Raw genomic sequence first — 113819 nt, 5'->3', positions numbered from 1 at the left:
AGATCGACGAGGAATGGGAAGAGGCGCCGGTCAGCTTCATGGCCTCCGCCGCGCACGACATGGGCGGGCCGACCGGCGTCGTCGCCAAGATCCGCGCCTCCAATCGGGCCCAGAAGAGGGACACGGGAGCATGAACGCGTTCATCAACCAACTCGCATTCGGCTGGTACCCGTATCTCGCCGTCACCGTGCTGATCGTCGGCAGCATCCTGCGCTTCGACGCCAGCCAGTTCAGCTGGCGATCGCAGTCGAGCCAGTTCCTGCGCCGCCGCCAGATGGTGCTGGGATCGAACCTGTTCCACATGGGGCTGCTGATCCTGCTGTTCGGCCATTTCGTCGGGCTGCTGACCCCGGTGACGGTGATCGACCGGCTGGGGATCGGGCATGAGTTCAAGCAGCTCGCCGCGCTGATCGTCGGCGGAATCGCCGGGGTCATGGCCTACATCGGCTGCACCCTGCTGCTGCACCGCCGGCTGGTCGATCCGCGCATCTGGCGCAGTTCGTCGTGGGGCGACATCGCGGTGCTGGTGCTGATCTGGTGCCAGCTGACGCTGGGCATCCTCACCACCTTTTGGACGATCCGCCACCTCGACGGCAGCGAGATGCTTCGGTTCATGAACTGGGCAAACGGCATCCTGACGCTGAACCCCGGCGCGCCGGAGGAAATCGCCGACGTGGCGCTGGTTTACAAGCTGCACATCATCCTGGGGCTGACGCTGTTCCTGATCACCCCGTTCACCCGGCTGGTGCATATCTGGAGCGCGCCGGTCTGGTTCCTGTTCCGCCCCGGCTATCAGATCGTCCGGTCGCGGATGCCGATCGGCAAGCGCTACCTGTCGCCGACGCGCGGGATGGCCGGGGGCGCAGCGAGCTACGGCGGAGATACGATGCTTCGCCAGCAGGCCGAGGAGAGCCAGGCGATATGACCCGACAGGCAGACACGCTCGATCTGACGCCGCGCACCGGCATGCCCTCCGCCTGCGCCAGCGGCGGCTGCGGCGGGGCGGAACCCCTGCTCCCCCGGCCGCCGAGCTTCGGCGACGTGCGCGTCAACGGCGTCGAGATCGACCCCGAGAGCATCGCCCAGGAAATCCAGCATCACCCCGCGCCCGACATGGAGACGGCCTGGACGGAGGCGGCGCGCGCGCTCGCCGTGCGCGAACTGCTGTTGCAGGAGGCACGCCGGCTGGATCTGACCGCCGATCCCGAGGAGGACGAAGCCGGCCGGATCGAGCCCGAAGACGACGCGCTGATCCGCTGCGTGCTGGAAACGGAGGTCAGCCCCGAGCTTCCCGACGATGCGGAATGCCAGCGTTATTATGCGGCGAACCAGCAGCGGCTGCGCACGCCCGACTTGTTCGACGCGGCGCATATCCTGATCGAGCCTGACAGCGACGAACCCGATGCCTGGGCCGCGGCGGAGCAGCGCGCTCGCGAGATCGCGCAGACCGTCGGCGATGATCCCGCCGCCTTCGCCGTCGCCGCACGTGCGCATTCCAGCTGCCCCTCGGCGCAACAGGACGGATCGCTCGGCCAGGTCCGTCGCGGCGAATTGGTCGGCGAGATCCATGCGGCTCTGGAGCAACTTGCCGACGGCGCCACCATGCCGCGCCCGGTCCGCTCGCGCTTCGGCTGGCACGTGCTTCGGCTGCAACGCCGAATTCCTGGCCGAACGCTTCCCTATGAAGTGGTGCGGCCGAAGATCGCCGAGATGCTGGAGGCGCGCAGCTGGACGATGGCGTCGGCCCGCTACATTGCCGCGCTGGCCGAACGCGGCCATGTCGAGGGCATCCGGATCGGGGGCGAGTGATGGCAACGCTGGGCGACATCCTTGCTTCCGCCCGCCGCTCGTCCGACGGGCTCGAACAATGGCTCGGCCACACCGATCCCTCGCTTGCCGGGGAAGCCGCCGCCGCGGCCGACCGGTTCGGCCTCAGCGTCTCGGGCTATGCGCGCATGGCGATCGCCGACTTCACGCGCCTTGCCGGCGAAGAGGATTGGGTGACCTTGATGTCGGGGCTGCGCGACAGCAGCGATCCAGGCACCAGCTGCCTTGCGGCGATGGTCCACTGGCGGCTGACCGCGCCCGACTGCCGCTCGCGTTCAGACACCATCGAAGCGGGAGCGACCCATGCCTGACGGACAGAAGACGCAGCTCAACCGCGCGCTCAAAAGCAGCACCGAGACGCAATACGACACCGGCGCCAGTTCACCGGCACCGATCGACACCACGTCGGCGACGGAGGGCGAGGGCGAAAGCTGGCCCGTGATCTGGATCATCGTTCTTGCCATCTGCCTGGTCATCACCGGCTATCTGGTGATCTGACGCGACGGGCGCCGCTCGCCGCCAGTCCTGCACCGCTCAAGACACAAAACGTCGCGCCAATCATTATCCAGAAGCGATAGGGTGCGGCGAAGGGGACAGGTTTGACCAGCGAGGTGGCGGTGGTGACCAGCGGTGGCGCGGGAACGGGCGCGGTTAGGGTGGCGGCCAGCTATTGCGGCATGCCCCCGCTCCCGGGCGAGCTCTGGCTGCGGTGGAATCTCGATCCGGTGTTGCTTCTGGCGATCGCCGCTGCGGCCGTGCTTTTGTGGCGGATGACCGCGGGCGATCTGGTCGCAAGGCGTTCAGCGATGGTCGGCATCGGCGCCCTCCTGGCCGCCTTCGTCTCTCCCTTGTGTGCGCTGACGAATGCTCTGTTCGCCGCCCGCACCGTCCACCACCTGCTGATCGTGCTGGTCGCGGCGCCGCTGATCGCCCCGGCATTCATCACGCATCGAAAGGGCGCCGGCTCCCCCATCCCTGCCCTCCTCGCCGCGACGGTCACATTGTGGTTCTGGCATTGGCCGATCGCCTATGATGCAGCCCTGTCGCGCACTACCGTCTATTGGGCGACGCAGGCGGGCCTGCTCGCCAGCGCAACCTGGTTCTGGCGGCGCGTGCTTCATCCGGCCGGCGAACCGGTGACAGCGCTGCTCACCATCCTCGCGGCCATGGCGCAGATGGGGCTGCTCGGCGCGATCCTCACCTTCGCGCCCGATCCGCTCTACGCCGCCCATCTGGTGACGACGGCGCCGTTCGGCCTGTCCCCGCAGGAGGACCAGCAGCTTGCCGGGCTCATCATGTGGGTGCCGGCGATGATCCCCTATTTCCTCATCGGTGCGCTTATCGCGCGGCGGGCATGGCGGCGGGATCTGTCGCCGGCATGATCATCACGCTTCTGAAGGCAATCCACATCATGGCGCTGCTGCTGTGGACGGCTGGGCTATTGTCGCTGCCGCTGATGCTGGCGCGGCACGAGGAGGGCGAGCACCAGTTCCGCTACGCCCGCATCCGCAAGTTCACGCATTACAGCTATACCCGGCTGGTGACCCCAGCCGCCGTGATCGCGATCGCCGCAGGTACGCCGCTCATCTTCCTGCGCGGAATGTTCGTGCCCTGGCTGTTCGCGAAGCTGGCGCTGGTGGCGATGCTCGTCGCGCTTCACGCCTTCGTCGGTCACATCGTACTGAAGATGGGCGAGGAAGCCGGCGAGCAGCAGCCCCCGCCCGCCTGGCCGATGATGACGGGGCTCTGCGTGCTGATCCTCGGCATCCTGATCCTGGTGCTGCTGAAGCCGCCGCTCGACGTGCAGCAACTGCCCGATCTGCTGCGCGCGCCGGTCGGCCGTCAGTTGCCGCTGGAAGAGGTTCCCAATTGATAGTCGAAGACGAGCTTCCCCCCATGCCAGCCGGTGAAGCCGGTGAAGGCCACGCACAGGAACGACAGCAGGATGCCGAGCGGCAGCACCGCCTGTTCGTAGCCGCCGAGGCGATAGCCCCAGTTCGTGCCGAGCAGCGCCAGCAGCATCACCGCGATGATGAAGTGCGTCCAGCTGGCGGCGCGCGCACGGATGCCGGGTACCAGCAGCAGCTCGACGGTGCCGGACAGGCCGGCGAGCAGCCCCATCAGGAACGCCATGCCGATCGCCCACAGTCCGGCGCGCGCCCAGAAGGCGTCGCTCGTCCACCAGTAGAACAGGTCCGCCCCCAGCGTGCAGACGCTCATCGCGATCGGAAAGGCGACGAGCATGGCGTGGATCGGATGGCCGGCGATCGCGATCTTCGATTCGGACCGATGGAAATGGGGCGAGGCGCTGATCGGATCGATCAGTTGGGCTTCGGGCGTCGGTTCGTTCGTGGCCATGTGCCTTATCCTACGCACGCCTTCCGCGTCCTGACACCCCCTGCCGTGCTGCTCGCCGGGATGGCGGCGGCGGGGTGCAGTGGCCCGCTGTCGACGCTCGACCCCGCCGGGCCGTCAGCGGCGGCCATCGCGCGGCTGTGGTGGATCATGCTCGCCGGGGCCGCCGCGATCCTCGCATTGGTGCTCGGGCTGCTCGCCCTCTCCTTCCGCCGCCCGCCGCAGCGCAGCCCGGAGCGCTTGTGGCTGATCGGCGGCGGCATCGTCTTTCCGATGACGGTGCTGACCGCATTGCTCGTCACCGGCGTTGTGCTTGGCGAACGATCGATCCCGGCGCGCGCGGACGCGCTTGACGTAAGTGCGGAGGCGAGCCAGTACCGCTGGCGCTTCGCCTATCCCGGCACCGCCGCCGCACCTACCGAAGGTGTGCTCCACATCCCGGCCGGGCAGCCAGTGACGGTTGCGATCAGCACCGCGGACGTCATCCACAGCTTCTGGGTGCCACGGCTCGGCGGCAAGCTCGACGCGATCCCCGGCCATGTGAACCGGCTGTCGATCCAGGCGGATGCGCCCGGCATCTATTATGGCCAGTGCGCGGAGTATTGCGGCACCGGCCACGCCCGGCACAACTTCCGCGTTATCGCCCATGCCCCGGCGGAGTGGCGCCGGTTCGCCGCGGGAGGCGCGCGATGAAGGCGCTTCGCCTCCACCGTGAGCTAGGCGCGATCTGGGGCGCACCGCCCGGCTGGCGGGGCACGATCAGCACCGTCAACCACAGCGACATCGGCCGCCGGCTGATCATCGCCGCCTTCACCTTCTTCGCGATCGGCGGCGTGCTCGCGATGCTGATCCGCGCGCAGCTTGCCACACCGCGCAGCGCCTTTGCCGGGCCGGAAATCCACAACCAGCTCTTCACGATGCACGGCAGCATCATGATGTTCCTGTTCGCCATCCCGATGTTCGAGGGGCTGGCGATCTACATGCTGCCCAAGCTGCTCGGCACGCGCGACCTCGCCTTCCCGCGCCTCTCCGCCTACGGCTGGTGGTGCTATCTCTTCGGCGGCTCGCTGCTGATCCTCTCGCTGCTGCTCGGCGTCGCGCCCGACAGCGGGTGGTTCATGTACACCCCGCTTTCGTCACGGCCCTATTCGCCGGGGATCAACTCGGATTTCTGGCTGCTCGGCATCACCTTCGTCGAGATTTCCGCTATCGCCGCCGCGGTGGAGATCACCGTCTCGATCCTGCGCGTGCGGGCGCCGGGCATGTCGCTGGACCGGCTGCCCCTCTTCGTCTGGTACCTGCTGGCGACCGCGCTGATGATGCTGATCGGCTTCCCGCCGCTGATCCTGGGATCGATCCTGCTCGAGATCGAGCGCGCCTTCGACTGGCCGTTCTTCGACGTGGGGCGCGGCGGGGATTCGCTCCTGTGGCAGCACCTGTTCTGGCTTTTCGGCCACCCGGAAGTGTACATCATCTTCCTGCCCGCGGCGGGCGTGGTCTCGACCGTGCTGCCGGTGATGGCGCGCACCCCGATCCTTGGATACCGCATCATCGTCGCCTCGGTGCTGACGCTCGCCTTCCTCAGCTTCGGCCTGTGGGTCCACCACATGTTCACCGTCGGCATCCCGCACATGGCGCTGGCCTTCTTCTCTGCCGCCTCGACGTTGGTCGCGGTGCCGACGGGGGTGCAGATCTTCGCCTGGCTGGGCACGCTATGGGCCGGCCGGCCGCAGATGAAGCTGCCGATGCTGTACCTGATCGGCTTCTTCGTCACCTTCGTCATGGGCGGGCTCACGGGCGTGATGGTCGCCGTCGTCCCGTTCGACTGGCAGGCGCATGACACCGCCTTCGTCACCGCCCACCTCCACTATGTGCTGGTCGGAGGATTCGTCTTCCCGATGCTGGCCGGCGCTTATTACTGGCTGCCGCATTTCACCGGGCGCCAGCGCACCTTCCGGCTGGGGGAGCTTGCCTTCTGGCTGATCTTCGTCGGCTTCCACGCGACCTTCCTCCTGCTCCACCTCGCCGGGCTGCTCGGCCAGCCGCGCCGCGTGGAAACCTACCCCGGAGACGTCGGCTGGACGTGGATGAACCTCATCTCGTCGGTCGGGGGCTTCGTGATGGCTATCGGCTTCGCGCTGTTCGCGATCGACGTGGCGCTTCAGCTATTCCTGTCGCGCCGCTCGCCGCGCAATCCTTGGCACGCCGGCACGCTGGAATGGGCGATGATGATCCCCCCGCCCGCCTACAACATCGCCAGCCTGCCCATCGTCGCCTCGCGCGAGCCGGGCTATGACACGCCCGATCTCGCCAACCAGTTGGCGCGCGGCGAAGGCTACCTCGGCGAGGTGCGGCATCGCTGGCGCGAGGTGCTGGCAGTCGACCTCAAGGGCCGTGTCCGGCACGTCATCGTTCTGCCCGGCAACACGCGGCTGCCGATCGTCACCGCGCTGGTCACCGGCACGTTCTTCGTCGCGCTGCTCCTCAAGCTTTACTGGTTTGCCCCGATCGCGCTCGTCGGCGTCGCTGCGCTCGGCTGGCGCTGGGCCTGGGCACTTGGCCGGCGCGAGGATCTGGGCGAGCTCCCGATCGGCCATGGCGAAACCGCGCCCACCCATGCCGAGGTGGATGATCCGCCGGGCTGGCTCGGCAGCGTCGCCCTGTTGCTGGCCGATGCGACGCTGTTCGGCTCGCTCCTGTTCGGCCAGGTCTTCCTGCTGACCGTCGCGCCCGGCTGGCCGCCGCCGCTGCCCTTCTCCGGATCGTGGCTCGTGATCCTTGGCGCCGCCGCCGGAGCTGCCCTCGCCGCCTTTGCGCCGCGCCGCGCCGGTGCGCAGCCGGAGCAGGCGATCATCGGCCAGCTGCTGTTGATCGCGACGCTGGTAGCGAGCCAGGTCATCGCCCCGCCTCCTACCGTGCACGCCGCCGCTGCGCTGATCGGCATGATGAACGGCTATGCATTGCTCCACGCCGCGCTCGCCGTGCTGATGCTCACCTTCATCCGCGCGCGGCGCCGGGCCGGCTATCAGTCCGCCGCGCGGCGTGGCGAGGTGCGCATCGCAACGCTGTGGAGCAACTATGCCGCCGCCGCCGGCCTGATCGCCGCGCTCGCCACGCAGCTTCCAGCGCTGCTGCGATGACGGCGCTGCTGCGGGCCATTTCGGGGCTGATCGGCTGGGCGCTCGCCTTCCCGCTGATCTACGGGCTGCAGGGCCTCGTCTGTTCGCCGCAGCTCGCTGGCGTGATGACGGCGCTTCCGCTCGGTGGGCGCGAGCTGCTGATCGCGGCGTGGCTGCTATGCCTCACGCTGCTGGCGTCGCTCGCCTGGGTGCTGTGGCACCGCGCCACGCGCGAGACTCTGCTCGACTGGCTCGCACCGACACTGGCGCTGACCGGCCTTGCCGCGACGACCTTCACCGGCTTTCCGGTGGTCTTCGCTACCACGTGCAGCTGAGGCCGCGGCCTTGTGCTGCCGCCGCATGCAGGCCATCTTCCTATTGGAAGGTAGATGATCGTGAAGGCACCCGGAACTACGGCAGGTCGGCTGGTCGACAGCGCAACGGTAATGATGATGCGCGGCGGCTATGCCGGGTTCAGCTATGCCGACCTTGCCGAGCATATCGGCATTCGCAAGGCGAGCATCCACCACCACTTTCCCTCCAAGGCCGATCTGGTGGTCGCCGCGGTAGAGCAGGCGCGTGCCGCGATCCGTGCGCAGATCGCGGCGCTGGATGAAACCACCTCCGTCGCGATGGATCAGCTGGGCCTCTACACCGGCTATTGGGAACGCTGCATCCGCGACCAGACCGCGCCCTTCTGCCTCGCCGCGGTGCTCGCCGCCGAGCTGCCGAACCTCCCCCCGCAGGTCGGCACGGCCGTGCGCGGACATTTCGATGATCTGTCGACGTGGCTGGAGCGCGTCTTGGCGCTCGGCGTCGCGCAAGGATCGATGACGCTACAGGGGTCGCCGCGCGCGGAAGCGGAAATCTTCATGGCCACCACGTACGGCGCCATGCTGGCCGCGCGCGCCTATGACGATCCGGCGCGATTCGCGATGATCGTCGAGGCGTCGATCGACCGCATCCGCGTCTGACGCGCCGCTAGCCTCAGCCCGCGCTGTCGGCGGGCTCCAGGCTCAGCAGCACCGTCGGGATCAGTTCCGACACGGTCGGGTGGATCGGCACCGCCCACCGCAAGGCCTCGATCGTCTGGCCGGCATTCATCATGTCGAGAATGCCGTGGATCGCCTCGTCGCCGCCCGTGCCGAGGATCGCCGCGCCCAGGATGTGGCGGCTCTTCGCATCGGCGACGATCTTGATGAAGCCCTGCGTCTCGCCCTTCTCCACTGCCCGCCCGACGCGGGTCATCGGCCGCTTGGCGTGGAGCAGGGGGCGGCCGCATTTCGCCGCTTCCGCCTCGGTCATGCCGACGCGGCCCAACGGCGGGTCGATGTACAGCGCATAGCCCGGCAGCCGATCGCTCACCTTTCGCTGCTCGCCATCGAGCAGGTTGGCAGCGACGATCTCGAAGTCGTTGTACGCAGTATGGGTGAAGGCGCCGCGGCCGTTGCAATCACCCAGCGCGTAAATGCCAGGGACATTGGTCTCCAGCCCGTCATCGACCTTGATGTAGCCGCGCTCGTCGGTCGCGACGCCGGCGACGTCGAGCCCGAGATCGTCGGTATTCGGCCGCCGCCCGACCGCCACCAGCACATGGCTGCCGATCGCCGGCGCATCGTCCTGACGGCAGCTGACCGTGACCGACACGTCCTCGCCATGCGGCGCGAAGCCGATGCATTCCGCACCGGTGCGCACGCGAATCCCTTCGCGCTCGAGGATCGCGCGCACCTCGTCCGACACGTCCGAATCCTCCCGCGCGATCAGCCGGTCCGATCGCTCGACCACCGTCACTTCGGCGCCAAAGCGGCGGTACATCTGCGCGAACTCGAGCCCGATATAGCTGCCGCCGACGACGACGAGGTGGCGCGGCAACTCGTCCAGCGCGACCATGTCGCTGTTCGTGAGGACGCGCACCTGGTCGATGCCGGGCATATCGGGCAGCACCGCCCGCCCGCCGACGTTGATGAAGATCTGCGGCGCCGTCAGGCGCTCGCCGTTCACCTCGATCGTCCGCTCCGCCACGAAGTGCGCATGGCCACGGATCAGCGTGACATTGGGCATGCCTTCCAGCCACGTCTCGTTGCTGCTGCGGGAATCGAGGATCACCTTGCGTGCCCGCGCCGCCGTCGCGGTCATGTCGACCGCCGGCTCGCCGCCCAGCGTGAAGCCATAGTCCCCGCCGCGCCGCGCGGTGTGGAGCGCATAGGCGCTCGCCACCAGCGTCTTGGTCGGCTTGCACCCGGTGTTGACGCAGGTGCCGCCGACGAGATGCCGCTCGATGATCGCGACGCGCTTGCCCGCGTCGTTCAGGCGGCCGGCGAGCGGCGGGCCCGCCTGGCCTGCGCCGATGATGATCGCGTCATACTGCCGTTCGCTCGTCATGTCGGAAGACCTCCCCCGGCCAAACCGCCGGTCAGCTCAGGCAACATCCAGAGCCACGTCGATGTTGCCGCGCGTCGCCGTCGAATAGGGACATATTTCGTACGCCGCCGCAACGAGTTGTTCCGCCATCGTGCGGTCGATCGTCGGCATGGTGGCAAGGATCGTTGCCTTCAGCGGGAACCCGCCGAGGTAGGGCTGCGTGATGCCGATCGTCGCCGTCACCAGCGTGCCCGCGACAAGGGTGACCCTGCGCTGCGTCGCCACGCGTTGAAGCGAGGTGAGAAAGCAGGCGGCGTAGCCGGTCGCGAACAGTTGCTCGGCATTGGTGCCCGGCGTCCCCGGCCCCGTCAGCAGCACCTCCAGCGCGCCGTCCTCGGTGGCCGCGGTGCCGGTATGGGCGTCCAGCACCGTGGCAGTGGCGCGATAGATGATGTCGTTCGACAAGAGGGGCTCCTTTCCTGTCTGAAGCTTCGTGCGCTGCCGCCCCTCGAGGAAATAAGGGGCGGCAGCGCACGGCGGGGGCGTAGCGCGCTCAGGGGGCTAAACGCGGGGCGCCTCCCGACCCGGATCAGCGGGACGGCACCTGGTGCGGCGCCGAGGCGCGCGCGCCAGTCACCGTCAGCCAGACAGCGGAAACGAGGAAGTAGAAGGCGCCGAAGGCGGCATAAGGCGCGACGGTCGTGATCCCGATCGGCATCGTGCCCGCGGCCATCTTGACGAAGAAGACACCGGCCAGTGCCGATTGTGCCCCGCTCAGGATCATTGCCCATTGCGCACCATAGGAGCGCCACCGGCGTGCAGCCGTCGCCAGTTGGAGGACGCCGGCAAAACCTGCCCAGACGCCGAATACCACCAGCACGCTGTTCATCGACTGACGCAGCGTGACCGCGACCGCCACGGCGGTGAGCGTGCTGACGACGACGTTGAGCAACTGTGTCGGATTGCGCCCCAGTCCGCCGCTGTGCCGCGCATCTATATAGTTCGCGGCCGCGTCCCACGTCGGATAAGCGATCAGCATCACCGCTGCGAGCGTCGGCATGTGCGCAGCCAGCGTGAAGGCAACGGCCACCCACGCGGCCGCCACCGCAAAGCGCAGGAAGTAGTAGGTTTTGAGCCATGCTGCGTTCGCATCGGCAGCCGGAAGTCGAACGTTGGTTGCGGCCATGACGGCCTCCTCTTTGTTGCCTACCAACTGATAGGTAGATCAGGTTTACGAGGTTGGTAACTTATACCTTGGTTGCGGGTGGTAGCCGGGGCGCGGCCGCGCTCAGTGACGGCGATCCAGCCCCGCCATCAGGACGTATTTGACGTCCACATATTCCTCGATGCCGTAATGGCTGCCCTCGCGGCCGTAGCCCGATTCCTTCACCCCGCCGAACGGAACCGAAGCGGTGCCGACCGAACCGGAATTGAGGATCACCATCCCCGCCTCGAGTTCACGGGAAAGGCGGAAGGCGCGTCCGAGATCGCGGGTATAAGCGTAGGCGACCAGGCCATAATCGGTGTTATTCGCGCGGCTGATCACCTCTTCCTCGGTGGTGAAGCGATAGACCGGCAGCACCGGGCCGAAGATCTCGGTCTGCGCAGCCTTGGCGCGTTCATCCATGTCCGCAAGGACAGTGGGCTCGTAGAACAGGCCGCCCAGCGCATCGAGCTTGCCGCCGGTCAGCACCCGCGCGCCGTGATCGCAGGCATCCGCCACCAGCGCCGCGACCTTGTCGACGCCGGCCTGATTGATCATCGGCCCGACGACGAAGTCCTCCCGCATTCCGTCGCCCACTTCGATCCCCCAGACCTTCTCGGCGATCGCCGCGACGAAGCGGTCATAGATCGCGTCCTGGACGTAGAAGCGGTTGGGCGAGATGCACACCTGGCCGGAATTGCGCAGCTTGGCCGCCACCGCGCCCGCCACTGCTTCATCGAAGTCCGCGTCATCGAAGACGATGAACGGCGCGTTTCCGCCCAGTTCCAGCGTCATCCGCGTCAGCGTCGCGCCGCTTGCGCTGGCAAGCAGCTTGCCCACCGCGGTCGATCCGGTGAACGAGATCTTGCGGATGCGCCGATCGGAGATGAAGATCTCGCCGATCTCCTTCGGGTCCCCCGTCACCATCTCGAACACGCCCTCCGGAATGCCGGCCTGCCGGGCGTAGTCCAGCAGCTTGTAGGCGGTGAGCGGCGTCTCTTCAGACGGCTTGATGATCATCGTGCAGCCCGCCGCAGGAGCGGTCGCGATCTTGCGGCAGATCATCATGAACGGGAAATTCCACGGCGTGATCGCCGCGGTCGGCCCAACCGGCTCCTTCGTCACAAGGACGGACGCCCCCGCCGCATGGCTGGGGATCGTGTCGCCGTAGACCCGCTTGGCTTCCTCGGCATACCATTCGATGAACCCAAGGCCGTAGTCGATCTCGCCCAGCGCCTCGGACAGGCACTTGCCATTTTCCTTCACCATGATCTCGGCAAAGGCGCGCCGGTCGGCACTCACCAGATCGAACCAGCGGCGCAGCAGCGCGCTGCGATCGCGGGCGAGCTGGCGCGACCAGACCGGGAAGGCAGCGCAGGTGCGGTCGACCGCCGCGCGAACCGCGGCCGCATCCATCTGCGGCGCTTCACCGACCACCGATCCGTCAGCGGGATTGTAAACGGTAATCATAAGAGCCTCTGTTTCTGAATTTTGGAGCCCGGCGCCATCAACACGGCGCTCCCGGGCGGTGCCGGCAAGTTGGGAAGAGGCCGCCAAACCGTCCAATATATCGAATATTATTGTTGATACGTCCGGCGTATCATTTCGCGGATGGAGCTTCGCCACCTTCGCTACTTCCTGGCGGTCGCTGACGACCTCAACTTCCGCCGCGCCGCCGAGCGGCTGGGCATCGCGCAGCCGCCGCTCAGCTCGCAGATCCGCGATCTCGAGCGCGAGCTTGGCACGCCGCTGTTCCGCCGCACGCCCAAGGGCGCGGAGCTTACCGAGGCCGGCCACGCCTTCCTCGCCGCCGTCCCCGCCGTGTTCGAGCGCCTCGACCGCGCGGTCCGCATGGCAAAGCGCGGCGCGCGCGGCGAAGTCGGCCTGCTGCGCGTCGGCTATACCGGCTCGACGACGTTCAATCCGCTGATCCCCACCACGCTGCGCACCTTCCGCCGCGCCTATCCCGAGGTGGAAATGGTGCTGGAGGAACTGAACAGCGCCGAACTGCTGGTCCGTCTCGGGCAAGGCCGCTTGGACGCCACCTTCTTCCGCCCCGGCAAGGAGCCGCCCCCCGCCTTTTCCGTGCTGCCGCTTGCCGAAGCGAAGATGGCGATCGTCGTGCCCGCCGAACACCGGCTCGCCGGCCGCGCATCAGCGACGCTGCGCGAACTGGAGGGCGAGCCGCTGATCCTCTTCTCCCGCGTCCTCGGCCCCGGCCTCTACGACGAACTGATCGAGGTCTGTCGTGATGCGGGTCTCGATCCACTCGTCGAGCAGGTCGCGCCCCAGATCACCTCGATCGCGAACCTCGTCGCGGTCGAGCTTGGCGTGTCGATTATCCCGTCCGAACTGGCGAGCGCGCGGCTCCCCGGCGTGCATTACCTGTCGATCAGCGGCCCGGGCCCCGTCGCCCGCATCTCGCTTGCCACGCGTCCCGATGATCGCAGCGTCATCACGATGAACTTCCGCACCATCGCGCAGCAGGTCGCCCGGCAATGTGGAACCGCCGGCTAGCCCGCCGCCAACGTAAACCAGCGTATGATTCCACCAGCGTCCGCCCCCGCGCGATGATGGCGACACCATAACGCCTGGGGGCTGACGATCATGGACACCATCGCTGCCGATCCATCAGCCGAGTGCATCGTCCTCCCGGCGCTGCGCGAACCGGACATGGTGGACGAAAGCAATCACCGGATCGCCAATAACCTCCAGCTCCTGATCCAGATGATCGCGCTCGCCGCGCGCAACCTGACCGACGAGGTCGCGCGCGACGTTCTGCACATGACGACGCACCGCATCGCCGCCATGGCGAGCCTCCATCGCCACCTGCACCAGACGCGCCGGGCCGACCGCGTGGCGCTCCACGATTATCTCCGCGCGATCGTGACCGGACTGGAGCAAAGCTTCGCGGACCCCGCGCAGGGCCGCCGGGTGCATCTGACGGCGGACCCGGTTGAAGTGGCAACCGCCAGCGCCACCGCAATCGGCGTGATCACGTCCGAGCTGGTCGCCAATGCCTGGAAGCACGCCTATCGCGCCGATGAGCCGGGCGAGGTGCACGTCACCCTGCGCCGCGAGCGCGGCGAATACGTGCTCCAGGTGGCAGATCGCGGATGCGGCTTCTCTGCGGAGGCAGGCGCCCAGTCCCCCAGCCTCGGCATGCAGCTCATCACCATGATGTCGGCGCGGATCGGCGGCCGGTTGACCTGGGCGGACGAACAGCCCGGCACCCGCTTCATCCTGCGCGTGCCGCTATGACCGACGCCGAACTGCGCGACCGGGCGGAAAGCGGTTCCGTCAGCATCGATCCGCCATCCGCGGCACCGGCAGAGTTCATCCCGGCACCGCCTGCGTCCGCTACGGGTGATTGCCGGTTGCGCATCGACGAACCTCGCGTCAGCCTCCCTCCGCTCGGCCGTGTAGCCGGGCTGATGGAGGCGATGATGCGGGAGGACCCCTCAGGCCAACGCTTGCTTCAGCGGGTGTACGGCGGCGCGGCCATGCTGCTCGCGCTGGTCATCTTCCTGCTCGACGTTCTGAGCCCGCTGCAGGGCGCGGTCGCCGTCCTCTACACCACCGTCGTGCTGCTGATCGCGCGCACGCAACGCCCCCTGCTCATCATCGGCACTTCCCTGTTCGTCATCTGGCTGGCGCTTGCGGGTTATCTCATCAGCCATTTGTACGAGCCGTTCGGCTCACCCGCGGTGCGCCTAGCGGTCAGCCTGGTGGCGATCGGCATCACCACCCTGCTGTGCCTGCGCAACCAGAAGATCGCCAAGTCGCGGCGCGAGTCCGAGCTTCGCTACCGCACGATCTTCAACGCCGCCGCGCTGCCAATCTGGGAAGAGGACTGGTCCGACGCGTATCGCACCTTGCGATCGGGCGAACTGCACGATCACCGGGTCCTGCAGGAGGCGGCGCGCAGCGGCATCATTCGCGATGCGAACGATGCAACCGCGACGATGTTCGGCCTTGACGATCGCGCCGCGCTGATCGGCAACACCATCGCCGATCACCTAACACCGGCGGCGGAGTTTGCGTTCGGCCGCATCATCGCGGCGCTGATCCGCGGCGAGACGACGATCGTGGAAGAGGCGCGCTTCCGCACCGCGCAGGGTGATCTGGTCGACGTGGTGGTCCACGTCACCCTGCCCCCCAGTGACGGCCAGTGGCAGCGCGTGCTGCTGATGGCGATGGACGTCACCGAAAGGCGCCGCGCCGAGGCTCGCTTCAAACAGGCACAGGCGGAGCTCACTCATGTTTCGCGCGTGACGACATTGGGGCAGCTTGCCGCCTCGATCGCGCATGAGGTGAACCAGCCGCTCTCCGCCATCATGGCCTATGCCATGTCGGGCAAGCGCTGGCTGAACCGCGACGTGCCCGAGACGGCTGAGGCAATCACGTGCCTGGAGCAGATCGCCGCCAACGGCGGCCGCGCCTCGGACGTGATCGCCCGCGTCCGGGCGCTCGCCCGCAACAGCCAGCCGCAGCAGCGACTGATGTCGCTCGGCCGACTGGTCGAGGAAACGGCCGCGCTGCTCAGCCTCGATCTCAACGCGAACGGCGTCGGGCTGCAGCTCGACATCGCGCCCGAGCTCCCGCCCGTCAAAGGCGATCCGATCCAGATCCAGCAAGTGGTGATGAACCTGATGCTGAACGCCGAGCAGGCGATGATGGAGCTGCCCGATGACGCGCGCACCTTGTGCGTGAAGGCCGTCGCCGAGGATGGCGAGGTGATCGTCAACGTCAGCGACTGCGGCACCGGCATCCAGGGCGATCCAGAGGCGCTGTTCGCGCCCTTCTTCACCACCAAGCCGGCCGGGCTCGGCATGGGCCTGTCGATCTGCCGCTCGATCATCGAGCGGCATGGCGGACGGCTGCTCGCCGCCAACAACCCCGAAAGCGGCGCAACCTTCACCTTCCGGTTGCCCGCCGCTCGAAACAGCGAGCTGACGACATGACGACAACGCCTTGCATCTGCGTGATCGACGACGATCCGGACGTGCGCGCCTCGCTCGGCAGCCTGCTGCGCTCGGCCGGGTTCGACGTGATCCTGTACGATTCGCCGGAGGCGTTCCTCGAAGGCGGGCATTTGGCCGGCGCTTCGTGCCTGCTCCTCGACATCCGGCTTCACGGGCAAAGCGGGCTCGATTTCCAGGACCGGCTGGCAGCGCTCGGCCACTCGCTTCCGGTCGTGCTCATCACGGGTCACGGCGATATCCCGATGACGGTGCGCGGCATGCGCGCCGGCGCGGTTGACGTGCTGCCCAAGCCGTTCAGCGAGGAGCAGATCCTGAATGCCGTCTCGGCCGCCGTGGAGGCGGATCGCGCGCGGCGCGCTGCTGCTGCCGACACGGCTGCGCTGCACCGGCTCTACAGCCGGCTCACGCCGCGTGAGCGCGAGGTGATGGCGCTGGTCGTCGCCGGGCTGATGAACAAGCAGGTCGCCGGCCGGCTGCAGCTTTCCGAAATCACGGTGAAAATCCACCGCGGTAACGTGATGCGCAAGATGGAGGCGCAGTCGCTCGCCGATCTCGTGCGCATGGCGGAGGCGCTCGCCGTCCGCGACGAAAGCGCCCATCGCTATCAGACCTCCGTCTGATGGAGCGGCAATGCGCGACCGCGCATCTCTATCGTATCGGCGCCCGGCGCCGCAGTTCCGGAGTACCCATCTGTGCAGCCTGTGCAGCGATCCGCGCTCATTGCCATCGTCGATGACGATCCTGACGTACGGGCAAGCCTCGACGCACTGATGCGCTCCGCCGGCCACGGCGCGCGCTGCTTCGCCCGCGCGCGGGATCTCCTCGGTGATCTGACGGCGGACGCCCTGTCTTGCATCGTCACCGATGTGCACATGCCCGAGATGTCAGGGCTGGAGCTCCAGCGCGAAATGGCGCGTCGTCACTGGCTCCAGCCGTTGATCATGATGACCGCCTATCCCACCGACGAGGCGCGCGACGAGGCACTTGGCCATGGTGCGCGTGCCTTCCTGTCAAAGCCGATCGACCCCGATGCGCTACTCGCCGCCATCGAGGGGGCGATCCACCCCCGCCCCTGATGCAAGCCGGTGCGCGACAGCGCTCAGGCCCCGACCGGTTCGCCCGGCCGCCCATCGTTCCTCTTGCGCAGCGGGATACGGCGCCCGATCGTCAGGCAGCGCCACACCCATTCCAGCGGCCCCATCTCGAACCGGGCCAGCCACCAGGGGGACCAGGCGAGCTGCAGCGCCCAGACGGCGATGGTGATCGCCCATAGCCCTGGCCGGTCAACCTCTCCCATCACCCCGCCGCGCCCGCCGTAGAAGATCGACGTCATGATCAGCGACTGGCTGATGTAGTTGGTGAAGGCCATCCGCCCGGCCGCGGCAAGCGGCGCCAGAACGCGCGCCGCGCCGCCGTTCAGCAGCAGGATGAGCGCACTGACATAAGCGAGCGACACAAAGGGTGACAGAAGCAGCACCGCACCATGCGCGCCGGGGATCGGGCGCTCCAGCACCGCGACCTGCCAGGCGATCCAGCCCGTCGGGATCAACGCAACCGCGCCTGCCGCCAGCGCAATCAGGTATCGCCGGCGGCTCGATCGACCCGCTAGGAACCCGGTCTTGAACAACCCGAGCCCGGTCATCATCAGCCCGAGCGTCGACGGGATCAGCCACGGGTCTCCCGACAGCAGGTTGCGATACTCCTGCGCATTGAGGCTGTAGGCCCCGGCCCAGGACGCCTTCGCCTGCTCGATCCGCGTCGCGACAACGGCCTTGCGCTCGGCGATCGCCTCCGGCTTGGGCGTCATCGCCACAATCGCGTCCTGCCGGGCCTGCGGGGAGGCGAAGGGCAGTGCGGCACCCGGAATGGTCGCGATCGCCATCCCGCCATAAAGCGCGATGCCGCCCAGCAGCAGCAGTTTTGGCCGCCACCCGCGGGCCAGCGCCATGAGGAAGCCGGTCACGGCGTAGAGCGACAGGATGTCGCCCCACCAGATGGCGAAGCCGTGGATGAGGCCGAACAGCAGCAGGACGGCAAGGCGCCGGACGAGCATCCTGTTGCGTTGTCGATCACTGCCGTCGCCTCCGACGAGGAACAGCGACACGCCGAACAGCATCGAAAAGATGATCAGGAACTTCTCGTGGAAGAAGGTCTCCATGATCCAATAGGAAAAGGCGGTCCAACCCTCATTCGGGTACATCCACAGCAGCGGCTTGAGCGACGCCGATTGCGGTGCGGCAAAGCCGTCCGCGTTGACGGCAAGGATACCGAGGATCGCCATACCGCGGATCACGTCGAGCGATTGGATGCGCGGCCGGCGGGCGGTCGTATCGCGCGCGGGGGGTGAGTTCATGCCTTGAGGGGTCACGCCTGCTCCAACGCTTGCACATGGTCCGGGATCGGGCCGTGAGACCCTGGCGGGGGATCTAGGCCCCGCCAGTCTGCTTACGTATAGCTACCTAGGTATAGGCTTGATCTGCTCTTCCCTCACCAGGCGGACGTCTTCAGCCGCACCCGCGCCACCTTGTCGCTCGACGCGAGGAACAACGTGCGCCCATCCTCGCCGAAAGCGCAATTGGCGATCGCCTTGCCGGTCGCGATCAGCCCCAGCTTCCGCCCCTCCGGCGTGATGACATAGATACCGCCCGGCCCGCTCGCGAACAGATGGCCGGATGCGGCAACCTTCAGCCCATCGGGCAGCCCCGGCAGCCCTCGGGCATGCTCTGGGGCGAAGTCGACGAACTGCCGTCCGGGTCCCGTCGCCAGCCCGTCCTTCCCCAGATCATAGACGCGGATTTCCGGTGCCGCTTCATCCGAGCAGGCGACGTACAGCCGATCTCCGGCCGGCGACAGCGCGACGCCGTTGGGCCGGCGAAGGCTGCGGTCGATCAACTGCGGCGCGTCGCCGGGCACCACCCGATAGACGCCGTTGAACGCCAGCTCCTTCAGCGGCGACGCGTCACCATCGGCAAGGCCATAGGGCGGATCGGTGAAATAGATCGCGCCGTCGCGCGCGATCGCGACGTCATTGCAGCTGTTGAACCTTTTGCCCTCGAACCGGTCCGCCAGGATCGTCTTGCGCTTCGTCGTCAGATCGACGCGTGCGATCGCGCGCGTGCCCGAGTCCGCCATGATCAGTGCGCCGTCCGCGTCGATCGCCAGGCCGTTCGCCCCCGCCTCCCGGATCCCCGCCGGGACCGGCCCGGCGAGTCCCGACGGCGCCAGGAACGGCCGCGCCCCCTCGCCCTTCCGCCACCGGTGGACGACATTCGCCGGCACGTCGGAGAACAGCAGGTAACCGCCCTCCCGCACCCACACCGGCCCCTCTGCCCACCGCAGCCCGTCCGCGATCACCTCGATCGGACTGGCGGTATTGAGCAGTTGATCGAGCGCAGCGTCGAAACGGGTGATCTTTCCCGTACCACCCGTGCCCGCTCGCGCGCCACTGGCGACCAAAGTCGAACCAATGCCGATCAAAACCGACCGTCGAAAAACCGTCATACCAACGCCACTGCACGCCGTTCCCGGGCCGAACGATAGATCGCCTCGATCAACTTCATGTCGCGCAGCCCCTCTTCGCCGGACGCGCGCAGCGGCACCCCGGTCAGGATGCTCTCCGGCAAATGATCGAGTTGCGCCACGAACTGGTTCTTCTTCGGCGTCGGCAGCGTCACCTGCTCGGTCTTGCCGTTTTGTCTGGTCCACATCTGGTGGCCTTCATAGGGCGTCGCCGGTTCCATTCCCACCCAGCCCCTGGTTCCCGTCACGCGATAGGCGTTGTGCCCGGAGGAATAGCTCGACACGCAATTGGCGATCACGCCCGACGGAAATTTCATCTGGAAATCAATGCGATCCTCTACGTTTCGGAAACGCGGATCATTACGATCGGTCGCCTCGGTGGCGACCACTTCCACCGGCTCCTCACCGGCAAGATAGCGCGCCGCGTTGAGGCTGTAGATGCCGATGTCCATCAGCGAACCGCCGCCCGACAACGGCCGGTCGAGCCGCCACTGGTTCGGCTGCGCATTGAACCCGTGTTCCGCGGTGATCAGCGTCGGCCGCCCGACAAACCCGGATTTCACCAGCGCGATCGCCCGCTGATTGTACGGCTCGAAATGGCTGCGATACCCGATCATCAGCTTGCGGTCCGCCTTGCGCGCCGCCGCGATCATCGCCTCTGCTTCTGTCGCGGAAACCGCCATCGGCTTCTCGCACATCACATGCTTGCCGGCTTGGCTTGCCCGGATCGAATACTCGGCGTGCATCGAGTTGGGCAGCACGACATAGACGATGTCGATATCCGGATTGTCGCGGATCCGATGGTAATCGGCATAGCTGTAGCGATGCGTCTTAGGCACGCCATATTCGCTGCCAAAGCGCTCCAGCTTCTCGGGCGTGCCGCTGACCAGCGCGGTGAGCCGGGCGAACTCGCAGTCCTTCAGCCGCGGCATGATCTGCCGCGTGGCGTAGCTGCCAAGGCCGACGATCGCATAGCCTAGCTTGCGCGGCGGCGCGCCCGCCTGAGCCTTAGCACCCGCCGGCAGCGCGACGCTCGCCACGCCCGCACCGATGCCCTGCAGCACGGTTCGCCTGTTCCACTCGATCATCGCCCTCTCCCTCTCCAGGCGTCAAAGTTACGGGCGGACGCGATAGAGCCCGCCATGCGCCAGCATGAACAAGGTGCGCCCATCGGCCCCACCAAAGACCAGCTGGATCGGCCGTTCCGGCATATCGATCCGCCCGATCTCACGCCCGTCCTTGTCGTGAACGAAGATCTGCCCGTTGGCGATGAACACGCGTCCGTCAGGATGGGTTGCGACGCTCTCGCCGCCGCGATCCGCGAAGACCTTCAGATCCGTAAGCGCACCGGTCGGAGTCACCAGCGCGCTATATGTCCGCGCCTCTGACGCATTGCTGACGTGCACGCGGCCGCCTGGCTGTCCGGCGACGAAGCCATAGGTATCGAGCATCGGGGAGAAACGACGTGCGCGGAAATCAGCTGGCCCCTGCTGGAACACACGATAGGCAGGCAGGACAATGCTGCCATCCGTCGAGACATATTGCTGGGCGGGGGGCACCGCAACATCGCGGGCGAACATCTCCGCCAGCGTCGGGAACTGCAGCGTCTTCGTGTCGAGTTGGTCCTTGAACTCGCCATTGTTCCACCAGTTGCCCGGCAGTGCGATGCGCGCCTCGCCAAGCGGCCGGGCCGGCGTCGCTGGCAACACCGTGAGCTCGGTCTCGGGCGAGCCAGGGCGGAAGCTGTAGACCGTGCCGTTGCGCCCCGAGGCGGAGAGAACCAGCAGGTTGCCGGACTGGTCCGCGGCAAGGTTGATCGCGTCGAGCGTGTTATCGCGCTCAATGCCGAGGCCGCGCGCTTCGTCCCAGCGAAAGATGCGCTGCTGCGTGCGATCCACGAAATAAAGCGTGCCATCCGGCGTCGTGACTGCGCCGCCCAGCGCATCGAAGCCACCGGCGAGCTTCTCGACCACGCCTTCGCCAATCCGGGCTGGCGTAGGGGCTGCCGGCAGCTCCGATCCGATGTCCAGCATGGCGAACTCGCGCTCGCGCACCTGGAGCCCGCTTGGCACGTCGACGATGGCATTTTCGTACGGGAACTTGTTCGCGCGCAAATAGGTCGCACAGCCATTCTCGTCGCAGGTGCCGAGCCCGCTTTCGGCGTTCACGTGGACATTGCGGAAGCGGATGTTGCGACTGTTGTAGAGCGTCACGGCCGCCGGCTTCGCCTTGCTCGTGCGGGTCACGCGATAGGCGTGGAGATTGGCGACCAAGACGTCGCGGGAGTCGCGGATCTCCAGCGCCACCGCATCGCGACTTTCCCCGCCCTCCTCTTCGGTTTGTGGCGCGAGCAACTCCCAGTTCGCGACGCGGTTGAGCGCGATCTCGACCCGGCCATGATGTTCGGCTGACATCTGATAGAGGTGGCCGGGCGTTTCGGTATCGGAGACGTAGAAGCCCGCCTGCGAATAGGTGTTCGGGGTCCAGATATTGTTGAACGTGCCGCCCCCGCCCCGTGTAACCCACAGACTCGGATATTGCGCGTCCCAGCGCTTGGCCGGATCGGGATCGCCGGTTGCAGTTGCGTTATAGGGGTTGAAGCGCTTACCGCCGGCTAGGTCGGTGCCGTGGCCACCCTGGAACTTGACGTCGTCGACCAGCGAATTCTCGCCGGCCATCCACAGCAAGGCCGTCGCGCGCTGGTTGATGCCGCCGGTGAAGAGCCCGAGGCCGGAAACGATCGCGTCTCCGCCCCGCGCCGTTTCCACCAATGCTTTCGGCGTGCCGACACCCTGAAATGCGGGCGTACCATCCGGCAGGATGATTTGCGTCAGGTTCGGATGCAGGGCGATGAGGACGCTGTCCGGCCGCAGCTTCAGCGTATCGGTGACGACGTAGCGGCCGGCCGGAAAATAGACGACGCGATTGCCGCTGATCGCTTGCTGGATGGCCGCGGTATCGTCGGTGCGATCGTCGCCCTTGGCACCATCCAGCCTAACATTGCGCCACTCGCTGGTGGGCGGAAGTGCGCGGATCGCAGGGGCGCGGCGCTCTGGCAGCGCCGGTAGCGGCGATGCGTCCATCACCGTCTTGTACGTTCCCATCCGGCCCAGCGCCGGCACGGCGAGGCCGTAGTTGAATGCGCTTACCTTGTAGGAGGCACTGGGCCCGGCAACCGTCCGGCCGCTCTCGCGAAAGCGGGCGAAGACCGGGGTGCCACTGGCAAGCGCGTTCTCGAACCCGATCTGCGTATAGACGTTGTTCTCGTTCGAGATGACGACTGCCGCCTTGCCGATATTCTCGAAGCGGACATCCTTGCCCCAAAGCCAGTCGCCATAGCCCTTGTCGATGTCGACCCCGACTGGCGTGTCGCGGATCGAGACGTTGACCAATGTGAGGCCCGCTTCGTGCTCCCGGATCGCCGCGTCACGCTGCCCGTCAAAAGTCGCGTCGATCAGTGCGAAAGGCCATGCGGGCGACGGCTTCTCGGTCAGTATACCGTAGCGGCCACCGCGGAAATGCAAGTCTTGGCCAATGTTGCCGACTTGATAGAGCCCGGCGAGGCCGGAGCCGAGATCGAACCGCATGTGGCTGACGAAGGCGTGCTGCGCGACGTGGAAGCGAATGGCGACGGCAGCCGGATTGCCCTTTCCAATCACGATATCGACATTGCTCATCGCGGAGTAGAACGTGGTCGGGTTGGCGTCTGCAATGTTTGGATCGAACGGCACGCTGCCGGGCGGCGGGAACGGGACGCGCACCTGCCCCGGCTCGACCCGCCGTGCGCCCGCGAAAATGATCATGTTCGCAAGCCCGCGCTGATAGCCGGGGGTGCGGTCCCCAAGTACGATCTTGGGCCGCGCATTCCCGACGCCGAACAGTCGCACGCCCGGCCAGATGTAGACGGTGCGCGTGATCCGATAGGTGCCTTCAGGCAGGAACACGATGCCACCGCCACCCTGGTCCGCAGCTTCGTCGATCGCGCGCTGGATCTCTGCGGTGTCGTCCGCCCGCCCATCCCCAATGCCGCGAACTGTGGTAGCACGCGCGTCGTTCGGCGCGGCGAGAAAAGCGGAAGCCTGCGCCAGAGCAGAAGTGCTCGCGACGAGCGCTGCGGCGAACGCCGCCATGGTGCAAACAATGCGACGCTTCACGCCGGCCTCCTTGATAAAAAAGTGTCCCGGCCGGGGCGCCGGGACAGTTGGGGGATCAGCGGCAGCCGAACCCGGCTGCCCAGCGGTTAGAACTTGAAGCGGACGCCTGCGCGATAAACACGGCAAGTGATGTCATAGAGTTGCTGGTTGATGCCATACCGGTGTTGCTCTGCGGTGAAGGTCGCGGATCGCGGTCGAACAGATTGTCGACGTTGAAACCCGCGTTCAACAAGTCGAGAGATCGTAGACGCGATTTACGTCGAGAGAGCCGGCGTCAGCAGCGTCGTCGCCAGTAGAGCCGTGGTCCGCATTCTCCCTCCTATGTACGAGTGATACGTGCCGCCGCCCCATGGACGAGTTGATAAGCCGCGCCGGGTGGCAGAGCATCCGCGACCATGGTCGTAGTTCCGGCACGCGAGAGCCGCAGCTAGTCAGGCGGCGAACCCACTCGTCGTCCGGTGATGGGCGGGCAAGCCAGCGGGGTGCCGACGTGGACCAACAAGTCGCGAACAGGAACGCGCCGATGGCGATCGTGGTCATGGGCGTCAGCGGCAGCGGCAAGTCGACGCTCGGCAGGCTATTAGCCGATGCGCTCGGTTGCCCGTTTCTCGAGGGCGATGAGTTCCACGACGCAGCCGCGATCGCAAAGATGAGCGCGGGACAGCCGCTGGACGATACCGATCGCTGGCCATGGCTTGATCGCGTTGGGCATGCTCTGGGCGAAGCGGCGGCGACAAACGGTTGCGCCGTGGCGGCCTGCTCGGCGTTACGTCGATCCTATCGCGAGCGACTGGCAGCCGCGGCCGGAGGGCATATGCGCTTCATATTGCTCGATAATGATCGCGATGAACTGGTGCGCCGATTGTCCGACCGAACGGACCACTACATGCCCGCGAGCCTCCTCAACAGTCAGTTGGCGACACTGGAGCGACCAACGGCTGACGAGGCAGTGCTGACGTTACGATCGAGCGCAGCTCCGCCGGACTTGTGCCGCATGGCGCTGGAATGGCTGGACGCAGGCGGCGCCTGAGCGTCGCAGCTTGCATCAACCACTCCCATACCAGTCGTCTTGGTGCGCTGGGTAAGTGACCGTCAGGCTAGCTGTTTTTCCAGCAGAAGGGTCGTCAGGCCGCTGTTCCATTCCTGATCGGGATATTCATCGATCTCGCGATAACCGCGGCGAGCATAAAAGGCGCGACTTCGGCTGTTGAACGTATCCGTTTCGAGGCGGGCGGAAGGGAAGCCGGCGGCGGCAATCTCGGCCTCCGCCTTTTCCATGAGAATGGTGCCGACGCCGGCACGCGCGACCGACGGGCGGACATGCAGCGCGTGGACGAAGTTCGCATGGAAATCGAGAAGGCCAACGACCGCAGCCTCGCGAACTGCGACCCAAAACAAGTGGCCGCGCTCCTCAACATATTCGACCGACCTGTCCAGGTAGCGGGCAGCCGCTTCGCTCGTCACCTCTGGCTCCCACGTGCTCGTGAAGGTTTCACGCAGCACCAGCTTTAGAGTCGGAAAGTCGGCCGCCTGAGCGCGCCGGATCGTGATTGCTGGCTTCATCATCATCAAATCATATCATGGCTTCAGCCGCATTGTCGCAATCGCGGATCAGGCAACATGATTTGGTCAGCGCTTCGCGGGCTGATCCGCCGATGCCAGCCGCGGCAGTTTCATTCCCAGCAGTACTAGTTTGCCCTCGATCCCGAACCAGTGCGGCACGCCGGCGGGGATCAAGATAATGTCTCCCGGAGACAGTGTTCGGGATGTGCCACCCTCGATCCGGCGTCCCTCGACCAGCCCTGGCTTGGTCGTGCGGGGCGCCACTAATGTACCGCCCGAGACCAGCGTCCCCGCGCCTTCGATGACAATGGCATATTCGGCCGCATCAGGGTGAACTGCCGGCTTTCCCGGTGCCTTCCAATACTCCAGCGCGGCGACCGTCTCGCCATCCATCAACAATGGATCATAGGCAAAGCTGCTGGCGCCCATCCTCTCGGCAAGCACAGCGACGCGGGCGCGGATTTCGGACGCGCTTGCCGCGTCGGCAGGAATCGTCTGCGCGATCACGGCCGGGCTGATCGAGACCGCGCTGCCTAGGCAAAGCAGATGGGGAAGAAGGCGCATCGTGACGATCTCCGCAGCAAGAAGCTCGGGCGTAGGGAGCGCATTGCAGTCACCGCAAGTACGCCAAAAGTCGCGGCTGCGGTGCGTCCGGCTGCGGCCTAATTACCTTGCACGAGCGAGGCAGGTCGACGGGACAAGCCGGGGCAAAAGGTGGCGCCAGAGGTCTGGCCTTCCAATCCGGCGTCTGACCGGACGCCGACGATCGAGAGAAAACGGTCGACCCAGATTCAGACCGCAGGTTATCTGAATGACGCGGATCGGTCCAGCCCGCGCCGCCGGCCAATGGCGCCGTTTGCCGACGCCCGGCTCGAGACGCAGCGCCCCGCCGACAACTCGAACCAGCCTCATCTCCGATCGACCATCCTGCAACCTTGCGAAGCCATTCGCTCTGCCACGATCTGGCGACTCGAATCGGCGCGGGATGCTCTGCGCTACTGAATTCGTTCCGGAACCTCTGCTGCGTCCTCCGCAATTGCCTCTTTCGATGCGAGCGCCTCCCATGGGAAGACGAACCAATCCTTGACCACACGGCGATCAATGGTTCTGGCGCAATATTCGACCCGCTCGGCCGACACCTCATTGTCCAGCAACGTCGCGAAGCGGACGCTGCCCGGCGCTGCGTCGAAATCGGAGAGGCGGCGGCGCAACAGGCCGATGGTGCGGCCGCTGTCGTTGATATCGTCCACGAAGAGAAGCCGGGTGCCGTCGCGCGTGCGCTCCGCGAGCCGCGCTAGCGTCGCATCCGCGAACGCCGTCGCGTGGCTCGACAAGTCACAGGAGATCATCGGCAGATCGGCTGCATGACTTAGATACACGGCGGGAACCAAGCCGCCGCGCCCCATGCCGATGAGCAGGCTGGGTTGCCAGTCAGGCGTGGCCGTCAGCGCCGCTGCAAGCGCACGCACATCCGCCGCGAAAGCATCATGGCTGATGAAAGTAAGGGTGGGCGCCACGATACCTCGCTTGTGGTCGAAAGATCTTAAGCCACGGCGGCAACTGTCGGCGACCCGATAGGTGCCGCGAACGTCGACGCTGATGTGCGACGACCGATTCCTACACGAAGCCTGCCCCGACCGTCGAGCCAGTTCAGATACTCACGCTCGAGAGAGTGAGTGTTGACACATGTAACCATTTCGGGCACCCAGAAACCCAACAAGCTCAGGCTTGGGTTTAGGGAGGGGATCGATGAGGGCCATGTTGCTGGCGTCCGCTGCGGCGATGACGCTTATCTCAATTGCACCGGCAGCTGCGCAGGACGCGCCGGTTTCAGATCAGGTTGGGACCGATCAGGCCAGCACTAATCAGCCTGCGGGCGATCTGACGGCTAGCGCGAGCGATGATGCGATCGATTCCGGCGACATTTACGTCACGGCGACGCGCCGGGCCGAGCGTATTCAGGACGTGCCGATCAGCGTCAGCGCGTTTCAGCAGCAGGAGCTGACCGAAAAAGGCATTGTCGGCTTCGAAGGGATCGCACGCGAGACCCCGGGCGTCGTGCTCAACCGCCCAACGCAGAATTTCAACAACTTCACCGCCCGCGGCATCGCGACAAACGGCTATAACGCCAATCTGCAAAGCTCGGTCGCCGTTTACATTGACGAGCTGCCGGTCTCGACGATCGGCAACACTACCGTTGTCGATCCGAACCTTTTCGACGTCGAACGCGTCGAATTCCTGCGCGGTCCGCAGGGCACACTGTTCGGTTCGGGGTCCCTGTCGGGCGCGATGCGCATCCTGACCAAGAGCCCGGATCTCAATCATTTCGACACGTCGGCGCTCGTCGACATCGGCCTGACCGGCTCCGACAGCCTGCGCCAGCGCTACAACCTGATGGTCAACGTGCCGATCGTCAGCGACAAGCTCGCGATCCGCGGCGTCGGCTTTTACCGCCATGAAGAAGGCTATCTCGACAACGTCGGGACCGGCGTGCGCAATTCTAACACGCTCGTGGACTGGGGGGGCCGGCTGACGATGCTGTGGAAGCCGACCGATCGTTTGTCGATCAAGCTGCTCGGCTCCTACGAAGACAGCGACCCGAAGGACTCATCGCTCACCAGCCCGTCGCTCGGCCGCGAGAAGCGTATCTCCGACCAGCCGGACCGGTTCACCGGCAAGCAGCTGATCGCCAACGCGACGATCGATTACGAGTTCGATTTCGCACGTCTGACCAGTTCCTCGACCTTCTCTGACTTCGACCAGCGCTTCTGGCTGGATCTCGCCGGCACCTTCCCGGCAGGCTCCTTCCCGGGCGCGCCGATCGCCTTCGGGCTCGATGCGAATGCCTATGACAAGGTGTTCGTGCAGGAGACGCGCTTTGTTTCGACGCTGGATGGGCCGCTGCAGTTCACGCTGGGCGGTTTCTACCTGAAGCGTCGCCGCGATACTGATTTCCTCTATCGTTCGAACCCGGAGTTCCTGGCCGCGCGCGGCATGGCTGGGTTGCCGGACCAATATTACCAGAAGCAGTACACGCACCAGATCAACGAGGAACTCGCCGGATTCGGCGAGCTGACGTATCGCTTCTCCGATCGCTTCTGGCTGACGGGCGGCATGCGTTATGGCCGCATCTCGGCGCAGGCGTTCACCGAAGCCGGCGGCTATCTCGCGATGGCGACGTATCCAGAGTTCGGGGTCGACCTGAACTATCTGCAGCTTGCGCTGGGGAACGTGCGCAACCTGCCATTCAATCGCTTCCCCGCGTACGAAGCGGCCGAGGGTGTGAAGGCGAAAGGCCAGAAGCCGCAGTGGAAGGCGAGCGCCTCCTTCAAGCCGACGGACACGGTGACGACCTATGCCACCTTCTCCACCGGCTTTCGTGCGCCGATCGTCAACGCCTTCGCAGGCCGCGCGAGCGTCGTCGACCAGAATGACATCATCATTCCCAATGGCGCATCGTCGGACCGGCTCGAAAGCTATGAGATCGGCGCAAAGGGCCGCTGGCTCGACGGACGCGTGACGATGAACGTCGCCGCGTACCTGATCGATTGGAGCAATATCCAGGCGCAGGCCAACCGCGTGTCGGACTCGGTGCAGTTCGCCACCAACATTGGCGCGGCGCGCAGCAAGGGCTTCGAGGTGGAGATGGGGATCATCCCCGCCACTGACGTCTTCATCGGCTTCAATGCGGCATACAATGATTCCAAGATCACAAAGCTGACGCCGGAAGAGGCAGCGATTTCCGGCGCGGTGCTGGGACATCGCCTGTCAGCGCCGCGGCTGCAGGGCGCAGCCTATACCTCGATCGGCTTTGATCTTGGCGAAAGCACCAAGGGCACGTTCGCGGTGAACGCGCAATATGTGGGATCGTACAACAGTTCCTTCCCGAACACGCCCGGCAATCCGAACCTCCGCCTGTCAACGTTCGGCAAGACCGACGAATATGTGAACGTGAACGTCAACCTTGGCGTGAAACGTGGTGCATGGACGGGGCAATTGTATGTCGAGAACGTCTTCGATGATCATTCGATCACTTACATCCATCCGGAGGCGTTCCTCGTCAGCCGCTTCGGCACATTGCGGCCGAGGACCGTGGGGATCCGCCTCGGCTACGGGATCTGATCGATGACCGCGGCCACCAGCGCGGCGGTTGAAGCGCACGGGGCGAGCCCCCGTGCGCAGCGGCCGGCCTTCGTGCTGGCGACGTTGACGTTCGTCTATGTGCTGAACTTCCTCGATCGCCAGTTGATCGGCATTGTCGCCAAGCCGATCCAAGACTCGCTCGGCGTTACAGACGGCCAGCTGGGCCTCATCGGCGGCTTGTATTTCGCGATGTTCTATTGCTTCATCGCGATCCCGGTGGGCTGGCTGGCGGATCGATCCAGCCGTGTCACGGTGCTGTCGCTGGCCTGCGCGATCTGGAGCGGCGCTACCGTCGCCTGCGGGCTGGCACAGAACTACACCCAGCTGGTGATCGCGCGCATGACCGTCGGCTTCGGCGAAGCGGGCGGCGTGCCGCCATCCTATGCGATCATTACTGACACCTATCCGCCGGGCAAGCGCGCCGCCGCGTTCGGTATCTTCAATCTCGGCCCGGCAATCGGCGCTGCGATTGGCGTCGCATTCGGTGCGCTGATCGCCGAGCATTTCGGCTGGCGGATGCCGTTCATCATCATCGGCGCCGTAGGCGTCGTCACTGCAGTACTGCTGCGCATCTTCATGAAGGAACCTCCGCGCGGCGCGACCGACCCGGCGGGGGCCAACGCCATTGCAGCGGTGCCGCCTGCCGGCTTCTGGTCCACCGTCCGCATGTTCCTGACAAATCCGGTACTGATGTTGGCGGCGCTGGGCAGCGGAGCGACCCAGTTCGTCACTTATGGCCTGGGCAATTTCGCGGTCCTGTTCCTGATGCGCGAAAAGGGCATGGAGCTGAGCGACGTCGCCGTCTGGTATGCGCTGGTGCTGGCCATCGGCATGGGCGGCGGCATGGTCGTCTCCGGCCGCGTGATCGACCGAATGGCACGCCGCACACGCGTTGGCTATGCGACCGCTCCGGCGATGTCGCTGGCGATCGCAATGCCATTCTACCTCGGCTTCATCTGGGCCCCCACCTGGCCGATGGCGCTGATGCTGCTGTCGGTGGTCATGGTGTTCAACTATTTGTACCTCTCTGCGTCCGTGGCGCTGGTGCAGGAAGAGGTACGGCCAGACCAACGCGTGCTGTCGGGCGCGCTGCTGCTGCTGATCATGAACTTCATCGGGCTGGGTCTGGGGCCGACGTGGGTCGGTCAGGCGAGCGACTGGTTCAAGGCGCAGGGTGACGGCCATGCGCTGCAGACCGCGCTTTATACTCTGACGCCCTTCTATCTCATCGCGATCGCGCTGTTCCTGTGGCTGGCGCGACTGCTTCGCCGCGAGGAAACGCGCGCATGACATCATCAACTGGCACCGCACTCGCGGCGTCCCTGCTGGCAGCTGCCATTCCTGCAGCGGCCGGCCCTGCATCCGCCAATGCTCCCATCGTCCGCGCGCCAGATGGCGCGGTGGCGGGTACCACACAGGGTAAGGTGCGGGTGTTCAAGGGCATTCCTTATGCGGAAGCGCCGATCGGGACGCTTCGCTGGAAGCCGCCCGTGCCCGCCAAGCTCTGGACGGACGTGCGCCCAGCGAACGGCTTCGCTGCAGCCTGCGTACAGCCGACCTTCCCGGGGACGAACATCTACGCCAATCCGCCACAGCGGATGAGCGAGGACTGCCTGGCGCTCAACATCTGGGCGCCGCAGGACGCCAAGGACCTGCCGGTGGTCGTGTGGATCCATGGCGGCGCGCTGGTCAGTGGCTATGGTCATGAGGCGATGTACGACGGTGCGAGGATGGCCGCTCTCGGCGCCATCATCGTCTCGATCAATTATCGCCTCGGCATCCTTGGTTATTTGGCACATCCGGAGCTGAGCAAGGAATCTCCCGACGGCATCTCCGGCAACTACGGCCTGATGGATCAAATGGCAGCGCTTCGCTGGGTGAAGCGCAACATCGCGGCGTTCGGCGGCGATCCCGCCAATGTCACCATCGCCGGCGAGTCCGCCGGGGCACTCAGCGTCATGTATCTGATGACGAGCCCGGAGGCGCGCGGCCTGTTCCACAAGGCGATCGCGCAAAGCGCCTACATGATTACGGCGCCGGAACTGAAGCAGGCCCGCCACGGCCTTCCGGCCGCTGAAGACGCTGGCAAGCAGATCATGACGACGCTGGGCGCGAAGGATCTTGCGGGCTTACGCGAGATGGACGCCGGAACGCTGACCCAGAATGCGGCGATGAAGGGCTACGGCCCGTGGGGCACCATCGACGGCAAGCTACTCACCCGCCAGCTGGTCGACACTTGGGACCGCGGCGAGCAAGCGCGGGTTCCGGTGCTGACCGGCTATAATGCTGGTGAAGTGCGCTCGCTCCGCATGTTGCTACCCCCCGCCCCCGCCAATGCTGCCGCTTATGAAGCGACGATCAAGGATCGCTATGGCGATCTCGCCGAGCCGTTCCTGCGGCTTTACCCATCGAGCAGCATCGGCGAATCGATGCTCGCGACGACGCGCGACGCGCTCTACGGCTGGACGTCGCATCGGCTGGCAATCGGCCAAACCGCGATCGGGCGGCCAGGGTACCTTTATTATTTCGACCATGCCTATCCGGCGGCGAGCGAGAACGGCCTTCACGCCTTTCACGCTGCCGAAATCCCCTACGTCTTCGGTACCAACGGCAACACGCCGCCGTTGTGGCCGAAGGGCCCGGATGGCGTGGTCGACCGGCGGCTGTCTGCCGCGATGATGGAATATTGGCTGTCGTTCGCGCGCACCGGTCAGCCCGTCGCAACTAGTGAGCCGCAATGGCAGCCGTTCGGTGATGCCGGCCATTACATGGCGTTTACCCAGGCACCCAAGCCCAGCACGAGGCTGTCCCCCGGCATGTTCACGCTGCACGAGGCGGCGATGTGCCGGCGCCGCGCTGCGGGCGACCAGCCATGGAACTGGAACGCGGGCCTCGCCTCACCGGTCTTGACGAAGGCGGCGGGCTGCCGATGATCGACGGATCAATGCAGGACTTTCCGCTGACGCTGGACAAGTTCCTGACGCATGCCGCCAAATGGAACCCCGAGGCGGAAGTGGTCACGGCGCAGGAGAACGGAAGCGTGCGACGGATCGGATACGCCGCGCTGCATGACCGCGCTCGGCGAGTGTCCGGCGTGCTCTCCGACCTCGGCATCGAGCCTGGCGATCGCGTCGCCACGCTGGCATGGAACAGCCAAGCGCATGTCGAGGCATGGTATGGCGTCATGGGCATGGGCGCGATCTGCCACACGCTGAACCCGCGGCTGACGGCGACGCAACTCGCCGAAATGGCCCGACAGTCGCAGGCGAAGCTGCTCATTGCGAGCACTGACCTTCTTCCTCTTGCGCACGACATTGCGCGTTTGGCGAGCAACATCGGGCAGGTTCTGGTCATCGATGGCGAAGTGACGCCGACTGCTCGGGCGCAAGCGCTTGAGCCGCTGATCGAAACGGTGACGACGAGTGTCGCCTGGGGTGCCTTCCCCGAGACGGCGCCCTCCGGACTGTGCTTCACGTCCGGCACGACCGGCGCGCCCAAGGGCGTCACCTACACGCATCGCTCGAGTTTCCTCCACACGCTGCGCACGCTGCAGACGGATGTGATGGCCATCGCGCGAACTGATGCGGTGCTCACCGTGGTACCGATGTTCCACGCCAACGCCTGGGGCCTGCCATTTGCCGTTCCCGCCGCTGGTGGCCGCTTGGTGCTGCCCGGGCGACGCAACGACGGCGCGAGCCTTGCACGATTGATCAGGGAGGCTGGGGTAACGGTGGGCGTCGGCGTGCCGACGGTTTGGCTGGGGCTGGTGGAGCATCTTGACGCAACCGGCGAGGAGGTGCCGACCCTGAATCGCATCATCGTTGGCGGCGCTCCCATGCCGCCGGCGTTGATGGAGCGGCTCGAGCAGCGGCTTGGCGTCTCCGTCCAGACCAGCTGGGGGATGACGGAGCTGTCTCCCTCCGGCACCGTTTCGCCGCCGCATGATCCAGCACGCTCCGCTGCCGCATCGGGCAAGCCCGCCATTGGCGTTGACCTGCTGCTTACCGACGCGGACGGCACCCCCCTGCCCCAGCAGCGCGACATCGAAGGGCATCTACGCGTGCGCGGCGCCGCAGTGATCGAGCGCTATTTCGGCCAGGACACCCCGGCCACCGATGGGCACGGCTGGTTCGCCACCGGCGATCTGGCGCGGATCGATCGTGACGGCAACCTCATCATTACGGGCCGGGCGAAGGACCTGATCAAGTCGGGCGGCGAATGGATCAACCCGGCCGAGATCGAGGCGATCATCGGCGCGCTGCCGCAAGTGGCGCAGGCCGCGGTAATCGGACGTACCGATCCGAAGTGGGGCGAGCGACCGATCCTGCTGGTTGAAATGCGCGACGAAGCTCTAGGCGACGATGGCCTGCTGGCGGCGCTGGCTGGCCGCGTCGCGCCCTGGTGGGTGCCTGACGCTGTCGTCAGGCTACCGGCCCTGCCGCTTGCCCCCACGGGGAAGATCGACAAGATACGGTTGCGGGCCGAGCATGGAGGCGCTTGAGGAAAGCGGCGGGCAAGGCGCGCCAAGCAAAGGGACAGTCGACCGCGTGACCGCTATCGAAACGCCGCAGAAGAAGCCCCGTCGCCGTACCACCAAGGCCGAACAGCGCGCTGACACGATGGAACAGATCCTCGACGAAGCCGAGTTCCTGTTCTCCAAACATGGCCTTCATGGCGTGACACTGAAGGACGTGGCGAAGCGCGTCGGTGTGCATCACACGCTGATGAACTATTATTTCGAGGACAAGAAAAAGCTGTTCGATGCGGTCTTTGCACGTCGCGCCGTGGTGACCAGCGAACAGCGGATGCGCGCGCTCGATGAATATGAGGCTGCCAGCGGCGACAAGCCGACCGTCGAAGGGGCGCTTCACGCGTTTCTCGACACCGACCTCGATCTCTACATCAAGGGCGGGGAAGGCTGGAAGAATTACGGGGCGCTCGGCGCGTTGGTTGCCAATACGCCAGAATGGGGCGCAGAACTCATGGACGAGCATTTCGACCCCGTGGTGCTGCGGCTGATCGCGTTGCTGAAGAAGGCGCTGCCGGGTTGCGCCGAGGAAGACATCTACTGGGGCTATCACTTTGTGACGGGCGCGCTGATGGTCACGCTCGCGCGCACGGGCCGCATCGACAAGCTTTCGAACGGGCTGTGCCGGTCCGACGATTTCGAGGCGGTGAAGGCGCGCATGGCCGCATTCATGGCCGCTGGGCTGCGCGACATCTGTCACGAGCGAACCAAGAACTGAGGAGGCGGGCTAACGCCGCGCCACACTTCCAATACTCACTGGCTAGTTAGTGAAATGCGAGAAGGATGAACAGGATGCTGGACGGGAAGGTCGCAATCGTCACCGGATCAGGCGGTGGGCTGGGCCGCGCCCATGCACTCTATCTGGCCGGCAAGGGCGCCAGTGTGGTCGTCAACGACCTTTCGCTTGAGTCTGCCGAGACGATTGCAGCCGAGATCACCGCGCGGGGCGGCCGCGCCATGGCAGTTGCCGCTTCGGTGACGGACGAGGCGGCCATCAGCGCGATGGTGGCAAAGGTCACCGACGACTGGGGGCGGATCGACATCCTGATCAACAATGCCGGCATCCTGCGCGACAAGAGTTTCGCCAAGATGACCATGGATGATTTCCGCCTCGTGGTGGACGTACACCTGATGGGCGCAGCGATCTGCAGCAAGGCCGTGTGGGATACGATGCGCGCGCAGAGCTATGGCCGGATCGTGATGACGACGTCCTCCTCTGGCCTGTACGGCAATTTCGGCCAGTCCAATTACGGCGCGGCGAAGATGGCTCTCGTCGGCCTGATGCAGACGCTGGCGATCGAGGGCGAGAAATACGGCATCCGCGTGAACAGCCTGGCGCCGACCGCGGCGACCCAGATGACCGAAGGCGTGCTATCGGACGAAAGCCTCGCCGCGCTCGACCCGGCGCTGGTCAGCCCCGGGCTGCTCGCGCTGGTTGGCCCCGACGCGCCGACCCGCACGATCCTGAACGCCGGCGCGGGCCATTTCGCCTGCGCCAACGTGACACTCACCCAAGGCGCCCACATCGGGGGCGGCCCGGAGGCCGGCGAGACGCTACTCGCCAAGTGGCAGCAGGTATCCGATCGTGCTGGCGAGATCATCCCGGATTACGGCTTCGTCCAGGCCGAACGAGAAGTGGAAAGCGCCCGCGCCGCTTGCGCGTGAGGTAGCCACATCTTCCTGCCGTTCTTGTCGGCAGCCGATATTGGCGGCGGCGCTGGACTGTGCCTAAAAGCTGTAACGAAGCGACGCGCGCACTTGTCGCGGCTCAACCGGATGGAGGTGATAATCCTCCACCCCCTCCTCCGGTTCGCCCGGCAGGCGCGACGCGTAGAAGTAAGTGATGTCCGCCTTCCGGCTATTGAAGACGTTGAGCACATCGAGCCCGACGCGCAGTTTGCCGATCCGGTAATAAGCACCGGCGTTGACCAAGGTGGTAGGATCAGACCGCGCGCTGTTGTCCTCCACGAGCGGCGCGGCGCCGAAGTGCCGCAGTCGCGCGGTCAAGGTCAATGCCGGCACGGGTGTCCATGTTGCGCCACCCGAGATTACCTCGCTCACTGCGTTGGGGATGCGGTTCTCGCTTTTCGGTACGCCCCTGAAACGGGCATTGGTGAGCGCGCCCTGCGCGTCGAGCACCAATGTGTCGTTGATGCGCCAAAACAATGTCGCCTCCGCGCCGTAGCGTCGCGAGGCGGCGTTCGGCTCAGTTGTTCCTGCATCGCCGACAAAGACGAGCTCGGACGCGAGCGTCAGATGATAGGCCGCGAAAGTAGCGCTCATTGCCCCCGTCTCGACGCGCGCGCCCAGTTCCTGGCCGCGGGCACGTACGAGCAGCGGAACGGGATCCGCCGGCGTGCCGGTCGCGGGGTCGATCCTCGTGGTTGCACCACGCGCATCGTTGGAATGGTAGCTGTCGCCGTAATTGGCATAGAGTTCTACAGCCGGCGCAATTCTCCACGCGAGACCGGCCTTGGGTGACAAAAGCGCATCGCTCCCGGAGCCCGAATTGGCGGCCAGTTCTGACCGCACGTCATAGCCGTAGAGCGCGAAATTGCCGCCGAGGATCAGCCGTAGCGATGGCGCAACCCGTGCTTCGATCTGCGCCCAGGCATTACCGCTCACCTCATCGACGCGGTCTTGGCGGATGGTGCCGGTGCGCATGCCCGCCGTGCTCGTGTAGAGACCCACTTTGTCGATCAAATCATATCGAAGATTGGCACCCGCGAGGATGGTTGCTGGCGCGCCGAACACCATCGCCTCTCCAAAGGTGTGTTCCACGGACCCGCCAAAGATCCCGCGCCGATCCGCCTGCTGGAATTCGTCTCCGTTCACCGGATCATTGAGGAAATAGGTAAAATTGGAGGTCAACTTGAAATCATAGTAGGTCGCGTAGGCCAAAGCGCGCGTGCTGCCGCTATGCCACTCGCCTGCGAGATCCAGCCTCGTTGTTCGACCGCCCAGGTCAGGGTCGATGTACCCGTACCGAGAGATCGCGCCGCTTTCGATCGCCCGCAACGGCACCTGATCCGTCGACGTCCAAGTGGCATGATAGCCACTGAACTTCACGCTCCAGCCGCTGGCGTCCGTGCCAGATGAGAATTTCGCAAGACCGTTTACCTTGCGCAGATCCTCGGCGAGTGTCCAAGGCCCATCGTAGAGCGTTCCATCAAGCGCGAGCAGCAACGTACCCTCGCCCACTGGCGTGCTGCCTGCCGCCAGCGCGCGTGCATAGCCATTGCTGCCGACCATAACCTCGGCGATCGTAGTGGGCAGCGCATCGGAGGTGCGGAAGTGAACCGTACCTGCCGCCGAAAAGTCGCCCGCGTCCGCGCTGTATGGCCCCTTCGAGTAGTCGATCCGCTCGACTAGTTCGGGGATCAGGAAGTTGAGATCGAGATATCCTTGGCCGTGGCCATGGCTGCGCATATTGATCGGAACGCCATCGACGTAGCCTGCAAGATCCGTCCCGTGATCAAGGTTGAACCCACGGAGGAAATACTGATTGGCCTTGCCCGTGCCAGAGTGCTGCGTTGCTATCAGACCTGGCACATTTTCTGCCAGTTCGCCTACTCGCGAAACGGGTCGGTTAGAGAAGTCTTCGTAACCGACCGTACCTTGAGATGCACTTGTGGCGATGCCGATCTGCGGTAGCGCCCGCCCATAAACAACGATGTCGGCTTCGTTCATGGCATCGCGGTGCTCGTCCACGGATGCCTCGCTCTGCTGGGCATCCACCTCATTGGCGAGCAGCATTGCGGTGGCGCATACCGCGCAGATTACAAAGGAAAGGCGCAGTGGCGCGCGTGGCGAAGTTTCCTTGCGTCCGCAGGCCCATTGTTCACTGGGATGCAGAAAAGAGCGGAGGGTGCTTGGGTTCGGATCGACCAGAAGTCCCTCCCAATGGTGTTCGACGCGGATCAGGCCGCTTCATCCACGCGCCGACCCGTCGCGTTCTTGCTGGAGAGCAGGTAAGCAACACGCCTGTCGCCATCAGTGCAGTATTCTGCGGCACGTTAGGCGCGAATAAGGGTAAACACGTAACGATCTTAACACCGCGATTGTAATATTACCGCGACCGGCGATGCGCGCCCGAATAACTGGCATTTGCTAATGTTTGTCAGGCAATATTACCTGCCGCGGTCCATTAGAGCGCCAAATCCCGCTCGGCGAAAAGCTACCTGAGGTGACGCGCCTAAATCGACTAAAATTCTTGGTTCTCGGCGCGGATCCAGCGCTTTTCGCGCTTCGGCTTTCGAGCGGCATGATCGTTGCAATGGCGCTCGTTTGCGGCATCCTGTCGCTCATCGGGAGGTGGTACCCGATGCCGCGGCCAGCTTTCGTCCTGGCACTCATCGCGACCATGCAAGGCGCTCTGCAGGTCAACGATAGCTCGGCTTCAGCGCGCGCAATCACCCGCATCTGTGCCGCTTTATCGGCTTTCGCCGCCATCGTCACCATCACCGCGGTTCACGGTTCCCTGGAACAAATCAACATGGTCCTCGTGATGATCGCGTTCGCTGCCAGCTATGCGGCTCGGTTCGGCGTGCGATGGCGGGGCGTTGGAACCTTCACATTCATGTGCGCCGTTATCGCTTCCTATCTACGGGAGGACGAGCGCGATTTGTGGACGGTTGCGAGCGCGCTGCTGATCTCCGGCGTTGTCGTCCACCTGGTCCGCAATGTCGTCGTGCCCGATAGGCCGGCGCTGGAATTCAGGCGCCTTGTCAGCGCGGCCCTCTCAGTATCGCAGAAGCTCAGAAAGTTAGTTCACGCTGTCGGGAGGGCTGAGCCGCGAGCCTCGGACCTGCGGCTCGTGATGACCGCCCTCAGCGCAGAGATCAGGGCCTGCGAATCCGCCCTTCCTCTCGAGAATCCCGGACTTGACGACAGCGAGACGACCATCGCGCTCAGGCTGCTCGACCTCCAGGTCGCGGCCGAAACGCTGATCCACGAGGCGTCGCGACAGCAAGCTGAGAACCGGCAAGCGCGACCCCGAACCGACGCAGCAATCAGCGAGGTGCTGAAGGCAGAGACTGCTTTGCAAGCCGGGCTTGCCGCCCTTCCCGCAAGTTTCCCGTCATCCGTGGGCAATGACACGCCCGTCACAAAAGCAGACTGGTTCCCGAAGCGCGGGGAATGGCTGCGGGACCAAACCCTGCGCCGCGCTCTTCAGGTGACCCTCGCCTGCGCGATAGCCGCTCTATTAGGCGAAGCAATCTCGTCTGAGCGCTGGTTCTGGGCTGTGATCAGCGCGTTCATGATCTTCAACAATGCGCAATCCGGCGCGGCGGTGGCCGTACGTGGCTTCGATCGAGCCTGGGGAACTGCAATCGGCATCGTCATCGGCATCATACTCGCCACGCTGACGCACAATCATCTCCTGTGGCTCAGTGCAGCGCTCGCGATCTCCGTTTTCATTACCTTCTTCGTGGCGCGAGTTTCCTACGTCGCGATGAGCCTGTTTCTCACCATCTCGCTGTCCCTGATTTACGGCTTGATCGGCATCTTCACGCCAGAGCTGCTTGTCCTTCGTCTCCAGGAAACCGCGATCGGCGTCGGATCAGGCGCCCTCGTCGCGCTGCTCCTGTTCCCGATCAGCCTGCACCAGCAAATTGCGAAGGCCATTAACGCGCTGCTTATCGCACTTGCAGACCTCCTCGAGGCGATTTCGGACGTCGGAAAGCAGGATCGCGGAAGATCACTCGCGCGCAATGCCGCAGCGGTGGACCGCAATGTGGGCGCAGTTCTGACCACTATTGGCCCGCTCCGGAGCACATGGTCCGTCGGGAACATGATGACCGCCGGGCGCGATGTTCTGCGCGAGGCCTATGTCATGGCCTATGCTGCCCATCAGCTGGAGCGCACTTTCCGCACCAAGGAGCCGAACGAGCAGCAGAGGGGCGCACTGCTTGCTCTGAGCCGCCGTCTGCGAGCCACGGCAGCGAACGGCTCAACCAGCGGCCACCCCGTTCCGAACCCCGCCGAAACGGCCTCCGCTCAAACACTGGAAAAGGATGGACAGGCAGGATCATCGGCAGTGATCCTGTCGCGGATGCTGGACGCCATCGAAAGGGAACGGCGTTCCGGTTGATGCCGGCGGCGCAGTGAATGCGGTGCGTCCCATTCAGATCATCAGCCAGATAATCGCGATGATCATCGTAGCCCCCGTGACCAAAGCTCCTGCCTTGGAGAATTCGGTAGCGGAAATCCTCACCCCGCGGTCCTTCGCCTGTTCGACCATGATGATCCCTGCCAGACTGCCGAACACGACCAGATTGCTGGAAAAGTGCGTGCCGAGCGACAGTGCCGCACCCAGGTAATTCGCGTCCCCTTCGGAATGAAGATAAGGCACGAGCATCATCACAGCTGGATTGTTCCCGACCAGATCGCTGATGACGCTGCTGATCAGGAAGAGGATCGGCGGATTGTTTAGGTCAATCCCCTCCGCCGCAAGGCCGGTCACCAGATGCTGTGGCAGCCCCGTCGCAGCGAGCCCGGCGTTGACGATGAAGAGCCCCATGATGAGGAGGATGAGTTCGCCATCCACCTCATGTAGCAGTGATTTTGAAGAGATCCGCCTGCTGAGCAGAAGAAAGCCCGCCGCGGTCAAAGCAACGGTCTCGCGCGGCCAATCGCTGAAGATGAAGGCGAACACGACGATGATCGCGGTGAACGCGGCCTTCAGTGTCTCACCAAGCGAGAACGGTGGCGGCGCCGGCGCCTGGCCGGCATCCTCGCCGCTGCCGGCTGGAGCAGCCAGTTTCCACCGATTGCGGTACAGAAAGGTGATCACAAGCCAGATTACCGGCAGCGACATCAGCGCCGGGATGGCGGTGATTGCGGACATGCCGGCGAATGACAAGTTCAGTTTCTGCGCCGCGATGATATTCTGCGGGCTGCCGATGATCGTGCCGGCCGCTCCGGTATTGGCGGCGAAACAGAACCCGAGGAGAAACGGAACCGGGTTCAATCCCCTTGCCAAGGTTATCGACAGCAACAACGGGCACATCGATACCGCGACGACGTCATTGGTCAGAAAGGCGGCCATGACGCCGCCGACGACGATCAGGATGGCCAGCAAAGCGCGCTCCGACACGTTGGAGCTTGCTGCCTTGCTCGCCAGCCAGCCGTAGAAGCCGGAGACCACAAACGCGGCTGAGACTACCATGAGGCCGAACAACATCCCCATGGTGGAATAGTCGATCGCATTCCAGGCCTGTCGCGGCGTGATGCTCCCGATCGTCAACATTGCCATGCCGCCGATAACTGCAGCGCCGGTCCGCCCCACCCGGAAGAAGGGAAGCGAGCCCAGCCCCATGGCGAGGTAGACGAGGAAGAAGATGACGAGCGTCAGTTCCATCGCAGAGGCGATCCAACCCAGGCGGGAGAAGGAAAATGCAGGCGGCCGGTGCTGCGTCACGGCCCCCGGAGCGGCGGCTCAGTCCGGCTTCCCCGCCTTCATGCCCCACAGGCTGTAGGCGCTTTCTCCGTAGAACGACTCGTCCAGGCCCTCGCGCTGGACCTCCACCGGCACGCGCAGCTTGCTCAGCTTGTCAAGCAGGAACAGGATGATGGTGGTGACGATCACGGCGTAGATGACGACGACCGCCACCGCGATTGCTTGAACCGACAGCTGCCGGCCTCCTGCCGCGACGGCATTGATCGCGGGGCTCGCCAATACGCCAATCAACAGCGAGCCGGTGATTCCGCCAATTCCATGCGCGCGGAACACCTCCAGCGTGTCCTCCGCCTTCAACCACGATTGGATGTACTTGGCGAAATAACAGCAGGTAGCGCCGATCGCGCCGATCAGCAGCGCCGACATTGGCTCAACATATCCCGATGCGGGGGTGATCGTGGCAAGACCCGTCACTGACCCGACCAGCACACCGGAGAATGTCGGGTGCCCGGCTTCCCGCCACTCCCAGAACATCCACACCAGCATCGCCATCGCTCCGGCAAGCATGGTGTTGGTGAAGGCATAAGCCGCAAGGCCGTCGGCGGCATAGGCGCCGCCCGCATTGAAGCCGAACCATCCGAACCACAACAGACCTGCGCCTAGCGCGACCAACGGCAGGCTGGCCGGAACCGGCCCGCTGTCACCGGTTGGCCGGCGCCCAAGATAGATGGCGGTCACCAGCGCGGACGCGCCGGCCGAGGCATGGATCACGATCCCGCCAGCAAAATCGACGACGCCCAGCTGCGACAGGAAACCGCCGCCCCAGATCCAGTGCGCTACTGGCAGATAGACGAAGATTGTCCACAGCGCGACAAACCACAGGAAGGGGCCGAACCGCATCCGGCCGACGAACGCGCCTGTCATAAGCGCCGGCGTGATGATCGCGAACATCATCTGGTAACCGAACACCAGGATAAACGGGACGTTCGCCGCATAGGTGGGATCGGCCGCCACACCCACCTCATGCATGCCGAAATAGGTACGGATATCGCCGATGAAGCCGCCGATCGACGGGCCAAAGGCAAGGCTGAAGCCGCCAAATACCCAGATGATCCCGACCACGCCGATGCAGACGAAGTTCTGGATCATGACGGACAGAACGTTGCGTTCCCTCACAAGCCCCCCATAGAACAGCGCCAATGCGGGCGTCATCATGAGGACAAGCGCAGTGCAGGCTAGCAGAAAGGCGGTATCGCCCGGTTCGATTCCTCTCATCAGCGCTTCCTCTCAGGGTAATTGGCTCAGGCAGGAGCTTTCATCTTCGGTCGGCTAACCGCCTACCGACTGGGTTTCTTGGCCGCGGAAATTGAAGTGAGATTGGCCGGTCCATGATCGGCTGGCTTGAGCGCATGCTCGGCCACGGGCTTGTGCGGATGAGGCGGCGCGAATTTGCGCGGCGCGATGAACAGGTACATCGTCAGCACATAGGCCGCGGTGTAGGATGGCAGCCCGATCGGCGCGAGGATCAGGTCGAACGCCGCCTGCAGGATCACCGTCACGATGACGCCCAGCGCAGCGTAAGCGATCACCATCGCTGATGGCTGAACGAAAACCACGCTCAACGCCATTGCAGTCAGTACCGGGCTGAAACCGTACAGCCCCTGCGACACCAAGCTGGGATCTGCCCGCATCACGAACGCCGTCCCCATCGCAAGAAGCGATCCGCCCACCGCCGCGATACCGGCAGGACGGGAGGCGATGAAGATGCCGAGCAATATGATCGCGCCCGAGATCCAGCTGCCCAGCAGAAAGACCTGGCCGATGTTGCGGAAAAAGATCTCCCCCGCCTCCACCGGCCCGGGCAGCGATACCGCGCCAAGCTGGTAATCGGTCGCGAGCTTCTGTGTTTCGCTCAATATGTGGAGGGACCCGAAGGAATAAGCGCCGGCAAGCATCAACCAGGCAATCAACACGAACGGACCAGTCGATCCGGGGACGCCCCAACTCTTGGTGAGGGTCGCAGCGAAGGCGGCGGTCACGACAGTGGTGAAGGCTGCGCCAACGATGATGTACAGCCACAACTCGGGCGACGGTGCGACGAATGTCGGCAGAGCGATGCCGATGAGGATGCCGTTGAAGCCGAACAGGCCCGAGGCGCGCGAGCTTGCGTCGAAATTGAGCATGTAGGCGACAGCGCTGGCAACGACGACGCCGACGAGCGCGCCAATGAATGTCGCGAGCGACTGGCTCATCACGGCGGCATAGAAGATCGCAACGAGGAACAGCGCGCCCGTGATCACATTCTCCATGAAGAAGACCTGCGAGGCGCCCTTCAGGCAGACTGTGATGAAATTGCCGTTCTCACCTCGCATGATCATTCCCTCAGGATGTCACTGCCACAGGAAGTCTTCGGGCAGGGTTCGCCCCCGCGCCTCTTCGCGCACCACGGTCCAGAAGCGCTTCACCTCCGCCCGCACGTCATAGCTTTCCACCCCGACCGCCCGGAACATGAGACCCGCGCCATTGGGCAGCCGCGACACACCCGACATGGCGCGGGGATGGCCCGGCGCAGCGTTGATCGTGATCCGTTGGTCGATCCGCGCCGCCGTCTCGGGCGGCGTCAGGCACAGGACATTGGCAAAGGCGTCATAGCCCCGCGCCACGGCGGGAAGGTCGAGCGTGTCGTTGCCCTGTTCGATCAGCAGCTTCTCGGCGAACAGCAGCCGCCCGTCCGGGCGCCGCGCGCGCACCCGCATCGACAAAAGGTCGAAGCCGAACCGCTCCATTGCATTGTGATGCTTGCGCCCGGTCATCGCCATCTCGGCGTAGAGCACGGTCGCGCTCTCATCGGCGATGATCTCGGTCTCGCTGACGAAGCGTGAGGTGCGATAGGGGATGGTGAAGTTCGGCAGATATTCGAGATAGGATCCCGCCGCCGCGCGTATCTCCTGATGCTGCGAGGCGTAATTCGCGTCCATCTGGTGGATGCGGTTCGCGCCTTGCGAGGTGACGTGCGCGCACGCTCCTTCCCCGACGTCAATCGCGACATGATAGCGGTCGCCCTGAAGGATGCCGCCGCCGACTGAGATCACCGAGACGATCGGCAGTTCCGGCATCGCCTCGTCCCAATAGAGCGCCTGCTGCACCAGCAGCGGCGCTGCCCGGTACAGGTCGTGCAGCACGGAGCGGCCGTTGCGCAGTGAAAAGCCGAGCCGCAATTCGCCGATCTTGCCCGGGCCCGCAGCGCGCATTTGCGCCGGCTCGGTCTGGAACCCTGCGAGTTCCCGGTAGCGGTCGATCCGCGCCAGTTGCTCGTGAAGCGCCATCGGCTAGCCCTGCGCCCCCACCATCGCTGGCTCCGTTGAGGGCGGCCGCACGTCGAACAGCGCCATGTCCATGATCATGTCCATCAGCGTCTCGACGCCCTCGCCGGTCTTGCAATTGGTGAAGACGAACGGCTTGGTCCCGCGCATCAGGCGTGAATCGCGGTCCATCACTTCAAGGCTGGCGTCGACATAGGGCGCCAGGTCGATCTTGTTGATCACCAGGATGTCCGACTGGCAGACGCCGGCGCCGTTCTTGCGCGGGATCTTGTCGCCCGCCGCGACATCGATGACGTAGATGTAGAAATCGGCGAGCGCCGGGCTGAACGTCAGGGTCAGATTGTCGCCCCCGGATTCGATCAGCACGACGTCGCTGTCTGGATAGCGCCCCTCCAGTTCCTCGACCGCGGCGATGTTCATCGACGGATCCTCGCGCACCGCAGTGTGCGGGCAGGCGCCGGTTTCGACGCCGACGATCTTTTCCTCGATCAGGATGCCGTTCAGCGTGCGCCGGACCTGCTTGGCATCCTCGGTGGTCACCACGTCATTGGTGATAATGAGCGGCCGGACACCGCGCTCGATCAGGCGCGGCGTGATCGTCTCGATCACCGCGGTCTTGCCGGAACCGACCGGCCCCCCGATGCCAATGCGCGTGATCTTCTTCATCGGTTGCTCCTGGTTGGACAGGTCAGTTCATGAACAGGCGCAGGTGCGTCCTGGTGTGGTGGGCGACGACGACTTCGAACACGGGGGCGAAGCTCGACATCTCCTCGAGCTCCAGCGCCTGCACGGCGCGGTAATGGTCGTGGGTGGCGGCTTGTGCGTCGAACAGCAGCCGCTGCGTCGCGACATGGTCGATCCGCATCAACCGAAGCGCGGCGTTCAGGATCATCGACGCCAGCCCATATTGGTGGACCGCGAACGCCTCCGCCTTATGCGCGCCGAGGCCGGTGAGCACAATCCCCTGCGCCACCGGCAGGCATCCGGGCGTCCCATTGCCGCGTATATCGTCCAGCCAGCGGGCCAGCAGCGGCGATGGCGCGATGGCGGACGCCAGCTCGGCGAACTTCTTGCCCATCCGCGCCAGCATCATCTGCTGCTCCTCGCCGACCCGGCGGATCCACAGCGCGCTGTCGGCGGCCAGCAGCGCCGCATAATCGCCGCACGCCGCCGCGCGGCAGGCATGGAGCAACGCGATGCCATCCATATAGGCGGCCTGGCGCAGAATGAGCGTCAGGTAATCCCTGAGGCTGTCGCCGTCGGTGACGATGTGCAGCTGGACCGCGGATTCCAGCCCTTGCGAAAAGGAGAAGGCACCGACCGGCAGGGTGGAATCGGCAAATTGCAACAAGCGCGCAAGGCGACCCACATCGGGCCCGATCGCCTGCGCCGCGACGTTCATAGGGCCATGCCCTGCCCCTGCGTCTGACCCTTTGCCTGACCCTGGGCCTGGCCGTTACCATGATGATGGTGCGGGGTGGCGTCGGCGCCGCCGAACAGCAGCCGGATCTCGCTCGGCTCCAGGCGCTGCGCGACCGCCTCGCCCGGTTCGAAGCGGATTGACGCATGCTGGAACGCATGGGTCTTCATCACCGACAGCATGACCTTCCGGTCGACTGACAGCGGCACGTAAATTGTCTGCCCCTTGATGACGGCGGGCCAATGCTGGTTGCCGAGCGCATGGCCCAGTTCGAACACCAGCCGCAGCATCTCCGACTGCGGCATCAGCGTCGGCAGGTCGAGGTCAATGACCATCACTTCCTTCAGCGGGATTCGGGCGACGACGATCCGCCGATTGTCGGGATCATGGTAGAGGACGTCGCCGTCGTGCAGATGCTCTGAGCGCGGAAGCGAGATGGCCAGTTCGATCCCGCTCGGCGTGTTCTTGCGCAGCCGGCTCTTCGGCGCTTCCCATTGTTCGAGAACGAGATCCTCGACACTCGCACCCTCCCACCCCTGATCCCTGACATTGCCGAGCGTCTTTTCCACCAGGATCATCATTCTCTCCGATTGGCGTCGATCTCTGTTCTCGCGGTCAGCTGAAGAAGTGCAGTTGCGTCAAAGGCAGCGATTGCGCCGGCTCGATCGTCGCGTGGGTGCCATCCACCGTCACGGCGAACGTCTCCGGGTTCACCTCGATGACGGGCAGCGCATTGTTGCGCACCATGCTCGACTTGCCGATCGTGCGGGTTGCGTACACCGGCATCACCTGTGACTGCAGGTCATACCGCTCGATGATCCCGTCCTCGATCGCGGCACGCGAGGTGAAGGTGACCCGAGTTTGCGCCAGCGCCGATCCCATCTGGCCGAACATCGGACGATAGGTCACTGGCTGCGGCGTCGGCAGCGATGCGTTCGGGTCGCCCATCAGCGCCCAGGAAATGAACCCGCCCTTGATCACCATTTTGGGCTTGGCGCCGAAGAAGGCGGGCGACCACAATACTAGGTCCGCCATCTTGCCGACCTCGACCGATCCGATGATCTGGCTCACCCCCTGCGCGATCGCGGGGTTGATCGTCACCTTGGCGACGAAGCGGAGCACGCGCTGATTGTCGTTGTTCGACGTGTCGCCCGCATAGGCCCCGCGCCGCGCTTTCATCAGATGCGCCATCTGGACGGCTCGCAGCCAGGATTCTCCGACCCGCCCCATCGCCTGGCTGTCGCTGGAGATAATCGAGATCGCACCCAGATCATGCAGCACGTTTTCCGCCGCGATCGTCTCCGGCCGCACGCGGCTTTCGGCGAACGACACGTCGGTCGGGATCTTGGGGCTGAGATTGTGGCAGATCATCGTCATGTCGAAGAGTTCGGCCTGCGAATTGATGCCATAGGGCAGCGTCGGGTTGGTCGAACTCGGCAGCACATTGGGCTGTCCCGCCACGCGGATGATGTCGGGCGCGTGGCCACCGCCCGCCCCCTCGGTGTGATAGGTGTGGATCGTGCGCCCTTCGAAGGCAGCGATGGTGTTCTCGACGAAACCTGCCTCGTTCAGCGTGTCGGTGTGGATGCAAACCTGCACGTCGAACCGGTCGGCGACACCCAGCGCGGTTCGGATCGCCATCGGCGTCGATCCCCAATCCTCGTGGATCTTCAGCCCCATCGCGCCGGCGACGAGTTGCTCCTCGATCGGCCCGGGGCTCGAACAATTGCCCTTGCCCAGCACGCCGGCATTGACCGGCCAGCCATCAAAGGACCGCAGCATCGCCTCGATGTTCCAGGTGCCGGGCGTGATCGTCGTGCCGTTGGTGCCGTCAGTCGGCCCGATGCCGCCGCCGAACAGCGTGGTGATGCCGTTGCTGAGCGCCGCCTGCGCCTGTTGCGGGGAGATGAAATGGACGTGCGCGTCGATGCCGCCCGCAGTCAGGATCAGATGCTCGCCCGAAATCGCGTCGGTCCCCGGTCCCAGTGCCAGCGACGGCGTCACATTGGGCATGATCGACGGATTGCCCGCCTTGCCGATGCCGCAGATCAGGCCGTTCTTGATGCCCACGTCCGCCTTGATGATCCCCTGCACCGCATCGACGATGGTGACGTTGGTGATGACGAGGTCGGGAGCACCACCGACGCTGGTCAGTTCATTGTCGAACCCCATGCCATCGCGCAGCGTCTTGCCGCCGCCATAAACGGCCTCTTCGCCATAGACGCGCAGGTCCTGCTCGATCTCGATATACAGGTCCGTGTCACCCAGCCGGATCTTGTCGCCGGTGGTCGGGCCGTACAGGTCGGCATATTGACGCCGGGAGATGTTCGCCATGGTTCAGCTGCCTGTTCTGGAGGGGGCGAAGGGATCGGCATGCTTACGGCTTGTCCTTGAAACCGTAGCGCGCGATCCGCTCCTTTGCGTCGGCGAGCCGCGGTCGGAAGGCGTCGTAGCTCTCGTTTCCGACCCAGCCGTTGACCAAGCCGTTGAAGCCGATCGCACGCTGCCGGCCCTGGAACGGGATCAGCACCACCTCGCGCTCGTCGCCAGGTTCGAACCGGACGGCGGTAGTCGCCGGAATGTTCAGCCGCTGCCCGAACGCCTGCTCGCGCGGGAATTCCAGCGCGGCGTTCACCTCGAAGAAGTGGAAATGCGATCCCACCTGGATCGGCCGGTCACCGGTGTTGCGCACCTTGATCGTGGTGGTCGGGCAACCGGCGTTGATCTCGATCTCGCCCGCTGCGAGGATGAGCCCGCCGACGGGCGCAGTCTGCGTCTTGGGATCTGTCTTAGCCGCCATCACGCGCGTCCTTCCTGCTGGATGGGCCTTTTGGACGGGCCTATTGAATCGGATTGTGGACGGTCACGAGCCGGCTGCCGTCGGTGAAGACCGCCTCGACCTGGACATAGGGGATCATGTCGACCACGCCGTCCATCACGTCGCTCGTGGTGATGGTCTTGCGGGCCAGCTCCATCACCTCCTCCACCGTCTTGCCCGCGCGCGCACTGTCGAGCGCGGCAGCCGCGATCAGCGAGACGGCCTCGGGATGGTTGAGCTTCAGCCCCGCGTCCTTGCGGCGCTGCGCTACCATGGACATCATGTAGATGAGCAGCTTGTCGGTTTCTCGCGGCGTCAGATGCATGACCAACCTCTGAATTCTTATTATCTCACGGTTCCGCGCGTCCTCCCGCGCAAGATGCGGCGTCAGGATCAAGTGTTGTCATCTGCAACAGTACTGCATGGGATAAACCGTGCCATCTGTGATAACTACGTAGGTCCGGTGCTTATCTCGACAGGCAGCGGAGAACGCGCGGGGATGCAGGCCCAGGAACCGATTTGCTCACCCAGACGAGCAAAGGAACTTAAAGGCACGGCACGAGAAAGCGGCGATGATGGGAGGCTTCCGGCCGCCTGCTCAGGCCGAGCGCCCCCTGCGCCCGATCGACCGGCCGAATTTGAGGCCGGCAAGCGCCAACGCAAAGCCCACGATTAGATTTGCGCCGATGTAGAGAAGGCCTGCCCCGACCGCCGACCCCGCGAGCAAAACGAAGGTGGCATAAACCAGGCTCGAGAAGGTCGACATACCACCGGTCAGCCCCGTTCCAAGCATCAGATTGGCATCGGTCCCGAGCGCCTTGCGGGAATGCAGCGCCGTCACCATGCCGAGAATGAATGCTGCCACGATGTTAGCGACGAAGATCGACCACACGAACCCGTCCTTCGCGGTTGGCACGCTGAGCATCAGCAATTCCCTGATCACCGCGCCGACAGCACCGCCGATGAACACCAGAGCTACTGCACGCATTATACCGGCCTCCTTCGTCCGAGACGTGGGACCCTGCTACGGCCGGATCGCCTTTGCTCAGCGGCCTTACTAAGCACCGCCACGGGCCAATTCTGCGCCGAGGCCCGCCATCGCCACGCCAAGTGCGAGTTGCCCGATGATGTAGAAGGCAGCCTTTACCGCATTGCCGGCGCGAAACATCTTTACGGTATCGAGCTCCATGGTGCTGAACGTCGTGTAGCCACCAAGAACGCCGGTCAGGATCGCGGACTTCAGGAAGCTGCCGTATCGGTCATGCCATTCGACGGAAAACAGCACGGAGAGGTAGCCGATCGCAAAAGCGCCCGTGATATTGATGATGATGGTGGACCAAGGAATGCCGCCTGACCCGGGGACCAGCTTTCCGACGCCCCATCGCAGAAGCGAGCCCACGCCTCCACCCAGGGCGACCAATGCGACGTCCGATAACAGCATAGTCACCCGCTTTCGCGTTACGCACCCGTATTTTCCCGGGGATCGTCGGCTTACCAACGGTCATCGGCGCGTCAGATCAAAGCCTCAGCGTCCGCCCAGAACCAGTTTGCTTAGGCAATCGTGCTCATCACCAAAGTAGCGCTCAGTCTGTACGCTGGCACCATAGTATTATTCCTGATCTACTTTCCCACGACTCTTCGTCATTTGAGCCATCGGGGAGCCATGGGAATGATGGAGCGAGAAGGATGACTCGAGACACATCCAAGACCCTGAAAAGCCTGATGCGCATGCTGGGGCTCGCCCTGCTCGTGCTCCCTGGAACTGCTCTTGCCCATCCCGGTCATGAAGTGGCCGGCGTCGTCCACGGCATCCTGCATCCCTTCACGGGGCTCGACCATCTTCTGGCGATGATGCTGGTGGGGATGTTCGCCTACCAACTCGGCGGCCGGGCGCTATGGTTGCTGCCGCTCTCGTTTCTTGGCGCCATGGCGCTGGGCGGCTTTCTCGGTTTTGCTGCGCCAGGCACCACAGCCATCGAAACAGGCATCGCTGTCTCAGTGATCGCGCTCGGAGCTGCTGTGGCGCTCAACGTCAAGACGCCGGTCGCCGTGGCTGCAGCAGCGGTCGGGCTCTTCGCCGTCTTCCACGGATTTGCCCATGGCGCAGAAACGCCCGCAGGCGGTGGGGCGCTATCCTATGGAGCCGGGTTCATGCTTGGGACCGCGCTGCTGATCACGATCGGCATTGCCTCAGCTTATGCTCTTGGCATCGTTGCGCGCAGAGCTGGCAGCAGCCTGCTTCGACCCGTCGGCACGCTGGCGGCGGTCGTTGGCGTCGGATTCCTCACGGGTATGGCCTGACCGCGTTCGCTGTCCGAAGGCGGGTGGCAGCAGCCTTGTACCAACGTGATCATCCCCCCAAGCACCGCGCCTGGGGGGACAATCGCGTCATGTTCATCAGGCGCCGAACGCGCCATCGATCGTGTGCATCGCACCCGTAACGAAACCTGCCTCCGGGCCGGCCAGCCACGCGACCATGCCGGCCACTTCCTCGGACCGGCCGTGGCGCTTGATGGCCATGAAGCTGTGCAGGAGATCGCTCATCGGTCCGTCTGCCGGGTTCGCATCGGTGTCGATCGGTCCGGGTTGCACCACGTTGATGGTAATGCCGCGTGGCCCGAAATCACGGGCCAAGCCGCGCGCCAAGCCCTGAAGCGCGGATTTGCTGAGCGCGTACGCAGCCATGCCCGGCACCGGCATACGGTCACCGTTCACCGACCCGATGATGATGATGCGCCCGCCTTCCGGCATCTGACGCGCCGCTTCGACGGATGCGTGATAAGGCGCGTGCACATTGATGCGCAGCAGACGGTCGATCGCGTCCGGATCCTGCTCTAGGGCGTCACCGAAGATTGCGATGCCAGAATTCACCACCAGCACGTCGATCGGACCAGCGTCACGCACCGTCGCGATCACCGTATCGCGATCTGCGCTATCCGCCTGTACCGCCGTCGCTCCCGTTTCCGCCGCAAGATCCTGCGCGGCCTGTGGCGAGCCGGAGTAAGTGAAAGTCACCGTCGCGCCATCAGCGACGAAGCGCCGTACGATCGCCGCGCCGATCCCGCGGCTTCCGCCGAGCACGAGCACAGATTTCCCATGATATCCTGGCATCACTGTTCACCTTGAGGTTTTATATAGTGGTAGCTACATAACCTCTCGAGACGCTGCGTCAAGGATTATGTAGTGATTGATACAGAAAAGAAGCAGCGCCGGGGCCGGCCGCGCCGCTTCGACCCCGAGGAAGCGGTAGCGACGGCGCAGCAGCTATTCCATACTCGCGGGTACGACGCGGTCGGCGTGGCGGAAGTGACTGACGCGCTCGGAATCAAGCCGCCGAGCTTCTACGCAGCCTTCGGCAGCAAGGCGGGGCTATACAACCGCGTTCTCGATCGCTGGACCGAGACCGGCGCCATCCCGTTTGCCGAAATCCTCACCGCGGATAGGCCGGTGGCCGATGCTCTGTCGTCGCTGCTGGAAGAGGCGGCACGCCGCTACGCCGGCGATGCGGAAGCGGCCGGCTGCCTTGTCATAGAGGGAACGCGCTGCAACGATCCGGATGCGCGCGCCGCCGCCTGCAGCCGCAATGTCGCGGCCGAAGCAGGTCTCCGGGAGTATATCGCGCGGCGCCATCCCCAGCAGGCTGACAGCGTCGCCGATTTTGTCAGCACCACCATGTCCGGAATGTCGGCAAAGGCGCGCAATGGCCACGGGTTGGAACAGCTACTGTCCACTGCGAAGCTTGCGAGTGCAGCAATCCGTCAGGCGCTCGCCGACTGATCCGACGCGCGCTCAAGGTCAGTGCGTCCGATCAACATCCCTTGCCCGCGGCGTCCAACGCGGCGGCGCGCAGCATTAGGCGCCTGGCCCAAATGCTTTGCGGGCGGCGACGGAGCCGCCCTTCTGCGAGGCGGCGCGCCGCTTCGCGACGGCCTGCCCGGAGCGCGGCGTGAAGCGCCGTCAGCTCCAGAACGTCGCGTTGCGCGTGCGATCCACCAAACCCTTGAGCGATTGGAAGATCGGCACCGATTGCATCAAGCGCTGCGTCGAACCGCTCCTCGGCAAATGCTAGGAAGCCGGTGGCCAGAGGCAAAGCGATCGTTCGGGCCATGACGCCATTATCAATCGGTTCCGTCGCAGTTGCCTCCAGCGCTCGTATGCTCCGCCGCGCCTGCTCCATCCGATTTGCGCCGAGAAAAGCCATGGTGGCATGCAAATCGTTGAAGGCGTAAATGCGGTCATCGACAGCGCGCTCCCATCGATCAGCAAGCAGAGCGAAACGGTTGCCAGTGTCGACGCAGTCAAGGTGCAGCCGCCACAGCAGTGCCGACGCGTCAATCCACTCCAGGACCACGTCACTCGCCGGATCTGGCCGTACCTTCGTGTCATAAACATCCAGCGCGGCGCGATGATCGTCACGATCAAGGTGCAGCAGCGCAAGATGCCACCAATTGTGATACATGAGCCCGTTGTCAGGAGAGAGCACGCTAGCGCTGGCATTCAGCCAGTTCAGCCCGGCGTCGGTGTCACCGCGCATCTCATACACTTGGGCAATCGCGTGAACTGCCCAGGCGTCGCGCGGATCCCGCGCCACGGCTTCATGCCCGAGCACTTCCGCCGCGCTATAGTCGCCGGTTTCTTCCAGTCCGAACGCCGCCATGCCAAGGACTGCCGCGCGTCCCTCCGAATGCTCCGGTGCGTTTCCAGGACATGACGAGGAAGATCGCGCAGCGCCTCGGCGTCGCCAACAAAGAAATACCCGAGGTGCGCTGTCTGTAACGCAGCCATATCATTCGGATTGTCGCGAACGATGCCGACAAACCCGTTCAGTGCAGAAATTATCCGACCATCCGCCCAGCATCAAGGTGCGCGGCCTCGGTCGCGTCGCCCGCACAGGCCCTGCCCCGCGCGATCGATCGTCGCGCTTCCGCGACCAGCGTGCGATCGGTCTGCTGCAGCAACAGTTCCGCCCGAACTGCCCACGCCATTGAGAGTAGGGGTCTTCAGCAAGTGCCGCGTCGAGCGCTGCCAGCGGATCCCCTTCGTAGCGCCGCATCAGGACAAGCGCCCGGTCATAATGATCGACGGCCGTCCGCGACGCAGTGATGACATGGTTGCCGTATAGATCCAGCACGTCCGCAACCCTTCCGCTTTCTCCGCCAATCGCGTGCAGCATGCAGAAGATGGCGCGAAATAAAAGCAGGAGCTTGTGCCTTGCGACGAAAGTGTTTCTCCGCAATTGCGATGCGCAGGTGAAACTTACGAGGTCTTGGCATCTAGAAACACCCCCCATCGCTTGATCGATAAAGAGCAACGCTTTCCGGCGGGAGCGATTCCGCACTGCTTGCACACTCGCTTGACCGGCCAGCATCCCCTCCGTAGCGGGCGCGCCGGGCTCCTCATGCTGCGCCCGCACGAACGGGAGGCAAATGTGAAGCGAGCGATGGTGATTCTAGCGGGCGTCACCAGCGCTCCGGTCGTTGCACAGGAGACACCGCTACCTGAGCGCCAAGGTGTCGGCGACATCGTCGTCACCGCTCAACGCCGCGAACAAAGCGTGCAGGACGTGCCGCTTGCCGTAACCGCGATCTCCGATGCGCGGATCGAGGAAGAGGCAATGTCAAACCTCGACCGGATCGGCGCATCTGTCCCCAATCTGTATCTGGCGCGCAACTTCGGCACGAGTTCGGGCGCGCTCATCTTCCTTCGCGGCATTGGCGAGGGCGACTCGATCTTCACCAACGATCCGCCCGTCGGCATCTATGTCGATGACGTGATCTTCCCACGTTCGACGGGCTCGCTGTTCGACCTCATCGACATCGAACGGATCGAGGTGCTGCGCGGACCGCAAGGCACGCTGTACGGCCGCAACACCAGCGGCGGCGCGATCAAGCTGGTGACGAAGCGCCCGTCCTTTGACGGGGTTGGTGGCAACGCTGATGTGACGGTCGGCACTTACGGCCGGCTCGACGCCCGAGCAGCGATCAACCTGCCGCTGACGTCAAAAGTCGCGGTGCGGGTATCCGGCCTTTCGCGCAACCAGAGCGGCTGGGGTCGCAATCTCACCAATGATGCGCGCGTCAACACCCAGGATCTGCTGGGTGGGCGAATGTCCCTGCTGTGGGAGCCGATCGCGGACCTCTCGCTCTACGCCGCGGTCGACCTGACCCGCGACCGCTCAAGCCCCCGCTTCCCCCAACGCTTCCTCGCCGATCCCGCGATCCCTGGACGCTACACCAACCAATTCGACACCACCGGCGGCAACATCGACCAGTTCGAATCGGCCGACACCGATCCGCTGAACCGCACCGACTATGGTGGCGCGTCGCTGCACGCTGACTACCGCCTGGGCACTGTGAAGGTGTCGTCGATCACCGCCTATCGTAGCCTGCGATCGGAAATCGGCTTCGACCAGACGGCCAATCCGCCTGGCATTGGAAGCAATGTCATCCTGTTGCAGGATCAGCGGCAACACAGCTTCAGCCAGGAACTGCAGTTCGCCGGCACCGCCCTCGACGGGCGCCTCGAATGGCTCGCCGGCGCCTTCTATTTCAACGAGCATAATGATCAGCTGACCGCGGTCAGCCTCGCGACACCTGTCGGCACCGCCGCGCGCTTCCGCAATCGGGATTTCTTCAACGCGCCCTCGCGTTCGCCCGGTGTTAGCGGCAACTGGTCACCCTACGAACCTCGGCTGGACACGCACAGCTATTCGGTTTTCGGCTCGGCGACGATGGCGCTCGGCGCGCGCGCCAACCTCACCGCCGGCCTGCGTTATACAAATGAGCGCAAGCGGTATGCAGTCCGCTTTCTGTCGGCGCCCGATGAAGTGTTGGCGCTTCCGGACGGCAGGGCCGCAAGCCGTCGGATTGCCGACCGCTGGACAGATGTCTCGCCGCGCCTCGCGATCGACTACAAGCTTGTCGACGGCAAGAATGCGGCCCTGCTCTATGGCTCAGTCACCAAGGGCTTCCGCAGCGGCAGTTTCGATGGCCGCGCCCGCAACATCGACTTCGTGCTCAATCGGCAGGGCCCGATCGCTCCGGAAACCGTCTGGACCTATGAGGCAGGCGTCAAATCCGACTGGTTCGATCGACGCCTGCGCATCAACGCGGGCTTTTTCGTCAGCGACTATACCAATATCGCCTTCTCCGCTTCGCGGGTTACGGCAGGTCCCCCCGACATCTTCCGCCAGAACGTAGGGGATGCGGAGATCCAGGGTCTGGAGGTGGAATGGACCGCACACCCGCTGCCCGGCGTCGAGTTCGGCGGCTGGATCGCGACGCTGGCCGATCGCTTCACGCGCTTGGCGTCCAGCCCGGGCTGCACCGCATTCATCGCGAATGAGCGCGATCTCGATCTGCGTTTCACGCCTTCGTTCCGCTATCAGGTGCGCGCGAGCGTTACGCGCCCGGTGGGGGAAGCGCAGGTCCGGGTTGGCGCCGACTACAGCGGCGCCTCCCCCTACAACATTGCGTTGTGCAATGAGCCGCAGCATCGCGTCACCAACGCGTCTGCGCTCAACATGCAGGCTGGCGTTCAATATCGCGGCTGGAATGTCACGCTGGCGGCGACCAATCTTACCGACCGCCGCTACAACACCGGCAGTGTCGGAACGATCGGCTATCCCGCCGAACCGCGAGAGGTGATCGTACGGGTAGCAAAGGAGTTCTAGCGTAGAGGCAGATCAGCGGGTGAAACGGCGCTGATCGGCCAACTCAAGGCAAGTGGCACACAGTCCGCTCCCGCTAAAGCGAGCATGCACTCGTTGCTCTGTCACAAGAGGGAAGATGGCACCGCATGATGCGGCCCGTCCTCAGGACGCTCCGCGGTATCTGCGGAAACTTGGAATGGTGGAGCCGAGGGGGATCGAACCCCTGACCTTCGCAATGCCATTGCGACGCTCTCCCAGCTGAGCTACGGCCCCATTCCCGTCCGGGAAGCGCCCACTAGCGGGGCGCTGCGAGTGTGGCAAGCGGCTATTTCATGCCGCCTGCCCACCTGGATCAATTATTTTCGTCGTCGTCCGTCGGAGCTTCCACGCCGAGGTCGTCGTCGCCACCCAGATCGACTTCGTCGTCTGCGCTGGGCTCCTCGTCCTCGTCAGCCACCAGATCGGCATCGTCATCGCCAGCGAGATCGCTGTCGGGTTCCTTCTCCGACTTCGCCGCCTCAAACGGCATCGGCTGCTTGGACTTCAGGATCGGCTCGGGAATCCAGGTGTAGCCGCATTCGATGCAGGCAACCGGGTCTTCCTTTTGCAGGTCATAGAAACGCGTGGCGCATTTCGGGCACGTCCGCTTCGTGCCCCATTCCGGCTTAATCATGCCGCGTCGTGCCTTTCGGATGGGATGGGTCAACAGGCCGAGGATGGCCCCGGTCTGCGAAGTGGGGCGGCCATTGCCATAGCACAACCCCGCTGGCAAGGCGCGGCGCGCAATGTCGCATTCCCTCCCCCGCCCCGTCACCATCCACGCCGCCTCCCAGCTGCGCGGCCATGTCCGTATTCCCGGCGACAAGTCGATCAGCCACCGCGCGCTGATGCTCTCTGCGCTCGCGGTCGGCGAAAGCCGGATCGAGGGTCTGCTGGAGGGCGAGGATGTGCTCGCCACCGCCGCTGCCATGCGGGCCATGGGCGCCACGATCAACCGCGGCGACGATGGCATTTGGCGGGTGAGCGGGGTCGGGATCGGCGGCTTGCTTCAGCCGCAGTCCGCGCTGGAGATGGGAAACTCGGGCACGTCGACCCGGCTGCTGATGGGGCTGGTGGCGAGCCACCCGATCACCGCCACGTTCACGGGCGACGCGTCGCTCTCGTCCCGGCCGATGAAGCGGGTGATCGATCCACTTGCGTCCATGGGCGCAGACTTCACCGCGACGTCCGGCGATCGCCTGCCGCTGATGGTCCGCGGCATCTGTCCGGCCGTTCCGATCACCTACGAGCTGCCGGTCGCCTCGGCGCAGGTGAAATCGGCGATCCTGCTCGCCGCACTCAATACGCCGGGCACCACCAAGGTGATCGAGCCGGTTGCGACGCGCGATCATAGCGAGCGCATGTTGGCGGGTTTCGGCGCCGATATCCGCGTGGAGCAGAACGACAGCGGCAAGATCATCTCGCTGACCGGCGAAGCGGAGTTGAAGCCGCAATCGATCGTGGTGCCCGGTGATCCCTCGTCGGCAGCCTTCTGGATGGTGGCAGCGTCCATCGTCCCGGGCAGTGACCTCGTGATCGAGAATGTCGGCTTGAACCCCACACGCGCAGGCCTCCTCGTCGCGTTGCGCATGATGGGCGCCGATATCGTCGAGCTAGACCGGCGCATCGTCGGCGGGGAGCCGGTGGCGGACCTGCGCGTGCGACATGCGGCGTTGAGCGGGATCGAGGTGCCGCCCGATCTCGCGCCGTCGATGATCGACGAATATCCCGTCCTGTTCGTTGCCGCTGCCTTCGCAAAGGGCCCCACCGTAGCGCGCGGCGCGGAGGAGTTGCGGGTCAAGGAATCCGATCGCATCGCCGTGATGAAGGCCGCGCTCGACGCGAACGGCGTGGTGACACAGGAGCATCCCGACGGGCTGACGATCGAGGGCAGCGGTGGGGAGGCGATTGCGGGCGGCGCGACGATCGCGTCGAAGCTGGATCATCGCATCGCGATGAGCATGGCCATCGCCGGACTGCACGCGCGCCGGCCGATCTCGATCGATGATGCGGCTCCGGTGAGCACGAGTTTTCCGACCTTTTTCGAGCAGCTCGGCACACTCGGCGGCGGCGTCGAATGGTCGTGATCGGCAGGCGCGCCCTCCTCGGCGCGATTACCTGCCTGGCTGCCGCGCCGGCGCGCGCCGCGTTCCTCCCGGCCTATCCGGCGCCGACGCGCGAAGCGATGGTGCCGGTGGAGGGCGGGCGCGTCTATGTGCGCGTGAATGGTGATCTGATCGCCGCGAAACCGCCCGTCGTGTTCATTCATGGCGGCCCGGGGGGCACCCATTCGGCCTTTCTGGAGATGCTGCCGCTGGCATCGGACCGCGCGGTGATCCTGTACGACCAGCTCGATTCGGGCCGCTCCGACCAGCCAAATGCCGTGCAAAACTGGCATGTCTCTCGGTTCGTAAAGGAGCTGGATGGCGTAAGAGAGTACCTCGACGTGCCGCGATGGCATGTGATCGGGCACAGCTGGGGCGGAACGGTCGCGTTGGAGTATGGCGCGCAGCGGCCCGAGGCGCTCGCCGGCCTTGCACTCGCCAGCCCGTTGGTGGCGACGCGCAGCTGGCTGGCGGATGCCGATGCGCTGATCGACGACTTGCCGGCAGCAACCGCGCAGGAACTCCGCCGCTGCAAGCCCCTGCCCGCACCCCAGCCCGCCACGTGCAACGCGGCGGCGGGCGACTTCTACGCCAGCTACAACGGCAGGACGCCGCCTGGCCCGGCGCTGCAGGCGTATCGCCGCGACCAATCCGGCCGCGGCTTCAACCCGGCCCTGTACCGCGCGATGTGGGGCGACAGCGAGTTCGTCTCGACCGGTACGCTGAAGGATTATGACGGTGAACCGCTGCTCGCGCGACTGGACGGCAGGCGCACGCTGTTCGTATGCGGCCAGTACGACGAGGCGCGACCGGCCACGATGGAGCGCTATGCGCGCCGCGTTCCGGCCGCCGAATATGCCGTGGTGCCCGGTGGCTCCCACGGCTTCTTCACCGAGCGGCCGGAGGAAACCAGGGCGATCCTGGGCCAATGGCTGGCACGACAGGATAGGCTTGTATGATTATCGCCGTGGATGGGCCCGCTGCATCGGGCAAGGGAACGATCGCCCGCGCGCTCGCGAAACACTATGGCCTGCCGCATCTCGACACCGGCCTGCTCTATCGCGCGGTCGGCGCGACAGTGAAGCGGATGGGCCTTGATCCGAGCAAGGAAGCCGATGCGGTTGCCGCCTGCAGCTTCGACGATGCGACGCTGGCCGATCCGGAACTGCGCGAGGACGAGATCGGCCAGCTCGCCTCGATCGTCTCGGCACACCCGCTGGTACGTGCGGCGCTGCTCCAGCGCCAGAAGCGCTTTGCCCATCAGGACGGCGGCGCGGTGCTCGACGGGCGTGACATCGGCACGGTGATCGCGCCGGATGCCGATGCCAAGCTGTTCGTGCGCGCGACGCCGACCATCCGCGCGCGGCGACGCCATGCCGAGCTTCAGGCCAATGGATCCAGCGTGACGTTCGACCAGGTGCTGGCGGACATCCGCGCGCGGGACCAGCGCGACAGCTCACGCGCCGCCGCACCGCTGGTGCCGGCGACCGACGCGGCGCTGCTCGATACCAGCTTCCTGTCGATCGCCGCGGCGGTAGAGAAAGCGATCGCGCTGGTGGAGGCGCGCCGCCAGTCCTGACCTGCCGCTACGGCATCCTTGTTCCGCAAGCATATTTCGGCCGTCACCGCTTTCATCGGCGCAGACCGGCATTCTCCTTGTTCGGCAAGGCACTTTGCAGTATGGCGCGCCGTCCGGCGAGCTGGAGCTCGTGGAGGCGCGGCGCAGAGGAGATCCTCTCGCGCCCCTTTTCGCATTCAAGCGTCTTGGCCTCCATCTCCTCTGGTTCGCCCGGATGCCGCGACGGCACGGGGCCGGCGCGGCAGTGAAGGCCAAGACCAGCGGAACCAACCGCTTGGCCGGAAACGAACTGACTAGGAAACACTTTTTTATGGCCTCAACGGCAGCTCCCTCGCGGGACGATTTCGCGGCGATGCTCGATGACATGTTCGGCGGCGCCGACAGCTTCGAGGGCCGCGTGGTGCTCGGCACCGTCACTGGCATCGAGAACGACCTGGCCGTCATCGACGTCGGCCTGAAGAGCGAAGGCCGCGTGCCACTGCGCGAGTTCGCGCCGGCGCCGGGTCAGAAGGCCGAGCTGAAGGTCGGTGACGAAGTCGAAGTCTATGTCGACCGCGTCGAGAACATGCATGGCGAAGCGATGCTGTCGCGTGACCGCGCACGCCGCGAAGCCGCATGGGACAAGCTGGAAACCGAGTTCGCCAAGACCGCCCGCGTCGAAGGCGTGATCTTCGGCCGCGTGAAGGGCGGCTTCACCGTCGACCTGAACGGCGCCGTGGCCTTCCTGCCGGGTTCGCAGGTCGACATCCGTCCGGTACGTGACGTCACGCCGCTGATGGACATCCCGCAGCCGTTCCAGATCCTGAAGATGGACCGCAAGCGCGGCAACATCGTCGTGTCGCGTCGCGCCGTTCTGGAAGAGACCCGCGCCGAGCAGCGTTCGGGCCTGATCCAGAGCCTGCACGAGGGCCAGATCATCGAAGGCGTGGTGAAGAACATCACCGATTACGGCGCGTTCGTGGATCTGGGCGGCATCGACGGCCTGCTGCACGTCACCGACCTCTCCTACAAGCGCGTCCAGCACCCGTCGGAGATGATCAACATTGGCGACACCGTGAAGGTGCAGATCATCCGCATCAACAAGGACACGCAGCGCATCTCGCTGGGCATGAAGCAGCTCGAGAGCGATCCGTGGGATGGCGCATCGGTCAAGTATCCGGTCGGCGCGAAGCTTTCGGGCCGCGTCACGAACATCACCGAATATGGTGCGTTCGTCGAGCTGGAGCCGGGCATCGAGGGCCTGGTGCACGTCAGCGAAATGTCGTGGACCAAGAAGAACGTCCACCCGGGCAAGATCGTGTCGACCTCGCAGGAAGTCGACGTGGTGGTGCTCGAGGTCGATGCCGACAAGCGTCGTATCTCGCTGGGCTTGAAGCAGGCGCAGCAGAACCCGTGGGAGCGCTTCGCTGCCGAGCATCCGGTCGGTTCGACTGTCGAGGGCGAAGTCAAGAACGCAACCGAGTTCGGCCTGTTCATCGGCCTCGACAACGACGTCGACGGCATGGTCCACATGTCCGACATCGCCTGGGGTGTTTCGGGTGAGGACGCGCTCAACCTGCACCGCAAGGGTGAGACCGTTCAGGCGATCGTGCTTGACGTCGATCCGGAGAAGGAGCGCATCAGCCTCGGCATGAAGCAGCTGGAGCGCGGCGCACCGGCAGCTGGCGGCGCAGCCGCTGGCGGCGAGCGTGTCGGCAAGAACCAGATCGTCACCGTCACTGTCCTCGAAGTTCGCGACGCGGGCCTCGAAGTGCAGGCTGGCGACGATGGCGCGACCGGCTTCATCAAGCGCACCGATCTTGGCCGTGACCGTGACGAGCAGCGTCCGGAGCGCTTCCAGGTCGGCCAGAAGTTCGACGCGATGGTCACCGGCTTCGATCGTTCGAAGAAGCCGACCTTCTCGATCAAGGCGATGCAGATCTCCGAAGAGAAGCAGGCTGTGGCGCAGTACGGTTCGTCCGATTCGGGCGCATCGCTGGGCGACATCCTGGGCGAGGCCCTCAAGGCCCGCGACAGCAAGAAGTAAGTAGCGGGCACCGGGCGGTTTTCATGCCGCCCGGTGCAGCTTCGTCGAGGAATCGACGCTGTTCGTCGCTTCCCTGCTATTCCGGCGCGGCTTGACGTGTGTTAAGTCGATTTCGATTTTTCGGGGTGGGTGATGATCAGATCGGAACTGGTGCAGCAGCTGGCGGAACAGAACCCCGAGCTTTCGCTGCGCGATATCGAAGCGATCGTATCCACCTTCTTCGACGAGATCGTGCGCCGGCTGGCCGAGGATGGCCGCGTCGAGCTGCGTGGTTTCGGTGCTTTCTCCACGCGGGCGCGCGATGCCCGCACCGGCCGCAATCCGCGCACCGGCGAACTGGTGGACGTGACGGCCAAGCGCGTGCCGTACTTCAAACCCGGCAAGGAAATGCGCCAGCGCCTCAACGTCTAAGCGCTTGACGCGACGCGGCTGGTGCCGCTTTCGGTCCCAATGATGCGCGGACGTGGCGGAATCGGTAGACGCCGGAGACTTAAAATCTTCTGCCCGTATGGGCGTGCGGGTTCGAGTCCCGCCGTCCGCACCATCACGCTGTCGCTGGCGCTCGCAATCGCGCCAGCGCTTGGCGGGTGTGAGCGCCGGGCCGATGTCGGCCCCGTGATCGTCAGCGCGATCGGCGCAACACCCAGCCTTTCCACCTCCATCACCGAACGCAGCGACGCGGCCGAGCGGTTGCTGGTCGACAGCGTGGCGCAGGGCCTGGTGCGCTTCGATGCTGCTGGCCAGATCGAACCCGGTGTGGCGGAACGCTGGATCGTGACGGACGAGGGGCGGACCTTCATCTTCCGCCTGCGTGACCTGACATGGTCGGACGGGCGGCCGCTGCGCGCGGCCGAAGTCGTCGCCATCCTGCGCCGCCGCTTGTCGCCGCGCGCGGACAATCCGCTGTCGCCTTATCTCACCGCGGTCGACTCGGTCGTCGAGATGACGCCGCAGGTGATCCAGATCGAGTTGTCGCGGCCGCGGCCTGACCTGCTGAAACTGTTCGCGCAGCCCGAGCTCGCGATCATCCGCCTTGGCCGGCCGGCCGGAACCGGGCCGATGCGGATCGTCGGCACCGCGGGGCGCGTGACGCGGCTGACGCCGATCGTCGATCGTGACCGTGCGAGCGACGAGCAGGTCGAGCTGGCGCCGGAGGATGACGTCCTGCTGATTGCGGAACGGGCGGCAGCGGCGGTGGCGCGGTTCGCCGTGCGCAAGTCCGATCTGGTGGCCGGCGGGACGATCGGTGATTGGCCACTAGTGGGCGCGGCGGACGTGGCGCCGGCCAACGTCCGGCTCGATTCGGCGGCCGGGCTGTTCGGCCTGGCCGTCACCAGCCGCGAGGGCTTCCTCGCGCTGCCGGAGAACCGCGCCGTCATCGCCCTTGCGATCGATCGTACCGCGTTGGTGCGCAGCATCGCGGCGGACTGGCTGCCGACCGAGACGCTGCTTCCCGCAGCGCTCGATTCGGGCGCGCCGCCGGCAGAGTCGCCCTGGACGATCATCAGCGCGCGTGACCGGCGCGGTGCGGCGCGTGCGCAGGTCAACGCGTGGCGTGCGGACGGAGGCGAGCTGCCGACGCTGCGCATTGCCCTGCCGGGCGGGCCGGGCGGCACGCTGCTGTGGGCGCGGATCGCGGCGGATCTCTATGCGGTTGGCATCACACCGGTGCGCGTGGCGCTTAACGACGAGGCGGAGCTTCGCCTGATCGATGCCGTCGCGCCTTACGACAGTGCGCGCTGGTACCTCGCCACCGCCTGCCAGCCTTGCGGCGAGGCGGCGACGCTGGCGATCCAGGCAGCGCGAACTGCGCCGACGCTGGAGGCGCGCGCACGGGCGCTGGCGGAGGCAGATGCCGCGCTGGCGGCGGACGTCTCCTTCATCCCGATCGCGCGGCCGCTGCGCTGGTCCCTCGTCTCGCAGCGGCTGCGGGCCTGGCAGCCGAACGACCGCGTGCTGCACCCGTTGAACCGGCTTCGCCGCGATACCAATTAAGTGGCATGAACGACCGCGCCACTCGCCATCCCGCCAGCCAGTTCGCCGGCTCGCTGCCCCTGGGCCGCGATCCCGCGTCGGTTCGCCGGCGCATCGAGGCGATGGAGCAGCTGCTCGAAGGCATGTTCGTCGTGCCGGGGATGAACCGGCGCGTCGGGCTGGACTTCATCATCGGCCTCGTCCCGGTGATCGGTGACGCTGTCGCCGCGGCGCTTGGCGCGTGGATCGTGTGGGAAGCGCGCAACCTTGGCATGACGAAGCTGCAGCTGGCGCGGATGGGCGCGCGGGTCGGCTTCGACACCGCGATTGGGCTCATCCCCTTCGTCGGCGACGCGGCGGACTTCTTCTACCGATCGAACACGCGCAACCTGAAGACGATCAAGCGCCACCTCGATCGCCACCATCCCTCGACGGTGACGATCGATCGCTGATCAGCCGCGGCGCTGATCCGGCGTTACCGCGCCGTCGCGGCGAGCCTTTCTTCCAGCCGGAGCAGGCTGTCACGGATCTCCGTCAGCAGCTGGCGATCGGGATCGACCGCGGCGGGCGCCTTTTGACCGAGTGACGACAACACGTCGCGCTGCGCAAGGATGCGGTCGCGGACGGCACGCGCGTTTACCAGGCCGATGAGGTCGGCATCCGACCGCCCGGTGGCGGCATTGCTCTGCCCCGCCGTCTCAAGCCGCAGGCGCAAGAGGCCGAAGGCGGTGAGCAGCGGCCCCTCGTGGATCGAGATGTCCTGGATCTTGTCCAGGGGGATGGTGACTTCGCGGCGGAAGATCAGCCCCTTGCCCACGACAACATCGCGCTCGGTCAACTCGCAGCGAAGCGTCGCGTGGTATTTGCGCATCAGGAGCGGGCCGAGCACCAGCCAGATCGGCAGGATGACGATCCCGACGATGGTGCAGGCGATCAGCGCCGTCCAATAAGCCATGAAATAGATACGCAGCTTCGGGCTGAAATCGCCCTTCAGCAGGATCGTCGACGGCGATCGTTTCCCGTCCAGCGTCTGCGCCATTCTTCCCCCCGTTGCCGAAACTTCCCCTGTCCGATGCGGCCGCTACTCCGCCGTTCGATCGCGCGGGCGGTGGATGACGCCGCCGGTGAGCGGCGACGGCGCGCCCGTGGTGCCCGGGAAGGAGATCGGCAGGCCCTTCAACGTGCGCACCGCCATATAGGCAAAGCCCTCCGCCTCCATCGCGTCCCCGTTCCAGCCGAGCGTATCGACCGGCTGCGGCGGGAGGCCGGTACGCTCGGCGATCATCGCGAGCATCGTCGGATTGTGCCGCCCCCCGCCGGCAACGAGCAGGCGCGCGGGCCGCTGCGGCAGCAGCGTCAGTGCTTCGGCGATCGTGGCGGCAGTGAAGGCGGTCAGCGTCGCGGCGCCGTCTGCGCTCGCGAGGCCGCGCGCCGGCTGGATAGTGAAATCGTTGCGGTCGAGGGACTTGGGCGCAGGTTGCGCGAAAAAGGGATGGTCGAGCATCGCGGTCAGCACCGCCTCGTTCACGCGGCCCGACGCCGCAAGCGCGCCGCCCTCGTCGAAGCGCGCGCCCGTCTCGGCCTCCACCCAGCTGTCGATAAGGCCGTTCGCCGGGCCGGTGTCGAACGCCACCAGCGCACCGTCTGGGCCGATCCACGTGATGTTCGCGACGCCGCCGAGGTTCAGCACCGCCACCGGCCGCGGCTGCGAGGCGGTGAGCGCGGCGTGATAGACGGGGATCAGCGGCGCGCCCTGCCCGCCTGACGCGACATCCGCGCTGCGAAAATCCGCCACGGTGGTGATGCCGGTCGCATCGGCCAGCGCCTGGCCGTCCCCGATCTGCCACGTCCAGCCGCGATCCGAGCGATGCGCCACCGTCTGGCCGTGGAAGCCGATCACGTCGACCTTGTCCGCCGAAAGACCGGCATCGCGCAGGAGCTTCTGCACCGCGAAGACGTGGGTGCGGGTGATCAGCTCCGCCGCGGCGACGATCTCCGGGTTCTGCCGCGGCTTTTCGAAGGTAAGCGCCAGCGCCGTCGCGGCGGCGAGCTGCGCGCGCGCGGCATCCGAATAGGGCTCCCCGCGGAACGCGACCGCGCGAACCTCGCCCTCCCCGTCCGTCTCGATCAGCGCCGCATCGATCCCGTCGAGCGACGTCCCGGACATGAGACCAATCGCCAGCATCATTCCATTCCCGCTTCCAACCGCCCCCGCGGCACAAAGGCGAACTCATAAGTCGCGCATTTCGGCGGGGATATGGCAAATCGGCCAAAGGCGCATTATGTGCGCCGCCACTCATGGCAACGCGTCTTCCCTCACCGCCCCGCGTGGGCATGGTGTCGCTCGGCTGTCCGAAGAACCTCGTGGACAGCGAACGTATCCTGACCCAGCTGCGCGCAGACGGCTATCACATGTCCCCCGACTATGCCGGGGCGGACGTGGTGCTGGTCAACACCTGCGGCTTCCTCGATTCGGCCAAGGAGGAAAGCCTCGAGGCGATCGGCGAGGCCATCGCGGAAAACGGCCGCGTCATCGTCACGGGCTGCATGGGCAACGAGGCGGAGGTGATCCGCGCGCGCTTTCCCAACGTCTTGGCCGTCACCGGTGCGCACCAGTACGAACAGGTGGTGGAGGCGGTGCACGAGGCGGCGCCGGCGAACCTGTCACCGTACATCGATCTCGTGCCCGACGCCGGGCTGAAGCTGACGCCGCGGCACTACAGCTATCTGAAGATCTCCGAAGGCTGCAATCATCGCTGCGCCTTCTGCATCATCCCCTCGCTGCGCGGCGACCTCGTCAGCCGCCGGCCGGACGCGATCCTGCGCGAGGCGGAGAAGCTGGTCGCGGCGGGCACCAAGGAACTGCTGGTCATCAGCCAGGACACCTCGGCCTATGGCGTCGACCTGCGCCACGCGAGCTATCCGCTGAAGCCCAGCGCGCCCGGCGAGCCGCCGCGCGAGGTGCGCGCGCACATGACGGACCTGGCGCGCGAGCTGGGCCGGATCGCGCCCTGGGTGCGGCTGCACTATGTGTATCCCTATCCGCACGTCGACCATGTCATCCCGCTGATGGCCGAGGGGCTGATCCTGCCCTATCTCGACATCCCCTTCCAGCATGCCGCACCGAACGTGTTGCGCGCGATGAAGCGCCCGGCGAACGATGCCAAGGTGCTGAGCCGGATCCGAGCCTGGCGCGAGATCTGCCCGGACATCGCGATCCGCTCCACCTTCGTCGTCGGCTTCCCCGGCGAGACAGAGGCGGATTTCAACTACCTGCTCGACTGGCTGGACGAGGCACAGCTCGACCGCGTCGGCGCCTTCCGCTTCGAGCCCGTCGAGGGCGCGAGCGCGAACCTGCTGCCCAATCCGGTGCCGGAAGAGGTGAAGGAGGAGCGCTACGCGCGAATCATGGCCAAGACCGCGGCGATCAGCGCCGCCAAGCTGCAGGCGAAGATCGGTCGTACGTTCGAGGTGATCATCGACGCCGTGGGCGACGAAGGCGCCACCGGGCGCTCCTATGCCGATGCGCCGGAGATCGACGGCGAGGTGCATCTGCGCGATGCAGGCCACCTTTCCGAAGGCGATATCGTCCGGGTGACGATCGAGGATGCCGACGAACACGATCTGTTTGGCGTTCCCGCTTGACGCGTAGGCGCGCCCTGCTATCAGGCGCGCCTCGCCCGGCCGAACGGCCGCCGGCGGATGCCCTTGGGGCGGAGTAGCTCAGCTGGTTAGAGCAGCGGAATCATAATCCGCGTGTCGGGGGTTCAAGTCCCTCCTCCGCTACCATTCCCTGAATTGCTTACGGTTTGGCTCGCGCGCGCTCAATGGGCGCCCTGCCGACACGCCCAGCGCCAGCGCGTGGCCTGTCGTCAGTTTGCACCATCATTGCCGCGTTGCGCGGCGCCTAGGTGCTGACGATGGCAGTTGTGGATACTGCTTCTCCGTGCGGCACTCGGCCTAACTCGGATGCATCAGCCCTGGGCGGCCACTCAAATCGCCGAAGAGGTGATCGACGCGATGTTCGAGGCGGATCGCGGGTGTGACTCTGATCTGATCGCCATCGTCTTTTTTCGATGTCTTAAGCTCTTCAGCCGGGCACGACCACAATAGCCTTGTTTCTTCCAACGCACCCCAGTCATCATGATCAAGCGCAAGGGAACGAGCGGAAGCCCGGCAATTCCCCACGACGAATGAGATGGTGACTGTTGATATATATCTACAGCATCAGCGCTCATGCCGCGGCGCACCACGTGATTATGATCCCTGCCCGCAGCGTCACACCCAGCGGCCACATTGCGAAGCGGGCCTGTCTTCCTGTTATCGACCGCAGACGCGGGAAGCGTTGTGATAACACAACACTGCAGCAGTTAATCGGCAAAGTGCAGTGCCGGGAAAAGTAGCACTTTAGGTCATTTGCCAAATGCTGAAGCACCGCGCTGTCGCCAAAATGCAACATATCCGTCAAAGTGCGAGATGCGGCAGCTAGGCTGCATTGTTTAGCGGCGCTGCTGCAGTGCAAGGCAAAAGTGGGCCGGATCGGTCCCGAAGGTGTCACGGGGGTGGCATCTGTCGTATTGGGGGAAACAACAAATGGCATCTAAGATGCGCCATTATCTTTTGGCGTCGACCATCGCTGCAGGCGCGGTTTTCGCAGCTTTGCCTGCCGCCGCACAGGTCAGTGTTCCGGTGGAGGCATCGCCGGAAGCACAGAGCAATCAGGCCGAGGCCGCTGAAGGCCGCGAGGAAATCGTCGTCACCGGTTCGCGCATTGCGCGCCCCGATCTCGAAACGTCGAGCCCGGTCGCCGTCATCGGTCAGCAGGAACTGAACTTCCGCCAGCCGGGCACCGCGGAAGAGCTGCTGCGTGACTTGCCGGCGGTTCGTCCGTCGATCGGCCCGGGCGTGAACAACGGCTCGGGCGGCGCGGCGACGATCGATCTGCGCGGCATCGGCGTGGAGCGTACGCTCGTGCTGCTCGACGGCCGTCGTATCGTGCCGTTCGGGCTCGACGGCGTGGTCGATCTCAACACCATCCCGGTCGCGCTGCTCGATCGCGTCGACGTCGTCACTGGCGGTGCGTCGACCGTGTACGGTGCGGACGCGGTTGCCGGCGTCGTGAACTTCATCACGAAGCGCAACTTCAAGGGCGTCGACCTCAACGCCAATTATCGCATTTCCGAGCGTGGCGACGCAGCGCGCCTGCGTGCGGACCTGACGATGGGCGTCAACTTCGACGATGATCGCGGCAATGCCGTGCTCTCGATCGGCTACACCAAGTCGGATCCGCTGCTGCACACGCAGCGCGACATCAGCGCGGTGCCGATCAGCTCGGTGACCGGCCTCTATTCGGGCGCGACCGCGGCACAGGTGACGATCTTCGCCTCGCCGACCAATGCGGCGCTTGGCCTGCCGGCTGGCTCGAACCTTGGTGCGGTCGTCAACCCGACCACCGGCCTGCTGCAGACCGCGACCCCGGCCGACACCTACAACACCAACATCGGCACGTACTTCCAGACGCCGCTTAACCGCATCAACGTGTTCAGCAGCGCCCGGTATGAAATCACGCCGGCGATCGAAGCCTATGCCTCGGGTCAGTTCACCCGCAACGAGGTTCGCCTGCAGCTCGCCTCCTCGGGCACGTTCAGCAACACCTATCAGCTGCCGCTGAACAACCCGTACCTGCCGGCCGGCATCCGCAACCAGCTGTGCGCCGCATTTGACACCAACACGTCGCTTGCCGGCATCCAGCCGATCGCGCCGGCTGCTTGCGCTGCGGCGGCTGCCGTTCAGGGCGGGCCTGGCACGCCGGGCTACGTCGAAATCCCGGTCGTCGCGCAGCGCCGCTTCACGGAATACGGGCCGCGCGGCAACGTGGTCGAATCGCGCCAGTTCCAGGTCCAGGCCGGGCTGCGCGGCACGATCGTCGACGGTATCAAGTTCGACATCTCGGGCCAGTACGGCGAAACGACGCAGAACCAGACCCGCGAGAACTGGGGCTCCTTCTCGAAGGTGCAGCAGGCGCTTCGGGCCTACACCAACGCCGCCGGCACACCGGTCTGCACGAACACGGCGAACGGCTGCGTACCGCTCAACCTGTTCGGGCCGAACGGCAGCATCACGCAGGACCAGCTGGCGTTCATCGATCTCGACGCGCTGATCAACCGCAAGGTGACGCTGGGTGTCGTGACGGGCAGCATCTCGGGTGACCTGTTCGGTGCCACCTCGCCGCTCGCCAACGCACCGATCGGCTTCGCCATCGGCGGCGAATACCGTCGCATCACCGCCGAGAGCCTTCCGGACAACCCCAGCCAGATCCAGGGCGAAGTCCTCGGCACCGGCGCACGCACCCCGCCGGATCGCGGCGCGTACAGCGTGAAGGAAGTGTTCGGCGAGCTCATTGTCCCGCTGATCGAGAACAAGCCCTTCTTCTATCGCCTGACGGCTGAAGGCGGCATCCGCTATTCCGACTATACCACGACGGGCAGCAGCACGACGTGGAAGGCGGGCGGTAACTACGAGCCGTTCGAAGGCTTCAAGTTCCGCGGCATGTATCAGAAGGCAGTTCGCTCGCCGAACATCTCGGAGCTGTTCCAGTCTCCGGTGCAGGCGCTCGGCAACCTGACGAGCGATCCGTGCCAGGGCGCAGGGCCGGTGAGCAACGCGGCGCTCGCCGCGCTGTGCGTCGCGACCGGGGCTCCTCCGGGCACGATCGGATCGATCCCGGCGCCGACGTCGGGCCAGATCAACAACACCACCTCGGGCAACCGCAACCTCGATGTCGAGCGCGCGCGCACCTACACGCTGGGTGGTGTGATCTCGCCGCGCGAGTTCCTGCCGGGCTTCGCGTTCACGCTGGATTATTTCAACATCCGCGTGACCAATGCGATCACGCAGCCGGCGCAGGGCGACATCCTGAACGGCTGCTATTCGGCAGCGCTGAACCCGACCTTCACCTTCAACTCGTTCTGCGCGCTGATCGGACGTAATCCGCTCACCGGCACGCTGAACGGCGCGGGTGAGACGCCGGGCGTCATCCTGTCGTCGTCGAATCTCGGCGTGATCGAGACGGCGGGCTTCGACATCGGCGTCAGCCAGCGCGTGCGGCTGAGCGACCTGGGCATCAATAGCGAGGACGGCGCCTTCACCTTCGGGATGAACGCGACCCGCCTGAACTATTACCACTTCCAGGCGACGCCGAACGCGATCAACCGCGACTGCACCGGTTATTACAGCCCGAGCGGCTGCACCAACCCGCGTGCCAAGTGGAAGTGGAACGGGCGTGCGACGTACAGCACCAACCTGTTCGACGTGTCGCTGCTGTGGACCCACATCAGCCCCGTCTCGCTGGAGCCGTACCTCCCGACGCGTCTGCCGGGTAACACCCCGCAGCCGGGCGGCCCGAACCCGGCGCTGACCGGCAGCTCGAGCTTCGTGCTGAACGGCATCCAGTACACCAACGTGCCGACGGCTGGCGTTCAGCCGGCATTCCGCCGCATCAAGGCCTATGATTACTTCGATCTGGCCCTGCGGATCATGCCGACCGAGCAGTTCGAGCTGAGCCTCACGATCGACAATCTGTTCGATCGCGACCCGCCGCTCGTCGGTTCGGGCGTGGGTGGTACGTCGTTCAACAGCGGCAACACCTTCCCGACGCTGTACGATCCGATCGGTCGGGCGTTCACCGTGGGTGCGCGCGTGAAGTTCTGATCCCTTTCGCAAGGATCTGAAAAGCCGGGGGGCGGCGGTCTTCGGACCGCCGCCCTTTGTCGTTCCGGGCGGGCGTGATGGCGCGTTGGCGGCACCAAGGCCAGCGTCGCTCGTTCCTTCAGCGAAGGAGTGGACGATGCCCGATCACAAGCCAGACCAGCCCGAGCCGAGCGGTTTCCGGGAAAGCGCGAACCGTAGTGAGGACGCCGGCATCGCGGAGGAGACCGCTGCCGGTCAGGATACAGCACCAGCGGTCGATGGGGATTTAAGGCGCAGCGAGGATGAGAGCGAAGCCCACCCCAGCTGAGCGCTGCCTCAGCGGAACAGGTGGCGCGACAGCGGCTCCCACGGGCCGCCGCGATACCACCAGGCGGCTAGACCGATGATCGAGACCGGGCGTGCGACGAATCCGCGTGAGAGCTCGGCCAGCAGCGCTTTCGCTTCGCCTGGCGCGACCTTGTTCTGCACCGTCACATGCGGGCGCCAGCCGGCCTGATCCTGCGGCGTCAGCAGGCCGGTGAAGGCGTCGGCGATTCGCGCGCGCGCTGCCTCCAGATCGGGGCTGTGGATGCGATAGGCGACGCCTCGCCCCAGCGAGTAAGGCGCCGCGAGCGTCGCACGCGGCGCACCGACACCGCGCGCTTCTTCCTTCAGCCGCCATGAGACTTCATCGGCTGCGCTCGGCGGCAAATGGTGGAACATGGTGAGGTGCGCGGCGAGTTGGTTGCGCTCCGGCGGGAAGTGCGCCCGGCGTAGCGCATCGAACCACGCCTGATCCGCCTTGCCGAACAGCGCCGTCACGATGATCGGCGCGGCCTCAGCAGGCGAGAGCACGGCGCCCGTCAAATCTCGATCTGGCTGCCGAGTTCGACCACACGGTTGGTGGGCAAGCGGAAGAACTCCATCGCGCTTTCCGCATTGCGCAGCATCCACGCGAACAGCTTCTCGCGCCAGATCGCCATGCCCGGCCGGTCGGAAGCAAGCAGCGTCTGGCGCGACAGGAAGAAGCTCGTCTCCATCATGCGGAAGTCGTCGCCGCATTCGTGGAACGACTTGAGCGCCGCGGGGATATCAGGCGACTCCATGAAGCCGTAGCGCAGGATCACGCGGTGGAACCCCTCGCCCAGATCCTCGTGCAGGAACCGGTCGACTTCCGGGAAGTACGGCATGTCCGTCACCTTCACCGTCAGCAGGATGACGCGATCGTGCAGCACGCGGTTGTGCTTCAGATTGTGGAGCAACGCGTGCGGCACGCCATCGGGCGTCGACGTCATGAACACCGCGGTGCCGCCAACGCGAGTCGCGCTGTTCGCGGCGGAGTTAATGAACACCTTGATCGGCATCGCCCCCTCCCGCATCCGCTGCAGCATCAGCTTGCGCCCGGTCGCCCAGGTGGTGAGCAGGACGAAGACGATGATCGCAACGAGCAGCGGGAACCAGCCGCCGTCGGGCACCTTCGTCAGGTTCGACGAGAAATACAGCCCGTCGATCAGCAGGAAAGTGGCGATGAACGGCACCACCGTCCACGTCGGCCAGTGCCACACGCGCCGGATCAGCACCGCGACCATGCAGGTCGAGATGAACATCGTGCCGGTGACCGCGATGCCATAGGCGGCGGCGAGGTTCGAAGATTCGCGAAAGCCCAGGATCAGCAGCAGCACCATCGTCAGCAGCGCCCAGTTCACCGACGGAATGTAAATCTGCCCGGCAGCAGAGGCGCTGGTGTGCGAGATGCGCAGCCGCGGCATCAGGCCCAGCTGGATCGCCTGCTGCACCACCGAATAGGCGCCGGTAATCACCGCCTGGCTGGCGATGACGGTGGCAAGCGTCGCGAGGATGACGAGCGGCAGGCGCCAGCTTTCCGGCGCCATCAGGAAGAACGGGTTCTGCGCCGCGGTGGGATCCGACAGCAGCAGCGCGCCCTGCCCGAGGTAATTGATCATCAGCGCCGGGAACACCATCCACAGCCAGGCGAGCGCGATCGGGCGGCGGCCGAAATGGCCCATGTCGGCATAGAGCGCTTCTGCGCCCGTCACCGCCAGCACGACCGAGCCCAGCGCCAGGAACGCCAGCATGCCGTCCGTCGCCGCGAAGCGCACGGCCCAGCGCGGATCGAGCGCGAGCAGGATCTGCGGCTCGGCAATGATATGGCTGAGGCCAAGTCCCGCGAGGGTGACGAAATAGACCCCCATGATAGGCCCGAACAGCCGCCCCACCCGTGCCGTGCCGACCGACTGGAGATAGAACAGGCCGACCAGGATGGTGACCGAGATGGGGATGACGAAGCTGTCGAACCGTTGCTCTACCGTCGCCAAACCCTCCACCGCCGATAGGACGGAGATGGCCGGCGTGATCATGCAATCGCCGAAGAACAAGGCGGTGGCGAGCACGCCGAGCACGATCAACCCCGGTTCCCAGCGCTTGCCGGCCCCGCTGCGCCGCTGGATCAGCGCGAGCAGCGCCAGGCTGCCGCCCTCGCCATTATTGTCGGCGCGCAGGATCACCATGACGTATTTGAACGTCACGATCAGCACCAGCGACCAGAAGATAAGGCTGACGACGCCGAAGATATGAAGCTGATCGACCGCCAGAGGATGGTGGCCGACGAAGACTTCCTTCATCGCGTACAAAGGGCTCGTACCGATGTCGCCATAGACGACGCCGATCGCCCCCAGCGCCAGTTTTGCCAAACCGTCGTTGTGGTGGTGGTGATCGTGCCCGGCGGGCACGGTTGCGCTGTCGGTGGTGGTCACCGGCTAGTCGCTGGACTCAGGGTCACGGGAAAAGAAACCGCCATCATCCTGTCGAAGCCTCGGCGCGCCTAGCACCGGGCAGAGCCCGCCGCAAAGGGAACGTTGCGAGAACATAGGTGTTGGATGTGCCGAAAGGAAGATGTCCATGGCCGATGCCGATCCAAAGACCCAACCCTTCTCCAATGCAGAGAAGGATCCTGACGACTGGACCACTGGCGACGAGCCGATGACGGGCGCGCAGGCAAGTTATTTGAAGACGTTGAGCGAAGAAGCAGGCGAGACGTTCGACGACTCGCTCACCAAGGCGGACGCGTCAAAGCGGATCGACGCGCTGCAGGAGAAAACCGGCCGGGGCAAATAGGCCCGGCCGCTTCGTCGATCAGGGCTGCGGCGCGGGGGAACCGGCGGCGCGGGCGCGCTCGATCTGCTCGCTCGCCGCGATATAGCGATCGAGCATAGCGAGTTGCCCCGCGATCGTGTCGCGATAGTCGGCGCCCGGCGCCGACAACGCGACGGCGCGGGCGATGAGCCGCCGTGCCGTCGCGAGGTCACCCGAGCGCAGATAGGAAAGGCCGGCGTAATAAGGCGGCGCGGGATGGTTCGGCGCCAGCTTAAGCGCGCGGCCGAACGCGAGCTTCGCTGCCGGCGACAGCTGGTCATTGTCGAGCAGCGCTAGGTTCGTGCCAAGCTGCGTCCATAGGATGTAGCTGCCCGGAATCGCCCTGACGCCGCCAAGCACCACGTTGGCGGCGGCGCGGCGGTTGCCGGTGCGCAGCATCGCATCGGACGCGACGAGATAGGCGGTGTCGGCGGTGAAGCGACCCATCAGGCGATCGCGCAACGCGATCGATTCGGGATCGATCTCCATAGTGTCGGCTTGCGGGCGCGCGGGCGACGCGGCCAAGGCCGGCCTGCCCTGCCAGGCGTAGCCCGCCGCGCCGAGGAACAGCGCCGCCCCAGCGAACGACCAGACGAACCGCGGCAGGCGCAGAAGAAGCAATGCACCGAAGGCCAAGGCGCCGACGATCGCGAGTGCGACGAAGCCGCTCACGGTTCCAGGCTCGTCGTCTCGTGCATCTTCCCGGCAAGCTGCGGCGGCATGTACTTCTCGTCATGCTTGGCGAGCAGGTTCGTGGCGACGAACAGGCCGTCGGGGCGGAAGCTGCCTTCGGCCACCACGCCCGAATTTTCGCGGAACAGGTCAGGCACGATGCCCGCGAAGGTCACCGGCGTCATCGCCTTGCCGTCCGTCACCCGGAACTGCACCGTCACGCCGTCCGCCGCGCGCGACACCGATCCCGCCGCGACCATGCCGCCGAGGCGAACGGCCCGGTCGGAAGACAGGACCTCGCGCGTCACGTCCGAGGGCGCATAGAAGAATGCTGCCTGGTCGCGCAGGCCGGAAAGTGCGAGCAGCGCCGCAATGGCGATCGCCACCACGGCTGCCCCCGCGAGCGCCAGTCGCTGATGCTTTGCCTTCATCGGTCCGATTTTTCCGCGCGGCGCATCGCGCGCCAGCTCAACAGGGCAACGATCGCCGTTCCCCCCAGGGATACCGCGTAGGCGGCAAGGACATAGGGCCAGGCGTTCATGCGGTTGCCCGCCGGCGCATCCGCGCTTCTGCCTTGGCAGTCGCGAGCATCGCGCGCATCCGCATCAGCACGATGGCGCCGAACAGCAGGCTGAAGCCCAGCGCCATGATCGGCAGTGGCCACAGAATCGAGGTGTCGATGCTGGACTTGGTGAGGCCGATGCTGGGCCCCTGGTGCAGCGTGTTCCACCACACCACCGAATAACGGATGATCGGCAGCAGCACCGTGCCCGCGATGCCGAACAGCGCCGGGATGCGGCCGTCTCCGCCGCGCTCGCGGTCCGCCATCGTCAGCGCGATATGGCCGAGATAGACGAAGAACAGCAGCAGCATCGACGTCAGCCGGCCGTCCCACTGCCAATACGTGCCCCAGGTGGGCCGGCCCCAGATCGCGCCGGAAACCAGGCAGATGGCAGCAAAGGTTGCGCCCGGCACGGCAATCGCGCGCGCGGCAACCTCTGCCAGTGGATGGCGCCAGACGAGATAGGCGATGCTGGCGATGGCGATGCCGCTCCACCCGCCCATGCCAAGCCAGGCGGCGGGCACATGGACGTACATGATGCGCACCGATTCGCCCTGCAGGTAATCCGGCGGCGTCTGCGTGAGCCCGGCCCAGCAGCCGATGGCGACCAGCACCGCGCCGGCCCAGAAGAGCAGCGGCGTGAGCGGGCGCGCAATCTTCAGGAAACGCGCAGGGTTGGCGAAGGCATGAAGGGCGGGCACGACGGATCACCCCTTATGGCGAAATTTGCCGGACGTCATCCGCTAGGTACCGGGGAAGCGACCGTCTGGTCGCTTCCGTCACGGCAAACACGGGTCCGGCGATGGTTCAGCCGCGGCCGATCAGCCGCTGCGCGATCCGATCGGCGACTTCGGAGATCGGGTCCCCGCTCGCCTGGCTCTCGTCCCACACCTCGATGAGGCGTTCCGGGATGCGGGCGATGCGCGCCATCACCTCGGCCTCGTCGCCGTGGCCGAGATATTCCAGCCCGACGTTGATGATGCCGCCGGCGTTGATGACGTAATCGGGCGCATAGAGGATGCCGCGTTCGTGCAGGCGGCGCCCGTCCTCACGCGTCGCAAGCTGGTTGTTCGCCCCGCCGGCGACAACCTTCACCTTCAGCGCATCGATCGACTTCTCGGTCAGCACCGCGCCAAGCGCGTTCGGGCTGACCAGATCGACGTCCGCAGCAAGGATCGTCTCGGTTGGCGCGGTCGTCGCGCCAAGTTCCGCGGCGAGCGCGTCGGCGCGCGCCTGGTTCACGTCAGCCAGCGTCAGGATCGCGCCGTCCGCGGCGAGCAGCTTCGCAAGTCCGCCGCCGACCGAGCCGACACCCTGGATCGCGACCCGCACGCCCTTCATGTCGGTCGCGCCAAGGCCGCGCTTCGCCGCCGCCTTCACGCCGAGATAGACACCGTGCGCGGTGTAAGGGCCGGGATCACCGCCCGCCGCGCCGCTGGCCACAGGCAGGCCGGAGACGTAGCGTGTTTCCTCCGCAATCACCTTCATCCGCGCTTCGGACATGCCGACATCTTCCGCCGTCACATAGCGGCCGACGAGCGACTCGACGGCACGGCCAAAGGCACGCAGCTGCGCTTCGGTGATCGTCGCACCCGGCGCGTCGGCCAGCACCACGCCCTTGCCGCCGCCAAGCTCCAGACCCGCCATGGCGTTCTTGAAGCTCATGCCGCGCGACAGGCGAAGTGCATCGGTGATGGCGCTCGTGTGATCGGCGTAATGCCAGAAACGCACGCCGCCCGCCGCCGGGCCAAGCGCGGTCGAATGAACCGCGATTACTGCCTGAAGACCGGATGCCGGATCGGTAAAAAGATGGACGCCTTCATGGTCGTCGAAATCGGGGAGGCCCCACGCGGTCATGTCATTCCCGGGGAAAAGAATGGGGCGATCGACGGGACTTGAACCCGCGACCCTCGGTACCACAAACCGATGCTCTAACCAACTGAGCTACGATCGCCGCAAGAGAGCGCGCCCCTACGGCTAGGGCGCGGAAGCGTCAAGCTTGCGGCGCGAGAATTCTGTGGTTGCCGCGCCGATCAACGGTGCGGCAATCAGAAACGCCCCTCGATCGCCAGTTCCATGCCGTTCGTCGTCTGGACGAAGCCCGCGCCCTGCAGCCGCGCAGTCGCGGCCGGGTCGCCGGGTTGCAGCGTGAGTTCAACGCGGTAGCGGCCGTCCGGCCACAGGCGGATCGTGCTCCCCTCGCCGCCCGCCGCGCTGGTCAGCGGCAGCAGCAAGGCGCCGCCGTCGCAGCGCGCCGTGCCGGTCAGCGCCGCCGGCACCGGCAGCCCGCCGATCTCACCCCCCAGCGTCGCTCGCACCCGGCCCTCCGCCCGCTCGCAGAAGTCGCCGCGGAACCGCACCGTCACTTCATCGAGGTTCAGCGTGGTGACCGGCAACGGGCGAAAGGCCGTGCCAACCGGCAGCGTCGCGCTGATCCCGTCCAGTTCGAACGTATGACGCGTGATGCCAATCGCGCCCGCGAGTTGCGGGGCGGGCGGCGGCGCGCTGCCGCGCAGATGCACGCGGGCACGGCCGAGCAGCAGCTGGAGCGGCGATACGCCGGCCGAAAGATCCCCAAGCACGATATCGCCGAACCGCGCCTCACGCAGGCTGCCGGCCCAGATGCTGCCCCGCACCTCGCGCGCGGTCATCCCCTGTTCCGCCAGCCCCAGCCAGCCGAGCGCGAGCCTGAGCGGCAGGAAGGCGATCATCGCCGCGACGAAGAAGGCGAGGAACAGTGCGCCGGGGCCGGTCGCCAGCCGGATCCGCCTCATGCCGCGCGTCCCTTCAGCGTCAGCGTCGCTGCCACCGTGCCGTCACCATTGCCGGTGATGCTCGACGAATCGACCAATATGCCATCGGCCTCCAGCCCGGCGATCCAGGCGAGCAGCGCTCCGGGCTTGGCCGTCGCGATCGTGATGCGCACCCGTGCGCCATCGGGATCGAGGCTGGCGAGCGCAAAGCCGGCCTCGTCGGCGCGCATCCGCACCGCATCGGCGATCGGCCCTTCCAGCGGGCGAACGCGCCCGCGCTGCAGCGCCTTCACCGCCGCCACCTGCCGCTGCACCTCGCCCAGCCGGATGGTGGCCGCGATCTGGCGCTCGCGCGTCGATTCGAGGCCATCGCGCACCGGGCGGATGATCCCGGCCCAGACGATCGTCACCGCCAGCAGCGCCAGCATCACCAGGATCAGCCGCTTCTCGCGTAGCGACCGACCATTGTACCACGTGATCAGCCCGGTCATGGCACACTCACCGTCACATCGCCGCGCAGCCGCTCGCCATTCGCCTCGAAGGTGCTGGCCGTCACGCGAAAGCCCATGTTGCGAAGTCGGGCCACCAGCTGGTTCGCCTGCGCCTCGCCCTGTGCGGCGATGGTGACGCGGCACTCGCCGGTCGGCTCGAAGGCCAACGCAACGATCTCCGTCCCGGCGATACCACGCACCGCATCCGCCACCGCAGCCGTGGTCGCCGTAAACCCGGCACCTGGGCCACGCAGGTCGGAGAGCCGCTCGGCGAGCAGCCGGTCCGCATCCCCCTGGTCGGCACCCCGCGGCAGGCCGCTGCGCGCCAGCACCTCAGCCTTCGCCTCGGCGGCATCGGCAGCGATCGAATACTTGGCGATCCGCGCAAGGTCGATAACCAGCGTCACCAGCAGGATCAGCGCGCCAAGCGCGGCCAGCCGGCGCACCAATCGCCAGTCGATCGCCCGCCGCTTGCGCCGCGCGAACGGCCCCTGGCGCAGATCGAGCACGGGCCGGGCGGCCGCAGCTGCCACCGCCGCGTCGAGCGCATCGCGCGTCAGCGTCTCGGGTGGATCACCGGTGATGAGCTCGGTCAGCCGCGCCTCGTCGGCAAAGCCGCTCGCGGTGCCGCGCACCACCGACTGGCCGCCGATATTCGCCCGCACGAAGCCGCTCTCCGGCCGCGGCAGCAGCAACGGCGCAGGCAGGATCGCAACGGGATCGATCCCGAGGGCGGCGAAGGATGCCAACCAGCCGCGCATCCGCGCACCGGCGACGACGCCGATCGGCCGTTCCTCCTGCCCCTCGTCACCGACCGCGACATGCAGATCGTCAAGCGGCCCGGCCACCGCGTCCATCACGAGGATGCGCGCCGCCGCACTCGCCTGCGCGGGGGAGCGGGCCGGCAGCACCGCCCAGTGAAGCGTCACCGCATCCGCCGGCGCGACACCGATCACCGCCCCAAGATCGCCATCCGGCAGCCCCTCGCCGCCGCTCACGATGCTGTCCTCGCCAGTGCGCAGCCAATGCCACGGATCGTCGACATGGGCGGGAAGGAAGATCATCGTCGTCATGTCGCCTCCCCCCATTGCCGCGAGACGAGCCGCGCGGGAAGCGTGGTCGCGTCGATCAGCGCCCGCTCCGAAAGATCGCTGCCTGCGACGCTCACATCAACGGTGAGATCGAACCAGCTGGTCTTCACGCCCGTCTGCTGCTCGGCCGCCGGATCAGCGGTGATGCCGGACGCGGCATAGATCTTCCAGAAATCCTGCGTATCGGCAAAGCCGCCCGGCGGCCGGCGCAGCAGCCCCGCGGCGGCGCCCGCCACGCCCAGCGTATCGGGCAGCAGCATCGCGATCAGCGGCGCCTGTTCGGGCATCAGCGTGTTGACGTTGATCGTCGCGCGGGTGGTGCGTGGCAAAGTGCACAGCCATGGCCGCAGCCGCTGATAGGCCTCGTCCGTTACGCCAGCGACCGCGCGCAGCTCGCTCGGGTCCGCCATCAGCGTGCCGGCGGTGCGATACGGCGTCGCGAGGCCAGTATAGGCACTGTCTTCCGCGCCGCCGGCCAGAGGCTGATCATCGCTGTCGATCCAGTCCGCCGCCGCGGCCGCGATCGCGTCGCCGCCCGGCACGTTCAGCAACCTCGCAAGCCGTGCGAACTGGGTGATCGTCGTCGGATCCGCCACATACGTGCCATCAAGATCGCTCACCAGGCTATTGAGATTGAAGCAGTTCCCTCCGTCCTTGACGCGCGCGACGGCACGTCCGTTCGGAAGGGGGATAGTGTAGGGCCGGTTGCTCCAGCCGCCATCCAGCGTCACCCGATCCGGGTTCTGCCGCAGCAGATCGGAGACGCGGCTGGTCGCCAGCGCCTCCGCTGCGAAGGCAAGTCCGCGCGCCTGATCGAGCGCGACGGCATTGGCCGTCAGCCTGGTCGACAGGCGAAGCCGCTCGAGAGCGGTAGCCGCCATCACCGCGATCACGGCGACGAGCAGCAGCACGGTAAGCAGCGCCGCGCCCCGCTCCCCCGGCCTGCCTGGGGGGGGCTCACGACGCATCGGTCGGCACCTTCGGCACGGGGGGCGCCCCGCTCCCGACGAGGAACAACTGGCGGAACACGGCACCGTCGGCGCGCTGCACCACCAGTTCCAGCGCCTGCGGCAGCGGCGCGGTGGCGCCATCCCAGCGATCGCTCCAGCCACCTGAAATGCGATAGCGCAACGAGGCGCGCTGCACGCCCGCCAGCACCGGCACCGGCGTCAATGCGGCGGCGCCGTCCACCATCGGCCAGGCGATCCGCTCCAGCGCGTCACCGTTCACGCGATAGCTCACCTTCTGCAGCGCGGATCGCGGCTGTCCGTCGATATTGGTCCAGCCGTTGCGCACGAAGGTGACGCTGGCCGCATCGCCGACAAAGGCCGGCAGCAACGTACCACGCTCGTCACGGGCGGGGCGGTTCACCGCCTGCGCCAAATCCGATGCGAGCAGCGACGACTGCCGCGCGAGCGCGCCGATATCGTCCAGCCGTGCGGTCGTCGCGCCCTGTGCACGCACGCTGACGGCCAGCAGCGCAACGCCCGCCGAGGCGATCAGCCCGAAGATCATCAGCGCGACCATCACCTCGACCAAGGTGAAGCCGTTGCGGACCGGCGAGGCCCGCGCGCGCCGCCGCGTCACGAGACGGTCACTTCGGGCTGCTCCTGGCGAATCATCGTCAGCCGGCCGAGCGCGCGGCCCCCGGCGTCGCTCACCGCGACATCGATCCGCAGCACGCGCGAGTCGCCGGTGGGGCGGACGTCGCGGGTCCAGCGCCATGCGCGGCCCCCGTTCTGCTCGACGCCGGTGGCTCGCCCCAGCGCCGGCGCGCGCGCCGCCGTCACCGCATCGATCGCGACGTTGCGCGCGACCATCTGCGCCATGACGGTATCTCCGAGGATCGCAGTCGAGCGCACCGTCGCCCCCTGCAGCCGGATCAATGCCAACGCGGCGAGGCTGAACACCGCCAGCGCCACCATCACCTCGACCAGGGTGAAGCCCCGATCGCTGATGTTGCCCCGATCTGCCCCCCCGCGCCGCATCTCAGCTGTCGACCTTCGCGCGCCCGTCCGCGCCGATCGAGACGGTCACGCGGGTGCGGTCACGACGCAAAAGGACGCTTAGCGGTCGATCGGTCATGCCCATCGGATCGAACGTCACGCGGGTGCGCTCCCGGATCACGGCCTGCGTGCCCTCACCCCAATTGGCGACGCGCAGCGGCTTGTCCGCCAGCGCCACCCAGCGCCCGTCACGGCGCTCGTCGAAGCCATAGCCGGTCGGCGTCACCCAGACGCTGACCGGGCGGCCGGTAATAACCGCCGAATCCTGCGCCGCCCGAACGCGGGCGGCAAAGCGCGCGCCCTCGTCAACCAGGCGCCCGCGCGGATCCGGCATCGCCAGCACGGCGGCCGCGGAGGCAAGGCCGATCACGGTCAGTACGACCATCAGCTCGACGAGCGTGAAGCCGCGTTCGGCCGCAGGGCGGCTATTGCCAGGAGCCGATATCGGCATTGATCCCCTCGCCGCCTTCCTGCCCGTCGGCGCCGTTGGTCCAGACGTCCGCCGCGCCGTGCTTTCCGGGCGACGCATAAAGATACGGCCGGCCCCAAGGATCGTCCGGCAAGCGCTTGATATAACCGCCCGGTTGATAGGCGGCCGGGTTGGCAAGGCCGGCGGGCGGGCTTGTCAGTGCGGCAAGGCCCTGCGCGGTCGTCGGGTAATTGTTCTGCTGCAGCCGGTACATCTCCAGCGCCTGCTCGATCGTCGCGATATCCGCCTTCGCCTTCTGCACCCGCGCCGTGTCCCCCGACGGGATGACGTTGAGCGCGACGATCGTCGCCAGAAGGCCGATGATGACGATCACGACCATCAGCTCCACCAGGGTGAAACCGTTCTTCTTCCGACGCTTGTGGGCTTCTTTTCGCATCATCTCTCTCATTGGCCGGCAAGGGTGTTGAGTTGCAGGATCGGGAGCAGGATCGATAGCACGATCGTCGCCACCACGCCGCCCATGACGACAATGATCGCGGGTTCGAGCAGCGACATGGCGGTGGCGGTGAAGCGATCGAACTCGCGCTCCAGATAGTCGGCGGCGCGCTCCAGCATCTCGTCCAGCCGCCCCGCCGCCTCGCCGGAGGCAGCAAGATAGATCAGCAGCGGCGGGAAGACGGCGGCACGGCGCATCGCCGCCGAGAGGCTGCCGCCGGCGCGGATCGAATCGGTGATTTCGTCGGATGCGGCGCGAAGCCGCCGGTTGTGGATCGTCCCCGCCGTGAGCGACAAACCCTCCAGCAGCGGCAGGCGGCTTGCCACCATCGTGCCGAGCGTACGCGCCATCCGCGCGGCGTGAAGATCACGCAGCAACCGCCCCAACAGCGGCACGCGCAGCAGCCACGTGTCGAACGCGAGCCGGATCGGCGGCTGGCGCAGCGCGACGACTAACAGCCCGACCATCGCCGCAGCCGCCAGAAGCATCAGCCACCACCAGCCGACCAGCACGTCCGAAAGCCCAATCACCAGCCGGGTGAGCAGCGGAAGCTCCTGTCCCATCGTGTCGAACTGCTCCACGACCTGCGGCACGACGAACATCATCAGCGCCGTGACGACACCCATCGCAACGACGGCAAGAATGATCGGATAAGCCAGCGCCGTCAGGAGCTTGCCACGGATCTCTGCCTGACGCTCGAGGAGCGCGGAGAGCCGCTCGAGGATCGTCGGCAGGGTGCCGGAGCTTTCGCCGGCGGCCACCATCGCGCGGTATAGTGGCGGGAAGCTCTTGGGCTCACGCGCCATGGCATCCGCGAGCCGCCGCCCCTCGACGACGCCGGCGTGAACCGCCTGCACGATCTCGCGCACCTTTTCCTGCTCGGTCTGGCGCGTGATCGTTCGGAGCGACTCTTCGAGCGGGGAAACGAGCGACAGGGTCGCGAGCTGGCGCGTGAACAACGTCAGCTGCTTGGCCGACATCTTGGGGCGGCCCAGCTGCAGCCCGAACAGCGGGCGCCCACGTGCGGCGGGGGCGCTGCCCGGTTCAATCCGAACGACGTATAGCCGTCGCCGGTCGAGCATCGCGCGCGCCGTCTCGGCGTCGACCGCCGCGACATGCCCGCGCGTTTCCTGTCCGCGCGTGTCGATCGCGAGATAATCGAAGTCAGGCACCGGGCTGACCCGAACGCACGCCGCAGCCGGAAGCGTTGCGATCAGCCATCGCTGTCACGGCGCGACACGCGCACCGCTTCCTCCGGCGTCGTCACGCCCTGTTCCACCATGCGCCTGGCCGCCGCCGCGAGCGTTTCGCCGCGCGTGAAGGCGTGCGCAGCGATCGCCGTCTCGTCCGCGCCGTCGTTGATCAGCCGCCGCACCGTCTCGTCGATGCGGATCGCCTCGAACACGCCGACGCGGCCTTTGAAGCCGGTGCCGTTGCATTCCGCGCAGCCCACCGGTTCGTACACCGTGACCTCGCGCGCGATGCCCAACAGCGACGCCACCGTGTCCCCAGCCGGAACCGCGCGACGGCATTCCGGGCACAGCCGCCGCACCAGCCGCTGCGCGATCACCGCGCGCAAGGTGGAGGCGAGCAGGAACGGCTCCACGCCCATGTCGCGCATGCGGGTAATCGCGCCCACGGCGTCATTGGTATGGACGGTGGACAGCACCAGATGCCCGGTCAGCGAGGCCTGCACTGCGATCTCCGCCGTCTCGCGATCGCGGATTTCGCCCACCATCACCACGTCCGGATCCTGGCGCAGGATCGCGCGGAGGCCGGCGGCAAAGGTGAGTCCCACCTTCGCGTTGACCTGCATCTGACCGACGCCGTCGACGGCATATTCGACCGGGTCCTCGACGGTCAGGATGTTGCGGCTGCCATCGTTCAGCATGCGCAGCGCGGCGTAGAGCGTCGTGGTCTTGCCGCTGCCGGTCGGGCCGGTGACGAGGACGATGCCGTTCGGCTCATGGATCGCCGCGTCGAGCATGCCGTGCATCCGCGGATCCATGCCCAGCGCGTTCAGGTCGATCCCCGCCTTGTCCTTGTCGAGGATACGCAGCACCACGCGCTCGCCCGCGCGGTTCGGCAGCGTGGAGACGCGCACGTCGAGCAGCTTGCCGCCCAGCGTCAGCCCCATGCGCCCGTCCTGCGGCACGCGCCGCTCGGCGATGTCGAGCCGCGCCATCACCTTGATCCGGCTGACGACGACGGGCGCGACATGCGGCGGCATGCGCAGTGTCTCGCGAAGCACACCGTCGATCCGCATCCGCACGACGAGGCCGCTCTCATACGGCTCGATATGGATGTCGGACACGTCGTGGCGGGCCGCGTCGGCGATCACGCCGTTGATCAGGCGGATAGCGGGTGCATCGTCCGCCGTATCGAGCAGGTCCTCGGCGGTCGGGATGCCGTCGGCGAGCAGGTCGAGCTCGTCGCCCATGCCAACCGCGGCGAGCGCGGTCGCCTGCCCGTCCATCGCGTAATTGTCACCCAGCAGCCGGTCGAAGGCAGCGGGCTCCAGCACCGTCACATCGAACGGGCGGCCAAGCACGCGGCGCACCTCGATCAGTGCGCGCGGGTCTGCCCCTTCACGCAGCGCAACGCCCTCGCCTGACAGCGTCACGCCGAACTTGCGCGCGAAGGCATAGGGAAGCGCGACGGGCGCAAGCGCCTCCGCCTCCAGCTCCGCGCCCAGCCGCAACACCGGCTCCGGCAGCGGCTGCGCCCCCGCGATCGGCAGCGGCAACGGATCGCTCACGCCCCGCCCCGGCCTGCGCGCACGATCAAGCACCAAGGCGCGCGCGCGATCAATTGCCGCGCCGCTTGATCGTGACGGTGGAATTGCGTTGCACAGGCACGTTCACGCGCGGGTCCTCGATATTCCCCGGCACCGGCGCGCTGGGGATCGGCGGGGCGGCGCCCATGTAATCGCGCACCAGCTGGTCGATCGAGGGCTCGCGGCCGGGATCCTGCACCCCCTGCTCCAGCCTGAGATATCCGTAACGTTGCTCGGTCACGCGGCGCGTGTCCTGCGGCGTGCGCAGGATCGTCGGGCGGATGAACACCATGAGGTTCGTCTTCGTCCGCTGCCGGCCCTTGGAGCGGAAGAGATTGCCCAGCACCGGAATGTCCCCGAGGAACGGCAGCTTCTCCAGCGTGCGGCGCTCGTCGTCGCTCAGCAGGCCGCCGATGATCGCGATCTGCCCGTCGTCCACGGTCAGCGTCGTCTCCACCTCGCGCTTGTTGAGGATGAGATCCGAATTGTCGTCGCTGACGGGCCCGGCGATCGAGCTCACCTGCTGGTGGAGGAACAGCTTGATCGAGCCGGAGGAATTCACCTGCGGCCGCACTTCCAGCTGGATGCCGACATTCTCGCGCTGCACGGTGCGAAAGGCATTGTCGAAATTCTGGCTCAATGCCTGGCCCGTGGTGATCGGGATTTCCTGGCCAACAAGAATGCGCGCTTCCTGGTTGTCGAGCGTGATGAGGCTGGGTGCCTGCAGCAGGTTCGACGTCGTGTCGCTCTTCACCGCGTTGATGATCGCGCCGAAGATCGTGTCCCCGCCGATATTGCCGCCGAACCCGCCGAAGCCACCCCCAGCGCCCAGGATCGAGCTGACCGCCTGCTGCGCCAGCGCATCGCTGATCGAATTGTCGGTGGTCGTCGTCGTGGTGGTGCCATTCACCGTGGTGGTCGTCGTCGCCAGGCTCCGAGCCCCGATCGCCCCGGCGATCGAAAGCAGGTTCGGCGCCGAATTGGAAAAGCTAGTCGCGCCGAACGCGCCGCCGGAAAGGCTGCCGAGCAGGAACTGGAAGCCGAGCCGGCTCGCCGTCTGGTCGGAAACTTCGGCGACGATCGCCTCGACCAGCACTTGCTCGCGCCGCGTATCGAGCTGGCGCACGACCTCGGCCAGCTGCCGCTGGATATCGGCCGGGGCGGCGATGACGATCGCATTGGCGCCGACGAAGCGGGTGACCACGGCGGGCGCCCTGCCCCCCTGCGCCTGCACCGCCGCCTGGCCGCTCGCGCCGCCGCCCGGGGCCGCCTGGCTCTGCTGCTGGCTGGCGCCGCCGCCGCCGATGCTAGGCTGGCCGGTGCCGCTGCCGCCATTGGCACTGGTGCCGAAGTTCGACTGGCTCAGCGTCGTTTGCGGCACGGAATCAGGGGTTTGGCCGACGAGTTGCTGAAGCACTGGCAGGAGCTGCGCGGCATCGGCGTTCTCCAGGAACACGACGCGGATTTCGGTGCCGCTCTTCGCCTTCTGATCGAGATCGAGCGCAACCTGCGCCAGCCGCGCGACCGTCGACGGATCGCCGCGCAGCGCGATCGAATTGGCGCCTTCCACTGCCACCACGCTGGTCGTCTGCGTCGATCCCTGCGCCGGCGTGCCCACCAGCCCTTGCAGCGCCGTGGCGATATCGCGCGCGCCGGCGTTCTTCAAAGCAATCACGCGCGTCGAATTATTGTCGGTATCGATCCGGCGAAGCACTTCGCGCACGCGGCGGACGTTGTCGGCAAAATCCGCGATGACGATCGAGTTGCCGCCGCGATTGGCGCTGACCGAGCCTTGCGGCGACACGAGCGGCCGCACCGTATCGACCGCCGATTGCGCATCGACCGCTGACAGGCGGACGATTTCCGTCACGAACTGGTTGCGCGCGGCGCCGGCGCTGCCGACCCGCCCGGGCTGGGCGGCGGCATTCTCGATCGGCTGGACGCGCAGCGCACCGGTCGCGGTGGGCACCGTGACCAGCCCGTTGGCGCGCAACGTGGAGAGGAACACCTCGAAATATTCCGAGCGGCTGAGCGGCCGGTCGGTCACCACCGTCACCTTGCCCTGCACCCGGCTGTCGATGATGAAGGTGCGTCCCGTCACCTTGGCGGCATCGGCGATGAAGGCGCGGATATCCGCGTCCCGCACGTTCAGCGTCGTCTGCGCCGCGGCCTGCGTCGCCAGGACGAGCGCCAGTGCCGGCGCTAACAGCAATCGCTTCATCGGCCGGCCACCTGCACGCTCAGCGGCAGGCTCTGCCCGCCCCGGTTCACCGTCATCGTCAAGGTGCCACCCCCGCTAAATTGCGCGGCGAGCCGCTCCACGTCGGACGGCCCCTGCACCGGCCGCCCCCCGATTTCGATGATGATGTCGCCTTCGCGCAAGCCTGCGGCGCGGAACGCCGCGCCCGTGCCCTGCGGCCGAACGACAAGGCCGTTGATCCGGCCTCCTTCGACGCGTGGAACGAAGCCGATATCGTCCTGGAACTGCTGCACGGTGATGCCGCCCGCCCCGGCCTGCACCGGCTCGGACGCGAACGATCCGCCGTCCGACACCGGCAGCGCAGCCCCGGCGCCCGCCGCCCCGGCCGATTGATCGAGGAACAAATCCTCGCGCACCCCGCCGCGCTCGATCGTCACATGATCGAACGCGACTTCCCTCAGCACCACGCCCGGAATGATCTCTTCTCCCACCGCGATGCTCTTCTGCACCCCGTCAGGCCCGGCGAGGATCGCCGAGCCGCGGCCCATTGCCTCGTCGATGCGCGTGCCGAACAGCTTGAGCTGGAGCGAGGTGACCACCGCCGGGCCGCCCTGCGTGCCCCCGATGCGATAGAACGGATCGAACCCACGCAGCACCTCGCCCGGCGCGGCCGGCAGAGTCACCCCGGCAGGCCGCCAGTCCCCCAGCGGCGACACCGGGGTCAGCACCGTCCACACCAGCCGCGCGCATTGCACGGCAAGCACGCCAAGCAGAACCAGCTCGGCCAGCGAATAGACGTTGACGGCGGGCATCCGCCGCAGAAGCGCCCGCGCACGAGCGTCGAAACTCAATCGCATGGACCTGCCAATTCCCGCCCCTGCCGCCGCTATGTCGGTGATGTTACAGCGGCATTGCAAGGAAGTGTAATATTTCCGAGGCTGGTGAGCCATCATTCGCCTTGGCAGAATGGCCACCATGGACACATCGCTCATTGACCCCGCCCTGTCCGGCCTGGACGAGGCCGCGGTGATCGCCCAGCTGGCCGCGCACCCCGGCATCCAGCGGGTGCCGAGCCCCAAGGTCAGCCTGTTCATGAAGCGCGGCTTCCTCGATGCCGAGACCTGCGCTGCGCTGGTCGCGCTGATCGACGCGAACCGCCGTCCCTCCACGATCGCAGACGCCAATGGCGATGCCGCCTTCCGTACCAGCGAGACCTGCGATCTCGACGCCGCCGACCCGGTCGTGCAGCAGGTGGAGGCGGCGATTGGCGCCGCGACGGGGCTCCACCCGATGTTCGGCGAGCCGCCGCAGGGCCAGCGCTATGCGCCCGGGCAGGAGTTCAAGGCGCATACCGACTATTTCGAGCCCAACGGGGTCGACTTCCACCGCTTCTGCGCCGTGGCCGGCAACCGCACCTGGACGGTGATGATCTACCTCAACGAGCCGGAGGCCGGCGGCGCCACCCGCTTCAAGACGATCGAAAAGACGATCCAGCCCCAAACCGGCAAGCTGGTGGCGTGGAACAACCGACGCGCCGATGGTTCGCCCAACCCCGCCACCATCCATCACGGGATGAAGGTGCGCGCCGGCACCAAGTACATCATCACCAAATGGTTTCGCGAGAAGCCGTGGGGCTGAGACGCGCCGAGCCCGGCGGCACCCGCTCGGGCTGCCGCTGGGCCGGGGATGGAAGCACCTCCTAGAAGGTGATGCTGGCGCCCAGCGTCAGCAACCGGCCCTGGTTGTAGCGGTTGATGAACACCCGTTGCCCGTCCGCGAAGGTCTGGAACTCCTGGTACTTCGTGCCCGTCAGGTTGCGCGCCTCGCCCTTCAGCTCCACCCGCTGGCCAAGGAAGTCGACCGTCTGGCGCGCCACGAAATCCAGCCGGATTCCCGGCTTCTCGATGATGTCCGGCTGGAAGCCGACGCCCGTCAGCAGCGAGGGCCCACGGTTCGTCACGCGGTTGCTGGCATAGTTGAACAGGAACGTCGCCTGCATCTCGTTCTCCTTGTCCTCGTAGCCGAGCTGGAGATTGACGAGATGGTCGGACTGGCCGGTCAGCGGCGCGCCGTCACGGAACTGGAGGTTCGCCGGCGCGAACCCGTCGCCGCACCCGCCCAGCGTCACGCCCAGCACGCTCGGCACGCACTGGCTGTTCGCGGTAATCTTGGACTGGGTGTAGGTATAGTTTGCGATCACCACCAGGCGCTTGCCGGCCCAGTCGCCGTTGATGAAATCGAGCGGCACGTATTTCTGCATCTCGATCTCGCCGCCCCACAAGGTGGCCTTGGGCAGATAGGTAAAGCCGGTCTGCAGCCGCGCGTCGGGCGTCGGGTAGAAGCCCACCTGCTCGATCGGCCGGTTGATCTCCTTGTAGAAGCCCGCCGCCGTCAGCCGCTGGTCACGGTCGAAGAACCATTCGTAGCGCGCCTCGAGGTTGTAGAGCGTCGAATCGCGCAGCAGCGGGTTGCCGAAGAACAGGCGGTCGGATTCGAAATCGCGGAACGCCTGGGGGGCAAGCTCGCGGAATTGCGGCCGCGCGATCGTCTTCGCCGCCGCAACGCGCAGCTGCATGTCGGGTGCGAAGTTCCACGTCAGCGTCGCGGCGGGCAACCAGTAATCGTTGTTGAGCCGCGTCGAGGTCGCGCCGATCGGCGTCACTTGCTGCTTCGCCGTTTCGTAGCGCACACCCACGATCGCGCGCACGCCGTCGATCGCCTCGGCCTCGGCCTGGACATAGCCGGCGTGGATCTTGAGGCTCGCGTCATAGGCGTAGGAGCCGTTCAGGCCGGAGTCGAAGCGCAGCTGCACCGCATTCTCAGCCTGGCTGCCGCTCGTCGCCACCGGGCAGCCGTTCAGCACGTCCGGCGACAGCAGATAGTCGGGCCGGAACAGGTTGCACGGGAACGGGATCGCCCCACCCGTGGTCGTCTGGTACGTGAACGGCAGGCGCAGCGACGTGCGCTCGTTCTGCGAATAATAATAGCCCGCCGACAGCGTGAACGGCCGCTCGGTCGACAGCTTGTACGTCAGGTCCGCCTGGCCCGAGTAGAGATCCTCGTTGAGCTCGCTGAACACCACGGTGGCGAAGCGGTCGAAGGCGTTGGTCGCCTGCCACACGCCGGGGCACATGATCGCGCCCACGCCCGGCACGCTGCCCGGCTGGCTCGGCCGCACGTCGAGGCTGGTGTTGCAGTTATAGATGAACTGCCGCTCGTACGGCGAATTGCGTTTCGAATTGGCATAGGCGCCGCGCACGTCGATCGAGAAATCGTCGATCGGCTTGAACTCGCCCACCAGCTGCGTCTCGATCAGCTGCCGTTCGAACCAGTTGGTGTTCTGCTGGAAGATCGGGTTGCCCGACGAATTGTTGAACACCGTCGCGGCGGATGCTCGGCCCTGCTTCAGCGTGTCGTGGATATAGACGTTGGTCCAGCGGATGCGGTTCTCGTCGAATTCGTAACCGAAGCCGAGCAGGCCGTTCACCACCGCGCGATTGTCCGTGATCACGGTATCGAAGTCGTTGCGCAGCGCGCCCGTCGCGGTGACGGTGTCCTGCTGCGTCGTGTCACGCGTGCGCCACGTGTTCGAGACGCTGCCAGTGGCGATCATGCCGATCCGCCCCGCGCCGAGGTCACCGACGAGGCCGAGGTTGAGGTCCCCCGACCAGTTCGCCGGAATGTCGAAATTCTGCTGCAGCAAGGTGGTGCGCGCATTGGAGAGCTGCGCCACCTGCGCGGTCGGGATCACGCCATTGCCGAACGGCGCGTTGCGGATGAACGCGGGCACCTTGCGGGTGCCGGAGTCATAGCCGAGCCAGTCCGACTTGGATCCGTAATAGGTGTAGCCGAGCTTTCCGGTCGTCACCGTGTCGATCCCGCCCGACGCACCGATGGTGACGTAATTCTCGTCCGGGATCGCCTTGGTGGTGAGGTTGATCACGCCCCCGCCGAACTCGCCGGGATAGTTCACCGAATAGGTCTTCTGCACCAGCGCGGAGCCGACGATGCTGGTCGGGAAGATGTCGAGCGGCACCGTGCGGCGCAGCGGCTCGGGGCTCGGCAGCGGCGAGCCGTTGAGCAGCGCCGAGGAATAGCGATCGCCAAGCCCGCGCACGAAGACATAGCCGTTGCCGACCACCGACAGCCCGGTGACGCGCGTCAGCGCCCCGGCGATGTCGCCCTCGCCGGTCCGCGCGATATCCGCCGTGGACAGCACGCTGATGACCTGCGCGGTCGAGCGGATAGAATTGGGGATGTTGCGCCCCACCACCACGATGTCGTCACCCGAGGTGGCATCGACGCCCGGCGCCGAGACCTCGGCCGCCTGCTGCTCCGTTCCCGCGGCCACCTCGGGCGCGCTGGTGGCAGTGGTGCTGGTCGGTTCGGGACCGGCGGGCGCGCTGGTCGACGGGGCGCCGGTGGACGGGGCGACCTGCGCCAGCGCGGCGGGGGCCACCAGGATGGTGGTCAGCAGAAGCAGGGATGAATAGGCGATGCGCTGGCGCATGATCGGGCCTTCCGGTCGATATTGGTGAACGGGCCCGCGGTGCCGCCATGCTGGCGATCACCGGGGCCCGCGGTCGTCACAAGGGGAGTGACTGGCTCAGCGGCCCTGGCACTGGAAGTAGACCGAGTTGAACGTCGGGGCGCCGGCATCCTGCAGCGCCGCATTCGCCGGGCGGATCGTCGTGCGGCTGTCGCCCGAACCCTCGCCGGCGATGATGTTGACGCAGCCCTGGCCCGACGCCGTCTTCACCACGCCGTTGACGAAGGCGAAGTCCGCGCCGCCACGCAGGCGGATCGCCGCCGGCGCCGAGGACGGGCTCTGGATGAAGGTGAAATTGGCATAGCGGCCGAAGGTGCGCGGCAGCAGGTCCTCGGCGTTGTTCGAGTCGATCTCGGTCGCGAACGAGTCCGCCGTCGAGCCCGACGCCTTCTGCGCCGCGATGATGAACTGCATGAAGCCGCGCCAGCCGTTGTCGACATCGAAGCCGTCGTCGTCCGCGCCGGTGACGACGAAATACTTGAGGTTCGTCGTGCCGCCGAAGATCTCGATCCCGTCATCGGCCGAATTGTGGCTCTGCACGTGATCGATCGTCGTGCCGCTGCCGGTACCGCCCAGCGTCAGGCCCTGAAGCTCGTTGCCCTCGCTGATCGCGATGCCGGTGTAGCGGATCTGGACGTACTGCAGCGTGCCCGAATTGCTCTCCTTGTTCGGCCCGCCATAGAAGCGGCCCGTCACGCCCTCGATCGGGTTCTGGCACGTCGTGCTGGAGCCGTCGGCATTGTTCGGGCCGGTGCCCGACGCGCACACCGCGGTCGGCGCCTGGCCGAGCAGGATCAGCCCGCCCCACTGGCCCTGCGTCGCATCCGACACGCCATTGCTGCTGAGGTTCTGCTGCGAGGTGAAGATGATCGGCGCTTCCGCCGTGCCCACTGCGTTGATGCGGCTGCCACGGTTGACGATGATGAGGTCGTTCGACGCTTCCGACGAATCCGCCGCCAGCACCACGCCCGGCGCGATCGTCAGCACGACGCCCGAGGAGGCACCGGTCGTGCCGACATCCACGCCCACTTCGGTCTGACCGCGGAAGCGGTAGAACACGCCCGGGATCTTCGGCAGCGACAGGCTGGACGAGATGACCGTCGGCAGCCGGCACGCACGGAACGTCGCGACGATCCCGTCATCGACCGTGCCCGCCGGGCACGCCGCGGTCGCACCGCCGCTGCCGATGCTGGGCACTGCCGTGCAGGCGACCGACGCACCGCCGAAGTTCGCCGCAGTCGAATTGCAGGTCCAGCCCTGGAAGGACGTGTCGTTCGGCCCGTTCAGCGCGCCGACAAAGTTGGTGGCGGTGAAGAAGCTGCCAAGCGAGGTCGGGTTGCTGGCGGCGGTCAGCGATGACGCGCTGGCGGGATAGACGCCGTTCAGCCCGGCCGCGCCGTTCACATTGTTGTTCGCGCCGGCATTGACGATCGCCAGCTGCTCGTCGGCCGTGATCGTCACGCCGTTGACGGTCGTCGCCACGGCGAACTGCGCCGCGGTGATCGGCGACGGGGTCGGCGTGCCGGTCGGGGTGGGCGTCGGCGCCGGCGGCGTCACGATCACGTCGATGTTGCCGGCACCAGGCGAGGCGACACCATCCGCACCGCCGCAGGCGGCGAGCAGAAGGCAGGCGGTGCCCGCGAGAAACTGGTTACGGCGGCCGATGCTCAGCATGTGTCACTCCCGTTGATCGTCGGCCCGTCCCCCGGACCAAAGACGAGTCGAGCCGCTTGCCCGTTCGCCTTTCGAGAGCGCCGCTAGAGGCGCGCGATGACAGCTGCGTGGAGGTTCGGAGACGCCGGCGTGACGGATATGTTGCGAAGGCGTGACAAACGCGCCGCCGGTGCCGCGGCGGGACGCTCGGTACGGCGGTTGGCCGATGGAGCCCGCAAACCAAAAGCCCCGCCGGTCAAGTGACCGACGGGGCTGAATATGGTGGGCGCGACAGGGATTGAACCTGTGACCCCACCCGTGTGAAGGGTGTGCTCTACCGCTGAGCTACGCGCCCGGTGTGAACCGGAAGCGGGCCTTTAGGCGGCACGTCGCCGCCTGTCCAGCCCGTCAAAACACATTCAGTTCAACGAATCCTTCAGCACCTTGCCGGCCTTGAACTTCGGCTGACTCGACGCCTTGATGCTCATCGGCTCGCCGGTGCGCGGATTGCGGCCCGTGGAGGCCTTGCGCTTCGACACCGCGAAGGTGCCGAAGCCAACCAGTCGGACCTCGTCGCCCTTCTTGAGCTGCGCGGTGATCGTGTCGAACACGGCCTCGACCGCGCGGACCGCATCGCCCTTGGCAAGTCCCGACGCGTTCGCCACGGCCGCAATCAACTCCTGCTTGTTCATGCACGGACCCCCGTCTGCTGTGCGTATGTGTGAATAATTGGATTCGGCCCATCGATGGGCTGATCGGACCAGTAAGGCGGCTGCCCGACGCGCTGTCAAACGAAACCACGGCGGTTGCGACGAACCGCCGTGGTCGATGCGCCTATTAATCAGAACGACTTAGTGGTGAAGTTCACCCCCGGCCGGCGCGATCGGGGCCGGCGGCTGGGCCGCCAGTTCGTCCGCATCGGTCCAGTCGATCGCCTCCAGCGGCTCGGTCAGCGCCAGGCGAAGCACCTCGTCGACATGCGTCACTGGGATGATCTTCAGGCCATCCTTGATGTTCTGCGGGATGTCCGCGAGGTCCTTCTCATTCTCCTGCGGGATCAGCACCGTGGTGATGCCGCCGCGCAGCGCCGCAAGCATCTTTTCCTTCAGGCCGCCGATCGGCAGCACCCGCCCGCGCAGCGTGACCTCGCCGGTCATCGCCACTTCCTTCTTCACCGGCACGCCGGTCAGCGTGGAAACGATGCAAGTGACAAGGCCGATGCCGGCCGACGGGCCGTCCTTCGGCACCGCGCCCTCCGGCAGGTGGACGTGCACGTCCTTGCGATGGAACAGGCTCGGCTTGATCCCGTAGGACGGCGCGCGTGCCTTGATGAAGCTCATCGCCGTCTCCGCCGATTCCTTCATCACGTCGCCCAGCTTGCCGGTCAGCTTGATCGCGCCCTTGCCGGGCACGGTCACGCTTTCGATCGTCAGCAGCTCGCCGCCCACTTCGGTCCAGGCGAGGCCAGTGACGGCGCCGATCTGGTTTTCCTCCTCGGACAGGCCGTGGCGATACTTCTGCACGCCCGCGAACTCGTGGAGGTTCTCCGGCGTGATGGTCACACTGGTCGCCTTGCTTTCCAGGATCTGGCGCAGCGCCTTGCGCGCAAGCTTGGCGATCTCGCGCTCCAGCGTGCGGACGCCCGCCTCGCGGGTGTAGCGCTGGATCAGCGCACGCAGGCCTTCCGGGGTCAGCGTGAACTCGCCTTCCTTCAGGCCGTGCGCCTCGATCTGCTTGGCGATCAGGTGACGCTCGGCGATCTCGACCTTCTCGTCCTCGGTATAGCCTTCGAGGCGGATGATCTCCATGCGGTCGAGCAGCGGCTGCGGCAGGTTCAGCGTGTTCGCCGTGCAGACGAACATCACGTCGCTGAGATCGATGTCGATCTCGAGGTAGTGATCGTTGAACTTGCCGTTCTGCTCGGGATCCAGAACCTCGAGCAGCGCCGATGCCGGATCGCCGCGGAAATCCTGGCCCAGTTTGTCGATCTCGTCGAGCAGGAACAGCGGGTTCGCCGCCCCTGCCTTGCGCAGGTTCGTCACGATCTTGCCGGGGAGCGAGCCAATGTACGTCCGCCGGTGGCCACGGATCTCGGCCTCGTCACGCACGCCGCCGAGCGACTGGCGGATGAACTCGCGCCCGGTCGCCTTAGCGATCGACTTGCCGAGCGACGTCTTGCCCACGCCCGGCGGCCCGACGAGGCACAGGATCGGCCCCTTCAGCTTGTTGGTGCGCGCCTGAACCGCGAGATATTCGACGATCCGGTCCTTCACCTTTTCCAGCGCATAATGATCCTCGTCGAGGATCGCCTGCGCCGCGGCGATGTCCTTCTTCAGCTTGCTCTTCTTGCCCCACGGCAGGCCGAGCAGCACGTCGAGATAGTTGCGCACCACCGTCGCCTCGGCGCTCATCGGCGCCATGGTCTTCAGCTTCTTCAGCTCCGCGGTCGCCTTGGTGCGCGCTTCCTTGGAAAGCTTCAGCGTCGCGATCTTCTGGGTCAGCTCGGCGACCTCGTCGCCCTCGCCGTCCTCGCCCTCGTTGCCGAGCTCGCGCTGAATCGCCTTCAGCTGCTCGTTGAGGTAATATTCGCGCTGCGTCTTCTCCATCTGGCGCTTGACGCGGCTCTTGATCTTCTTCTCGACCTGCAGGACGCCGAGCTCGCCTTCCATGAAGGCATAGACCATCTCCAGCCGGCGGGCGGGATCACCCTCCACCAGCAGCGCCTGCTTGTCGGCCACCTTGATCGAGATGTTGCCGGCAACCGCGTCGGCGAGGCGCGAGGCGTCCTCGATCTCGGCCAGCTGCACCGCCGTCTCGGCCGGCAGCTTGCGGTTGAGCTTGGCGTAATTCTCGAACTGGTCGATCACCGATCGCATCAGCGCGGAAACCTCGGTCCCTTCGGCCTCCACTTCGTCGATCAGCGTCACTTCCGTGGTGACATAGGTGCCGGCATCGATCAGCCCGCCCAGCCGGCCGCGCTGCTTGCCTTCGACCAGCACGCGTACCGTGCCGTCGGGCAGCTTCAGCAGCTGCAGGACCGTGGCGGTCACGCCGATGTCGTAGAGATCGTCTTCCTTGGGATCATCCTCCGCCGGATCGAGCTGGGCGACGAGGAAAATTTCCTTGTCAGCCGCCATCGCCGCTTCGAGTGCGGCGACCGACTTGTCGCGGCCGACGAACAGCGGCACGATCATGTGTGGAAAAACAACGATGTCGCGCAGCGGAAGAACGGGGAAAGTCTGGGTCATGAAAACTCCGGTGCCGCTCCGAACAGGCGGCATACTCGGCTTATATGGGGTTAAAGTCGTTTCCATCAATCGGCCAGCGTCCGAGTGCCGCTAATCAACGCCGCCCTGCTGCTTGCAGCCGTAGCGTCTCTGCCCGCCAAGGGAGAGCCACCGCTCACCGCCCAAACGCAGAAGTCGGGCGGCCCCCGCCCGGCGGAGCAGACCGCGGTCGTCTTCGACCATGCCGATCTCGCCTTCGAGGTGCTGCCCAAGCGGCGCCGGATCACCGGCGTGGCGACGCTCACCTTCACTGCCCGCGCGCCCTTGTCGCGGCTCGTGATCGATCTCGATCGCAACCTGCCGGTCTCGGCGATCGCGATCGACGACGTGGACGTGCCCAAAGATGCCTGGTCGAACCCCGATGGGCAGCTGACGATCACCCTGCCGCGCCCGCTGGTCGCGGGGCAGACGGTGCGCGCGCGAATCAGCTACGGCGGCACGCCGCACGTCGCGCTTAATCCGCCATGGGACGACGGCATCGTCTGGTCCACCACGCCGGACGGCAAGCCGTGGGTGGCGACGACGACCGAGGGCTATGGCTGCGACCTGCTGTGGCCCTGCCTCGACTTTCCGACCGGCGAGCCCAAATCGGTCGATCTCCACATTACCGTGCCGGCGGGGTTGAAGGCACCTTCAAACGGTCGCCTCCTCGGCGTCGACGTGCTGCCGGACGGGCGCACTCGCTGGAACTGGCGCGCGCGCCAGCCGAATACCTATGCGGTGTCGCTGGCGGTGGGCCCCTATGAGGAGATCACCGGCAGCTATCGCAGCCGCTTCGGCAACACGATCCCGCTTCATTACTGGCACTTGCCCGGCAAGGCAGCAGAAGCACGCGCGCTGTTCGACGAGTTCGCCCCGACGCTCGAATTCTTCGAGCAGGTGATCGGGCCCTATCCCTTCGCCGACGAGAAGATGGCGGTGGTGGAGACGCCCCACCTGGGCATGGAGCACCAAACCATCAACGCCTATGGCAACAACTACGCCAAGGCGCCGGAGGGGTTCGACTGGCTGTTCCAGCACGAATTCGCGCACGAATGGTTCGCCAACCAGATGACGGCGGCGAACTGGGACGATTACTGGCTGCACGAAGGCTTCGCGCAATACATGCAGCCGCTTTACGGCCAGTGGCGCGAAGGCGACGCGCGTTATGCCGTGATGCTGGATGCGCAGCGCAACCGGATCACCAACAAGGCGCCGGTGGTGCGCGACAAGCTCCTGACCGAGGAGGAAGTGTACGAACCCGCGCTCGGCGGCGCCGGAACCGACGTATATTTCAAGGGCGCCTGGACGCTGCACACCCTTCGCTGGCTGATCGGCGACGAGGCCTTCTTCCGCGCCACCCGCCGCCTCGTCTATGGCCGACCCGATCCCAAGCCCGGCAATTTCGCACCCCGCTTCGCCTCGACGCGCGAGTTCCAGCAGATCGTCGCGGAAGAGGCCGGCCGCAATCTCGACTGGTTCTTTGACGCCTACCTCCGCCGCGCCGCCCTCCCCGAACTGGTCGAGGCGCGCGACGGCGACAGGCTGCGGCTCGAATGGCGTGCCGGCGGGCCGTTCCCGATGCCGGTCGAGGTGCGCATCGGCAACCGGGTGGAGCGCGTGACGATGGAGGGCGGGCGCGGCGAACTCACCGTCCCGGCTGGCACCCATGTCGTGATCGATCCCGCCGCGCGCGTGCTGCGCCGATCCGAAGCGGTCGAACGCTATCGGGCCTGGCAGGCGAAGGCGCGGCGCTAGGCGATCAGCCGAAAAGCCGCTTCAGGCTCCGCTCCAACATGACAAACTGCCACAAGGTGCGGCCATGCTCCGACCGTCCGGCACCATGCGCTTCCGCCAGGCTACCAATCGCGTGCATGTCGAACCATCCGGTGTCCGCAAGTGTACGGGATTTCGCGAGCCCCTCAGCCTCCTGCGCCAGCGCGCCGCGGAACCAGGCGCTCACCGGTGTCACGAAACCCATCTTCGGCCGATACAGCACTTCCTTTGGCAGATAGCGTTCCATCGCCTTCTTCATCAGCCACTTGCCCTCCCCCCGGCGCAGCCGCATCGCCGCTGGCAACCGCGCGGCAAAGGAGACGAGCCGGTGGTCGAGCAGCGGCTCGCGCGCCTCAAGGCTGACCGCCATGCTGGTGCGATCGGTCTTGGTGAGGATGTCCCCGGGAAGCCAGATCTTGATGTCGGCATATTGCGCGCGGTCGATCGCATCGCGCGCCGGCGCATCGCGCATCGCGCGAACGTAGCGGTCTTCCGCCCGGTGCCCGCCTAGCGCGCGCCGCGCCGCGTCGGTAAACAGCATCGCGCGCGTAGCCGGCGTGGTCACGCCGACGGAGCGCGCATACGCCTCCGCCCCGTCTTCGGCGAGCGCCAGCAGGGTCGTCTTCGCGCGCAATGGCCGCGGCGCCCAGTCGGCCTTCGGATAAATTGCGCCCAGCCTCCCGAACACGCTGCGACGAAATTCGTCCGGCAGTATCCCTCGCACCCGCTCCTCCACCGCCTGGAAGCGATAGCGGCGATACCCGGCGAAGATCTCGTCCGCCCCGTCGCCAGACAGGGCAACGGTCACCTTCTCCCGGGCAAGTGCGCAGACCTGATACGTGGCGAGCGCAGAGGCATCCGCGAAGGGCTCGTCGAACGCCGACACCAGCCGGTCGATCAGCCCGAAATCATCTGACCGCACCACGCGCTCGCGGTGATCGGTACGGAACCGGTCGGCGACCGCGGCGGCATAGCTTCGCTCGTCGTGCCCCGCCTCGTCGAATCCGATTGTGCAGGTCTGCACCGCCTGCTTCGACGCCTCGGCCATCAGCGCGACGACCGCCGAGCTATCCACCCCGCCGGAAAGGAAGGCGCCCAGCGGCACGTCAGAAACGAGGCGCGCGCGGACGGCGCTTCGCATATGCTCGACCAGTTCCTCGCCCAGAGCCTTCGCTGAGCCCTTGGCGCGATCGGCGAAGGAAACGTCCCACCATTGCACTGGCGCGGGCACCGGCTTGCCGCGCTCGATCAGCAGATAATGGCCGGCGGGCAGTTTGCTGACCCCAGCAACGATGCAGGCATCGTCCGGCACATAGCCGTAGGCGAGATAATCCTCGATCGCGCGAACGTCGGGAACGCGGCGGAGCAGCGGGTGGGCGATCAGCCCCTTCAGCTCGGATGCAAACGCCAGCGCGCCGTCCGCCAGCCGCGCATAATGCAGCGGTTTGATCCCCAGCCGATCCCGCGCCATGAACAGCCGCTGCGTACGCGCATCATGGATGACGAAGGCGAACATGCCGTTCAGCCGATCGAGCATCGCCGGGCCCCAGGCAGCCCAAGCGGCGAGCAGCACCTCGGTGTCGCCGGCGGTACGGAATGCCCAGCCCTTGGCGCCCAGTTCTTCGCGCAACTCCTGGTAATTGTAGATGCAACCGTTGAAGAGAACCGACAGCGCGCCGCTTCCGTCGTGCATCGGCTGCGGTGAGCCTTCCAGGTCGATGATAGACAGCCGCCGATGGCCAAGGCCAACGCCAGGCGCGGTCCACACGCCCTCCCCATCCGGCCCACGCACCGCCATGGCATCGGTCATCGCGCGGATCCGGGCGGGATCAACGGGCTTAGGAGTCTCGGGATAATAGAGCCCGGCGAGCCCGCACATCAGCGCGTGACCCGCGCGGTGGCGTCGTCGATCGGGCCAAGCGCTGCACGAAAGCGCGCAATGGCCACCACGGGATCACGGCCCGGCTGCTTCTCGGCGGACAGATGAAGCGCGACAGCAGCCGGCTCCGCGCCCAGAAGCCGAGCGTTGAGGGTAGCGAGTTTGACGATGATCGGTCGGTCAGTCACGGTTCCGCCGGCGCGGTACCACGTCGCAACCACGCGCTCCACCGGTCTGCCATCGGTGCCCGGCGCGGTGATCCGAACCGCCGCGCCGCCATCGATCCGCGGCAAATCGGCAACCCGGACCCATCGATCGCCCTCACGCAGCACACCGGTGCCATACGTCACGACTTCCTTTCCCTCATGCTGCTCGGCAAACACCGCAATGCCGAGATCCACGGCATTGCCGGCGCCATCCACATAGCGGCCGAACAGCCTGTGATCGGCGTCGGGGTAGAAGGGCTGCCAGGGCGCGTCGCTACTGAGTGGTGCGCGCGCCCAGCCGGGCACCTCCGGCAGCGCCAGTTGCTGCGGCAGCGGCTGACTGCGCCCAGCAATCGCCCCGGCCCAACTTGGGAAGATCGCCACGGTTGCCAGCACCATCAGGGCAGCGGGGGCAAGCGCCAGCGTATGTCGCCGCGGTGGCGGCAGCGCGGCCGGATCGAAAGCGGGATCGTCAGGCGCGCGGTCGAACCAGCGCCACGCCCCTGCCATCACCACCGCCATCACCAGCGCGAAGAAGATCCAGCCATAGACGATGTGGTCAAAGCCCGTCGCCGCTTCCAGGCTGGTGAGGTCCGCGGCATAGATCGTCCCGAAGGCGCGCACGCCGTTGGCCAGCACCGGCACGACCAGCGACACGGCCATGAACGCCGCTCGCCGCCGCCAGGAGCGAAAACAGGTGTTTGCAACGAGTACGCCGAAGGCAAGCATCGACAGGACGAACTTGGAACCCGAACACGCCTCCGCCACCTCGAACCAGTAGCGACCAGCACGGATCAGCACGCCGTCCACCTCGGCCGGCACGCCGAACAGATGAAGCAGCGGCATCACCATTGCGACGGTGATGCTCTGCAACGGCGGCTCCAGCCACTCGCCAAACGGCACCATGAAGAAGCCGAAGATCAGTGGGAAGGTAAGCCCGCGCGCGACATGCGGCCCGAGGATCGTGATCACGGCTCCTTGCAGCATCACGACAAGGCCGAACTGCCGCGCGAAGGCGACGCCGGCCGCTTCCCCGAGCAGCCAGCCAAACCCTCCTGTCACGACAACAGCAAGGCCCGGCCACCAGGCTCGCGGAGGAAGCTGCGACAACTCCTCACGCCGAGTCCACACCAGCCAAACGACCACCGGGGCAATGAACAGACAATGGCCGTAGGTGGTACTGGTCCACCAAAGGGTCAGCAGCGCGGCAACATCACGGTGGAACAGCAGCAGGATAACCGCGCTAACTGCTGCCAACGCGCCGAGATGGCGACGCCACGTCGCGGGCGCGATCGTATCCGTGCGAGCGATCGCCAGCGTCATGCGGTTTCGCTTGTCAGTTTTGGGAGCCCAAGCAAATCGTCGAGCGGCGCGAGTCGGGCTTCCCAGCCATAGCGCGCGATTGCCTGAGCTCGGGCCGCCTCGCCAAGCCTCGTAGCGCCCGCGCGATCGGCAATCAGCCGGCCGACTGCCGCTGCGAACTCCGAAGCACTGGCCGCAACACGGATCGTATCGGCGTGGTCGATCCCTTCGGCCGCGGCGGGGCTTGCCACCACAGGGCGACCCATCGCCATTGCCTCAAGCACCTTGTTCTGGATTCCACGTGCCAGCTTGAGCGGCGCCACGACCACGTCTGCCGCGGCAAGCCAGCCGCGCACGTCAGGCACTTCGCCAGTGACCGTCACGTTTGTGGCGGCAAGTCCGCGCACGGCCGCTGTTGGCGCCCGCCCCACAATGGCGAAGTGCGCGCCCGAAATGCACGGCAGCACGTCTCGCGCGAACCAGGTCACCGCCTCCACGTTGGGGCGATAATCCATCTGGCCGGTGAAGACGATCAACGGCCGCGGTGCAGCAACCGGCAGCGTCGCGGGATCGTAGAAGGTGCTGTCGATGCCATTCTCCAGCACCCGGCTCCCCGGCAGCAAGGCCGCTTCGGGGGCGCTGACGAACAAGCTGGCGTGAACGCGCGCGGCAACCTCACGCTCGACCTCAGCAAGGAGGCGCGCCTCGCGCCGCATCATCCAGCGCATCGGGCCGCGCGCGTCCGCCGCATAGGCGGCGAACTTGGCTGAATCGCGATCGACGAAGTCCATGACAGCGCGAGGGCCTGTCGCGGGGATATATTGCGCCATCTGGCCGGAGAAGACGTAGATCGCGTGGATCTGCCGCCGCGCAAGCAGGTCGTTGACTGCAGCGCTGACCCGGTGATCGCGAAACGCGGCGAGCGAAACTGGTTCGCCCTTCGCCAAGGCCTCTACCGCGGCGCGCGCCTGCGATTTGCGCCGCGGTACCAGCACGCATTCGTCAACCATCGCGGCATCCTGCGCGCTCATCCCCGCTTCATCATCAGTGAAGGCGACGAGGTGAACGCGCGCGCGCGCGCTCAGGTACCGCAGGACGTTGTAGCTGCGGATCCGGTCACCGCGATCCGGCGGAAAGGGCGCGCGGTGCGCCAGAAACAGGATTTCCACCTCAACCCAGCCCGCGGCTGATCCACGGGCCAAGCCGCATCGCGACGGGCAGCGGCAGCTTCTTCCAGGCACGCACCATCAAGGCGTATTTCGGGTTGTGCGGGTTCACCTCCCGCAGCGGCCCGGTCGACCATCTTGCATAGGCCAGCGGCACGCCCTCGAAGCCCCAGTTCTTCTTGAATGCGGCGGGACCACTCCCGGCCTTGGATCGCCCGAAGTCGAACCGCGTACAGCCGCGCGCCCGGGCATGCCCCATCAGCGCGAAATACATCCGGTCATTGGCGCGCAGCCCCCGCGCCGCCGCCGTCCCCCCGCCCCAATAAGGGTAAACCGTGCCGTTGAAGTACAGGCTGAGGACGCTCGCCACCGCCTTGCCGCGGTGCCGTACAGTCAGGATGTCGGCGTCCATCGTCGCCAGAACCTCGCGGAACATCCTGCCGGGGAAGACCGGGGTTCCAAGGTTGCGGACGGACTCGGCGTAGATCCGGTAATGCTCGGCGGCGAGACCGAGCGAGCCGGTCACCACCTCCAGATCGTTCGCCAGCGCCTTGCGTACCTCCGCGCGCTGCTTGCGGGGAATCGCCAGCAGCTCGGCCTCGTCGTCTGCCGCGAGCGGGCGCGCGAAACCGAGATTGGTGTGCGTGTCGACCGTCCACCCGACAGGCGCCGCGCCGCCGCGCAATTCGATCGAGGGATAACCGAGCGCTTTGGCAGCTGCGGCGAGCGGCTCCACTCCCTCGCCCAGCACACCGCCATCGACCGCGAAGCCGGCGGAGACGAGCGACTTGCCGAAAAGCGGCGAGCGTACCTCGGTGAGCGGCAGCAGGCCGACGATCTCTCCTGCTCGTTCGCCGACGAGGAAGCGCGCACGCTGGCCGCAGCCGCGCTCCACCGCGCGGCTCCATGCGGGCAGATGAAAGGGTGTCGCATCCGGGTGCGCGCGGACGAAGGTGTCGACCCTCGCATCGTCTGTGGACTCGCCCACGATCAGCGCGTGGTCAATCGTGGCATTCGCGTTCACCAGCGCCGCTCCATCGCAGCAACCTCATCGACCCGGCCCCAAGGATGCCGGCCGACCAGACCGCGCAGCTTGCCCGCCATCGCCGACAAGCGGCTGTAATGGCGCAGCCGCGAACGAAGCGGCGCGCCGGGCACCCGCGGCTGGGCCGGGTCGACCTCCCACGGATGGAAATAGAACATGCCGGCGTGGCCCTGCCGGTTCGCCTGGCGAACCGCCGTGTCGGTCAGCACGGCCGGCAGCAGGCGGAAGAATCCGCCGCCCACCGCCATCCGGCGCCCAGCAAGCTCCGCGACCGACACCGGAAGCTCGATCAAGTCGCTGTCCGCCAGCGGCCGCCATGCAAAGCGCGGACTATCGCGCCAGCCATAGTGATCGTGCGCGACCGGCGCGACGCTGGACGAATAGGCATAGCCCTCCTCCGCCAGCACCTGATGCGCCCAAGGCGTGCGCGCGTCGATCGAGAAGCTCGGCGCGCGATAGCCGGTGATCGCGACGCCGGCCGCATCCTCCAGCGCTGCGCGCGCCCTGGCGAGGTCCGCGCGAAACTCCTCAGCGCTCATGGTGAAGACGCGCTGATGGTCCCAGCCGTGGCTTGCGATCTCGTGACCCTCGGTGACGATCCGGCGGATCAGCGCAGGGTGGCGATGCGCGACCCAGCCGAGCGTGAAGAATGTGGCCTTGGCGCCGCTTTCGGCGAACAGGTCGAGCACCATGCCGGTATTCGCGACGACGCGACTGTCCCAGCGATCCCAGTCGCTTTTCCCGATCGTCCGCTCGAAGGCGCCGACCTGGAAATATTCCTCGACGTCGACGGACAGGCCGTTGACGAGCGTGGCCGGCGCGCCCGCAGGCTTCAAAGGCGCGTTCATCTCACGCAGCAGCGCCGCGCACCGCTTCCAGCCCGCCGCGGGGCGCAGGCGCATCGCTTTCCACCCAGTCGACCAGAAGCGTCAGCACGCGGCGAAGCGCGGCGTCCTGCTCCTCGATCCGCTTCTCCAGCATGGTAATCCGTTCGAGCAGGTCCGAGTCCACGGCAGCCGACGCTGACGGAGACGCCGCTGCCGGCGCGGACTGCGAAGGCACCGCCCGCATGATTGGTGTGGCGCGGCCGGCACTCGGCAAGTCGCGCGCGGCATCGGCGCGTACGGCATTGATCAACGTGGCATCGATCAGCGTGGCATCGGTGATGGCGGCATGCAGCAGCACGCGGCCCATCAACTGGTTCAGCCGCCGCGGGACGCCTCCGGACGCACGGTGCAACACCGCAAACGCGTTCTCAGCGAAGTCGGGTGATCCCTTCCAACCGGCGATGCGCAGCCGGTGGCCGACGTAGTCGGCCACTTCCTCAGGCGCCATCGGATCGAGATGGTGGATCGCGATGACCCGCTGCCGCAACTGCTCCAGCCGATCCGATCCGTTCAGCCGCTCGCGAAACTCGGGCTGGCCGAGGAGGAAGATCTGCAGCACCGCACGCCCGCCGGCCTGGAAGTTCGACAGCATGCGCAATTCTTCGAGCGACGAGACCGGCAGCGCCTGCGCCTCGTCCACGATCAGCAACGTGCGTCGCCCGGTGCGCGCCACCGCATGAAGGCCGCGCTCGATCAGCGTCAGCAGTTCGGCTTTGGTCTTCCCGGTGGGCTCGATGTCCAGCCCGACAGCGACGACGCGCAGCAGATCGTCCGCCTCGATTGCGGTCGACACGATCTTGATGACGTTGAGGTTCGCCGGATCAATCTGCTCGGTGACGTGCGCAACGAGCGTCGTCTTGCCCGCGCCGATATCGCCGGTGATGACGATGAAGCCCTCACCCTGGGCCAGGCCATAGCCGAGATAGGCCATCGCCTTCTTGTGCGTCGCGGAATCGAACCAGTAACGCGCGTCCGGCGTCAGCTGGAAGGGTTTGTCGGTTAGGCCGAAATGTTCCTCGTACATGCCGGGCTTCCTCAGAATGTATATCGTGCGCCAAGCAGCGCCTGTGCCGACCATTGGCTGTCGAAGCGTTCCTGGTCGAAGGTGTAGATGCCGAGCGAGGCAATCGTGCCGAGCCGGCCAAACCGATGGCTGTAGGTGCCGGTGGCGTTCAACGCGACCACGCCATCGGCTCCCGGCAGGCCGCTCTGGTAGTAATTGGCGAACAGGTTTGCATCGATCTGTGACACGCGGCTGAGCGCGCGTGACCAGAAGAGCTGGGCATAATAGCTCTCGTCCGTCACGCCGAACACAGTGGTGCCGGGTGCGACCTGCGGCGCGTTCAGCTTCCGGTTCGCATAGCCGGCGCCGAAGCCCATGCTGGTGCGCCCGCGCGTGGTGGAGATTACCCCATCGATACCACGCGCGCGGTAGCTCGCCGTCGAGATCGACAGGAACACGTCGTTGAAGCACCCGCCGGCGCCCGCACCGCCCTGCCCCGGCTGGCTGCCGAAGATGCAGCCGTTGAACTGCTGCCCGAACGGGCTCGCGGTGCCCTGGAATGCCGTCGGCGTATCGCGAAGCCCGTCGCGGAGCTGGCGCCCGAACGTTTCGATCCCGTCGTAGAGCACCACCTGCAGCCCGGTGTCGCGCGCCATCGCCCAGTTGAGCGAGCCGAAATAGATGTCACCGCCATAGCGGTAACCGGCGTTCGCCTGCAGCTCGAACCGCGGGCTTGGCCGCCAGATCACGCCCGCGTCATAGATCAGGCCATCGGTGTTGTAGGCAATCCGTTCCGGCGACGCGGGATCGGTGACGAAGCGACCATTGCCGTCCAGCACCGGATTGCCGTTAGCGTCTACCAGCGCGTCACGCTGCGTCGCCTCGATCTTCTCATATCCGGCGCCGCCGCGGATCGCGACTGTCCGGCTCACCGGCACCGTCACGTCACCGCGGGCGAAATAACCCTCATACTTCTGGTCGAGCTGTCCTGCATCCTCGCGCTCATAGGCGCCGCTCACCGTCACGCCGACCGGCAGCACCGTTCCCGCCGCGACGCCGGCTGAGGCCTGGCCAACGAAGTTCTTGGAATCATCGTAATAGTCGAGCCGCGGCTGGCCAGGAGCAACGCCCGTCGCATTGGGCGCTTCGACCTTCGTGTAACCGCCGAAGGCAGACGCGGCGATCTGCACCGGTCCCGCATTGGTCGACACCGTCGGCCCGGCGTACACTGAATAGACCTGTGTCAGATTATCGACATTGCCGACGAAGCTGCCCGGCGCCGCGCCGCGGATATCACTGCGGGCACGGGTGGCAATGGCGCCCCCTTCCAAGGCAAATCCAGGCGCAACCCGCACCGAGCCACGGGCAAGGCCGGTGTGAACATCATCGTCGCCGATGCGATCGTCCCACTGGATGCGCCGTTCGTAACGATAGCTTACCTGTGCTTCGGCCCGGCGACCGCGCACGCCCGCATCGATGCCAGCGGCGACCTGCGAATAGGTGACGACATCATCATTGGAGAGATCAGCGGTGACGACCTGGGCGAGCTCGATGTACGGCTGCACATAGCGATTGCGCGACTGCGCCTGCGCGACGCCACTCACCAGGATCATCGCGAACGCGATCCCACCGGCCAGCGCCTGATCCCGCAGCCTCAGCACCTTACCGCTCCTGCCCATAATAGCTGCCGAACCGGCCGCGGTGCGGCTCGTAGGACACCGAATTGAGAGCGAGGCTGATCTGCTCGCACCCGTCGAGCAGGTTCACCGCCTCCCGCACATCCGCCTCCGTGGTGCGATCGGCGCGCACCACCAGCATCACCTGACCGACGTGCAGCGCCAGCACCGATGCCGGCGACGCAGCCAGCGTCGGCGGCGTATCGAACACGATCAGGCGCCGCGGATTGGCCGCGAGCAAGCGATCGATGACTTCACCGGTCCGTGCGCTGGCCAGCAACTCGGTATCCGAATGCGTGCGCTCGCCCGCAGGCAGCAGCGACAGCTGCGGCACATCCGTGCGGACAACACAGCTTTCCGGATCAATCGTCGGATCACCCAGCACGTCGAGGAAACCAGTCGAATCGTCGAGGCCGAGTGACGCCATCACGTCGGGCTTCGCGAAGTCACCGTCGACCAGCAGCACTTCAACGTCGCGCTCGGCCGCGAGGCTGATCGCCAGGTTGATCGCGCAAAACGTCTTGCCGTCGCCCGGCTTGCCGGATCCGACCAGGATGGTGCGTGCGCGCTGACCAAGCTGCCCCTCGGCGATCGTACGGGCGTTGAGCAGCAGCTGCCGTTTGATAAGGCGGAACTCCTCCGCCAGTGCACCGATCGGGGCGCCGGGCACCAGCATGCCCTTCTCGGCAAGCATCGTGCGATCGATGTGCGCGATTCCGGGCGGCAGCAGCTCGCCCTCAGTGTCGGGTTCAGCACCTGCGCGCAGTTCCGGCGGAATTGCGGCAAGTGTGGCGGCAGCTTCCGGGGACAGCCGCTCGGCCCCAAGCGGCGGCGGCGGCGCTGCGTGGACGAGATCCAGCGTCAGATCGAGCGGTTCGTCGGCCTGCACGGCCGCGTCATCTGTTTCCGCCCGGACCTCCACCGAAGCGTCGGATGCTGTGTCACGGCGGCGCAAGTGCGCGCCAAAGTCATAGACCCTCGCGGCCCGCTCGATCAGCGATTCGTCGCTGCGCTTGGGAACCTGCGTCATGCCGCTAGTCCTCGCTGGAGCATCTCGATGCCAAGCAGTGCCACGTAGCTGACGCCAAGCGCGCCGACCCCGCCGGCAAACAGCTTCAGCTTCTTGCGCCGTTGTTCCACCTGAAGCCGGGTCAGCATTTCGCCAACCGATCCGATCACCGGCATGCCAGAGGCTTTCTCCAGCCGCTGCGCGGTCGGGAAGGTCGTCTGCAGCTTGTCCATGGCGAAGGCAGCCCCGATGCTGCCAAGGATGCCAGCCAGCAGCACCCCCGTCAGCAGCAGCGGACGATTCGGCGCAGTCGGCGTTCGCGGCTGGGTCGGCGGATCGATCACGGAGAACTTAACCGCATCGGTCTGCGTCTGTGCCTGGCTACGCAGGTTCACCTGCTCGCGCTGGGCAAGAAGGCGATCATATTGATCCTTCAGTACGGTGTAGTTGCGCTCGATCTCGCCCTGCTGCGCCGCCACCTCCGGATCACCCGAAAGCTTCGCGTTCAGCGTATCCAGATCGGCCTGCAGCTGCTGGCGGCGCATGCGAAGCGCCGCCACCGCCGCTTGGCGATCCGCCAGCATCGACTGGAGCGAGAGATACGCCGGATTGGGCGACCCGCCGGCAGCGGCACCCGCCGGCTCGCCGCGGGCCGCGGCCTGTGCCTGCGACAGCTGCGACTTGAGCGCGACCACATCGGGATGATTCTCGGTGTAACCACGGCCGCGCGCGTCGGCGAGCTGGCCCTGGATCGCAGCAACCCGCGCGCGTGCTGGGCCCACGCCCGGCGCGATCCCCGGTCCTGCGATCGTCGGCGGTGTACCGGCGAGTTGACCCTGAAGGGCGGCGAGGCTGGAGTTCGCCGCCGCGAGATCGCCGTCCACCTGGCTCACCTGCGCCCGCGCCGCACCGATCCGATCGCTCACCGACCCGGTGCCTGGCAGCGAGCCGAGATAGCGGTTCTGGAAATCCGCACGCTTCGCCTCGGCGTCCTGCAGCTTCGCGCCAAGCGCCTGAAGCTGCCCGTCTAGGAATTGCAGAGTCTGGCTGTTCTGCGTCCGGTCGCCCGACAAGTTCGTCTCCACGAAGATGTCGATCAGTTTCTGCGTGATGCTGCTCGCCAGCTTCGGCGTTGCCGCCGTCGTGACGATCTCAAACAGATTGTCCTGCTGCGCGGTGATCTTGATCGAGTTCTGGAGGCCTGCGGCGCGGTCTGCCACTTCGCGATCGTTCGACACGGTCTTGGCGAGGTCCGTACCGCGGACGACCTTCTGCAGGTTCACCGACGAGGTCAGAGTCTGACGGACGGTGTCCACGTCACGCTGCTGATCACCCAGCGCCCCGGGATCGGTTCCGCTCGGCAGGATCGAGCGCATCTGAACGAACACGCGCGCACGGCTCTCGTAGCGGCTCGGCACCTGGCTCACCACCAGCCACCCGAGCACGCAGATCGCCCAAGCGACGGCCAGCGCCAGCCAGCGCCGCGTCCAGATCGCGTGCAGCGCGATCCTCACTTCTTCGAACAGACCGTTCACGCCGATCGCCTCAGAACATGCTTTCGGGAATGATGATCACGTCGCCCGGCTCCAGCCGCACATTGGCGGAGGCGTCGCCGTTCTTGAGCAGGCGGTTCAGGCGAAGGTTGTATTCCTTCTGCTTGCCGGTCGCGCGGTCATAGCGAACCAGCCGGGCGCGGTTGCCCGCGGCATATTCGTTGAGCCCGCCAACGGCGATCATGGCATCGAGCAGCGTCATGTTGGCGCGATACGGCAGCGACGCGGGCTTCTCCGTCGCACCGACGATGCGGATCTGCTGGCTGTACGTGCCCGAGAAGCTGTCGACGATGACGCTGACGATCGGATCGTTGATGTACTGGCGTAGCGCCAGCTTCATGTCGTCCGCCAGCATCGCCGGCGTCTTGCCCACCGCCGGCATGTCGTTGACGAGCGGGGTCGTGATCCGGCCATCGGGGCGCACCTGCACCTTAGCCGAGAGCTCCGGATTGCGCCACACGAAGATCTGCAGCGAATCGAGCGGGCCGATGACATATTCCTCGCCCGGCTGCTCCTTGCTGGCCACAAAGGCTGCCGGCGGCAGCTCGGCTGCCGGGCGCGCACTCATGCACCCGGCAAGCGCCGTCGACGCCAGCGACGCCGTAAGCAGGACCCTGGAACCACGCGAGAAACGCATTGCAAAAACCTCCGTCGGCGCCTTCTGACCAGCCGGAGATTCTGCCTCTCGGCCGGTTGCGCTCTCCTCCGGATATCAAAGAAAGAGGTGAAGATAGCGTTTAGGACAGGCTAGGCGATGACCTGTCCCGCAATGGGATGCCCAAGGAAGGCAGTTGGGCTGGCGGTGAGGCCATAGGCCCCCGCCAGGAAGATCGCAATCACATCACCCACGTCGGCATGCGGCAACACGACCCGATCCGCCAACCGGTCGAGCGGCGTGCACAGGCACCCTACAACGGATACCGTTTCCGCGCCATCTGCGGTCATCTTATGTGCGACGGCCACCGGATAATTCCGCCGGACCACCGTCCCGAAGTTGCCGCTGGCGGCCAATTGATGGTGTAGGCCACCGTCGACGACGATGAATGTTTCCCCGCGGCTCTCCTTCCGATCCACTACCTGCGTCAGGTAGACGCCGCTTTCGCCCACGAGCCAGCGGCCGAGTTCAATCGCGAAGCGGCTATCCGCAAGGATTGATGCCCGTGCGGCAAGCGCCTCGCTGAGCGCCTCGCCAACGCAGGCCACGTCCACCGGCGTGTCGCCTGGGAAGTAGGGAATGCCGAACCCGCCGCCGAGATTAACGAGCGGCGGCGCTTTGCCAGCTTCATCTGCTAGGCGGGCGGCAAGCGCGAGCGTTGCCGCCTGCGTATCGATGATCGCCGTCGTATCGAGAGCTTGGCTTCCGGCGAAGATATGGAAGCCGCGCCATTCTGCGCCGGCTGCGACAATCTCTCGCACAACCGCGCCAGCCTGCTCAGCATCGATCCCGAAGGGTGACGGGCGACCGCCCATCTTCATGCCCGAACCCTTGAGCTCCATGTCCGGATTGACGCGGACGGCGAGACGGGGAGTCACGCCAGTGCGGTCGCCGATTGCAAGCGCCCGCCGCGCCTCCCCGGCAGACTCGACGTTCAGCGTCGCGCCGGTCGTGATCGCCGCTTCCAGCTCCGCGTCCCGCTTTCCCGGCCCGGCGAAGCTGATCCCGGCGGCAGGCTTCACCTGAAGTGCATTCGCCAGTTCCCCGCCCGATGCTACGTCCAGCCCATCGACCAGGGGTGCAACGGCGGCGAGCCAGGGGGCCCATGGGTTGGCCTTGATCGCGTAATGAAGATCGACGGCAGGGAAGGCCGCACGAAAGACAGCGACACGCGCGGCGACGATCGCGGGATCATAGACGAACAGCGGTGAGCCGTACTCGCTTACCCAGTCGTTGGCGCTACGCCCGCCGATGACGAGATCGCCCGATTGGCCTGCGAACTCCGGCGGCAGAGGACCGAACGGTTTGCTCACGACGATGCCTCCTTCGCCTTCGCAGCAGCACGCACACTGGTGGTGAGGCTGGCGCGGTCCAGCTTGCCATTCGCGTTCCGCGGCAGCTCGTCCAGCCATACGAAACGAGCCGGCTGCATGAAGTTCGGCAACTCACGCTTCAGCCGCTCACGCAACTCGCCGTCGCGTGTCCCGTCGCCGCGTGCGACCACCACGATCGCCTGCCCGAGCCGCGGATCGGGCACGCCGATCGCCACGGCTTCCAGCGCTTCGCCACCGGCCACGACGGCTTCCTCAACCTCCACCGGGCTGATCCGGTTGCCGGCAGATTTAATCATCTCGTCGTCACGCCCGACGAACCGCAGCAGGCCCTCGGCGTCCTCAACCACGGTGTCGCCTGACCAAACCGCCGTCCCGCCATATCTCGACGATTTCGGTGCCGGCCGAAACCGCGCCGCCGTCCGCTCCGGATCCTTCCAATAACCTTG

103 protein-coding genes, 5 tRNA genes and 1 pseudogene (2 of these 109 only partly in view) are annotated in these 113819 nt (G+C 66.0%); 42 read left to right on the top strand and 67 right to left on the bottom strand.

The window, feature by feature from the left end; all coding sequences use genetic code 11:
* The 7 genes from narJ to ACH0CP_RS09965 all read left to right on the top strand — a co-directional run.
* Positions 1 to 134: the 3' end of a nitrate reductase molybdenum cofactor assembly chaperone gene (narJ, locus tag ACH0CP_RS09995; protein ID WP_294444621.1), read on the top strand. It extends 565 nt beyond the left edge of the window; only the last 134 of its 699 coding nucleotides appear in the window; the start codon falls outside the window, past its left edge; it ends in the stop codon at positions 132 to 134.
* Positions 131 to 925 carry a respiratory nitrate reductase subunit gamma gene (gene narI, locus ACH0CP_RS09990; protein ID WP_294444622.1) on the top strand — a complete coding sequence of 265 codons (795 nt, stop codon included), beginning with the start codon at positions 131 to 133 and terminating at the stop codon, positions 923 to 925. Before narJ ends, narI begins: the two co-directional genes overlap by 4 nt.
* Positions 922 to 1809 carry a peptidylprolyl isomerase gene (locus tag ACH0CP_RS09985; protein ID WP_294444623.1) on the top strand — a complete coding sequence of 296 codons (888 nt, stop codon included), beginning with the start codon at positions 922 to 924 and terminating at the stop codon, positions 1807 to 1809. The genes narI and ACH0CP_RS09985 overlap by 4 nt, the downstream gene beginning before the upstream one ends.
* The gene (locus ACH0CP_RS09980; protein ID WP_294444625.1) at positions 1809 to 2138 is read left to right on the top strand and encodes a hypothetical protein; all 330 of its coding nucleotides are present in this window, start codon (positions 1809 to 1811) and stop codon (positions 2136 to 2138) included. The genes ACH0CP_RS09985 and ACH0CP_RS09980 overlap by 1 nt, the downstream gene beginning before the upstream one ends.
* Positions 2131 to 2325 carry a hypothetical protein gene (locus ACH0CP_RS09975; RefSeq protein ID WP_294444626.1) on the top strand — a complete coding sequence of 65 codons (195 nt, stop codon included), beginning with the start codon at positions 2131 to 2133 and terminating at the stop codon, positions 2323 to 2325. The genes ACH0CP_RS09980 and ACH0CP_RS09975 overlap by 8 nt, the downstream gene beginning before the upstream one ends.
* Positions 2326 to 2426: 101 nt before the next feature.
* Complete coding sequence (locus tag ACH0CP_RS09970) at positions 2427 to 3209, top strand: cytochrome c oxidase assembly protein (RefSeq protein ID WP_294444627.1); 783 nt, start codon at positions 2427 to 2429, stop codon at positions 3207 to 3209.
* Positions 3206 to 3700, top strand: coding sequence for a CopD family protein (locus tag ACH0CP_RS09965; RefSeq protein WP_406875625.1), 495 nt, complete (start codon positions 3206 to 3208; stop codon positions 3698 to 3700). The genes ACH0CP_RS09970 and ACH0CP_RS09965 overlap by 4 nt, the downstream gene beginning before the upstream one ends.
* Here ACH0CP_RS09965 and ACH0CP_RS09960 read toward each other — a convergent pair.
* A complete protein-coding gene (locus ACH0CP_RS09960; protein ID WP_294444629.1) occupies positions 3670 to 4185 on the bottom strand; it encodes a DUF2231 domain-containing protein in 516 nt (171 codons plus the stop codon). The two genes, ACH0CP_RS09965 and ACH0CP_RS09960, sit on opposite strands and share 31 nt — an antisense overlap.
* Between ACH0CP_RS09960 and coxB the strand changes: the two genes are divergently transcribed.
* The 4 genes from coxB to ACH0CP_RS09940 are packed head-to-tail and all read left to right on the top strand — an operon-like array spanning position 4186 to position 8275.
* The gene (gene coxB, locus ACH0CP_RS09955) at positions 4186 to 4875 is read left to right on the top strand and encodes a cytochrome c oxidase subunit II (RefSeq protein WP_294444631.1); all 690 of its coding nucleotides are present in this window, start codon (positions 4186 to 4188) and stop codon (positions 4873 to 4875) included. It begins immediately after the preceding gene.
* Positions 4872 to 7322 carry a cytochrome c oxidase subunit I gene (gene ctaD / locus ACH0CP_RS09950; protein WP_294444632.1) on the top strand — a complete coding sequence of 817 codons (2451 nt, stop codon included), beginning with the start codon at positions 4872 to 4874 and terminating at the stop codon, positions 7320 to 7322. Before coxB ends, ctaD begins: the two co-directional genes overlap by 4 nt.
* On the top strand, positions 7319 to 7636 hold the full coding sequence (locus tag ACH0CP_RS09945; RefSeq protein WP_406875626.1) for a hypothetical protein: 318 nt from the start codon (positions 7319 to 7321) through the stop codon (positions 7634 to 7636). Before ctaD ends, ACH0CP_RS09945 begins: the two co-directional genes overlap by 4 nt.
* Positions 7637 to 7690: 54 nt before the next feature.
* Positions 7691 to 8275 carry a TetR/AcrR family transcriptional regulator gene (locus ACH0CP_RS09940; protein ID WP_294443877.1) on the top strand — a complete coding sequence of 195 codons (585 nt, stop codon included), beginning with the start codon at positions 7691 to 7693 and terminating at the stop codon, positions 8273 to 8275.
* A 13-nt stretch (positions 8276 to 8288) separates the two neighbouring features.
* Here the strand turns inward: ACH0CP_RS09940 and ACH0CP_RS09935 are convergent, their stop codons facing one another.
* From ACH0CP_RS09935 to ACH0CP_RS09920, 4 genes are all read right to left on the bottom strand, one after another.
* Positions 8289 to 9683: an FAD-containing oxidoreductase gene (locus ACH0CP_RS09935; RefSeq protein WP_294443878.1), complete on the bottom strand. Its 1395-nt coding sequence runs from the start codon at positions 9681 to 9683 to the stop codon at positions 8289 to 8291.
* A gap of 36 nt (positions 9684 to 9719) precedes the next feature.
* Positions 9720 to 10127 (bottom strand): Ohr family peroxiredoxin, encoded by a 408-nt coding sequence (locus ACH0CP_RS09930; protein WP_294443879.1) that lies wholly within the window; start codon positions 10125 to 10127, stop codon positions 9720 to 9722.
* Positions 10128 to 10251: 124 nt separating this feature from the next.
* Complete coding sequence (locus tag ACH0CP_RS09925; protein ID WP_294443880.1) at positions 10252 to 10848, bottom strand: DUF308 domain-containing protein; 597 nt, start codon at positions 10846 to 10848, stop codon at positions 10252 to 10254.
* A gap of 102 nt (positions 10849 to 10950) precedes the next feature.
* Positions 10951 to 12336, bottom strand: a complete 1386-nt coding sequence (locus ACH0CP_RS09920; protein WP_406889707.1) for an NAD-dependent succinate-semialdehyde dehydrogenase — start codon at positions 12334 to 12336, stop codon at positions 10951 to 10953.
* Between the two features lie 141 nt (positions 12337 to 12477).
* Between ACH0CP_RS09920 and ACH0CP_RS09915 the strand changes: the two genes are divergently transcribed.
* From ACH0CP_RS09915 to ACH0CP_RS09895, 5 genes are all read left to right on the top strand, one after another.
* Positions 12478 to 13383, top strand: a complete 906-nt coding sequence (locus tag ACH0CP_RS09915; protein WP_294443882.1) for a LysR family transcriptional regulator — start codon at positions 12478 to 12480, stop codon at positions 13381 to 13383.
* Positions 13384 to 13473: 90 nt separating this feature from the next.
* A complete protein-coding gene (locus ACH0CP_RS09910; RefSeq protein ID WP_294443883.1) occupies positions 13474 to 14127 on the top strand; it encodes a sensor histidine kinase in 654 nt (217 codons plus the stop codon).
* The gene (locus tag ACH0CP_RS09905; protein ID WP_406875627.1) at positions 14124 to 15830 is read left to right on the top strand and encodes a sensor histidine kinase; all 1707 of its coding nucleotides are present in this window, start codon (positions 14124 to 14126) and stop codon (positions 15828 to 15830) included. Before ACH0CP_RS09910 ends, ACH0CP_RS09905 begins: the two co-directional genes overlap by 4 nt.
* A complete protein-coding gene (locus ACH0CP_RS09900) occupies positions 15827 to 16471 on the top strand; it encodes a response regulator transcription factor (protein ID WP_294443885.1) in 645 nt (214 codons plus the stop codon). Before ACH0CP_RS09905 ends, ACH0CP_RS09900 begins: the two co-directional genes overlap by 4 nt.
* A 72-nt stretch (positions 16472 to 16543) precedes the next feature.
* Positions 16544 to 16927: a response regulator transcription factor gene (locus ACH0CP_RS09895; protein WP_294443886.1), complete on the top strand. Its 384-nt coding sequence runs from the start codon at positions 16544 to 16546 to the stop codon at positions 16925 to 16927.
* 23 nt (positions 16928 to 16950) lie between these two features.
* Here the strand turns inward: ACH0CP_RS09895 and ACH0CP_RS09890 are convergent, their stop codons facing one another.
* From ACH0CP_RS09890 to ACH0CP_RS09875, 4 genes are all read right to left on the bottom strand, one after another.
* Entirely contained in the window at positions 16951 to 18204 is a 1254-nt protein-coding gene (locus ACH0CP_RS09890; RefSeq protein WP_294443887.1) for a DUF418 domain-containing protein, read from the bottom strand.
* Positions 18205 to 18338: 134 nt separating this feature from the next.
* A complete protein-coding gene (locus tag ACH0CP_RS09885) occupies positions 18339 to 19352 on the bottom strand; it encodes an SMP-30/gluconolactonase/LRE family protein (protein WP_294443888.1) in 1014 nt (337 codons plus the stop codon).
* Positions 19349 to 20458, bottom strand: a complete 1110-nt coding sequence (locus ACH0CP_RS09880) for a Gfo/Idh/MocA family protein (protein ID WP_294443889.1) — start codon at positions 20456 to 20458, stop codon at positions 19349 to 19351. The genes ACH0CP_RS09885 and ACH0CP_RS09880 overlap by 4 nt, the downstream gene beginning before the upstream one ends.
* Positions 20459 to 20485: 27 nt before the next feature.
* Positions 20486 to 23500, bottom strand: coding sequence for a glycosyl hydrolase family 28-related protein (locus tag ACH0CP_RS09875; RefSeq protein ID WP_294443903.1), 3015 nt, complete (start codon positions 23498 to 23500; stop codon positions 20486 to 20488).
* A 547-nt stretch (positions 23501 to 24047) separates the two neighbouring features.
* Between ACH0CP_RS09875 and ACH0CP_RS09870 the strand changes: the two genes are divergently transcribed.
* Positions 24048 to 24554, top strand: a complete 507-nt coding sequence (locus ACH0CP_RS09870; RefSeq protein ID WP_294443890.1) for a gluconokinase — start codon at positions 24048 to 24050, stop codon at positions 24552 to 24554.
* 62 nt (positions 24555 to 24616) lie between these two features.
* Here ACH0CP_RS09870 and ACH0CP_RS09865 read toward each other — a convergent pair whose 3' ends face one another.
* The 3 genes from ACH0CP_RS09865 to ACH0CP_RS09855 form a co-directional block, all read right to left on the bottom strand.
* Entirely contained in the window at positions 24617 to 25090 is a 474-nt protein-coding gene (locus ACH0CP_RS09865; RefSeq protein WP_294443892.1) for a GNAT family N-acetyltransferase, read from the bottom strand.
* A 63-nt stretch (positions 25091 to 25153) separates the two neighbouring features.
* Complete coding sequence (locus ACH0CP_RS09860) at positions 25154 to 25651, bottom strand: cupin domain-containing protein (protein ID WP_294443895.1); 498 nt, start codon at positions 25649 to 25651, stop codon at positions 25154 to 25156.
* Positions 25652 to 26082: 431 nt separating this feature from the next.
* On the bottom strand, positions 26083 to 26607 hold the full coding sequence (locus tag ACH0CP_RS09855; protein ID WP_294443904.1) for a phosphoribosyltransferase: 525 nt from the start codon (positions 26605 to 26607) through the stop codon (positions 26083 to 26085).
* Between the two features lie 229 nt (positions 26608 to 26836).
* Here ACH0CP_RS09855 and ACH0CP_RS09850 point away from each other — a divergent pair, with 229 nt between their 5' ends.
* The 6 genes from ACH0CP_RS09850 (at position 26837) to ACH0CP_RS09825 (ending at position 35423) form a co-directional block, all read left to right on the top strand.
* Positions 26837 to 29209 (top strand): TonB-dependent receptor, encoded by a 2373-nt coding sequence (locus ACH0CP_RS09850; protein WP_294443896.1) that lies wholly within the window; start codon positions 26837 to 26839, stop codon positions 29207 to 29209.
* 3 nt (positions 29210 to 29212) lie between these two features.
* Positions 29213 to 30520: a spinster family MFS transporter gene (locus tag ACH0CP_RS09845; RefSeq protein ID WP_406888495.1), complete on the top strand. Its 1308-nt coding sequence runs from the start codon at positions 29213 to 29215 to the stop codon at positions 30518 to 30520.
* Positions 30517 to 32163, top strand: a complete 1647-nt coding sequence (locus tag ACH0CP_RS09840; RefSeq protein WP_294443898.1) for a carboxylesterase/lipase family protein — start codon at positions 30517 to 30519, stop codon at positions 32161 to 32163. The genes ACH0CP_RS09845 and ACH0CP_RS09840 overlap by 4 nt, the downstream gene beginning before the upstream one ends.
* The gene (locus ACH0CP_RS09835; protein WP_294443905.1) at positions 32160 to 33731 is read left to right on the top strand and encodes an AMP-binding protein; all 1572 of its coding nucleotides are present in this window, start codon (positions 32160 to 32162) and stop codon (positions 33729 to 33731) included. Before ACH0CP_RS09840 ends, ACH0CP_RS09835 begins: the two co-directional genes overlap by 4 nt.
* Positions 33732 to 33777: 46 nt before the next feature.
* Positions 33778 to 34476, top strand: coding sequence for a TetR/AcrR family transcriptional regulator (locus ACH0CP_RS09830; protein ID WP_294443900.1), 699 nt, complete (start codon positions 33778 to 33780; stop codon positions 34474 to 34476).
* 65 nt (positions 34477 to 34541) lie between these two features.
* On the top strand, positions 34542 to 35423 hold the full coding sequence (locus ACH0CP_RS09825; protein ID WP_294443901.1) for an SDR family NAD(P)-dependent oxidoreductase: 882 nt from the start codon (positions 34542 to 34544) through the stop codon (positions 35421 to 35423).
* Positions 35424 to 35486: 63 nt separating this feature from the next.
* Here the strand turns inward: ACH0CP_RS09825 and ACH0CP_RS09820 are convergent, their stop codons facing one another.
* Positions 35487 to 37514, bottom strand: a complete 2028-nt coding sequence (locus tag ACH0CP_RS09820; RefSeq protein WP_294443902.1) for a TonB-dependent receptor — start codon at positions 37512 to 37514, stop codon at positions 35487 to 35489.
* Between the two features lie 508 nt (positions 37515 to 38022).
* Between ACH0CP_RS09820 and ACH0CP_RS09815 the strand changes: the two genes are divergently transcribed.
* Positions 38023 to 39852, top strand: coding sequence for an FUSC family protein (locus ACH0CP_RS09815; RefSeq protein ID WP_406888498.1), 1830 nt, complete (start codon positions 38023 to 38025; stop codon positions 39850 to 39852).
* Between the two features lie 33 nt (positions 39853 to 39885).
* Here the strand turns inward: ACH0CP_RS09815 and ACH0CP_RS09810 are convergent, their stop codons facing one another.
* From ACH0CP_RS09810 to ACH0CP_RS09755, 12 genes and pseudogenes are all read right to left on the bottom strand, one after another.
* Positions 39886 to 41121 (bottom strand): SLC13 family permease, encoded by a 1236-nt coding sequence (locus tag ACH0CP_RS09810; protein ID WP_406875630.1) that lies wholly within the window; start codon positions 41119 to 41121, stop codon positions 39886 to 39888.
* A gap of 78 nt (positions 41122 to 41199) precedes the next feature.
* The gene (locus ACH0CP_RS09805) at positions 41200 to 42435 is read right to left on the bottom strand and encodes an ammonium transporter (protein WP_294445114.1); all 1236 of its coding nucleotides are present in this window, start codon (positions 42433 to 42435) and stop codon (positions 41200 to 41202) included.
* Between the two features lie 62 nt (positions 42436 to 42497).
* Positions 42498 to 43532 carry an urea transporter gene (gene yut / locus ACH0CP_RS09800; protein ID WP_294445113.1) on the bottom strand — a complete coding sequence of 345 codons (1035 nt, stop codon included), beginning with the start codon at positions 43530 to 43532 and terminating at the stop codon, positions 42498 to 42500.
* A gap of 18 nt (positions 43533 to 43550) precedes the next feature.
* Positions 43551 to 44486 carry an urease accessory protein UreD gene (locus tag ACH0CP_RS09795; protein WP_294445112.1) on the bottom strand — a complete coding sequence of 312 codons (936 nt, stop codon included), beginning with the start codon at positions 44484 to 44486 and terminating at the stop codon, positions 43551 to 43553.
* 3 nt (positions 44487 to 44489) lie between these two features.
* Positions 44490 to 45149: an urease accessory protein UreG gene (gene ureG / locus ACH0CP_RS09790; RefSeq protein WP_294445111.1), complete on the bottom strand. Its 660-nt coding sequence runs from the start codon at positions 45147 to 45149 to the stop codon at positions 44490 to 44492.
* A gap of 22 nt (positions 45150 to 45171) precedes the next feature.
* Positions 45172 to 45885 (bottom strand): urease accessory protein UreF, encoded by a 714-nt coding sequence (locus ACH0CP_RS09785; RefSeq protein WP_294445110.1) that lies wholly within the window; start codon positions 45883 to 45885, stop codon positions 45172 to 45174.
* Entirely contained in the window at positions 45882 to 46481 is a 600-nt protein-coding gene (locus ACH0CP_RS09780) for a hypothetical protein (protein WP_406875632.1), read from the bottom strand. The genes ACH0CP_RS09785 and ACH0CP_RS09780 overlap by 4 nt, the downstream gene beginning before the upstream one ends.
* 37 nt (positions 46482 to 46518) lie before the next feature.
* Entirely contained in the window at positions 46519 to 48237 is a 1719-nt protein-coding gene (locus tag ACH0CP_RS09775) for an urease subunit alpha (protein ID WP_294444707.1), read from the bottom strand.
* A gap of 136 nt (positions 48238 to 48373) precedes the next feature.
* Positions 48374 to 48703 (bottom strand): annotated as a pseudogene (locus tag ACH0CP_RS09770) (urease subunit beta); the annotation flags it as partial.
* A 40-nt stretch (positions 48704 to 48743) separates the two neighbouring features.
* Complete coding sequence (locus tag ACH0CP_RS09765) at positions 48744 to 49046, bottom strand: urease subunit gamma (protein ID WP_294444706.1); 303 nt, start codon at positions 49044 to 49046, stop codon at positions 48744 to 48746.
* 273 nt (positions 49047 to 49319) lie between these two features.
* Positions 49320 to 49691 (bottom strand): CrcB family protein, encoded by a 372-nt coding sequence (locus ACH0CP_RS09760; RefSeq protein WP_294444705.1) that lies wholly within the window; start codon positions 49689 to 49691, stop codon positions 49320 to 49322.
* 87 nt (positions 49692 to 49778) lie between these two features.
* Positions 49779 to 50162, bottom strand: coding sequence for a fluoride efflux transporter FluC (locus ACH0CP_RS09755; RefSeq protein ID WP_406888503.1), 384 nt, complete (start codon positions 50160 to 50162; stop codon positions 49779 to 49781).
* Between the two features lie 245 nt (positions 50163 to 50407).
* Here ACH0CP_RS09755 and ACH0CP_RS09750 point away from each other — a divergent pair, with 245 nt between their 5' ends.
* The gene (locus tag ACH0CP_RS09750; protein WP_294444703.1) at positions 50408 to 51022 is read left to right on the top strand and encodes a HupE/UreJ family protein; all 615 of its coding nucleotides are present in this window, start codon (positions 50408 to 50410) and stop codon (positions 51020 to 51022) included.
* Between the two features lie 96 nt (positions 51023 to 51118).
* Here the strand turns inward: ACH0CP_RS09750 and bdcA are convergent, their stop codons facing one another.
* Positions 51119 to 51832, bottom strand: a complete 714-nt coding sequence (gene bdcA / locus ACH0CP_RS09745; RefSeq protein WP_294444702.1) for an SDR family oxidoreductase — start codon at positions 51830 to 51832, stop codon at positions 51119 to 51121.
* Positions 51833 to 51904: 72 nt separating this feature from the next.
* Between bdcA and ACH0CP_RS09740 the strand changes: the two genes are divergently transcribed.
* Positions 51905 to 52498 (top strand): TetR/AcrR family transcriptional regulator, encoded by a 594-nt coding sequence (locus ACH0CP_RS09740; RefSeq protein WP_294444701.1) that lies wholly within the window; start codon positions 51905 to 51907, stop codon positions 52496 to 52498.
* Between the two features lie 31 nt (positions 52499 to 52529).
* On the opposite strand, the gene ACH0CP_RS09735 is transcribed toward ACH0CP_RS09740, so the two are convergent.
* Positions 52530 to 53378: a hypothetical protein gene (locus tag ACH0CP_RS09735; protein ID WP_294444700.1), complete on the bottom strand. Its 849-nt coding sequence runs from the start codon at positions 53376 to 53378 to the stop codon at positions 52530 to 52532.
* A 783-nt stretch (positions 53379 to 54161) separates the two neighbouring features.
* Between ACH0CP_RS09735 and ACH0CP_RS09730 the strand changes: the two genes are divergently transcribed.
* Positions 54162 to 56393 (top strand): TonB-dependent receptor, encoded by a 2232-nt coding sequence (locus ACH0CP_RS09730; RefSeq protein WP_294444699.1) that lies wholly within the window; start codon positions 54162 to 54164, stop codon positions 56391 to 56393.
* A 176-nt stretch (positions 56394 to 56569) separates the two neighbouring features.
* Here the strand turns inward: ACH0CP_RS09730 and ACH0CP_RS09725 are convergent.
* Positions 56570 to 56645, bottom strand: a tRNA-Ala gene (locus tag ACH0CP_RS09725).
* A 79-nt stretch (positions 56646 to 56724) separates the two neighbouring features.
* On the bottom strand, positions 56725 to 57045 hold the full coding sequence (locus ACH0CP_RS09720; protein WP_294444698.1) for a TIGR02300 family protein: 321 nt from the start codon (positions 57043 to 57045) through the stop codon (positions 56725 to 56727).
* Between the two features lie 112 nt (positions 57046 to 57157).
* On the opposite strand from ACH0CP_RS09720, the gene aroA reads away from it, so the two are divergent.
* From aroA to ACH0CP_RS09680, 8 genes are all read left to right on the top strand, one after another.
* Complete coding sequence (gene aroA / locus ACH0CP_RS09715; protein ID WP_294444697.1) at positions 57158 to 58498, top strand: 3-phosphoshikimate 1-carboxyvinyltransferase; 1341 nt, start codon at positions 57158 to 57160, stop codon at positions 58496 to 58498.
* Complete coding sequence (locus ACH0CP_RS09710) at positions 58489 to 59475, top strand: proline iminopeptidase-family hydrolase (protein WP_294444696.1); 987 nt, start codon at positions 58489 to 58491, stop codon at positions 59473 to 59475. Before aroA ends, ACH0CP_RS09710 begins: the two co-directional genes overlap by 10 nt.
* Positions 59472 to 60095, top strand: a complete 624-nt coding sequence (gene cmk / locus ACH0CP_RS09705) for a (d)CMP kinase (protein WP_294444695.1) — start codon at positions 59472 to 59474, stop codon at positions 60093 to 60095. The genes ACH0CP_RS09710 and cmk overlap by 4 nt, the downstream gene beginning before the upstream one ends.
* 310 nt (positions 60096 to 60405) lie before the next feature.
* Positions 60406 to 62121: a 30S ribosomal protein S1 gene (gene rpsA / locus ACH0CP_RS09700; RefSeq protein ID WP_406875634.1), complete on the top strand. Its 1716-nt coding sequence runs from the start codon at positions 60406 to 60408 to the stop codon at positions 62119 to 62121.
* A gap of 132 nt (positions 62122 to 62253) precedes the next feature.
* Positions 62254 to 62532, top strand: coding sequence for an integration host factor subunit beta (locus tag ACH0CP_RS09695; protein WP_294443676.1), 279 nt, complete (start codon positions 62254 to 62256; stop codon positions 62530 to 62532).
* Positions 62533 to 62578: 46 nt separating this feature from the next.
* Positions 62579 to 62665 (top strand) — tRNA-Leu (locus ACH0CP_RS09690).
* A 71-nt stretch (positions 62666 to 62736) separates the two neighbouring features.
* On the top strand, positions 62737 to 64116 hold the full coding sequence (locus tag ACH0CP_RS09685; protein WP_294443677.1) for an ABC transporter substrate-binding protein: 1380 nt from the start codon (positions 62737 to 62739) through the stop codon (positions 64114 to 64116).
* Positions 64117 to 64121: 5 nt separating this feature from the next.
* A complete protein-coding gene (locus ACH0CP_RS09680) occupies positions 64122 to 64547 on the top strand; it encodes a DUF4112 domain-containing protein (RefSeq protein ID WP_294443678.1) in 426 nt (141 codons plus the stop codon).
* Between the two features lie 23 nt (positions 64548 to 64570).
* Here the strand turns inward: ACH0CP_RS09680 and ACH0CP_RS09675 are convergent, their stop codons facing one another.
* Complete coding sequence (locus tag ACH0CP_RS09675; RefSeq protein WP_294443679.1) at positions 64571 to 65134, bottom strand: PH domain-containing protein; 564 nt, start codon at positions 65132 to 65134, stop codon at positions 64571 to 64573.
* Between the two features lie 42 nt (positions 65135 to 65176).
* On the bottom strand, positions 65177 to 66280 hold the full coding sequence (locus ACH0CP_RS09670; protein ID WP_294443681.1) for an anhydro-N-acetylmuramic acid kinase: 1104 nt from the start codon (positions 66278 to 66280) through the stop codon (positions 65177 to 65179).
* 113 nt (positions 66281 to 66393) lie between these two features.
* Here ACH0CP_RS09670 and rimO point away from each other — a divergent pair, with 113 nt between their 5' ends.
* From rimO to ACH0CP_RS09650, 4 genes are all read left to right on the top strand, one after another.
* Entirely contained in the window at positions 66394 to 67740 is a 1347-nt protein-coding gene (gene rimO / locus ACH0CP_RS09665; protein ID WP_294443682.1) for a 30S ribosomal protein S12 methylthiotransferase RimO, read from the top strand.
* Positions 67741 to 67807: 67 nt separating this feature from the next.
* Positions 67808 to 67884: transfer RNA gene (locus ACH0CP_RS09660), tRNA-Met, on the top strand.
* A gap of 816 nt (positions 67885 to 68700) precedes the next feature.
* A complete protein-coding gene (locus ACH0CP_RS09655; protein WP_294443683.1) occupies positions 68701 to 71805 on the top strand; it encodes a TonB-dependent receptor domain-containing protein in 3105 nt (1034 codons plus the stop codon).
* A 136-nt stretch (positions 71806 to 71941) separates the two neighbouring features.
* Positions 71942 to 72112, top strand: a complete 171-nt coding sequence (locus tag ACH0CP_RS09650; protein WP_294443684.1) for a hypothetical protein — start codon at positions 71942 to 71944, stop codon at positions 72110 to 72112.
* A gap of 8 nt (positions 72113 to 72120) precedes the next feature.
* Here ACH0CP_RS09650 and ACH0CP_RS09645 read toward each other — a convergent pair whose 3' ends face one another.
* Positions 72121 to 72639 (bottom strand): 2'-5' RNA ligase family protein, encoded by a 519-nt coding sequence (locus ACH0CP_RS09645; protein ID WP_294443685.1) that lies wholly within the window; start codon positions 72637 to 72639, stop codon positions 72121 to 72123.
* A gap of 8 nt (positions 72640 to 72647) precedes the next feature.
* Positions 72648 to 74558, bottom strand: a complete 1911-nt coding sequence (locus tag ACH0CP_RS09640; RefSeq protein WP_406875635.1) for a potassium transporter Kup — start codon at positions 74556 to 74558, stop codon at positions 72648 to 72650.
* A 145-nt stretch (positions 74559 to 74703) separates the two neighbouring features.
* On the opposite strand from ACH0CP_RS09640, the gene ACH0CP_RS09635 reads away from it, so the two are divergent.
* Positions 74704 to 74919 (top strand): DUF3072 domain-containing protein, encoded by a 216-nt coding sequence (locus tag ACH0CP_RS09635; protein WP_294443686.1) that lies wholly within the window; start codon positions 74704 to 74706, stop codon positions 74917 to 74919.
* Positions 74920 to 74937: 18 nt separating this feature from the next.
* On the opposite strand, the gene ACH0CP_RS09630 is transcribed toward ACH0CP_RS09635, so the two are convergent.
* The 17 genes from ACH0CP_RS09630 to ACH0CP_RS09550 all read right to left on the bottom strand — a co-directional run bounded on the left by ACH0CP_RS09630 (position 74938) and on the right by ACH0CP_RS09550 (position 89271).
* Positions 74938 to 75609: a hypothetical protein gene (locus ACH0CP_RS09630; RefSeq protein WP_294443687.1), complete on the bottom strand. Its 672-nt coding sequence runs from the start codon at positions 75607 to 75609 to the stop codon at positions 74938 to 74940.
* A complete protein-coding gene (gene ccmE, locus ACH0CP_RS09625; protein ID WP_294443688.1) occupies positions 75606 to 76040 on the bottom strand; it encodes a cytochrome c maturation protein CcmE in 435 nt (144 codons plus the stop codon). Before ccmE ends, ACH0CP_RS09630 begins: the two co-directional genes overlap by 4 nt.
* Positions 76041 to 76146: 106 nt before the next feature.
* A complete protein-coding gene (ccmC, locus tag ACH0CP_RS09620; RefSeq protein ID WP_294443690.1) occupies positions 76147 to 76872 on the bottom strand; it encodes a heme ABC transporter permease CcmC in 726 nt (241 codons plus the stop codon).
* 106 nt (positions 76873 to 76978) lie between these two features.
* Complete coding sequence (locus ACH0CP_RS09615; RefSeq protein ID WP_294443693.1) at positions 76979 to 78028, bottom strand: Glu/Leu/Phe/Val dehydrogenase; 1050 nt, start codon at positions 78026 to 78028, stop codon at positions 76979 to 76981.
* Positions 78029 to 78048: 20 nt separating this feature from the next.
* Positions 78049 to 78125 (bottom strand) — tRNA-His (locus ACH0CP_RS09610).
* A 94-nt stretch (positions 78126 to 78219) separates the two neighbouring features.
* Positions 78220 to 78945: a type II secretion system protein N gene (locus tag ACH0CP_RS09605; protein ID WP_294443694.1), complete on the bottom strand. Its 726-nt coding sequence runs from the start codon at positions 78943 to 78945 to the stop codon at positions 78220 to 78222.
* On the bottom strand, positions 78942 to 79415 hold the full coding sequence (gspM, locus tag ACH0CP_RS09600; RefSeq protein ID WP_294443695.1) for a type II secretion system protein GspM: 474 nt from the start codon (positions 79413 to 79415) through the stop codon (positions 78942 to 78944). The genes ACH0CP_RS09605 and gspM overlap by 4 nt, the downstream gene beginning before the upstream one ends.
* Positions 79412 to 80488 (bottom strand): type II secretion system protein GspL, encoded by a 1077-nt coding sequence (gspL, locus tag ACH0CP_RS09595; protein WP_294443696.1) that lies wholly within the window; start codon positions 80486 to 80488, stop codon positions 79412 to 79414. The genes gspM and gspL overlap by 4 nt, the downstream gene beginning before the upstream one ends.
* Positions 80485 to 81474 (bottom strand): type II secretion system minor pseudopilin GspK, encoded by a 990-nt coding sequence (gene gspK / locus ACH0CP_RS09590; protein ID WP_294443697.1) that lies wholly within the window; start codon positions 81472 to 81474, stop codon positions 80485 to 80487. Before gspK ends, gspL begins: the two co-directional genes overlap by 4 nt.
* Positions 81464 to 82093 carry a type II secretion system minor pseudopilin GspJ gene (gspJ, locus tag ACH0CP_RS09585; protein WP_294443698.1) on the bottom strand — a complete coding sequence of 210 codons (630 nt, stop codon included), beginning with the start codon at positions 82091 to 82093 and terminating at the stop codon, positions 81464 to 81466. The genes gspK and gspJ overlap by 11 nt, the downstream gene beginning before the upstream one ends.
* Complete coding sequence (gene gspI / locus ACH0CP_RS09580) at positions 82090 to 82494, bottom strand: type II secretion system minor pseudopilin GspI (RefSeq protein ID WP_294443699.1); 405 nt, start codon at positions 82492 to 82494, stop codon at positions 82090 to 82092. The genes gspJ and gspI overlap by 4 nt, the downstream gene beginning before the upstream one ends.
* Position 82495: 1 nt before the next feature.
* Entirely contained in the window at positions 82496 to 82963 is a 468-nt protein-coding gene (locus ACH0CP_RS09575) for a GspH/FimT family pseudopilin (RefSeq protein ID WP_294443700.1), read from the bottom strand.
* The gene (gene gspG / locus ACH0CP_RS09570) at positions 82938 to 83378 is read right to left on the bottom strand and encodes a type II secretion system major pseudopilin GspG (protein WP_294443701.1); all 441 of its coding nucleotides are present in this window, start codon (positions 83376 to 83378) and stop codon (positions 82938 to 82940) included. Before gspG ends, ACH0CP_RS09575 begins: the two co-directional genes overlap by 26 nt.
* Before the next feature lie 8 nt (positions 83379 to 83386).
* Complete coding sequence (gene gspF / locus ACH0CP_RS09565) at positions 83387 to 84610, bottom strand: type II secretion system inner membrane protein GspF (protein ID WP_294443702.1); 1224 nt, start codon at positions 84608 to 84610, stop codon at positions 83387 to 83389.
* A gap of 41 nt (positions 84611 to 84651) precedes the next feature.
* Entirely contained in the window at positions 84652 to 86154 is a 1503-nt protein-coding gene (locus ACH0CP_RS09560) for a GspE/PulE family protein (RefSeq protein WP_406875680.1), read from the bottom strand.
* 91 nt (positions 86155 to 86245) lie between these two features.
* Positions 86246 to 88435 (bottom strand): type II secretion system secretin GspD, encoded by a 2190-nt coding sequence (gene gspD, locus ACH0CP_RS09555; RefSeq protein WP_294443703.1) that lies wholly within the window; start codon positions 88433 to 88435, stop codon positions 86246 to 86248.
* Positions 88432 to 89271, bottom strand: a complete 840-nt coding sequence (locus ACH0CP_RS09550; protein ID WP_294443704.1) for a type II secretion system protein N — start codon at positions 89269 to 89271, stop codon at positions 88432 to 88434. Before ACH0CP_RS09550 ends, gspD begins: the two co-directional genes overlap by 4 nt.
* A 118-nt stretch (positions 89272 to 89389) precedes the next feature.
* Between ACH0CP_RS09550 and ACH0CP_RS09545 the strand changes: the two genes are divergently transcribed.
* The gene (locus ACH0CP_RS09545; RefSeq protein ID WP_406875641.1) at positions 89390 to 90052 is read left to right on the top strand and encodes a prolyl hydroxylase family protein; all 663 of its coding nucleotides are present in this window, start codon (positions 89390 to 89392) and stop codon (positions 90050 to 90052) included.
* Positions 90053 to 90113: 61 nt separating this feature from the next.
* On the opposite strand, the gene ACH0CP_RS09540 is transcribed toward ACH0CP_RS09545, so the two are convergent.
* From ACH0CP_RS09540 to lon, 5 genes are all read right to left on the bottom strand, one after another.
* Positions 90114 to 92924, bottom strand: coding sequence for a TonB-dependent receptor domain-containing protein (locus ACH0CP_RS09540; protein WP_294443706.1), 2811 nt, complete (start codon positions 92922 to 92924; stop codon positions 90114 to 90116).
* Positions 92925 to 93020: 96 nt separating this feature from the next.
* Positions 93021 to 94637, bottom strand: coding sequence for a hypothetical protein (locus tag ACH0CP_RS09535; protein ID WP_406875643.1), 1617 nt, complete (start codon positions 94635 to 94637; stop codon positions 93021 to 93023).
* Between the two features lie 259 nt (positions 94638 to 94896).
* Positions 94897 to 94971: transfer RNA gene (locus ACH0CP_RS09530), tRNA-Val, on the bottom strand.
* 64 nt (positions 94972 to 95035) lie between these two features.
* Positions 95036 to 95308: an HU family DNA-binding protein gene (locus ACH0CP_RS09525; RefSeq protein ID WP_406875645.1), complete on the bottom strand. Its 273-nt coding sequence runs from the start codon at positions 95306 to 95308 to the stop codon at positions 95036 to 95038.
* A gap of 159 nt (positions 95309 to 95467) precedes the next feature.
* The gene (gene lon, locus ACH0CP_RS09520; protein WP_406875646.1) at positions 95468 to 97864 is read right to left on the bottom strand and encodes an endopeptidase La; all 2397 of its coding nucleotides are present in this window, start codon (positions 97862 to 97864) and stop codon (positions 95468 to 95470) included.
* 84 nt (positions 97865 to 97948) lie between these two features.
* On the opposite strand from lon, the gene ACH0CP_RS09515 reads away from it, so the two are divergent.
* Positions 97949 to 99640, top strand: coding sequence for a M1 family metallopeptidase (locus ACH0CP_RS09515; protein ID WP_406875648.1), 1692 nt, complete (start codon positions 97949 to 97951; stop codon positions 99638 to 99640).
* Positions 99641 to 99644: 4 nt separating this feature from the next.
* Here ACH0CP_RS09515 and ACH0CP_RS09510 read toward each other — a convergent pair whose 3' ends face one another.
* The 12 genes from ACH0CP_RS09510 to ACH0CP_RS09455 all read right to left on the bottom strand — a co-directional run.
* Positions 99645 to 101537: an XrtA/PEP-CTERM system amidotransferase gene (locus ACH0CP_RS09510; RefSeq protein WP_294442432.1), complete on the bottom strand. Its 1893-nt coding sequence runs from the start codon at positions 101535 to 101537 to the stop codon at positions 99645 to 99647.
* A complete protein-coding gene (xrtA, locus tag ACH0CP_RS09505) occupies positions 101537 to 103066 on the bottom strand; it encodes an exosortase A (protein WP_294442433.1) in 1530 nt (509 codons plus the stop codon). The genes ACH0CP_RS09510 and xrtA overlap by 1 nt, the downstream gene beginning before the upstream one ends.
* Positions 103063 to 104214: a TIGR03087 family PEP-CTERM/XrtA system glycosyltransferase gene (locus ACH0CP_RS09500; RefSeq protein ID WP_294442434.1), complete on the bottom strand. Its 1152-nt coding sequence runs from the start codon at positions 104212 to 104214 to the stop codon at positions 103063 to 103065. Before ACH0CP_RS09500 ends, xrtA begins: the two co-directional genes overlap by 4 nt.
* Position 104215: 1 nt before the next feature.
* Positions 104216 to 105235 carry a FemAB family XrtA/PEP-CTERM system-associated protein gene (locus tag ACH0CP_RS09495; protein WP_294442435.1) on the bottom strand — a complete coding sequence of 340 codons (1020 nt, stop codon included), beginning with the start codon at positions 105233 to 105235 and terminating at the stop codon, positions 104216 to 104218.
* Positions 105232 to 106104 carry an XrtA system polysaccharide deacetylase gene (locus tag ACH0CP_RS09490; protein WP_294442503.1) on the bottom strand — a complete coding sequence of 291 codons (873 nt, stop codon included), beginning with the start codon at positions 106102 to 106104 and terminating at the stop codon, positions 105232 to 105234. Before ACH0CP_RS09490 ends, ACH0CP_RS09495 begins: the two co-directional genes overlap by 4 nt.
* A 1-nt stretch (position 106105) precedes the next feature.
* The gene (locus ACH0CP_RS09485; RefSeq protein WP_294442436.1) at positions 106106 to 107167 is read right to left on the bottom strand and encodes an ExeA family protein; all 1062 of its coding nucleotides are present in this window, start codon (positions 107165 to 107167) and stop codon (positions 106106 to 106108) included.
* Positions 107168 to 107178: 11 nt separating this feature from the next.
* Complete coding sequence (locus tag ACH0CP_RS09480; RefSeq protein WP_294442437.1) at positions 107179 to 108807, bottom strand: hypothetical protein; 1629 nt, start codon at positions 108805 to 108807, stop codon at positions 107179 to 107181.
* Position 108808: 1 nt separating this feature from the next.
* Positions 108809 to 109852 (bottom strand): AAA family ATPase, encoded by a 1044-nt coding sequence (locus ACH0CP_RS09475; RefSeq protein ID WP_294442438.1) that lies wholly within the window; start codon positions 109850 to 109852, stop codon positions 108809 to 108811.
* On the bottom strand, positions 109849 to 111366 hold the full coding sequence (locus ACH0CP_RS09470) for an XrtA system polysaccharide chain length determinant (protein WP_294442439.1): 1518 nt from the start codon (positions 111364 to 111366) through the stop codon (positions 109849 to 109851). Before ACH0CP_RS09470 ends, ACH0CP_RS09475 begins: the two co-directional genes overlap by 4 nt.
* A gap of 10 nt (positions 111367 to 111376) precedes the next feature.
* Positions 111377 to 112021, bottom strand: coding sequence for an XrtA/PEP-CTERM system exopolysaccharide export protein (locus ACH0CP_RS09465; protein WP_294442440.1), 645 nt, complete (start codon positions 112019 to 112021; stop codon positions 111377 to 111379).
* Between the two features lie 110 nt (positions 112022 to 112131).
* A complete protein-coding gene (locus ACH0CP_RS09460) occupies positions 112132 to 113352 on the bottom strand; it encodes a pyridoxal-dependent decarboxylase, exosortase A system-associated (protein ID WP_406875649.1) in 1221 nt (406 codons plus the stop codon).
* On the bottom strand, positions 113349 to 113819 hold the 3' end of the coding sequence (locus ACH0CP_RS09455) for an acyl-CoA ligase (AMP-forming), exosortase A system-associated (protein ID WP_294442442.1). The gene runs 1044 nt beyond the window's last position; 471 of the gene's 1515 nt are visible here — the last part of the coding sequence; its start codon lies off the right edge, out of view; it ends in the stop codon at positions 113349 to 113351. The genes ACH0CP_RS09460 and ACH0CP_RS09455 overlap by 4 nt, the downstream gene beginning before the upstream one ends.

The organism is Sphingomonas sp. 179-I 2A4 NHS, from assembly GCF_045369135.1.
Classification (GTDB): Bacteria; Pseudomonadota; Alphaproteobacteria; order Sphingomonadales; family Sphingomonadaceae; genus Sphingomonas.
The sequence above is the reverse complement of the archived record's forward strand: the minus strand, read 5'-3'. Positions and strand labels throughout refer to the sequence as shown.

Excerpts from the sequence above, each read along its gene's own strand:
- narI (WP_294444622.1), top strand. The coding sequence starts at position 131 with ATGAACGCGTTCATCAACCAACTCGCATTCGGCTGGTACCCGTATCTC.
- ACH0CP_RS09985 (WP_294444623.1), top strand. The coding sequence starts at position 922 with ATGACCCGACAGGCAGACACGCTCGATCTGACGCCGCGCACCGGCATG.
- ACH0CP_RS09980 (WP_294444625.1), top strand. The coding sequence starts at position 1,809 with ATGGCAACGCTGGGCGACATCCTTGCTTCCGCCCGCCGCTCGTCCGAC.
- ACH0CP_RS09975 (WP_294444626.1), top strand. The coding sequence starts at position 2,131 with ATGCCTGACGGACAGAAGACGCAGCTCAACCGCGCGCTCAAAAGCAGC.
- ACH0CP_RS09965 (WP_406875625.1), top strand. The coding sequence starts at position 3,206 with ATGATCATCACGCTTCTGAAGGCAATCCACATCATGGCGCTGCTGCTG.
- ACH0CP_RS09960 (WP_294444629.1), bottom strand. The coding sequence starts at position 4,185 with ATGGCCACGAACGAACCGACGCCCGAAGCCCAACTGATCGATCCGATC.
- ctaD (WP_294444632.1), top strand. The coding sequence starts at position 4,872 with ATGAAGGCGCTTCGCCTCCACCGTGAGCTAGGCGCGATCTGGGGCGCA.
- ACH0CP_RS09945 (WP_406875626.1), top strand. The coding sequence starts at position 7,319 with ATGACGGCGCTGCTGCGGGCCATTTCGGGGCTGATCGGCTGGGCGCTC.
- ACH0CP_RS09940 (WP_294443877.1), top strand. The coding sequence starts at position 7,691 with ATGATCGTGAAGGCACCCGGAACTACGGCAGGTCGGCTGGTCGACAGC.
- ACH0CP_RS09935 (WP_294443878.1), bottom strand. The coding sequence starts at position 9,683 with ATGACGAGCGAACGGCAGTATGACGCGATCATCATCGGCGCAGGCCAG.
- ACH0CP_RS09925 (WP_294443880.1), bottom strand. The coding sequence starts at position 10,848 with ATGGCCGCAACCAACGTTCGACTTCCGGCTGCCGATGCGAACGCAGCA.
- ACH0CP_RS09920 (WP_406889707.1), bottom strand. The coding sequence starts at position 12,336 with ATGATTACCGTTTACAATCCCGCTGACGGATCGGTGGTCGGTGAAGCG.
- ACH0CP_RS09915 (WP_294443882.1), top strand. The coding sequence starts at position 12,478 with ATGGAGCTTCGCCACCTTCGCTACTTCCTGGCGGTCGCTGACGACCTC.
- ACH0CP_RS09910 (WP_294443883.1), top strand. The coding sequence starts at position 13,474 with ATGGACACCATCGCTGCCGATCCATCAGCCGAGTGCATCGTCCTCCCG.
- ACH0CP_RS09905 (WP_406875627.1), top strand. The coding sequence starts at position 14,124 with ATGACCGACGCCGAACTGCGCGACCGGGCGGAAAGCGGTTCCGTCAGC.
- ACH0CP_RS09900 (WP_294443885.1), top strand. The coding sequence starts at position 15,827 with ATGACGACAACGCCTTGCATCTGCGTGATCGACGACGATCCGGACGTG.
- ACH0CP_RS09890 (WP_294443887.1), bottom strand. The coding sequence starts at position 18,204 with ATGAACTCACCCCCCGCGCGCGATACGACCGCCCGCCGGCCGCGCATC.
- ACH0CP_RS09885 (WP_294443888.1), bottom strand. The coding sequence starts at position 19,352 with ATGACGGTTTTTCGACGGTCGGTTTTGATCGGCATTGGTTCGACTTTG.
- ACH0CP_RS09880 (WP_294443889.1), bottom strand. The coding sequence starts at position 20,458 with ATGATCGAGTGGAACAGGCGAACCGTGCTGCAGGGCATCGGTGCGGGC.
- ACH0CP_RS09875 (WP_294443903.1), bottom strand. The coding sequence starts at position 23,500 with ATGGCGGCGTTCGCCGCAGCGCTCGTCGCGAGCACTTCTGCTCTGGCG.
- ACH0CP_RS09870 (WP_294443890.1), top strand. The coding sequence starts at position 24,048 with ATGGCGATCGTGGTCATGGGCGTCAGCGGCAGCGGCAAGTCGACGCTC.
- ACH0CP_RS09865 (WP_294443892.1), bottom strand. The coding sequence starts at position 25,090 with ATGATGAAGCCAGCAATCACGATCCGGCGCGCTCAGGCGGCCGACTTT.
- ACH0CP_RS09860 (WP_294443895.1), bottom strand. The coding sequence starts at position 25,651 with ATGCGCCTTCTTCCCCATCTGCTTTGCCTAGGCAGCGCGGTCTCGATC.
- ACH0CP_RS09850 (WP_294443896.1), top strand. The coding sequence starts at position 26,837 with ATGAGGGCCATGTTGCTGGCGTCCGCTGCGGCGATGACGCTTATCTCA.
- ACH0CP_RS09845 (WP_406888495.1), top strand. The coding sequence starts at position 29,213 with ATGACCGCGGCCACCAGCGCGGCGGTTGAAGCGCACGGGGCGAGCCCC.
- ACH0CP_RS09840 (WP_294443898.1), top strand. The coding sequence starts at position 30,517 with ATGACATCATCAACTGGCACCGCACTCGCGGCGTCCCTGCTGGCAGCT.
- ACH0CP_RS09835 (WP_294443905.1), top strand. The coding sequence starts at position 32,160 with ATGATCGACGGATCAATGCAGGACTTTCCGCTGACGCTGGACAAGTTC.
- ACH0CP_RS09825 (WP_294443901.1), top strand. The coding sequence starts at position 34,542 with ATGAACAGGATGCTGGACGGGAAGGTCGCAATCGTCACCGGATCAGGC.
- ACH0CP_RS09820 (WP_294443902.1), bottom strand. The coding sequence starts at position 37,514 with ATGCTGCTCGCCAATGAGGTGGATGCCCAGCAGAGCGAGGCATCCGTG.
- ACH0CP_RS09815 (WP_406888498.1), top strand. The coding sequence starts at position 38,023 with ATGATCGTTGCAATGGCGCTCGTTTGCGGCATCCTGTCGCTCATCGGG.
- ACH0CP_RS09810 (WP_406875630.1), bottom strand. The coding sequence starts at position 41,121 with ATGGAACTGACGCTCGTCATCTTCTTCCTCGTCTACCTCGCCATGGGG.
- ACH0CP_RS09805 (WP_294445114.1), bottom strand. The coding sequence starts at position 42,435 with ATGAGAGGAATCGAACCGGGCGATACCGCCTTTCTGCTAGCCTGCACT.
- yut (WP_294445113.1), bottom strand. The coding sequence starts at position 43,532 with ATGCGAGGTGAGAACGGCAATTTCATCACAGTCTGCCTGAAGGGCGCC.
- ACH0CP_RS09795 (WP_294445112.1), bottom strand. The coding sequence starts at position 44,486 with ATGGCGCTTCACGAGCAACTGGCGCGGATCGACCGCTACCGGGAACTC.
- ureG (WP_294445111.1), bottom strand. The coding sequence starts at position 45,149 with ATGAAGAAGATCACGCGCATTGGCATCGGGGGGCCGGTCGGTTCCGGC.
- ACH0CP_RS09785 (WP_294445110.1), bottom strand. The coding sequence starts at position 45,885 with ATGAACGTCGCGGCGCAGGCGATCGGGCCCGATGTGGGTCGCCTTGCG.
- ACH0CP_RS09780 (WP_406875632.1), bottom strand. The coding sequence starts at position 46,481 with ATGATCCTGGTGGAAAAGACGCTCGGCAATGTCAGGGATCAGGGGTGG.
- ACH0CP_RS09775 (WP_294444707.1), bottom strand. The coding sequence starts at position 48,237 with ATGGCGAACATCTCCCGGCGTCAATATGCCGACCTGTACGGCCCGACC.
- ACH0CP_RS09765 (WP_294444706.1), bottom strand. The coding sequence starts at position 49,046 with ATGCATCTGACGCCGCGAGAAACCGACAAGCTGCTCATCTACATGATG.
- ACH0CP_RS09755 (WP_406888503.1), bottom strand. The coding sequence starts at position 50,162 with ATGCTGTTATCGGACGTCGCATTGGTCGCCCTGGGTGGAGGCGTGGGC.
- ACH0CP_RS09750 (WP_294444703.1), top strand. The coding sequence starts at position 50,408 with ATGACTCGAGACACATCCAAGACCCTGAAAAGCCTGATGCGCATGCTG.
- bdcA (WP_294444702.1), bottom strand. The coding sequence starts at position 51,832 with ATGCCAGGATATCATGGGAAATCTGTGCTCGTGCTCGGCGGAAGCCGC.
- ACH0CP_RS09735 (WP_294444700.1), bottom strand. The coding sequence starts at position 53,378 with ATGGCGGCGTTCGGACTGGAAGAAACCGGCGACTATAGCGCGGCGGAA.
- ACH0CP_RS09730 (WP_294444699.1), top strand. The coding sequence starts at position 54,162 with ATGGTGATTCTAGCGGGCGTCACCAGCGCTCCGGTCGTTGCACAGGAG.
- ACH0CP_RS09720 (WP_294444698.1), bottom strand. The coding sequence starts at position 57,045 with ATGATTAAGCCGGAATGGGGCACGAAGCGGACGTGCCCGAAATGCGCC.
- aroA (WP_294444697.1), top strand. The coding sequence starts at position 57,158 with ATGTCGCATTCCCTCCCCCGCCCCGTCACCATCCACGCCGCCTCCCAG.
- ACH0CP_RS09710 (WP_294444696.1), top strand. The coding sequence starts at position 58,489 with ATGGTCGTGATCGGCAGGCGCGCCCTCCTCGGCGCGATTACCTGCCTG.
- cmk (WP_294444695.1), top strand. The coding sequence starts at position 59,472 with ATGATTATCGCCGTGGATGGGCCCGCTGCATCGGGCAAGGGAACGATC.
- rpsA (WP_406875634.1), top strand. The coding sequence starts at position 60,406 with ATGGCCTCAACGGCAGCTCCCTCGCGGGACGATTTCGCGGCGATGCTC.
- ACH0CP_RS09695 (WP_294443676.1), top strand. The coding sequence starts at position 62,254 with ATGATCAGATCGGAACTGGTGCAGCAGCTGGCGGAACAGAACCCCGAG.
- ACH0CP_RS09680 (WP_294443678.1), top strand. The coding sequence starts at position 64,122 with ATGAACGACCGCGCCACTCGCCATCCCGCCAGCCAGTTCGCCGGCTCG.
- ACH0CP_RS09675 (WP_294443679.1), bottom strand. The coding sequence starts at position 65,134 with ATGGCGCAGACGCTGGACGGGAAACGATCGCCGTCGACGATCCTGCTG.
- ACH0CP_RS09670 (WP_294443681.1), bottom strand. The coding sequence starts at position 66,280 with ATGCTGGCGATTGGTCTCATGTCCGGGACGTCGCTCGACGGGATCGAT.
- rimO (WP_294443682.1), top strand. The coding sequence starts at position 66,394 with ATGGCAACGCGTCTTCCCTCACCGCCCCGCGTGGGCATGGTGTCGCTC.
- ACH0CP_RS09655 (WP_294443683.1), top strand. The coding sequence starts at position 68,701 with ATGCGCCATTATCTTTTGGCGTCGACCATCGCTGCAGGCGCGGTTTTC.
- ACH0CP_RS09650 (WP_294443684.1), top strand. The coding sequence starts at position 71,942 with ATGCCCGATCACAAGCCAGACCAGCCCGAGCCGAGCGGTTTCCGGGAA.
- ACH0CP_RS09635 (WP_294443686.1), top strand. The coding sequence starts at position 74,704 with ATGGCCGATGCCGATCCAAAGACCCAACCCTTCTCCAATGCAGAGAAG.
- ccmE (WP_294443688.1), bottom strand. The coding sequence starts at position 76,040 with ATGAAGGCAAAGCATCAGCGACTGGCGCTCGCGGGGGCAGCCGTGGTG.
- ACH0CP_RS09615 (WP_294443693.1), bottom strand. The coding sequence starts at position 78,028 with ATGACCGCGTGGGGCCTCCCCGATTTCGACGACCATGAAGGCGTCCAT.
- ACH0CP_RS09605 (WP_294443694.1), bottom strand. The coding sequence starts at position 78,945 with ATGAGGCGGATCCGGCTGGCGACCGGCCCCGGCGCACTGTTCCTCGCC.
- gspM (WP_294443695.1), bottom strand. The coding sequence starts at position 79,415 with ATGACCGGGCTGATCACGTGGTACAATGGTCGGTCGCTACGCGAGAAG.
- gspL (WP_294443696.1), bottom strand. The coding sequence starts at position 80,488 with ATGACGACGATGATCTTCCTTCCCGCCCATGTCGACGATCCGTGGCAT.
- gspK (WP_294443697.1), bottom strand. The coding sequence starts at position 81,474 with ATGCGTCGTGAGCCCCCCCCAGGCAGGCCGGGGGAGCGGGGCGCGGCG.
- gspI (WP_294443699.1), bottom strand. The coding sequence starts at position 82,494 with ATGCGGCGCGGGGGGGCAGATCGGGGCAACATCAGCGATCGGGGCTTC.
- ACH0CP_RS09575 (WP_294443700.1), bottom strand. The coding sequence starts at position 82,963 with ATGCCGATATCGGCTCCTGGCAATAGCCGCCCTGCGGCCGAACGCGGC.
- gspG (WP_294443701.1), bottom strand. The coding sequence starts at position 83,378 with ATGCGAAAAGAAGCCCACAAGCGTCGGAAGAAGAACGGTTTCACCCTG.
- gspD (WP_294443703.1), bottom strand. The coding sequence starts at position 88,435 with ATGAAGCGATTGCTGTTAGCGCCGGCACTGGCGCTCGTCCTGGCGACG.
- ACH0CP_RS09550 (WP_294443704.1), bottom strand. The coding sequence starts at position 89,271 with ATGCGATTGAGTTTCGACGCTCGTGCGCGGGCGCTTCTGCGGCGGATG.
- ACH0CP_RS09545 (WP_406875641.1), top strand. The coding sequence starts at position 89,390 with ATGGACACATCGCTCATTGACCCCGCCCTGTCCGGCCTGGACGAGGCC.
- ACH0CP_RS09540 (WP_294443706.1), bottom strand. The coding sequence starts at position 92,924 with ATGCGCCAGCGCATCGCCTATTCATCCCTGCTTCTGCTGACCACCATC.
- ACH0CP_RS09535 (WP_406875643.1), bottom strand. The coding sequence starts at position 94,637 with ATGCTGAGCATCGGCCGCCGTAACCAGTTTCTCGCGGGCACCGCCTGC.
- ACH0CP_RS09525 (WP_406875645.1), bottom strand. The coding sequence starts at position 95,308 with ATGAACAAGCAGGAGTTGATTGCGGCCGTGGCGAACGCGTCGGGACTT.
- lon (WP_406875646.1), bottom strand. The coding sequence starts at position 97,864 with ATGACCCAGACTTTCCCCGTTCTTCCGCTGCGCGACATCGTTGTTTTT.
- ACH0CP_RS09510 (WP_294442432.1), bottom strand. The coding sequence starts at position 101,537 with ATGTGCGGGCTCGCCGGGCTCTATTATCCCGAGACTCCTAAGCCCGTT.
- xrtA (WP_294442433.1), bottom strand. The coding sequence starts at position 103,066 with ATGACGCTGGCGATCGCTCGCACGGATACGATCGCGCCCGCGACGTGG.
- ACH0CP_RS09490 (WP_294442503.1), bottom strand. The coding sequence starts at position 106,104 with ATGAACGCGCCTTTGAAGCCTGCGGGCGCGCCGGCCACGCTCGTCAAC.
- ACH0CP_RS09485 (WP_294442436.1), bottom strand. The coding sequence starts at position 107,167 with ATGTACGAGGAACATTTCGGCCTAACCGACAAACCCTTCCAGCTGACG.
- ACH0CP_RS09475 (WP_294442438.1), bottom strand. The coding sequence starts at position 109,852 with ATGACGCAGGTTCCCAAGCGCAGCGACGAATCGCTGATCGAGCGGGCC.
- ACH0CP_RS09465 (WP_294442440.1), bottom strand. The coding sequence starts at position 112,021 with ATGCGTTTCTCGCGTGGTTCCAGGGTCCTGCTTACGGCGTCGCTGGCG.